Source organism: Bradyrhizobium sp. CCBAU 11361, from assembly GCF_028128935.1.
Classification (GTDB): Bacteria; Pseudomonadota; Alphaproteobacteria; order Rhizobiales; family Xanthobacteraceae; genus Bradyrhizobium; species Bradyrhizobium niftali.
The window spans coordinates 1-111,751 of record NZ_LBJZ01000177.1 but is presented as its reverse complement, the minus strand read 5'-3'; the positions used below and the strand labels follow the sequence as shown (position 1 = coordinate 111,751).

The following is a 111,751-nucleotide window of genomic DNA, read 5'->3' as shown; positions in this document are numbered from 1 at the left end:
GCCGAGGCCGAGAAGGATCCGGGCGAGGCCGCCGCCGAAGCCGACATGGACGAGGACGACGAGTTCGAGAACCAGATGTCGCTTGCGGCGATCGAGGCCGAGCTCAAGCCCAAGGTCGTCGAGATCTTCGACAAGATCGCCGAGAGCTACAAGAAGCTGCGCAAGCTTCAGGAGCAGGACATCCAGAACCAGCTCGAGAGCACCTCGCATGGTCCCTCGCTCTCGCCGCACCAGGAGCGCAAGTACCGCAAGCTCAAGGACGAGATCATCGTCGAGGTGAAGTCGCTGCGCCTCAACCAGGCGCGTATCGACTCACTCGTCGAGCAGCTCTACGACATCAACAAGCGCCTCGTCTCGCATGAGGGCCGCCTGATGCGCCTCGCCGACAGCCACGGCGTCGCGCGCGAAGACTTCCTGCGCAACTACACCGGCTCGGAGCTCGATCCGCGCTGGCTCAACCGCGTCTCGAAGCTGTCGGCCAAGGGCTGGAAGAATTTCGTCCACCACGAGAAGGACCGCATCAAGGACCTCCGCCACGAGGTGCATCAGCTCGCCGCGCTGACCGGTCTCGAGATCGTCGAGTTCCGCAAGATCGTGCACTCCGTGCAGAAGGGCGAGCGCGAAGCCCGCCAGGCCAAGAAGGAGATGGTGGAAGCCAACCTCCGTCTCGTGATCTCGATCGCCAAGAAGTACACCAACCGCGGCCTGCAGTTCCTCGACCTGATCCAGGAAGGCAACATCGGCCTGATGAAGGCGGTCGACAAGTTCGAGTATCGCCGCGGCTACAAGTTCTCGACCTACGCCACGTGGTGGATCCGGCAGGCGATCACCCGCTCGATCGCCGACCAGGCCCGCACCATCCGCATCCCCGTGCACATGATCGAGACGATCAACAAGATCGTGCGCACGAGCCGCCAGATGCTCAACGAGATCGGCCGCGAGCCGACCCCGGAAGAGCTCGCCGAGAAGCTCGGCATGCCCTTGGAGAAGGTCCGCAAGGTCCTCAAGATCGCCAAGGAGCCGTTGTCGCTCGAGACGCCCGTCGGTGACGAAGAGGATTCACACCTCGGCGATTTCATCGAGGACAAGAACGCGATCCTGCCGATCGACGCCGCGATCCAGTCGAACCTGCGCGAGACCACCACGCGCGTGCTCGCCTCGCTCACCCCGCGCGAAGAGCGCGTGCTGCGCATGCGCTTCGGCATCGGCATGAACACCGACCACACGCTGGAAGAAGTCGGCCAGCAATTCTCGGTGACGCGCGAACGCATCCGTCAGATCGAAGCCAAGGCGCTGCGCAAGCTGAAGCATCCGTCGAGGTCGCGGAAGCTGCGGAGCTTTTTGGATAACTAAATTCGGATCGTCATGCCCGGGCCTGACCCGGGCATCCATCCAACGAAAACGGCGGGCCGAAAGCCCGCCGTTTTTCTGTTGTGCTGATGATTGGCGTGTCCCACGGACACCGGCCTACTTCTTCTTCACCCCGACGCGGTCGAGGTTCTTGATCGCCAGCGGCGGGCGGCCGGATTTTTCGGCGATCTCGCGGTCCTGCTCCATGATGAAGCCGCGGGCGGGCTCGTCGCCCTCGAGGCCTCCGAGCAATTCCGCGGGGACGCGCCGGTTGGAGCGTTGGGAGCCGTCCTCATAGACGACGTTGAAAAAGGCGAATTCGCCTTTGGGATTGGTCCCGGGTTTCTTGGCCATGGCGGGCTTGTCGTCGATCAGGGCGCCATAGTCAAATGACTTTGGCGGGTTTTCCGGTGGTCAGGCGGACCATGCGGCGGCGGAATCGGCTGCGCGATCGATCGATGAAGTCTGTTTGCAGGATGGTCGGATGCGTCTGGCGCTTCGTAAAACCCGATGCGACCCTTCCCTCAATAAACGGCGGGCCGAAAAGCCCGCCGCTTATTTTGGGTCTTCAGCGTCGCCCGGGGCTGGCGGGGCGACAACCTAGGATAGAATATTATAATCTGCGCCATGCCGTGGCAAGATAAATCGCAGGAGCGTTGGTGTCGCGGTGAGCGCAGCAGATATGCGTCGGTTGCGACCGCAGTTCCGATGTACGCCGAAACAATTGCTTGGACCATCAAAACACTTTGTTCATCTTGTCTGTTCTCGCGATGCAGCGAGAGTTGCATGCTCGTAGGAACGCGCGTTGGACTGCACGTCTTCCGGTTTGCGTGCGGATAATGTGATCCGGGTGTGCGAACGAGTTCCATCTTCTGTGCGCACCTCAACGCAAGCGTTTGCGCTGCGCCAGTTCCTGGACGGCGGGCCGCGCGTGGTGTCCGCCGCCGCGCCCGCTATCTTCGTCCTTGCGTCCCTGCGCCATGATCGCGCTGCCCATCGCGGCGGAACCGAAGGTGATGAGGAACGAGGCGAGCAGCAGGAGAAGCGCAACGCCGCCTGCGCGGTCGGCGAGGATCAGCTCGCGCAGATGGCCGGGGTTGAGCCAGAGCAGGCCGCCGACGAGAAGCGTCGCGGCGCAGGCGCCAATCGCAAGGTTGATGGCGAGCAGGCGGAAGAGGGGGATGCGGAGGAGGGCGGGGCGGGTTGGTCGAGGCTGCTGATGTTCGGGCATGGCGGTTCGCCTCATGATCGCATCGGCCGCATTAACCGATGGCGCTGCTCAGGCATCAACATTATAGCGGCAACTCTTTCCTTCGTCATTCCGGGGCGCGACAAAGTCGCGAACCCGGAATCCATTCATCCGCCAACGCTGCCGCTCGATGGATTCCGGGTTCGCGCTTCGCGCGCCCCGGAATGACGAGAGAGCCCCTTCACGGCGCCACCAGCTCCACCCGCCGGTTGAGCGCGCGGCCGGCGTCCGTTGCGTTCGAGCCGACTGGCGCGAGCAGGCCGACGCCGGCGGTACGCAAGCGTGTTTGCGCGATGCGGAAACTCTTTACGAGCTCGGCGGCGACTGCTTCGGCGCGGCGCTTCGACAGGTCGAGATTGTACTCATAGGCGCCCTGGCTGTCGGTGTGGCCGACGATGAAGACGTTGAGCTGCGGCTGGCTCGTCAAGAGCTTTGCGATCTGCTCCAGCGTCGGGCGGCTCTCGGGTTTCAGCACGGCCTTGTCGGTGTCGAAATAGATGCCGTAGAGCGCGATGTGGCCGGTCTCGCCAAGGCCCTTGGCCATCGCGGCGGCATCGACCATCTTGTTCGCGATGGCGCCCAGCTCGGCGACGGTGACCTGCGCATAGATGTCCTGGTTGTTCTGGCTGACGATGACGCTGGCATAGGTCTCGCGCCCGCCCTCGCTCTTGCGGCCGGCAAAGTAGCGGTAGTTGAAGCCGTCGACCCACATCTGCGGGATCGGCAGCGTGTCCACGCTTTCCGTGAAGGGAATGGCGCCGCAGGCCTCGGTGTCGCAGGCGAGCAGGGTCTCGAAGCCGGCCTTGGCGAGTTGCGTCTCGAAATTGCGCGACACTTCCAGGATCGAGGGGCCCGGATTGGTGCGATAGGCGATGCGGAAGACGCGCCCTTCGAGCCGCCGGGCATCGGTCGGCTGGCCGTCCTTGAAGGCGGCCGCCTGCATCCGCGCCGCGTCAAAATCCTTCACCGCATAGCCGGTGATGACGCTGCCGGCGAACCGGCCGATGCCGGGATAGTCGCGGCTGCCGGCAACGTCGCGCGTCTGCGCGGCAGCGGCGGTGACGGCGAGAAGGGAGAGCAGGGCGAGGACAGCAAGCATCCGGTGCGGAATGGGCATGGTCATCTCGATCGGTTGGGACGGGGCGAGCGCTGTTCTTTAGTCGCGCCCGCCGCGGGATCGGTTCTGGCGAGGGCTTGTCGCTTTGACGCGAATCCTGTTCCCGGGCATGATCGCGCTGCCTTCCACGCACATTTCCCAAAGGATTCCCCGCATGTTGAGACCGCTTCTCGCCACCGCTTTCGTCGTTGGTCTGGCCGGCGGCCCGGCCGAGGCCGCGCGCTGCGGTGGCGACTTCAACAGCTTCGTCGCCAGCATGACCGCGGAAGCACAAGGCGCCGGCGTCTCGGCGAACGTGACCAGCGCGGCGTTCAGCGGCATCACCCAGGACGGCGCGGTGCTCGCCTTCGACCGGCGCCAGCGCTACACCTTCAACAAGAGCTTTGAGCAGTATGTTTCGACCCGCGTCGGGCCGGGCCGCATCAATGGCGGCAAGGCGCTGTTGCAGCGTCACGCGGCGCTGCTCTCGCGCATCGAGCAGCAGTTCGGTGTGCCCCGCTACATCCTGGTCGCGATCTGGGGGCTGGAAAGCGATTTCGGCAAGGGCGACATCGGCAAGCTGCCGGTGATCCGCACGCTGGCGACGCTCGCCCATGACTGCCGCCGCACCGAGCTGTTCCAGGGCGAGCTGCTCGCCGCCCTCAAGATCGTGCAGCGCGGCGACCTGCCGCTGCGCGACCTGATCGGCGCCTATGCCGGCGAGATCGGCCAGACCCAGTTCCTGCCGTCGTCCTACATCAAGTACGGCGTCGATTTCGACGGCGACGGCCACGTCGACCTCCGCCACAGCGTCCCCGACGTGCTCGCCTCGACCGCGAACCTGCTCCACACCAGCGGCTTCAAGATGGGCCAGCCCTACGGCGAAGGCACCGCCAATTTCGAGGCGATGCGGGAGTGGAACAGGGCGGTGATCTATCGCAAGACCATCGGCTATTTTGCCGATCGGCTGGCGGGGCAGTGAGGGGGCGCTGCTGAGAGGCGGAGCGCATGCGCCACACACACGGTGTCATCGCCCGCCTTGTGCGCAATTGCGCACTGGGGCGGGCGATCCAGTATTCCAGAGATGGCAGTGATTGAGCCGAGAGGCCGCGGCGTACTGGATTCCCCGCTTGCGCGGGGAATGACAGCGGAGGGTGAGGCCGGGATATAGCGCACCTGACTACTTCGCCGTCCCTTTCGCCATCTTCTCCAGCCTCCGCTGCAACGGCGCCCAGTAGGTCCCCGGGCGGAAGCGCTGCAACAGGTCCATGAAACGGGCATCGTTGCCGATCAGGATGCGGGGCTCGTTCTTCTCGATGCCCTTGATGATGCGCAGCGCGGCGTCCTTCGGCGTGGTCTTTGCTGCGTTCTCGAACCGCTCGATCATCTGCGAGCGGCGGGCATTGTCGGTGACGCCGACCCCGGTGCGCGAACTCCGCGCGATCGAGGTGGCGACGCCGCCGGGATGCACGACCGACAGTCTTACGGGACTTCCCGCCACCGCTAGCTCGTGCCGCATACTCTCGGAAAAGCCGCGCACGGCGAACTTGGCCGCGGCGTAGGCCGATTGTCCCGGCGGCGCGATGATGCCGAAGATCGACGAGACGTTGACGATATGCGCCTCGCCCTTCGTCTTCAGGTGCGGCAGGAAGGCGCGGGTGCCGTGCACCACGCCCCAGAAATTGATGTCGAACAGCCACTCCAACTGCGCCTGGTCGATCTCCTCGAACGTGCCCAGCAGCGCCACGCCGGCATTGTTGACGACGATGCCGAGCGACGGATGCGCCGCTGTCGCTTCGCTGGCGAACTGCGCGATGTCGCCGGGCTCGCTGACGTCGACGCGATGCAAGCTGACCTTGCATGCCTTGTCGCTTCCTCCGCCGATCTCGGCGGCGAGCGCCTTCAGCCCGGCCTCGTCGCGATCGGCGAGCGCAAGGTCGCAGCCGCGCTGGGCGAGTTCGATGGCGAGTGCGCGGCCAATGCCGCTCGCAGCTCCGGTGATGGCGGCGGCGCCGCGAATCGCAGTCATGGATCCCCCCTCGAGCTCCGATTTTGGAACTATGATTTACATTTTTTCAGAATGGAACCGAACCGTATGCGAGTTGGCCCCTTAACGTAAGTTACTTGGACGCAGACAGGCAGCATTGGGAGCCGCCGATGGGACAATCAAGACCATTTACTGCAACGGCACTCATCGTTGAAGACGACCCCATGCAGAGAGAGATGCTCAGTCTTCTGCTGGAAGAGAGCGGCTATCAGGTCATCCAGTGCGAGAGCGCCGAGGCGGCCGAGCGGGTGCTCGAGAAGAGCGCAGGCGCAATTTGCCTGATGCTGACCGACGTGCAGCTGGCCGGCCGCATGAACGGCGTCGAGCTCGCCCATCTCGCCAAGGGACGCAATCCCAAGCTCGACATCGTCGTCACCTCCGGCCGCCCCTTGAAGCAAGCCTTGCCCGACGGCGCCAAGTTCTGGGCCAAGCCCTGGGCGCCGCTCGACGTGCTGCGCGAGGCCGAGATCGCGCAGCTGTTCTGACGGCGACGGTGTCAGAACTGCTTTGTTGGCAGGTCTGGCCTGTTCTCAACCCGTCATCCTGACGGCTGATCCCGGGGCGCCGCTTTCTTGCCGTGAGGCGGGGTGATAGGGTCCGCTCATGACCTGGTCCTTCCTGCTCACCTCGCTGATCGTCGTCGCCTCACCCGGTACCGGCGTGCTCTACACGCTGGCCGCAGCGCTCACTCGCGGCCCGCGCGCCAGCGTCGCCGCCGCCTTCGGCTGCACGCTCGGGATCGTGCCGCACATGATTGCAGCCATGCTGGGACTTGCCGCCGTGCTCCACACCAGCGCGCTCGCCTTCGCCGCGCTGAAATGGTGCGGCGTTCTCTATCTGCTCTACATGTCCTGGCAGGCGCTGCGCGAGCGAGGTGCGCTGGCGGTGGAGGGCGAGATCAGGGAGCGGTCGAGCGGCCGGGTCATCGTCACCGGCTTCCTGATCAACATCCTCAATCCAAAACTGTCGATCTTCTTCCTCGCCTTCCTGCCGCAGTTCATCGCGGCGGACGAGGCCCATGTGCTGGCGCGGATGCTGGAATTGAGCGGCGCCTTCATGGCGATGACCTTTGCGGTGTTCGTCGTCTACGGCCTCTGCGCCGCATCCGTGCGCGAGCGCGTCATCTCCCGCCCCGCGGTGATGACCTGGCTGCGCCGCAGCTTTGCCGCCGGCTTTGCCGCACTCGGCGCCAAGCTCGCGTTTGCCGAGCGGTAGGCTCTTTCTTCTTTACCTCTGCCCGCCTGCGGGGAGAGGTCGCATCCCATCGAAGATGGGATGCGGGTGAGGGGGTACAGGTCTCTCGACAACCTCACTTGCGGAAGCGCCCCTCACCCCACCCTCTCCCCGCGAAGAGCGGGGCGAGGGAGCGAGAAAGCGGAGCCACCCAATAAAAAAGCGGGCCTTGGGCCCGCCATCTCTAGACTCTCTCAACCTTACCCGACGCCCGGGCAGAGCGAGGCTCCACCCGGGCAAAGAACATGCTGGCTACTTCTTCTTCGCGGCCTTCTTGGCCTTTTTCTTCGTCGCCTTCTTCGCCTTCTTCGCTTTCTTAGCCATAGTATCCTCTCAAGGGTTAATGGTGGAACGCGACACGAGGGATGCTCGGCGGAGGGCCAGCCTCGCAACATCCTCGACGACAAACTCAGCAGATTCGCAGGTCTCTGCCCCGCGCCGTCATATCTGTGTCATCACGTTATCCACAGCTCAGATGCGTTTTCGGGTGCTTTTTGCCCGCGAATCCGCTCCGCGCGGATCGCGAGACGACCGCACGAGGTCGACGGCAACATGCCTAACGATCCGACAATCCGCGCGCCGTTCATGAATCCAAAACCAAAGGCGCGCATTGGAGGATCGCAGTGAGACTCCGTTAAGTGCAACCCGCGCATTATTCCCCGCAAGAAAACGGGGACGGGTGATGGACGGACGGCTGCCAAGGATGGGGGGCGGGGCGCTACGCGCGCTGCAGTGGCCATGCTGAACGTACCGACACTCTGGACGGTCTTCGCCGTCAACTTCCTGGCGCTCGGCCTGATCTGGGCCTACGTGACGCGCTCCTATCCCAAATTCGCGGCCGCACGGTTCTGGATGGCATCGGCCTTCGTCGCCGCGGCCGGCGCGATGGCGGCCCTGGTCCGCCTGTTCGTCTCGTCTCCCTTGCCGCTGCTGTTCGGCGCTGCCGGTGTCGTCGCGGCAAGCTGTCTCGCCGCCATGGGCATTCAGCGCTTCTACGACCGGCCGGTGTCATGGCGCCTCATGATCGTGACGGGCGCCTTGAGCCTCGGCGGTGTCGTCTTCTTCATGGTCGGCTTCGAGAACATGCAGCTGCGCATGCTCTGCTACACGATCGGCCAGGCCCTGCCGCTGGTGCTGTCGCTGCGTCTGTTGCTGTTGCCGCCCGAAGGCCACGTCAATCCGGGCGCCCGTCTGGCCGGCATCGTCATCATCACCATCATTGCGATCTTCCTTGCCCGTGCGGTGGGCAACCTGCTCGGCCACGATTTCTCGGCGGTCGCCGGCGGTCAGACCCATGCCGTCTTGGTGCTGGGGCTCCTGTTCCTGTCGATGACGCTCAATTTCGGCTTCCTCCTGATGGCGATGGACCGGCTGCGTGGCGAGGTCGCAGATCTCGCGCTGCTCGACGATCTCACCGGTGTCGCCAACCGGCGCCATCTGTTGCAGCGCCTGTCCGAGGAATGCGCCCGTTCGGAGCGCAGCGGCGAGCCGTTCTCGCTGCTGGTGATCGATCTCGACGGCTTCAAGACCATCAACGACACCCATGGCCATGCCGCCGGCGATGCCTGCCTCCAGCACTTCACCCTGATGGCGCAGACGCGGCTGCGGCCCGGCGACATGCTCGCCCGCACCGGCGGCGACGAGTTCTGCATCGTGCTGCCGTCCTCTTCCATGCGCGAGGCGGCCGCAATCGCCCGCCGCGTGCTCGATGTCTGCCGTCGGGACGCCGCGGCCTGCCATGGCAAAGACATCCCGATCGCGATCTCGATCGGTGTGGCGCAATGGGATCGCGGCATCGGCCAATTCCCGGAGCGCCTGATCGCGCATGCCGATCACGCCCTCTATGCCGCCAAGAAGAACGGCAAGAACGACTTTGCCGTCTACGATCCCGCGCCGCCGCTCTCGCCCGAGCCGAACGGCACGGGCGAAGCCGTGCGCAATTTCGCCTGATGGCGTGCTAGGCTCGGGTCCGCATTGGATCCTTGATGATGATGTCTCGCCTGCTCGCGGCCATTCTCGCCGCCCTTCTGATCGCACCCGCCGCCGCAACCGACGCCGAACTCGCAAAGCTCGCGCGCGCCTCCGGCACGCCCGACATTCCCGGCCTGAAGATCGTCTGGCTGGCGCCATGGGGTGACGTCCACAGTGCAAGACCCTGGCGCAACATCATCGTGCACCAGACCGAGGGGCCGGCCGGCTCGGCGCGCGGCGGTGCGGCGGAGCAGTCGAAGAACCCGACGCGGCGCGGCGTCACGGTCTGGGTCGAGACCGACGGCACGGTCTATTGGGCGGTGGCGGAGAACCTGGTGCCGACCCATGGCGACGGCGCCAACCGCAACGACAACAAGTACATCGACAACAGACCGACCTATCGCCAGGTGGTGCGCGACAATTCGATCGGCGTCGAGTTCGCCGGCAATTATCCCGATGTCGCCGCCGGTCCCACCGAGGCGCAGGTCGCGGCGTGGAAGATCCTCGTCAAGGTGCTGCGTGCGCGCTACGACATCCCGCTCGACCGCGTCTATGCGCACAACTGGATCGACTACAAGGACGCGCGCTATTGCGAAGGCTGCTGGCTCGCGACGCTGGCGAGGACATGGGGGGAGTAGCTCGCGTGTCATTCCGGGGCGCGCCGCTTGGCGCGAACTATGATGCGCAATTGCGCATCTGAGAATCCATTGATCCACCAACTCTGTCGCGCGATGGATTCCGGGTTCGCGCTACGAGCGACCCGGAATGACCGGAGGGGTTACACCGCCTCCGCCATCCAGCCGAAGAACCGCCGGATCAGTCCCGGCCGCCGCGGAAATTCCGGCGGCTCGTCCGCTGCGAGCACGCGTTTGAAGAAATAGTCCAGGAACACCATGTCGTTCGGCTCGGTGACGGTGAATTTCTCGTCGCCGAAGTACACGCTGTAGTCAAAGAAGAACGGACCCATGATCGGGATCGTCGCGGTCGAGGCGTAGTCCTTGGAGATCACGAACTCCGCGGGATCGAGCCCGTGCTCGCGCATCGCCTGTTCGACCAGCGGCAGCTTGCGCATGAACTGGGCGGAGAAGCCGCCGACGGTGGATTGCAGGATGATCGACACGGCGCGTCCATTCGCTTGCTGTTGTCGGTCCGATCTTCTTGGGTCGGTTCGCCGGACGCGCGGGTTCAAGGCCAGCGCGGTCTAAGTCAGCCAGGGGGAGGGGACTGTGATGGTGGTCTCAAGACTCTCCGCCAACTGTAGCCACAACCACCGCTGTCATCGCCCGGTTCAACCGGGCGATCCAGTATTCCAGAGGCCTGCGTGGAGATCTCGCCGCCGCTACTGGCGCCGCGGCGTACTGGATGCCCCGGTCAAGCCGGGGCATGACAGCGAGTACGGAGGTGCTGCGCACTTGGCATCGCGCAGAGAAGGCACGTCGGATCACTCAAACAGAGCATCGCCACAAACAAAAAAGCCGGCGTTGCCGCCGGCTTTTCCGTCTCTTTCGATCCGCCAATCTCTGGCGCCAGCGAAGCCCGCTTAATGCGCGGCTTCCAGCGCGGCCTGTTCCGCCCTTGCGATCGTGCCCTTGACCGCGGACTGCACCTTCTCGAAGGCGCGGACCTCGATCTGGCGGACGCGCTCGCGCGACACGCCGAACTCGGCGGCAAGGTCTTCCAGCGTCATCGGCTCATCGGCGAGGCGACGGGCCTCGAAGATGCGGCGTTCGCGCGGGTTGAGCACGCCCATGGCGCCGTTCAGCGCGTTACGGCGGTGATCATACTCCTCGTGCTCCGCCATCATGGCTTCCTGGTTGGGCGTATTGTCGACCAGCCAGTCCTGCCATTCGCCGGCTTCGCCGTCGTCGCGGATCGGCGCGTTGAGCGACGCGTCGCCACCGAGGCGGCGATTCATGTCGATCACGTCCTGGTCCGTCACGCCCAGCCGCTTGGCAATGGTCGCAACCTGGTCGGGGCGGAGATCGCCCTCGTCCAGCGCGTTGATCTTGCTCTTCGCCTTGCGCAGGTTGAAGAACAGCTTCTTCTGGTTCGCGGTGGTGCCCATCTTCACGAGCGACCAGGAACGCAGGATGTACTCTTGAATCGACGCCTTGATCCACCACATCGCGTAGGTGGCGAGACGGAACCCCTTCTCGGGTTCAAAACGCTTCACCGCCTGCATCAGGCCGACATTGCCTTCCGAGACGACCTCGGAGATCGGCAGGCCGTAGCCGCGATAGCCCATGGCGATCTTGGCCACGAGGCGGAGATGGCTGGTGACGAGTTGGTGCGCCGCGTCGCGATCGTCATGCTCGCGCCAACGCTTGGCGAGCATGTATTCCTGCTGGGGTTCCAGCATCGGGAACTTGCGGATCTCGGCGAGGTAGCGAGAGAGGCCGGATTCTCCATTGAGCACCGGCAAAGCAGCGGTACGGGCCATGGTTGAGCCCTCCAAGGTTCAGGCCCCCGATAGCGGCGGGCCAGGCAGACGACCGCTGTGTTAAAGCCGGCCGTAGCTGCGATGTTCCGCGTTGGTCGTTTCCAACGCAGGCGCAATATACCCCATGGGGGGTCAAAAAGGGAAGGATTGCTGACGTCACGTCCCCGTGTGGCAGCTATAACTTTTTGTAATGTAACGCTTTTCCTAACGAGGCTGCGTCATAGCGCCGCTTTCAGCGTGCCCTCCAGGAGAAGCAAATCCTCCGGCAAAGGCGCCTCCCAGTGGAGTAATTCTCCCGACCTCGGGTGCTCCAATACCAGCAGATAAGCGTGCAAGGCCTGCCGCCCGAGCGCCGTTAAAGCGGCTCGCGACTCCGGGCCGAGCTGGTTGGCCTTGGTCTTGAAATGCGGGCCATAGACCGCATCGCCCATCAGGGGATGGCCGGTATGGGCGAGGTGGACGCGGATCTGGTGGGTGCGCCCGGTCTCGAGCTCGCAGGCGAGCAACGCCGCGATCGGCTTGCCGTCGCGCCCGGCGAAACTCTCCAGGATCTCCCAATGCGTCACCGCCTCGCGGCCGCCCTGGCGCACCGCCATCTTCTCCCGCGCATACGGATGGCGGTCGATCGGCGCATCGACGGTGCCGCGATGCCGGTTCGGCACCCCCCAGGCGAAGGCCATGTAACCCCGCCGCATCGCGCCGGTGCGGCCATGGTCGGCGAACTGCGCCGACAGCGAGGCGTGGGCGAGGTCGTTCTTGGCGACCACCATCAGTCCCGTCGTGTCCTTGTCCAGCCGGTGCACGATGCCGGGCCGGCGCACCCCGCCGATGCCCGACAGGGTCGAGCCGCAATGGGCGATCAGCGCGTTCACCAGCGTGCCGGTCTCGTGGCCGGCCGCGGGGTGCACGACCAGGCCCTTGGGCTTGTTGATGACGATGATGTCGTCGTCCTCGAACACGATATCGAGGGCGATTTCCTCGCCCTTGGGCTCGGCGGGCGCGGCCTCCGGCACGTCGATTGTGATCGTATCCCCGTGACTGACGTGATAAGCGGGGTCGCGGATGGCGGAGGCCTTCAGGCTCACCGCGCCCGCCAGGATCAGGGCTTTCAGCCTCGATCGCGACAGGTCCGGCAGGCGCGCCGCCAGCACGCGGTCGAGCCGGGCCGAGCCCTCGTCGCCGGCGACGACCACCTCCAACCTTTGCGCAGAGCCTGAGTTTTCCATGACGACGTCTGAAACCGCTGTTCCCGAACCGACCCCCGAGCAGGCCGCGCTGTTCGCGCGGGTGCGGCGGATGATGCTGATCGCGGGGTTGACCACGGCGCTGGCGATCTGCGCCGTTCTGATCGCGGTGGGCTACCGCCTTTTCAGGTCGGAGGGAAGGGCGCCCGAGCCGGTGGGCGACATCACCGCCACCGTGCCCAAGGGTGCCAGGATCGTGTCGACCGGGGTCGCCGGCGACCGCCTCGTGGTCACCCTCGATATCGGCGGGGTCACCGAGATCCGAACCTTCGACGCCCACACGTTGAGGCCGGCCGGAAAGCTGAAATTCGCCAATGAGCCGTAGGGGTGGCCAGGGCAGTCGCCCAAATTTCCACCGTCGTCCTGGCGAAGGCCAGGACCCATAACCACGGGCCGGCGTGGTTGCGGGGACTGGTGGTTGGCACGTCGCCCTACAACTGCGCCTTGGGGTAATGGGTCCTGGCGTTCGCCAGGACGACCGCGGAGAGGACGTTCGAAACCCTCAATACCGGCTTGCCGTCGGCAAAATTCGCGGCTATGTCCTGTCCCTCACGCTCCCTTCGTCTAGCGGTTAGGACGCGGCCCTCTCAAGGCTGAAACAGGGGTTCGATTCCCCTAGGGAGCGCCAGGTCTTCTCGCAAGATATTGAACTTACAAACTTATTCATGCGTTTGGGCAAGCCTCCAAAAAGGGGAATGCCATCTCATGTTTGAGATTGCGGAAGCTTGTGCGTCTTACTCTTGCTCCTGGACCAATCGTCACGAAAGCTTGGTCGCTTGAATCGGACATTGGGAGCATTGGTGCCGGCTTTGCCGAAGAACCTTGCTTCGGTATGCGCTCGCCTAATGAGCGGTTGTTGAATGGTCGCGTCAAGAGAGCTGATCGCTGTACGGCACGAGGGAGCCAGTGCCAAACGCGCTCGCCGGTACTGACACAGACGGGGTATAGGAACCAAGCGGCGTCGCCGATCTAAAGAAAGTTACTAATGGAGATTTTCGGCCAAGTTTCTGTTCGCCGCGCCGCTTCAATCTTCGCTGACCAAGCGTCAATCAGATTGCCGAGCACCAATCGTCCGTTACCGCGAATGTCCGGCCATTTCATCGTCGGCGTTCCCAACGGCAATGAAATTACTCCGTGCGCCGCCGACAGCAGGGCCGTTGCCAGGCGCTGCGTCAGCATGGGCGTCGTCTCCACGCCTCGTTCGGAGAGATACTCCCCGATTGATGTCACAAAAATCCCGAATCCCCGCCGGGCGATCTCGGTCTGCCCGAAATAGACGCCATCGGGAAAGCGTCGGTCCTCGACCGTTCCGGCCATCGAATAGAGTGATCGGAAGTGATCGGGGTTGTCGACCCAATAGTCGACATACGTCTCCATGACGCGCCGCAGCCGGGTCTCACCGCCGGAATGTCGCGCACGTACCCGTTCGAGCCGATCGGCCATTTCCTCGAGGTTGCATTCCTTGACCGCCAGCAGCAGCAAGATTTTGGTCGGGAAGTATTTGAGCACCGTGCCCTTCGAATAGCCGAGTGCGTCGGCGATCTTCTGGATCGAAACTGTTTCGAGGCTGCCCCTCGCGAATTCCTTGCGCGCGGTTTCAAGAATGCGTGCCTGCAGCGCTTGCTTGTCGGCCTCCTGACGCGCGCGCCGCTGAAACCGCCGCATCTCCTCGGGCTTTCTCGACCGCTTGATCGACATTGCAAAATCTCCGCTGGTCTCTCCATGCAGCTACATCGCTGGAATCACAAGCAGAGAAGCGTTCCTTCATTCGCAGCTTGCCACCATTCAAATAAATGACTATGGTCAATTAAATAAGCAAGACAGCAATGGGAGGGAGCAATGGCGGCGTTGGGGCTCGACTATGCCTGCAGCGATTTCGATCCGTTCGACTGGGACACCCGCATCGATCCCTATCCGGCCTATGCCGCGCTTCGCGCCGCGGGCCCTGTCATTCGCCTTGAGAAATACGGCATCTTCGCCGTGCCTCGGTTTGCCGAGATCAAGGCGATCTTCGCCGACCATGTGAACTTCAGTAATGCCGGCGGCGCCGGCATCGCCAATTACTTCAAGGAGAAGCCGTGGCGTCCGCCGAGCATTGTGCTTGAGGCCGATCCGCCGCTGCATACGCGCACCCGTAAAGTGCTGGCGCGGATCATGTCGCCGGGCGCAATGCGGAAGCTCGAGGATGCCTTCAAGGTCAAGGCGGTCGAGCTCGCCGACGAACTTGTCGAAAGGAAATCGTTCGATGCGATCCGCGACCTCGCCGAAGTGTTTCCGGTGACGGTGTTCCCGGATGCGCTCGGTATCGACAACGAGGGCCGCGAAAACTTTTTGACCTACGGCGCGATGGTGTTTGCCGGCATGGGACCGGAGAACGACTATTTCCGAAGCCTGATGGCTCACGCGCCCAAGGTGCTGCCCTGGGTCACCGCGAAGTGCCAGCGCGACGCTTTGGCTCCCGGCAGTTTCGGCGCGCAGGTCTATGAAGCGGCCGACACCGGAGAAATCACCCAGGAAGAGGCGCCACTGCTCGTCCGGTCGTTTCTCTCGGCGGGACTGGACACGACTATCAGCGCCACCGGCATGGCGCTCTACAGTCTTGCCCGTCATTCCCAGCAGTGGGCCATCCTGGCCGCCAATCCATCGCTGGCACGCGCGGCATTCGATGAGACCCTGCGCTATGATTCCGCCGCACCTTATGTGTTCCGGACCACGCCGCATGAAACCGAAATCGCGGGTGTGCCGATCGGTAAGCACGAGAAGGTGTTGCTGCTGATTGCTTCGGCGAATCGCGACGACGCGCGGTGGGAGCGGGCCGACCAGTTCGATGTCACCCGGCGCGTCGCGGGACATATCGGGTTCGGAACTGGCATCCACGGCTGCGTCGGCCAGATGGTCGCACGGCTCGAAGGCGAAGCCGTCCTGGCCGCATTAGCCGCACGCGTCGCATCGATCGAGATCACGGGCGAGCCGGTTTACCGCGACAGCAGCGGATTGCGTGCGCTCAGTTCGTTGCCGGTACGGGTTGTGACGAAATAGCGCGGGCTCGTCGCGGCAGGCAGGCACGCTTTCTGCCCGACGGGGCGCGCTTGCTGAATTGAATACTGCATGGAGGAAAATGAAGGATGTGACTAGCGTTAAGCGAATGGACAGTACCTGGATGGACCTTCTCTTACAGAAGGATGCGGCCGCCTTCGCGGCGCTTTTCGAGGAAGACGGGGTTTATATAGATCCTGCCTTTGGGATCGCTCGAACGGGCACAAAGTTCGTCAGTATCCATCATGAAAAGTGGCATGCCGCGGTTCCCGACTTCAGGGCCGACATTGAAAGGTTTCTCATCGATGGACGAACCGCAGTCATCCAATATCTTGGGCAAGGCACTTTTACCGGTGATGCTCTTGGACCGCAGGACCATCGAGTAGAGCCGACTGGCAAGGCGTTCAAAGCTCGAGTCGTTGTAATCCTGGATTTCAGCGAAGCGGGGCGCGTGCGCTCTTGCGTCGAATACTACGATCGGCTGAGCATGCCAAATGGCGACCGCCGTCCCTTTGCCGACGATCTGACGCTCGACGGGCTCTAGGGAGCGCCAAGTCCCCGATAATCTGCGACATTGTACGATGCTGCTCCGGCCCGGGAGCGCCATATCGCGCAATATTTGATCGATCGCACACCGTATCGGCGAGGTTTGCTGCGTTGCGCACGCCGATTGGCCAATTCGCAGGCGGTCGGCCGGGCGACCTGAACCGCCGGACGGACGGGCAAATCGACGTGCGCCCGCATCGTCTCAGTGATGCGCCGAAACACTCCTGACGGTCTCGGTCAGCATATCATTTGGCGCGGAACGGCTGAGGTCACCCAGGCTGATGATGCCGATCATCCGCTTGCTCTTGTTGATCACCGGCAATCTGCGGACCTGCAGCTTCTCCATATGATGCATCGCCTTTGCGAGGTCATCGTCCTCGCGGCAGCAATGGATGCCTTCAGTCATCACATCGCGCGCCGTCGCACGGCTGGCATCGAAGCCGTGGCTCGCGAGCCCTTTGCAGACGATATCGCGGTCGGTCACCATCCCGACCAGTTTGTCGTCCTCGCCAACCGGAATGCAGCCGATGTCATGCGCCCGCATCAATTTGGCAAGCTCGGTGAGAGGCGTGTCGGGGCTGACCCAGTCGACACCCTTGTGCATCACGTCTTTGACTTTCATGGCGAGCCTCCGTTGGTGGGTTTGAAGTGCATTGATGCAACGCGGCAGCCCCCATTCTCTGAATTGAACGACCGATCGGGCACGAGATCGCAGCACAAGGCATCGTTCCCCGGCCGTCCGACCGGACGAGCGCAGACGTTGTCGCCGTCACCCTCCCAAAGACCTAACAGCGACGTCGCGACCCGAGTTCCCGCCCAGGATCGCAAAGGCGATGGGCAGTGTCCAAAATCCTCAGTCGTGCGCGCTAAACCGCCCGTGCGGCGCATTGGCCGTCAGGCGCTCAAACTGCGCGTGTCCCATATGAAGCAGCGTCTCATGGTCGCCGGCTTCCATGTAGATATCCGGCTGCGCCTTGATGCTGTCGTCCACGATGGTATCCAGCCCGTAGCATTTGCCGACGGCAGGTACTGCACCGTGCGCACAGTCGCTGAACAGCCGATTGATCTCGGTTTCATCCGCCATGTGGACGTTGTCGCCGAGCTCTGTCCTCAGTTCCGACAGGTGGAGGTGGTGCGATGCGGGCAAGACGGCCAGCACGTATTCGCCGTCGCGCCGCAACACGATGCCCTTGGCGAGGCGATCGCCAGGGATGTGGCATACCTCGGCCGTGCGAGCGGACGTCATGCTGAGTTCGTGCGGGATCACCTCGTATTGGATGTTCTCAGCGGCTAGGTATTTCTGGAGCGTGGGAGCAATGGCCATGACATCACCTCCGATGCTGGATGCAAACGATCCACCGTAGGCGCTTCCCGGCAGGCTCTCGCCATACGATGGGCGGCTGCCTGACTATAGACCCAACTGGGTCTTCCATCCGCAATTATATGCGAGCTCGCAGTCTTATTCGGGATGGCGCGACACTTTGCGCTGTTCCGCGATCCCGGCGGTGCAGGTTCGAATACCGGTGTCCTCGCCGCGAGGTGCTAATCCCGAATCGAACGGGCGGGCGTCGCTCATTTCCGCTATAATGAAACCATGACGATCGGGATTACCGGACCCGGACGCAAGGTACCAAGGCAAAGTGCCGTGGTCAGGCTCATCGTTGCGGCCATCGTCATTGGGACCTGCCTCATCCTGCTCGCGCTCGCGAGCGACCTCCTGGTCGGCTGGCTGTGGTTTTCCTCGATCGGCTATCTGCAGGTTTTTTGGACGACAGTCGGCGCCGAGGCCGTCGTCTTTCTTGCTGTCTGGATGACAACCGCCGTCATCCTTTGGTTGAGCGGATGGCTCGCACTGCGCTTTGCCCGACGACGGCCGCCGCAGCCTGTCGCCGCGCCGGCGCAAAGCGCCGCGGGCAACGTGCAACCGGATCTGCTTGCGCTGGTGCGCGATCAACTGCCGTTGCCCCGGTTGATCGCAGGCGGTGCAGCTTTGCTCGCTCTTCTCGTTGCGGCGGAGGAAGCCGGCAACTGGGGTGTCTTCCTGCGATTTGTCTATCAGGTCCCCTACGGCGCAAACGATCCGCTCTACAACAAGGACATTGGCTTCTACCTCTTCTCACTGCCCGCCTATATCGTCATCAGGAACTGGATGATGCTCGCGCTCGTTCTGAGCGGGCTGTTCGCCGCGGCTGTCTACTGGGTGCACGGCGACATCGAATACGACGTTCACCACCGGTCAATATCGCCGGCGGCGATCGCTCATGGTTCCGCTCTGCTTGGTTTGGTCTTCGCCGTAAAAGCCTGGTCCTATGTTCTCGACCGCTATCTGCTGCTCTATGGCGACAATAGCGTCGTCGTCGGCGCAAGTTACACCGACGTGCATGTGGGGCTGCCGGCGTTGTGGTTGATGATCGGACTTTCGACCGTCGCGGCGCTTGCCGCCTGGGCGAACATCCGGGTTCGCACCTATCGGCTTCCGGCCGTGGCGATCGTGCTCGTCGGCGTCGGCATGTTCGTGCTGTCCGCCGTCGTTCCCGGGTTCTTCCGGCAGTTCTTCGTCAAGCCGAGCGAGTTGGAGCTGGAGAGGCCCTATATCGAACACAACATCGCGCTCACCCGGCAGGCATACAATCTCGATCAGATTGCAGCCAAGCCGTTTGCCGCCGAGCAGAAGCTTACCCCCGAGGTGCTCGAAGCCAACAAGGCGACAATCGAAAATATCAGGCTGTGGGACTGGCTGCCGCTGTCGGATACCTATGCGCAACTGCAGGAAATCCGCACCTATTACAAATTCCATGACCTCGACGTTGATCGCTACTGGCTCGATGGCTCCTACCAGAGCGTGATGCTCTCGGCCCGCGAACTGCGGTCTTCCCTGTTGCCGCCGAACGCCCAGACCTGGGTCAATCGCCACGTGCTGTTCACCCACGGCAATGGCGCGGTGATGAGCCCGGTCACACGCAAGAGTGCCGAAGGACTGCCGCTGTTCTATCTGCGCGATATTCCTCCTGTCGCAGACGTCGGTCCCAGGATCGACGAGCCGCGCATCTACTTCGGCGAGCAGACCGATGACTACGTCATCGTCAAGGGCAGCACGCCGGAGTTCGATTATCCCAAGGGGAAAGAGAACGCCTATGCGGCCTATGGCGGCGCCGGCGGCATCCCGATCGGGGGAATGGCCGCGAGAATGCTGTTTGCCTACTACTTCAACGACCCGAACCTGATTCTTTCAAACTACATCACGACCGACAGCCGGATCATGATCCGGCGCAATATCCAGACGCGGGTGAGCACGATCGCTCCGTTCCTCAGGCTCGATCATGATCCTTATCTGGTCGTCAGCAGTGGGCGCATGTTCTGGATGCAGGACGCCTACACGACGAACTCCTATTTCCCGTATGCAGAGCCGGCACAGGGGCTCGATCTCAACTACATTCGCAATTCGGTGAAGGTTGTCGTTGATGCGTATAACGGGACCGTCGACTTCTACCTGGTTGATTCCGGCGACCCGATTGCGGCGACCTACCAGCGCATCTTCCCGAGCCTGTTCAAGCCGTTCACGACGATGCCGCCGGACTTGCGGAAGCACGTTCGCTATCCGGAAGACCTGTTCCTGATTCAGGCCCGGATGTACCAGGCCTACCACATGGAGGCGGCCGACGTTTTCTACAACCGCGAGGATCTCTGGCAATTCCCGCGTCAGCCGGGCGGCGACGGCATCTCGATGATGACCCCCTATTACATCATCATGCGGCTGCCCGGCGAACCGCAGGCCGAATTCTTCCTCATGCTGCCCATGGTGCCGAGCCGCCGCGACAACATGATCGCGTGGCTCGCCGCGCGCTGCGATGCACCCGACTACGGCAAATTGATCGTCTACGAATTCCCCAAGGAGAAGCTCGTCTACGGGCCGTTCCAGATCGAGGCGCGGATCAATCAGAATACGGAGATCTCGCAACAGCTCACGCTGTGGAATCAGATGGGCTCGCGGGTGATCCGCGGGGCCAATCTGCTCGCGATTCCGATCGAGAACTCGATCCTTTACATATCGCCGCTCTATCTGCGAGCGCAGCAAGGACACCTGCCGGAGCTGAAGCGCGTGATCGCAGCCTATGGTGAGCATGTCGTGATGAAGGAAACGCTCGCCGAGGCATTGGCCGCCCTGTTCACGGAATCCGGTCCGGCGCCGGTCGCCCCGAGCAGGATGGAAGAGGCGCCCCTGGCAGGCCCGACGGCAAATCAGTCCAGGGAGGCGCTTGATCGCTACAACCAGGCCGTGGAGCGATTGAAGGCCGGAGATTGGAAAGGTTTCGGCACGCAATTCGATGCCATGCGCGAACTCCTGGAGGACATGAACCGGCGTCCCGTCGACCGGTGATGCCTCGGGCTTTCCGCATCCTTGGCCGAGGCACCTATGTGCGCGGACGCGTGCCTCAAGGGTGTGCCGTTAGGAATTACGGCGCAATTTCGATAGTATGATAGCTCGAGGTTTTAGTCTGGCTGGCGCGCCATTTCTCTGAGCCCGTCGGGCTTCTACACTTGGAGATTGATTGTTTCGTCCAAAGGATTGAGCTTGTGGCACTGGCCATCAACATCCGCGCCGACAACAGTTCTGCAACCGAGATCGAACGGCTGTGGGACCAGGTTGCTGCCTTTGAGGTCGAGCCGTCGATGCGCGCCCTCGGCTACCGACCGCATTTTACTTTTGCGATCTACGAGTCCCCTTCGATCAGCGAGAAGACTGCATGGGATGCCATGCTGACGGCCGTCACCGGCGAGGCGCAACTGCGTATCGAATTCAGACAAATTCGTTGGTTCGAAGGTTCGCCTCTCGTCCTCTGGGCCGACCCAACGTCCAATGGGGCCCTAACCCGCATCCACAGCGCCATCAGTGCAGCAATTGATCCGGTGCATTGTCGCCCTCACTATCGGCCCGGAGCGTGGACGCCACACTGCACGCTCGGCACGCGCATCGCCGACGAACGGCACGATGACGCCATTGCCTTTGCACGGTCATACGACCGCAGGATCGAAGTGCTGTTCGATGTGGTGGATTGCGTCGCCTTTCCGCCGGTGCGAATTATATCCGAGCAGAGATTGCCATCGTAGTCGGTCGTCAATCGGGGTGATGTGTTTCGCGAGAGCTCGGCCCATTCCTTGCGTACCAAGCGACGCTTCGGACCTGATCCGCTGCAGGCGCGCCATCTCGCGACTGCGCGGCCGTCGGGCAAAACAGCCGAAACAGGATGTCAACCCCGTCCTCGCAAGATATTCCACTTTACCGAAATTCGGATTTGTCGTATGTGTCGACCATCCCAGCCCGGCAAAAGGGGCGGTCGTACGTCGTCACGAACGCGGGCTGGGTTGCGGTGGACGCGGGCGGCGTTAAGGCGGTCGGTAGCGTGCAGGGCGAGATGAACCTCGTGAGCGCGCTACGGACCGCGAAGACGGACGGCGCCCAAGCTTTGCGGAGCCTTTGACGGAGCAGGGCCGTGCCCTGCGAAGCCTCCTGGCGAAGCAGGGTCAGCTCGCGTACGGCGAAACCGTGTGGTCCTGGCCGTCGTTGCTACGGTCAAACCCTGGCGAAGGCGTCAATCGCGTCAACCGGCGCGGTGCCGTGCATTTTGCGAGGGCGAGGGAGGCCAGAACGAACTCGGCTCCCGGGAGAGCGCGGCATAGGCCGTTAAATCATCGCGCAGGGAAGGCCGGGTTTCGGCTGCCCTGTGTCTCCCCTGTGCATTGCGTGTGCATCTGTTCAGCGCAGGGGTCTTAATGGGTGCCAGCCGGCGCCCGGTCTTCCCTGCGCCCTTTCTTTCGAGGGGGTGTGAAGCGAAGCACAGCTCGGGCAGATCATGCCGCGAGACTGCAGGCGCGCGCCCGGACCTCCCGCCCCGGACCTCCCATGTGAGCATGCTGCATCGGCATCCGCGGCGGTGGTCGTCGTCCCGAAAATCTGCCTCTATGCGCCCCGACGTGCCTCCAAAGCTGCTGCCGGGTCTTTGGGGGTTTTGGCAATAGCATGCGGAGCGACGATATGAGCGGTTTGGTGATCTCTGGCGGCCGGGTGGTGGATCCGGCGAGCGGGATGGATGCCATCGGCGATGTGGCGGTGGTGGACGGCAAGATCGCCGCCGTCGGCGCCTCGCTCGGCGGCGCCGAGCGGGTGATCGACGCCACCGGCCTCGTGGTGGCGCCCGGCTTCATCGATCTGCACGCGCACGGCCAGTCGATCCCGGCCGACCGCATGCAGGCGTTCGACGGGGTGACGACGACGCTCGATCTCGAGGCCGGCGTGCTGCCGGTCGCATCCTGGTATGAGCGTCAGGCCAGGAAGGGACGCGTGCTGAACTACGGCGCCGCCACCAACTGGGCCTTTGCACGCATCGGCGCGATGACGGGCTCCAATGCGGAAAGCTCGCTGGAGGCGTTCGGCAACGCCATGCGCGACCGCCGCTGGATGGACAACGTCGCGAACGATACGGAGGTCGCCGGCATCCTCGATCGCCTCGCGCGCGGCCTGAACGAAGGCGGCATCGGCATCGGCATCTTGAACGCCTATGCGCCGGGCGCCGGCGTGCAGGAGCTGACCGCGGTCTGCCAGCTTGCAGCCGCCAAGGACGTGCCGACCTTCACCCACGTCGCCTACATGTCGCGCATCGATCCTGAAAGCGCGGCGGAGGCCTATATCCGCCTGATCGGCTATGCCGGCGCCACCGGCGCGCACATGCACATCTGCCATTTCAACTCGTCGAGCAAGACCGATATCGAGCGCTGCCGCGTGCTGGTCGAGAAGGCTCAGGCGCAGGGCCTGCCCATCACGGTCGAGGCCTATCCTTACGGTACCGGCTCGACCGTGCTGGCCGCGGCGTTCTTCAGCGACCCCCAATTCGTCGAGCGCAACGGCACCGGATATGACTCCGTGCAGCGCGTGACCGACGGCTATCGCTTCCACGACCGCGAGGAGCTGCTCAAGGCACAGGCCGAAGAGCCGTCGTCGCTGGTGCTCTGGCACATCCTCGACACCGAGAACAATTCGCATCACCGCGACCTGCTCGACATGTCGGTGCTCTATCCCGGCGGCGCCATCGCATCCGACGCGATGCCGTGGACGACGTCGGACGGCAAGACTTACACCGGCGACGCCTGGCCGCTGCCGGACGATGCGACGTCGCATCCGCGCTCGGCCGGCTGCTTCACGAAGTTCATCCGGGAATGGGTGCGCGAACGCAAGACGGTGTCGCTGCTGGAAGGCGTGCGCAAATGCGCGCTGATCCCGGCGGGGATCCTGTCGCAGAGCACGCCCGCGATGCGCGCCAAGGGCCGGCTCGCGAAGGACGCCGATGCCGACATCGTCGTGTTCGACTACGAGAAGCTCAGCGACCGCGCCACCTTCACGGCGATGAACCGTCCATCCGAGGGCGTGCGGCATCTCGTCGTCAGCGGCCAGGTGCTGATCAGCGACGGCGTGCTGGACGTGGCGGCGCGGCCGGGCAAACCCGTGCGCCGCCCGGTCGTCGAGAGCTGACCCATGCCGGTCCCCATTCTGCTGGTCACTGGCTTTCTGGGGGCGGGCAAGACCACGGTCGTCAACCATCTGCTGGCGCATGCGGAGGGACGGCGGATCGCCGCCGTCGTCAACGATTTCGGCGCGATCAACATCGATGCGGAGCTGATCGCGGGCGCGAGCGACGGCGTGGTGAGCCTTGCCAACGGCTGCATCTGCTGCTCGCTCGAAGGTGATCTCTTGCGCACGCTCGCGACTCTGCTGCGGCGTGATCCGAAACCGGACACCATCGTCATCGAGACCAGCGGCGTCGCCGATCCCTCCGACATCGTGCGCAACCTGATGGATCCGGTGATCCTGCGCGAGGCGCCGCTGGAAACCGTGCTCTGCGTGATGGACGCAGGCACACCGCCGTCAGCCTTCGATGACGCGCTGATGCGCGCGCAGCTGCGCGTCGCCGATATCGTCGCGCTCAGCAAGCTGGATCTGGCGGACGAGGGCGCAGGTACCAGGATGCGCGAAGCCATCCGCGCGCTGCGCGTCCCCGCCGTGGTGGTCGATGCGCAGCACGGCGAGATTCCGTCCGCGCTGCTGTTTCCCGCAGCCATCGATCGCGCGCCTGCGCCGCGCGAGCCGGGGCCGCGGCGGCCGGCAGAAGAACGCTTCGAGACGCTGAGCTGGACCTCGGACCACCCGATCTCGCTGCCGCGCTTGCAGCAGGCCATCGGCCGGCTGGCGCCAAAGCTCGCCCGCGCCAAGGGCCTGTTCGAGACCGTCGAGCAGCCCGGCCGCCTGACCGTGTTCCAGTTCGCCGGCGGCCGCGCGACACTGGCACCGGGTGAGGCGCCGACACCAGGCGTGCCGCGGTCACGTATCGTCTTCATCGCCGAGCTCGGGGTGCTGTCGAAGGCCGAGCTCGACGGGATCATGGAGGGGTGCGTTGCGAGCGGGTGAGATGAGGCGGTAGGATGGATTGCAGTCACAGGGATCAGCCCGGCATGTCGCCCATAATCGCACCCGCAGACGCCGCTTCGCGCCGCGCCGCCAAGCCGACGATCGTCTATCCGGCCGGCACGATGCCCGGGCCCGACCTGGCCGCGCTCGAGCAAGCCCGCCGCACGATGGTCAAGACGCACGAGCTCATCGTGCCGCCACGCGATGCCAGAACATTTCGCGTGGCGCGCGGCCAGTTTTTCCGCATCGTCAGCATCGATGGCCCTCAGGTCGGCGATCTCAACCTCTGGAATGCAGAGGATCTCTCCGAGCGCTTCTTCAGCGGCAAGACGCGGGCGCTCCACGGCACGCATGTCGGCATCGGAGACCGGCTCTGGAGCAATATGCCCTACCTTCGGCCGATGGCGACCATCAGTCACGACACGCTCGGCTGGTACGGCTTCGACGAGGACGGCGCCGGCATTCATGATGTCATCGGCACGCGTTGCGATCCCTACACAAATCTCCTGTTGAACGGCACGGCCTACGATTTCTGCTGCCATTCCAACCTGTCCCGCGCGCTTGCCGCCGAGCTCAAGATGGAGCCCCGCGCGATCGAGCATCATGTCCACGACGTGCTCAACGTCTTCATGTGCACCGGCTTCACGAAGGACACGCACCAATATTTCATGAAGGCAAGTCCGGTCCGTCCCGGCGACTTCATCGAGTTTCTCGCGGAGATCGACCTGCTCGGCGCGTTGTCGGCCTGTCCCGGTGGAGACTGTAGCGCAACCCATTCCAGCGATGCTGCGGCATGCCATGCGCTCAAGATCGAGATCTTCGAGCCGGATCGAACGACACTGAAGGACTGGAGCTGGCCGTCGCCAAGTGCCTATCACCGTCGCCATGGTGGGCATGCGCAAGGCTGAGCCTCAATCCTCCACCGGCAATCCGCTGCCGTGCACATACCAATCCGCGCGGGACGTCCAGTGCACGTGCCGGCCGGGCGTCGCGCCCGGCAAATTCACGCGAACTGCGCGAGGCCGTGGCCGACCGACCAGTTCTCCCTGGGGGCATCGAGCACGTTCACGAACACGTCTTCGGGCCGGATGCCCGGATTCTCGCCGAGCAGGTCCGCGATCCGCCGGTACAGCGCCTTCTTCTGCTCAGGGGTGCGCGAGGCGAACACGGTGATCTGGATCAGCACGGCGTCCTCGCTTCGCGTGACGCCATAGGCATTGCCGCAGCGGAAGTTCGCGGGGTCATGCTCGCTGATGGTCATGAACTCGTCGCCCTCGGGCACGTTCAGCGCCTCCCGCATGGCACGGTAGAGGCCGTCGAGGATCGCCTGCCGGTAGGCGTCGGGCTTTCCGGCGCGCATCGAGATGTGAAGGAGAGGCATGAGCTGGTCCCTTTGCATGCGGGCCGATCGGCCAAGGCGTTTGGTGCGCGCCGGCGGTCCGGCTCATTGACGAAACGGGCTATCAATCCCAACTAGTTTTTGACACCATGTCGAGAAAACACGTTCTTGACACCGTGTCAAATACATTCAGGCCGAGGACCGACATTTGAGACCGCGCGAGTTCGACCACGACGACGTCCTGCGCATCGCGTTCGACCAGTTCTGGCGCAAGGGCGTGCGCGGCACCTCGCTGTCGGACATTGCGCGCGATGCCGGCGTCCAGCGCGGCAGCCTCTACAATGCCTTCGGCAGCAAGGAGGCACTGTTCCTCCAAGCCTATGAACGCTATGCGGGCGATTATCTCCTCGCCCTGCAAAAGGCGCTCAGTGCGGGCAGTTTGCGAAAACGCCTCACGGCGTTTTTCGATCTGACCATCGTGAATTTCCGCTCGGGCTCGCCGCCGCGCGGATGCCCGACCACGCGCGGCCTGATGGAGCTCGGCGCGGTCGGAGGCGAGGGGCTCGACGAGGAAGCGCGCCAGGCCTTTGCGAACCTCATCTCGCGCATCACCGCGCTGGTTCAGGACGCATTGTCGGCAGGCGCGAAACGCGGCGAGTTCAACGGCAATCCTGCGGCCGCAGCGCTGCACATCATCACGGTGACGCGCGGCCTCGCCGTGCTCGAACGGGCCTTCGGCGACGAGGCGCAGCTGCGCAAGATCGCTGCCCACACGATCGATCTCGTGCTCGGCAAGGCGGGCGGTTAGGCGTCAGCAGCAGGCAAGCGCGTTGACCGCCCGCGTTGCCGCATCCTCGTTCCCGGAGCCGACGAACTGGCAGACGACAGACCCGAGTTCACCCGGCTGCTCGCTGCGGGCGACCGCCAGCAGCCGCATCAATTCCGCCTCGTCCTTCGACAGGCGCCGGCACGATGGCGGCATGAAGCACAGCTCGCACGGCCGGCCGCTGCGCAGGATCCTGACGAGCGCCGCAGCCCGTGCAACCAGCAACGGGCTGTCGGCAATGCCGGGCGCCTCATCGGCAAAGCGATAGGCCGCCTCCCAGCAATCGGAGGCGCCGGTCGCATAGGCAGCTCCAATGAAGCGGAACAGCGAAAGCGCGACGCGGCAGAATGGATCGTAGCTTTCGATGCTCGGACGGGTCGCAAGCGCGGCCTGGAGCGGGCAGGGTCGCGACTGGCGGGCCGGGTCAGGCACAGGATTGCTCGTAGCCTCCATCATGAACGATCTCGTCAATGCAATGTGGGACTGCCGACAAGCCAGCTCTTCATCACCATCGTCCGGTCCTGGTCAAAAGGCTCGACGTGCCGGTCAGGGAGAATGAGGCCGGCCATGCGGAAGATGGTCGCAAGTCCCCGCACCGGCGCCAGCGCCCAATCCGCGCCCACCGGCGGCAGCCAGCACTCGAACTGCTCGCGCGCGACATCGTCGCGCTCCTTCTGCGCGGCGGCGATCGCCCGCAGGATTCCGTGCTCGCTCTCCGACATGCGCGGACAGGTGGGGCAATGCACTTCGATCGCCGTATGCGCCGTGCAGGCGAAGATCTCGATGATCGCTTCCAGTGATGGCACGGCGTCGCCCACGCGGAAGTGATCGTATACCTGCTGGATATCCGCCGCGGTCGGAACGGCACTTCCGCTGCGCGCCTTGGCGCGAAAGCCCCAGATGAAGAGCCGCTCGGCCGCGGTCAGTGCGGGAAGGTCGATGGGCTTGGCGTATGTCGATTGATGCATTGAGCCTCTGGCCTTTCGCTGCGGGCACGCCGCGTCTGGCGCTGACTGTTTGCGCCGATCGTTCTGCCAGAGCCTGTCGCAAGTCAACGCGTCGAAGGCCGATATCGAGGTCTTCTAGATTTGAAGCGTTTGGATATCGGATGCGTCCGGCCCCGCAAACCTGCCGGGCCGCACGCGGCATGCCGGCTGCCTGCCCACGCGATCTCAAGGGATTTGGGGAACCCGAATGCTTAAAGCTTTGCTAAGGGGAACGGGATAAACAGGCATATCAGCCCTTCCAATTTTGCGAGCCCCGATGATTTTCTCCCGCATCAGTTTCAAGCTGGTCCTGATTGTCGGCATCAGCCTCCTCGGCATGATTGCGCTGGCGCCGATCGCGCTTTCGACCCTGCGCACGCAGATGGTCGCCGATCGCCAGGCCAAGACGCAGCAGATGGTGGATGTCGGCTACGGCATCCTGGCGCACTATCAGAAGCTCGAGAGCGAAGGAAAACTCCCGCGCGAACAGGCGCAGGCCGCCGCGATGGCGGAGATCAAGAGCCTGCGCTACGACAAGGTCGAGTATTTCTGGATCAATGACATGACCCCCAGGATGGTCATGCACCCGATCAAGCCCGAGCTTGACGGCAAGGACCTTTCGGGGATGAAGGACCCCGCCGACAACGCGCTGTTCATGGGCTTCGTTGACGTCGTCAACAAGCAGGGCGCCGGCTTCTACAGCTATCTCTGGCCGAAGCCCGGCTTCGACCAGCCGGTCGGGAAGATCTCCTATGTGAAGGGCTTTGCGCCCTGGGGCTGGATCATCGGCACCGGCATCTATCTCGACGACGTCGATGCCGTGTTCCGCCAGAACGCGACGACGTTCGCGCTGGTCTGTCTTGCCGTGCTCGTGCTGGTGCTCGGTGCCTCCTTCGTGATTGGCCGCAGCGTCACGAAGCCGCTCGCGAAAATCACCGCGCTGACCGAGCGTCTCGCCGCCGGCGACACTGCGTTCGATGTACCCTACGCCGATCGCCGCGACGAAGTCGGCGGACTCGCCAAGGCACTTGCCGTGTTCAAGGACAATGCGTCGGCCGTGGGCCGGATGCATGCCGAGCAGCAGGAGGCGAAGCAGCGGGCCGACGGCGAGAAGCGCAAGACGATGGCCGATCTCGCCGGCAAATTCGAGGCGAGCGTCCAGGCCGTGGTCCGCGACGTGTTCGACGAGGCGCGCGCGATGCAGCAGGCCGCGCAGGGCATGTCGGAGACCGCGAACAAGGCGACCGATCGCGCGAGCTTCGTCGCGACTGCCTGCCAGCAAGCCTCGAGCAATGTGCAGACGGTGGCCTCCGCCGCCGGCCAGCTGTCGTCCTCGATCACCGAGATCAGCCAGCGCGTCGCGCAGGCCGCGACGGTCGCTGACAAGGCGGCCGCCGACGGTCAGCGCACCAACGACACCGTGCAGGGGCTTGCCGCCGCCGCGCACAAGATCGGCGAGGTCATCGACCTCATCAACCAGATCGCCTCGCAGACCAACCTGCTCGCGCTCAACGCCACCATCGAGGCGGCGCGCGCGGGCGAATCCGGCAGGGGTTTTGCTGTGGTCGCGAGCGAGGTGAAGTCGCTGGCGAGCCAGACCGCGAAGGCTACCGACGAGATCGGCGCGCAGATCACCGCGATCCAGGCCGAGACCAACCAGGTCGTCGGCAACATCGAGAGCATCCGCAAGACCATCATGGAGGTCAACGAGATCTCCTCGTCGATCGCAGCCGCCGTCGAGGAGCAGGGCGCGGCGACGCAGGCGATCGCGCACAGCGTGCAGGAGGCGGCGTCCGGCACCGACCAGGTCTCGCAAAACATCTCCGGCGTGACCGATGCGACCGCCGAGACCGGCCAGGCCGCCGGCCTCGTGCTGCAATCCAGCGGCCGGCTGACGCAGAAACTGCAATCGCTCGAGGACGAGGTCAGCGCCTTCGTTGCCGGCGTGCGGGCGGCCTAGTATAGCGACAGGATGGACCCAAATTCCGATCGGCGCGCGCGCATCCTCCTGATCAATCCGAACAGTCTTGAGGCGACCACGGCGATGATGGTCGCCATCGCGAAGTCGGCCGCCGCGACCGGTTTCGACATCGTCGGCGCCACGGCAACGCGCGCGCCGTCGATGATCGTGTCGGTGGAGGCGCTGGAGGCGGCCGCCCCCGAGGTCGAGGAGATCGCGCGGGCGCATCAAGCTACCTCGGACGGCATCATCGTCGCTGCGTTCGGCGATCCGGGCCTTGCCGGAATCAGGGCGGCGATCAGGCTGCCTGCGGTGGGCATCGGCGAGTCGTCGATGCTGGAGGCCGCCGAAGGTGGCCGCCGGTTCGGTGTGGCGACCACGACGCCGCTGCTCAAAGCGAAGATCGACGCATTGCCGGACGCGCTGGGACTGCGATCGTGCTACACCGGCACGCGCTTTGCCGAAGGCGATCCGAACGAGCTGATGCGCGATCCGGCGCGGCTGCGCGCAGCCCTTGCCGGCGCGGTCGAGGCCTGCATCGCGCAGGACGGGGCGGAGGCCGTCATCATCGGCGGCGGGCCGCTGGGCGAAGCCGCGCGCGAGCTTCAGCCGATGTTCACTGTCCCCGTCATCGCGCCGATCCCGTCGGCCGTGAGGCGGATCATTCGCCTCGTCACGGCGTGACGCCTGCTTTTTTCCGCGCCGCGGCATCGGCCGTGATGCGGAAAACTGTTTTCCTTGACATGAAGTGCGCGGTGCTCGACGTGTAACGATGCCGAGCGACGGCACGCGCGTGCCCTCGCGAAAAGAAAAACAGCACCGGGATGACGTCATGAACGCGGGCATCAGCGAAAAGGACTACCTCGCCACCCTGCGCGGCTTGTGGGACAAGGCTTGGCCGAAGGGCATGCCGCGTTCGCCGAACTATCTGCACGGCGAAGTTCCCTTGACGGAATATCTGCGCGCCTGGGCGAAGCGGAGCCCGGATCGTCCCGCGGTGATCTTCTACGGGCACGTCACCACCTACGCCGATCTCGACCGGCAGAGCGACCGCTTCGCGGCGCTGTTGCAGGCCAAGGGCGTGCGCAAGGGCGATCGCGTCGCCGTCTTCCTGCCGAACTGCCCGCAATTCCACATCGTGTTCTTCGGCATCTTGAAGCTCGGCGCGGTCCATGTCCCCGTCAGTCCGCTGTCGCGCGCGTTCGAGCTGTCCTACGAGCTGAACGACACCCAGGCCGATGTGATCGTGGCGCTGGACCAGCTCATCCCCGTCGTCGAGCAGGTGCGGGGCGAGGTACGGCTGCGCGAGATCATCGTCACCAGCTTTGCCGATGTCGTGCCGGCATCGCCCGCATTTCCCGCACCGGACTCGATCCGCGCGCCGCGCATCGCAGTCGCAGGCGCGACCGATCTGCTGCCCGCGCTTGCCGCGCTGCCCGCGCCTGCGCCGCTGCCGTCGCCCGGCCTCGACGAGGTCGCCGCGCTGAACTACACCGGCGGCACCACCGGCATGCCGAAGGGCTGCGTCCATACCCATCGCGACATGGTCTACACCGCCGCCGCCAATTACGGCATCTCAGTGCTATCAGACGAGAGCAGCGTGTTCCTGTCGTTCTTCCCGGAGTTCTGGATCGCGGGTGAGAACCTTGGCCTGATCTTCCCGCTGTTCTCCGGCGCGACGCTGGTCCTGCTGGCGCGCTGGGATGCCGTCGGCGCGATGGCCGCGATCGACAAGTACAAGGTCACGATCACCGCGATGCCCGTCGATGGCGCGGTGGAGCTGATGGATCATCCGCGCTGGAGCGAGTTCGACCTGTCGTCGTTGAAGCAGGTGCGCGTTGTCTCCTTCGTCAAGAAGCTCAACGCCGACTATCGCAAACGCTGGAAGGATCTCACCGGCACGATCCTGATGGAGGCGGCCTGGGGCATGACCGAGACCCACACCTCCAACACCTTCACATCAGGCTTCCAGGACGACGATTTCGATCTCAACAATCAGCCGATCTTCGTCGGCCTGCCCGTCCCTGGCGCCGAGTTCAAGATCACCGATTTCGAGACCGGCGCGCTGCTGCCGCTCGGCGCGGAAGGCGAGATCCGGGTGCGGACGCCGTCGCTGCTCAAGAGCTACTGGAACAAGCCGGAGGCGACCGCAGAGTCGCTCGTCGATGGCTGGCTGCGCACCGGCGACATCGGCAGCATCGACAAGGACGGCTTTCTGCACTTCCTCGGCCGCCGCAAGGAGATGCTCAAGGTCAAGGGCATGAGCGTTTTCCCGCCGGAGATCGAGGCGCTGCTGGGGCAGCACCCGAAGGTGCTGGGCTCGGGCGTGGTCGGACGCGACGATCCCGAGAAGGGTCAGGTGCCGGTGGCCTATATCCAGCTCAAGCCGGAGGCGGTCGGTACCATCTCGGCGGAAAGCCTGCGCGCCTGGTGCGCCGAGCGCATGGCCGTCTACAAGGTCCCGGAGATCCGCATCATTGCAGCCTTGCCCCTGACGGCGACGGGTAAGGTGAAGAAGCAGGACCTCGATCCAAATCTGCCTGCCGCAGTCTGAGTGAGAGACATCATGTCGTTCAAGAGACTCCTGATCGCCAATCGCGGCGAGATCGCCATCCGCATCGCGCGCGCGGCGGCCGATGCCGGCATAGCGACGGTTGCGATCCACCCAGCGGACGACGCGCTGTCGCTGCATGTGCGGGTCGCCGACGAGGCGGTCGAAATCCCCGGCCGCGGCGCGCGGGCTTATCTCGACATCGAGGCGGTGGTGACGGCGGCGAAGAGTGCCGGCTGCGATGCGGTGCATCCCGGCTATGGCTTCCTCAGCGAGAACGCGGCGTTCGCCAAGGCTTGCGGCGGCGCGGGCATTGCTTTCGTCGGGCCGAAGGCTGCGGCGCTCGAGCTGTTCGGCGACAAGGTCGCGGCGCGGCAATTGGCAAAGCGCTGCGGCGTGCCGATCATCGCCGGCACCAGCGGGCCGTCGTCGCTGGAGGAGATCACGGCGTTCTTCACGTCGGTTGGCGGCAATGCGGCGATCGTGATCAAGGCGATGGCCGGCGGCGGTGGCCGCGGCATGCGCGTGGTCGAGAGCGCGGCCGACCTCGCGGAAGCCTATGCGCGCTGCCAGTCCGAGGCCAAGGCGGCGTTCGGCTTCGACGGCGTCTATGCCGAGCGGCTGATCCGCCAGGCGCGCCATATCGAGGTGCAGATCATCGGCGACCGCCACGGCGCGATCTCTCATCTCTGGGAACGCGAATGCACCATCCAGCGCCGGCACCAGAAGCTGATCGAGGTGGCGCCGAGCCCGTCACTGAGCGAGCCCTTGCGTGGTCGGATCATCGAGGCGGCAAGGCAGCTCGCGACCGCCGCGGCTTACGACAATCTCGGTACCTTCGAGTTCCTGGTCGACGGCACGGCGGAGGACAGCTTTGCCTTCATCGAGGCCAATCCGCGGCTCCAGGTCGAACACACCGTGACGGAAGCGGTGCTCGGCCTCGACCTCGTCCGCGCCCAGCTTGCGGTCGCCGCGGGCAGCACGCTGGCCTCGCTCGACCTTGCGCAAGGATCGATCCCGAAGCCGCGCGGCTACGCCATGCAGCTCCGCGTCAACATGGAGACGCTGGACGAGACAGGCGCGACGCATCCGACCGGCGGCGTGCTCGCCGTGTTCGAGCCGCCGTCGGGACCCGGCGTCCGCGTCGATAGCTTTGGTTATTCGGGCTACAAGACCAGCGCGGCCTTCGACTCGCTGCTCGCAAAGGTCATCGTGCATACGCCTGGCGAGGCCTGGCATGACGTGGTCGCCAAGGCTTCGCGCGCCTTGCGCGAATTCCGGATCGACGGCGTCGTCACCAACGTCGCGTTTCTCCAGGCCGTGCTCGCGCATCCCGACTTCAGGACCAACCGCATCGCGACCGATTTCATCGATCGCAACATTGCGAAGCTCGTCGAAGCGGCCGACGGCGCAGCCAAGCCGCTCTATTTTGCCGCGACCGAGCGAGGCGGCGGTCACGGCACCGAGGCACAAGTCGCGCAGGTCGTGCCTGAAGGCGCGGTGATGGTCGCGGCACCCTTGCAGGGGACCATCGTTACCATCCAGGTGAAGGAAGGCGAGATCGTGCGCCCCGGCCAGCAGCTCGCCGTGATCGAGTCCATGAAGATGGAACATCTCGTCATGGCCGAGCAGGGCGGCCGGGTCATGAAGCTCGTCGCCGGCGACGGCGTCACGCTGATGCATGGCGAAGCGATCATGTATCTCGAGCCGCTCGACGTCGCGGCCGATCATTCCGCGGCGGAGACCGATGTCGATCTCGACCATATCCGCCCCGATCTCGCCGAGCTGATCGCGCGCCAGGCCAACACGCTCGATGCGAACCGGCCGGCGTCGGTCGAGCGGCGCCGCAACACCAATCAGCGCACCGCCCGCGAGAACGTCACCCAGTTCGTCGACGACGGCTCCTTCATGGAGTACGGCGGCCTCGCGATTGCGGCGCAGCGCCGCCGGCGCAAGCTCGATGATCTCATCAGGAACACGCCGGCCGACGGTCTCGTGATGGGCGTTGCCACCGTCAATGCGGAGCATTTCGGCCCGGAGGGCGCGCGCTGCATCGTCGTGGCCTACGACTACACCGTGCTCGCGGGCACGCAGGGCCACATGAACCACAAGAAGATCGACCGCATGCTGACATTGGCGGAAGATTGGCGCGTGCCGCTGGTGTTCTACGCCGAAGGCGGCGGTGGCCGGCCCGGCGACACCGACCGGCTCGGCATGACAGGTCTCGACGGCCCGTCCTTCGTGCAGTTCGCACGGCTCTCCGGCCTTGTGCCTGTGATCGGCGTCGTCTCCGGCTATTGCTTTGCCGGCAATGCCGCGATGCTCGGCTGCTGCGACGTGATCATCGCGACCAAGAACGCCTCGATCGGCATGGGCGGCCCCGCGATGATCGAGGGCGGCGGGCTCGGCGTCTACCATCCGGCCGAGGTCGGGCCGGTCTCGTTCCAGTCGCCGAACGGCGTCATCGACATCCTCGTCGAAGATGAAGAAGAGGCGACGCGTGTCGCGCAAAAATACCTGTCCTATTTCCAGGGCGCGGTGACGGAGTGGCAGGCCGCCGACCAGCGTCTGCTCCGCCGCGCCATCCCGGAGAACCGCCTGCGCGTTTACGACATCCGCAGCGTGATCGATCTCGTCGCCGACAAGGATTCGGTGCTGGAGCTGCGCCGCGACTACGGCGTCGGCATGATCACCGCGCTGATCCGCATCGAGGGCAAGCCGTTCGGCCTGATCGCCAACAACCCGCGCCATCTCGGCGGCGCCATCGATGCCGACGCCGGCGATAAGGCCGCGCGCTTTCTCCAGCTCTGCGACGCCTTCGATCTGCCGATCGTCTCGCTCTGCGACACGCCCGGCTTCATGGTCGGCCCGGAAGCCGAGAAGACCGCGATCGTGCGCCACGTCTCGCGCATGTTCGTGACCGGCGCCAGCCTCACCGTCCCGCTGTTCGGCATCGTGCTGCGCAAGGGCTATGGGCTGGGCGCGCAGTCGATGATCGGCGGCGGCTTCCATGCCTCGTTCTTCACCGCGGCCTGGCCGACGGGCGAATTCGGCGGCATGGGCCTCGAAGGCTATGTCCGCCTCGGCTTCCGCAAGGAGATGGAGGCGATTGCCGATCCCGAAGAGCGCGAGACCTATTACCGTAACAAGGTCGCCGAGCTCTACGCCAACGGCAAGGCGGTCTCGATCGCGTCCGTGTTCGAGATCGACAACGTCATCGACCCTGCGGAGACGCGGCGCTGGATCATGGCGGGGCTTAGGTCAGTGCCGAAGCCCGAGCCGAGGACAACGAAGAAGCGGCCCTGTATCGATACGTGGTGAGGGCGTTGCAGCAATTTATGGACGACGTCATTCCGGGGCGATGCGAAGCATCGAACCCGGAATCTCGAGATTCCGGGTTCGGCTCTTCGAGCCGCCCCGGAATGACGAGGGGGTTCCCGATTGACATCCCCGCCCGTGCTGCCAGACTTTGCACAATAATACAGGGTGGAGACGTCCGCGATGGCCAGCCTTTCGGCCTCGAACCATGTCGCCCGTGTCTTGTCCGTCGCCAATCACGTGGCCGACGTCGATGCCTCTTCGCGGATTGCCAATTCCTGGCGGCGCTGCCTGATCAGCCACAAGCTCGATCCCGCCCGCCAGGGCCCGCCGCAGACGCTGACCGAAGCCGAGATCCGGCAGGTCGCCGAGCCGATGGAGGAGACGATCCGGCTCGCAACGCCCGAGCTCGACGACCTCGCCCGCGTGCTGCGCGACGCCGGCTACTGCGTGAATCTGGCTGATGTGAACGCGACCATGCTGTTCAGCCGGCTTCCGGGCGAAGCCGATGCCAGGATGTTTCTGGACTGGAAGATCTACACCGGCTCGAACTTCGCCGAGACTTGTGAGGGCACCAACGGGCTCGGCACCGCACTCGCCGAGCAGAAGCCTATCCTGGTGCATCGCGACGAGCATTTTCGCGCGCAGTGGCACATGTTCTCCTGTGCCGTGGCGCCGCTGTTCGACCAGGCCGGGCGGCTCGCCGGTGCCATCAACATCACCTCCTGCCGCGAGGATCTCGAACGCGCCGCGCATCAGCTCGCGCTCGCGGTGACCATGGAGGCGACGCGGCGGATGGAGGGCGCGATCTTCCGCGGCCATTTCCGCAACGCCTGGATCGCGACGGTGCCGGGTGACGGCGGCAGCGGCCTGCTCGCCTATGACGACGACCGCCGCATCGTCGGCGCGTGTCGTTCCGCGCGTGCGCTGCTCGGCCTCACCGACGGCATGATCGCATCGGGCATCGATCTGTCGCGTTACATCAAGTTCGATCATCACGCCGCGCGCAGTGCGGACGATGTTGTTGACCTGCGCCGCGCCGATGGCAGTCCGTTGGGCCAGGGCCACGTTGCCCCACCGCTGCGCGCGAGATCACACGTTCCGCGCCGAGATGCGCCTGTCGATCGCTTCGATGCTTTGAGCCGGCTCGCCGGCCGCGATCCCGGCCTGATCAGAAGCGTGAAGCGGCTCAGGAGCATCGGCGATCACAATCTGCCGGTGCTGCTGCATGGCGAGACCGGCGTCGGCAAGGACGTGTTCGCGCGCGCCATTCACGCCGCCAGCAACCGCGCGCGCAACCACTATGTCGCGCTGAACTGCGCGGCGATGCCGGAGAGCCTGATCGATGCCGAGCTGTTCGGCTACGAGGCCGGGGCCTTCACCGGCGCGCGGCGCGAGGGCTCGAAGGGCCTGATCGTGCAGGCCGACGGCGGCACGCTGTTCCTCGACGAGATCGGCGACATGCCGATCGCGCTGCAGACGCGCCTCTTGCGCGTGCTGGAAAACCGCGAGGTCTGGCCGCTCGGCGCGCTCAAGCCGGTGCCGGTCGACATCCGCCTTATCAGCGCCACCCATCGCGATCTCGGCCGCATGGCGGAGGAGGGCGCCTTCCGCGCCGATCTCTATTTTCGTCTCCGCGGCATGGAGGTGAAGCTGCCAAGCTTGCGCGAGCGCGCCGACCGCGACGACATCATTCGCCAGATTGCACGCGAGGAAGCGCCCAATTGCCGCCTGTCGGACGAAGCCTGGGCGTTGCTCTCGGCCTATCACTATCCCGGCAACATGCGCCAGCTCCGACATGTGTTGCGGCTTGCCGGCTGCACCGCGGAGAACGGCGTCATCGCCGATGCCGATCTCGATCTGCCGCCGTTCGGTGGCCGTGCGGCGGAACCGGACCTCGCGGCGGCCGAGCGCGCGACGATCATCGAGGCGCTGCGCAAGCACGGCGGCCGCGTGACAGAAGCGGCGCGTGCGCTGAAGCTTAGCCGCGCGACGCTGTATCGGAAGATCAAGCAGCTGAAGATCGAGACCGCGCAGTAGCGTCGAGGAGCGAGCCCCAGGCTTCGCCTCTCCCCGCTTGCGGGGAGAGGCCGACGCGCGAAGCGCGGCGGGTGAGGGGGACTCTCCGCGAGTCCAACTATTCCCGTCCCCGTGGAGACTCCCCCTCACCCCAACCCTCTCAGCGCGAGCGAAGCTCGTCGCGGCCCCGCAAGCGGGGCGAGGGAGCGCACCTGCGATGCCGTCCTTACGAAAAATCCGTCCAGCTCAGATGCCGTGAATCGAGGTCGCCGACTGTCACGGTGCCGCGGATTTCGTGAGGAATGTGGAAGCTGCTGCGCAGATAGACGAGCGGTGCAGCCCCGTCGGAATGCGACACCCCGCGGACCTCGCCGACGAAGATCGAATGCGTCTTGGTTTCGAACTCCTGCGCCAGTTCGCAATCGAACGCGGCGACCGCATCCGTCAGCACCGGTGCGCCGGTGGCCCCGCGCGTCCATTGCCCGAACGCAAAGCGGTCGTCGCCATTGACGCCCTTCTGGCCGCTGAAGGTGAGCGCCAGCAGCGCGTGGTCCTCGTGCAGGAAGTTGATCGCGAAGGCGCCTTCCTCGCGGATGCGCGCATGCGCGCTGGCGTTGCGGTTGACGCAGACGATCAGCGACGGTGGATTGTCCGACAGCGAGCAGGCCGAGGTGACCGTGAGTCCCGTTCGCTTGCCGTGCTCGGCACCGACCGTGACCAGCGCGACGGCGCCGGCACATTGGCGCATCGCCTGCTTGAAATCCTTTGCGTCCACGCTCACGTGGAAATCTCCGAAACGGGTGCGGATGCGGCACGATCGCGCCGCATCCGCGTCGGGTCAAGCCGCCTTCTTCGCGGAGCCGAGATGCTTCAGGCGCGGCATCACCTCGTTGCTGAGCAGCGAGAGCGAATGGTGCCAGGCCTCGGCCTTGTGCTTGTAGTCGAAGCCGAACACCAGCAGCACGCCGAAGCCGCCGACCTCGTCGTAGATCTTCTCGATCTTCTCGGCGACGGTCGCGGGCGAGCCGACGATCCAGTTCCGCTTGGCGCAATATTCGACGGTGACGTCGCTGTCGGGCACGTCGGGCGCGTGCTTCAGATAGTCCTTGAAGCCGAAATGGCCGAGCAGGGGCAGGAAGTACTCGTGCATCATCCGGCCCATCATGTCGCCGGTCGAGAGCTTCCAGGCCTCCGCGTCGGTGTCGGCGACGAAGACTTCGCGCACCAGCCGCCAGTCCTGCCGGTTCGGCTTGCGGCCGGTCTTCGCCGCACCGATCTCGACCGAATCCCAATGGCTGCCGACATAGGCGGGATTGAGGTTGAGGCTCATCGGGATGAAGCCGCGCTCGCCGGCGAGCTTCAGCGTGTCCGAGTTCTTCGACAGCCCGGCGACGCCGATCGGCGGATGCGGTGCCTGCAACGGCTTGATGTGAGGCTTGAGGAAGTCGAACATCGTGTCCGGCTTGGTCACCGTCCAGAATTTGCCTTTGTAGGTCCAGGGCGCGGGATCGGTCCACATCTTCAGGATGATCTCCAGCGCTTCGCGGGTCATGTCGCGGTTCTGCCCGCTCATGCCGTCGACGTTGAACATCGCCCAGTCGCTCGGCAGGCCGCTGGCCGCGACGCCGAAATTGAGCCGGCCCTCGGACATGTGGTCGAGCATGGCGACGCGGTTGGCGAGCTCGGCCGGATGGTGATAGGGCAGCAGGAAGCCGCCCGGTCCGATGCGCAGGCGCTTGGTCTGCATCAAGGCTTGCGCGATCAGGAGATCCGGCGTGGGATTGGGTTCCCATGGTGCGGTGTGGTGCTCGCCGACCCAGGCCTCCTGATAGCCGAGCTCGTCGAGCCAGCGCATGACTTGCAGGTCCCAGTCGTTTCCTTCCTTCAGGCCGCACTCCGGCGGATGCGAAGGCATCGTGAAATAGCCGATCTCCATGGGTTTCCTCTCCACAATTGACGCGTCTTGCTGCGCGGTTCACGGATGTGAGCGGGGAGGCATGAGCAAGCGGTGTGCCAGCGCGGCAGCGTCTCAGACCTGCGAGAAAACGCTGGTTTGCGGCGGCAATAGCCGATATCCCGGGGCGAATTTGCTGGCCGCCGTCTCATTGTCGCGAGACGGCGTCCTGCCGGTGAGACGAGGACGAGACCTGAGATGACCGAACCCGCCTATGTTGCGGTGGACTGGGGCACCAGCAGCTTCCGCCTGTGGTTGATCGATCGGGCCGGCCGGGTCCTGGCCGAACGCCGTAGCGATGAAGGCATGCTGGCGGCGGCCAAGACCGGATTTGCCGGCGTGCTGCAATCGCATCTTGCGGCGATCGAAGCGCCGGATCATCTGCCCGTTCTGGTCTGCGGCATGGCCGGCGCCAAGACCGGCTGGGTCGAGGCCGGCTATGTCGACACGCCGGCGCCGCTTTCCGCCATCCTGAAGCAGGCCGTGCGCGTGCCGGGCGAGGCGCGCGACATCCGCATCCTGCCCGGCATCGCGCAGCGCGACGTCAAGGCACCGGATGTGATGCGCGGCGAGGAGACGCAATTGCTCGGCGCGCTCGGCCTCGCGGCCGCCGGCGAAGCGCTGGTCTGCATGCCCGGAACGCATTCGAAATGGGTGCGGGTGAAAGACGGCACGGTCGCGCATTTCTCCACCTTCATGACCGGCGAGCTGTTCAGCGTGGTGTCGCGCGAGACGATCCTGTCGCTTGCGGTCGCCGGTGCCGATGACGCCGAGGATGTCGCGAGCTTCAAGACGGCGGTGAAAGCCGCGTTTGAGGCGCCGGCCTTTGCGGCCAATCTCCTCTTCGGTGCGCGGTCGCGGCAGCTGCTGTTCGGCGGTACGCCGGCTGCGGCGCGCGAGACGCTGTCGGGCACCTTGATCGGTGTCGAGCTGGCGGCGGGTCTCTCCGGCGCCGTGCCGAAAGCCGGCGTCACGTTGATTGCTTCGGGGCGGCTCGCCATGCTGTACCGGCTCGCCTTCGACGCGCTGCCGGTGATCGTGACGCCGATCGATGCGGATGAAGCCGTCCGCCGCGGCCTGTCGATGGCAGCCGCGGCCATCTGGACGAGTTAAGAAGGATTCTTGAGATGAGCGTTCCCTTTCCCCCGATGCAGCGTCCGCTGGTTGCGATCCTGCGCGGCATCAAGCCGGAGGAGGCCGAGTCCATCGTCAGCGTGCTGATCGAGGCCGGCATGACGGCGATCGAGATTCCGCTGAATTCGCCCGACCCGTTCCGCTCGATCGCCACCGCCGCGAAGCTCGCGCCGGCCGGCGTGCTGATCGGCGCCGGCACGGTGCTGACCACCGCAGATGTCGATCGTCTCAATGACGTCGGCGGCAAGCTGATGGTCTCGCCGAATGTGGATACGCAGGTGCTTACGCGTGCGCATCAATACGCCATGGTGACCTTGCCGGGCGTGTTCTCGCCGACCGAGGCGCTGCTTGCCGCGCACTCAGGCGCATCGGGCCTGAAATTCTTTCCGGCGAGCGTGCTTGGCGCGTCCGGCATCGCCGCGATTCGTGCGGTGCTGCCGGCCGGCGTGATGATCGCTGCCGTCGGCGGCGTCTCCGACCAGAATTTTTCGGAGTATATCAAGGGCGGCGTGACCGCATTCGGGCTCGGCTCCAGCCTCTACAAGCCCGGCATGAATGCGGCGGATGTCGCAGCTCGCGCAAAGGTGACGATTGCGGCCTACGATCGGGCGATTGCGAAAGACTGACCTCGCAATAAACCAGCCGTGATCCCGTCACGGTCGCGCATTATCCTATCTTGCCGTAGCAAGCGAGATCAGGAGACCGACATGGCGATCAACAACGTAGCCGATCTGTTCGTGGCAACGCTCGAACAGGCCGGCGTCAAGCGGATCTACGGCATCGTCGGCGACAGCCTGAATGCTTTTACGGAGGTGCTGCGGCGCCGCGGCACCATCGAATGGGTTCATGTCCGGCATGAGGAGGTTGCGGCGTTCGCGGCCGCCGGCGAAGCCGAGATGACCGGAAGCCTTGCGGTGTGCGCGGGTTCCTGCGGCCCGGGCAATCTGCATCTCATCAACGGCCTGTTCGACGCGCATCGCAGCCGTGTTCCGGTGCTGGCGATCGCGGCGCAGATACCGTCGGCCGAAATCGGCGGCGGCTACTTTCAGGAAACCCATCCGCAAAACCTGTTCCGGGAATGCAGTCATTATTGCGAGCTGGTCTCGGATGCGAGCCAGCTTCCTTTCGTGATCGAGAACGCCATCCGCGCGGCCGTGGGCCTGCGCGGCGTTGCCGTCATCGCCATGCCCGGCGACGTCGCTTTCCGCGCCCCGCCGAAGCGCGCGCTCTCGACGGCGCGGGGACTCGCGCTGTCGGCGCCGAGGGTCTTGCCTGCGGCCGATGAGCTGAAGGCGCTGGCCGACCTCCTGAACGGCGCCGAGCGCATCACGCTGTTCTGCGGCCGTGGCTGCGCCGGCGCGCATGCCCCGTTGATGCAGCTTGCGGAAGCCTTGAAGAGCCCGATCGTGCATGCGCTCGGCGGCAAGGAGCACGTCGAATACGAAAATCCCTACGATGTCGGCATGACCGGCTTCATCGGCTTCTCCTCCGGCTATGCCGCCATGCATGCCTGCGACGCCCTGTTGATGCTCGGCACCGATTTCCCCTACAAGCAGTTCTTCCCGACCGACTGCCAGATTGCGCAGATCGACATCCGCCCGGAAAATCTGGGACGGCGGTGCAGGATCGACCTCGGCCTCGTCGGTGATGTCAAGCAGACCATCGAGGCGCTGCTGCCGCTGTTGAAGACGAAGACGCAGCGCAAGCATCTCGACGATGCCGCTGCGCATTACAGGAAGGCGCGCGAAGGGTTGGACTCGCTCGCCAGGGGTACCCCGGGCAGCAAACCGATCCATCCGCAATATCTCGCAAAGGTCATCAGCGACCATGCGTCCGAGGATGCCGTGTTCACCGCCGATGTCGGCACGCCCACGGTGTGGGCGGCGCGCTATCTCGAGATGAACGGTCGCCGCCGGCTGATCGGCTCCTTCGTGCACGGCTCGATGGCCAATGCGATGCCGCAGGCGATCGGGGCGCAGGCCTCGCAGCCCGGCCGCCAGGTCATCTCGCTGTCGGGCGACGGCGGCTTCACCATGCTGATGGGCGATCTGATCACGCTGACGCAGATGAAGCTGCCGGTGAAGGTCGTGGTCTTCAACAACGGCGTGCTCGGCTTCGTCGCGCTGGAGATGAAAGCCGCCGGCTTCGTCGACACCAATGTCGACCTGCAAAACCCCGATTTCGCGGCGATGGCGCGCGCAATGGGGATCTTCGCGAAGCGCGTCGAGGATCCCGGCGAGCTCCCGGGCGCGATGAAGGAGATGCTGGCCCACAACGGGCCGGCGCTGCTCGACGTCGTCACCGCCAAGCAGGAGCTGTCGATGCCGCCGACGATCACGCCCGAGCAGATCAAGGGTTTCAGCCTCTGGGTCCTGCGCGCGGTGATGAACGGCCGTGGCGACGAGGTGCTGGATCTCGCCAAGACCAACCTGCTGCCGCGCTAGGCGCGGCAACACGGCGGGGCCAGCTATTTTGTTGTGTCGCTCGGGCACGTGGCGACGAGCATCAGGGAGACCAGTTGTGGGGTTGGAAGCCTCCTTGCGTCGGGCTCGCTCCTGATCTTCAGGACCGTAGTGGCGCCGTCCAAAGCGGTCAGCTCTCCGCAAAGGGTCTCTTCTGGTTGTGTCGCTGTCGTACTGCGAACGGTTAATTTTGCGAACGCGGGGGGCTTGCTCGCAGCCGTCGGCCCGTACCAGGAGAACGCAATCGCTGCCGCAAGCAGCACCGCACTGCCAACCGCCAGGTACCGCGCATGGGTCAGGTCATCCAATGCATCCGTGGTCAGGTTCACATTGCGAACGTCGACCCCTCCCTCATTGACTATGGACTGCACGCTCACAGTCCGCATTCTGCCATTGGCTGCCGAGAGAAACAGCCACAGCGAAGCGATCGCGGCGGCGACGGCGAGCAACGTCAGCACACCGAGCGTGTATTGGACCCAGGGTTCATAGGCAGTGATCGTGCCCTGACCTTTGAAAAGCAGCACGGTCGTGACGAGGGTGAGAAGGCCGGCCATCCCGGTTCGCCAGTCCTGAGCCGTCTTGCGTACCCGCTCGAGGGCAACCTTGAGTTCTTCGGCCATCCGGGCGCGGTCGTCGATTTCGGTCGCGCTGGGCATCGGATTGTGCGGCAGCACCGCTCTGACGCCAGGTCGCGCGGGTTTTGCGTTCGTGTTGGTGTCCACGGAGTCGCTCACGAATGCTCCTCGCCGAAGCTCTCGATGCGCATCTTCCAGGTCGCACCGCATCCGGTCAGCGCAGCGCGTCCGAGAGGGTCTGGATGCTTGACTTTGCAATTGCAGCGAACACTGAACTCGGCAGGAAGCAGCGACTCGCCGATCAGGCCTTTGTCCCGAAGCGCCTCGACCGCCGCGCGCAAGGTATCGGGGCTCGTCGGAGCCACGCCCTTGAACGCGATCAGGAATTCGGTGTGCTGCATGTGGTCTTCGCAGCGTGGGCAATGGCCATCAAGCTGCAGCATCATCGGATCATGGGCATCCGGATGCGGGGTCACCTCGAACTTTTCGACGGCGGCGACCGACCAGGCGGGATCGGGCTCGTCGATGTATTTGACCGGCTTCTTCATTCTTGGCCTCCTATGATCGGAAAGTGCACGCCGAGCGCCTGCTTCACCGGCTCGGGCGCGTATCGAGTGATGAAGTGTGCGATCTGGTGACGCCGCCAGCGATCGTCCTGCTCGAGCGCTTCGGCAGATCGGGCGCCTTCCAAGAGTTGCTTGTATGTGTCGGCATCGAGCAGGCTGGCGGCGAGCGCCTCTATGACCGCGCTCGGCGAATGTGACATCAGGGACTGCATCTCCTTCAGCAGGGCCGTATCGCGAACGATGTCACGTGGACCCGTGCTCCACGTCGTGGTGCTCAGAACCTCTTCAATGCGGGCGGTGGCGACTGTCCGCCGTCGATCCCGCTCCGCCAGCGCCTCTCTGGCGAGCCGTTCGAGCAATTCGTCGGTCGAATGGGCCCACTGCCGAAAGACGGGCGCGTGCGATCCGTAGCGCTCGCCAATGACGTGATCGCAAATTGCGAGCCGTTCTTGGGCTGGCCGATGTGCCTCGTCGACCTCGATGGCGCCGACCAACTCTCCGAGCTGCAGGGCCCGGAAGAAGAAGTAGATGCCCGTGACGGCCGCACGCGGGTCGATGCCCTCGTGCTGCATGGACTCGATGGAGATGAAGGTGCCGCTCACGTCGGCCTCGATCTCCTGATCGACCGGCCGCCTGTCGAGCTCCGGGAGCGATGCCTGGCTGAGGTCCACCTTGGCCGAGTCGGCGATCAGATGCTTATGCAGGATATGCCCGACTTCGTGTGCAAGCACGAAGCGCTCGGCGGCAGTCGCGAAGTTCTCTGCTGTCCTTATTTCGCGCGGTCCGGTTGGCCAGTCGTCAACGAGAGGTGCGCGCACCGGCGAGGCCATCCAGTCCAGCAGGGTGGCGATGATGCCGGCGGTCCGGCTTTCCGGTGGCGCGGGCGGATCAGCGGGCGTGCGATCGATCACGTGAGCGGCGAAAGCTCTGGCGAGCCGGTAGACAAAGAGTGCAAGACCCCGATTGAGGGCTACGACGTGCCGAGGTGCGATCCATATGGTTAGTGCTTCAATGCCCGCAGGCGGAATTGTTCGAACGAGGACGCGGTCCGGCTGCAGCAGCTGCGCCAGTTCGGCGTCCCTGAGCGTGGCGCCGACGTAGCGCAAGATACTCGCGTTGATCGTCTCGATGATGCGGGCTACGGGGTCGCTGTCGGGCGCGCCGATTTCGACCTTTCCCGGTTTGCCGCGCGTGAACAATTTGACGTAGACGTCGTCGATCTGTTGAGCTGCGCCTTGAGCAGGGGACATTCTCAACTCCGGGGCCCTGGCAGGTCTCCGTTAAAGTTGATATGTTACAGCAATGCACCCGCTGCGGATATCGATTTCCTGCGGTCTCATCATAATTTTACGCCTAGTCGAGGTCCGGGCTGCTTCGATCCTGCGGCCGTGTTCGAACAGCGGCTCCCCTAGCCCCGCTTCGCCGACGGAACAGGCAGCCGCTCGTGGCGGTGCTGGAAGCGTTGCCAGTGCAGGACGCCGCCGATCAGCAGGGCCGGCACGAAGCCGAGCAGGATCAGGAAATGCGGCAGCTCCTTCGGCGAGATGAAGGCGATGGCGATGTCCGAGATCAGCCACAGCGCGGCGAACATCACCGCGAAATCCGTGCGCGGGCAGCGCAGATAGTAGAACACCGCGGTGATGACCACGGCAGGCCCGATCGCGATGCCGATCATCACCGCGGTCAGCTCCTTCGGCGTCACCGCGTCGAGCACCATCGACGCCAGCAGCCAAAGCGCGGCGAACATGGCGACGATGTCGAGCGGATGCCGCAATCCAATACCTCTCGCAGGAACCACGCTATCGTTGTGGCCCGGTCCCTCGCCGTCAAGGGAAAATACGCCTATTCCTCGTCACTTCCGGGCGTTGGCCGCAGCATGAAATGACCGAAGGCAGTGGCGATCGGCTTGTCCGCGTCGTCCTGCCAGGTCCGCGCTTCGAAGGCGACGATGCGCCGGCCCTGCTTCACGATCGAGACATTGGCAAAGCTGTCGAGCGCGCGGCCGGAGCGCAGATAGTTGATGGTCAGCCCGATCGGCTTGGGCGGCGCGGCGGCGCCGAGCTCGCGCGCCACCCCGATGATCGCCGTGGTCTCGAGGAAGGCGCCGGTCATGCCGACGTGGATCGCGGGCAGGATCGGGTTACCAATAATCTTCGGCGAGAACGGCATCGTCAGCGTGCCGTCGTCGTTGACGCGGATGCCGAGGCAGCGCGCGAACGGGCTGCGGGCGAATGGGCCATCCGGATCCTCCGGCGCCTCCAGGGTCGGGATGCTGCGCGAGTCCATCCTGCGGTCGGCGAGCATGTTGGTGCGGTTGGCGCCGATCATGAAGCAGGCGGTCGCGGTCGCGACCGGATCGTCCTCGGACTCCTGATACGCCGTCGAGCGCACGAAGGCGATCGAGCGCGTGGTGCGGTAGCAGATCGAATGCGCCTTGATGTCGAGGCCCGGCGTCGCCGGCTTCTGATAGTCGATACGCAGGTCGAGGGTTGCGATCGCGCGCGTGCCGTCGAGCGCGAGCTGCACAGCCATGCCGCAGCTCTCGTCCAGCATCGCGGTGACGACGCCGCCATGCAGCACCCCGGTCTCGGTGTCGCCGACGAAGACGGGACGGTAGGGCAGGCTGGACCAGGCCTCGCCGGGTGCGAAGCGGTCGAGCTGGAGTCCACTGATATGGCCGTAATCGGAGCGGCGGCCCTTGATGGCCTCGGCGAGCTCCTCGAACGGGAGTGTGGCAGGCAGGCTTGGCGTCGATGAGCTGGACATGGCGATGTTCTAGACCAGTGCCGGGCGCCGCGCAAAACCCCGAATACGCGTCGTGTGCCAGGTCCGCCGGCGGTTGGGCCTCGACAGGGCGGGCCGAAGCGCCGATGGTGGGCGCCTCGTTCGTTCGACTAGCCGCAAGGAGCGCTTATGGCCGACCCCGAAACACCCGGCACCAATCAGGGGCCGGTCACCATTTCGAGCTCGAGCTCCGAGCGGGCGCCGATCATCTATTTCGACGGTGCGTCCTGTTTCGGCCATCACAACGGCGCGATCCAGATCGAGCTCGCCGCGAACTTGCTGATGCCGGTTGGCGCCGCGGTCAGGGTCGACGTGATCCAGACCGCGCACTTGCGTTGCAGCGTGGCCGCGGCGCTTGCCTTGCGCGAAGCGCTCGACAAGGCGCTCGCGATGTACAAGCAGGGGCAGCAGCAGCCGAATGAGGAGATCCCGGCGGTGAAGAACTGAGGCGGCATCGCGTCGCATGTCGCCGCGATCGCAGCTCCTCAGCTCACATGCACCTTCGGCTTCCTGCCGCCGTTCCACTTGCCGTCGAGCGCGCGCTCGATCTGGGCGGCGAGTTGCAGGAGCAGGCCGTCATTGGCCTGCTTGGCGATCGCCTGGATGCCGAGCGGCAGGTCGTGGTCCTGGGTTGCCATCGGCATCGAGATCGCCGGCATGCCGCAGAGATTGGCGAGCGGCGTGAAGGCGAAGAAGCGCCAGAGATTGCCGAACCAGTCGAGCACATCGGGATTGTCGGAGATGGTGAGATATTCCCTGGTGCCGACCTTTGGCGTCGGCAGCGCGGTGATCGGCGTCAGGATCACGTCCCATTGCTCGAAGAACGCGCCGAAGCCGCGTGACGTCGTGTTGAACACGCCCTGCATCTTCGCCCGCTCGGCGAAGCTCGTGTGCCGGCCGGCTTCCCAGATCCTGATGTTCATGGGCTCGATCAGATCTTCCGGCGGCTTTTCGAGTCCGCGCGCGGCGAGCATGTTGGAGATCACCACCGCGAAATTCGAGATGTAGCAGGTCGTCTGCGCCGCGAACGCGGCGCGGAAATCGAGCTCGGGCAGCGCATAGTCGACGTGATGACCGAGGCCTTCCAGGAAGCGGCCGGTTTTCTCCAGCTCGGCCGCGATCTCAGGCGTCGCGGTGTAGTCGCCCCATGTGTGCGACAGCGCGATGCGAAGCTTGCCGGGATCGCGCTTGATCATCTCGGAATAGGGCTGCGCCGTGGTCCAGAACGGCATGAACTCGCCGGGCGCAGGCCCGCGGGCGTGATCGACGAAGGCGGCGGTGTCGCGCACCGAGCGCGACTGGCAGCCCTGGATCGACACGAGCCCGGTGAGGTCGGACATGTGCGGGGCGAGCGAGAACACGCCGCGCGAGACCTTCAGCCCGATATTGCCGTTGACGCCGGCGGGAATGCGGATCGAACCGCCGCCGTCGGTCGCATGCGCGATCGGCACCACGCCGGCGGCAACCATCGCGGCGCTGCCCGCCGACGAGCCGCAGGTGGTGTAGTCGCTATTCCAGGGATTGCGCGTGACGTAGACGGCCGGATTGTCGGCCGAGCTGCACACGCCGAATTCCGGCGTGGTGGTGCGCCCGATCAGGTTCAGTCCGGCCTGACGGAATTTGCCGGTCAGGAACGTATCAGCGGCGGCGCGATTGCCGCGCATCAGCAGCGAGCCCATCTCCTGGAGCCGGCCCTTCATGGTCGGCCCGAGATCCTTCATCAGGAAGGGCAGGCCGGCGAACGGGCCGGCGAGGTTGGCACCGTCCCTGGCCGGGTCGGCGATTACGTCCTCGAACAGCTCGACCACGCCCGACAGCGCCGGATTGACCTTGGCGACGGCAGCAGTGGCCTGGCGGGCCAGGTCCTTCGGCGTCAGCTCGCCCTTGCGGACGCGCGCCGCCAGCCCCACGCCATCGTGCTGCGCCCACTCGTTCCAGCTCATCGGCAAAGTCATGAAATTCAAATCCCTAGATGCGACGTTCCTTCCTTTCGCATGGACCCTGCGTGAATCAACTGAGCCGGCGCGAAGGGCAGGGTTGCATGGGGCGGAGAGGTCGCACGACCAGGGAGGCCGGCCGTCTCAATCCGATAGTCGCGCGATCACCGCAACCGGCCCGCCGCCCGCAGGGCCCTGATGCTCGGCCCCGCCGGAGACGTAGACCGCGCCGGTGCCGGCAAGGCCTGCGATCAGGCCGCCGACCGCGGCGCGGGCGTGGCGCGTCGAGCTGATGTCGGTGTCCTCCAGCATGGTGTGGCGAAAGCCGCGCACGCTGCCATCAGGCGAGGCCTCCGCCTTGGCGAAGATGTTGACGAGCTCGCGGCCGGCTTTTGCTTGCGGCGCGACGCCAAGCCCGACGCTCTGCAGCGCCGACGTCACGGCGGCGGCGTCGATCGCGTCGCTCATCACGGCGTGGCCGATCTCGAATTCGCTGACCGATGCCGCCGAATTGCCGAGCACGATGACGACGTTGTGCATCAGCTCGATTCCGGCCGAGGTGGACGCCACCTTGGAGAACAGATCGTAGCGGCGCAGCACGTCCCCGTCGCTGATGTCGGAGCCGGTCTCGCCGAGCGCGACCGCAACGCCGAGCGCGGAGGCGCCGCGCGAATAGGCCATCGAGCCGTAGGCGCTGGTCGTCGCCGTCTTGTGGCCGCGTGTGCTTGCGGCCTCGACGCGATCGCTGGTGAGCAGCGGGCACTTGATCTGCACGAAATGGACGTCGGCGGGGTCGGCGATGCCGGCGTCCGCCATCGCGGCCTTCACGGCCTCGGCCGTCTCCGCGATCTGCGCGGCGCGTCCGAGTTCCTCGGGCAGGAAGTCCCGCGTGTGCGCCATGCCGATGCTCAGGCGCTTGCCTGACAAGCCCGCCGGCCGCCGCTCGACCTCGCGGCGCGTGAACACGGTGATGTGCGGGCTGAGCACGCCTTCGGTGCCACCCGACATCACGAAGGCGATGCGCTGCTCGACCTCCTCCGGGGACAGGCTGAGCTGTGGCGCCAGAGCCGTGCACAGTGCGGCAACGGCATATTCCCGGGTAAAGTCGTTGACGCCGCCATTGCCCTCGGTCTTGCCGAGGATCGCCAGGATCTCCCTCGGATCGATCGCGCCGGCGCCGATCATGGCCATGAGGCCGGAGACGTCGCCTGGGCCCTTGGTGACGATCTTGATGACGCCGACCGATGTCGTCCGCATGACTGGTCCTCAGAGTTCGGTGGTCCGGCGGTGCAAACAGCCGTTGAACCGGGGCGCATGTCAAGCCACTGGCCGCAACCTTTCATCTGTCATCCTGAGGTGCGAGCCCTGCGGCGCAACGCGTCGCTGGGCGAGCCTCGAAGGATGCACGGCCCGGCTGTATCTCGGCCGTTCATCCTTCGAGGCTTCCTCCGCAGCGCTATGCGCGCTGCGGCGTGCGCACCTCAGGATGACGGGGCTGCTATTTTGGTCCGGCGCAACGCAACAGAGGAGCCTTCGCCATCCCCACGATTGTGGCGAGATCGCATCGGTTCGACAAAAAAATCGTCTGTCGACGGTTGCGCGCGGCACCTTGATGAATCAACCTCGGTTGGTCCATAAGCGGCGTCCCGCGACCGGATTTCGGTTTGCGTCGCGTGCTTGGAGAGAGGATTCTCGCGTGGCAAATATCAACCAGAAAATTGCGCAGGAGCTTGGGGTACGGGCGGAACAGGTCGAGGCGACGGTGACGTTGCTCGACGGCGGCGCCACGGTTCCCTTCATCGCCCGCTACCGCAAGGAAGCGACCGGTGCGCTCGACGACGCGCAATTGCGCACCCTGGAGGAGCGCCTGGGCTACCTGCGCGAGCTCGAAGACCGCCGCAAGGCGATCCTCGAATCGGTCCGCGAGCAGGGCAAGCTCGATGCCGCACTCGAAGCCACGATCATGGCCGCCGACAGCAAGGCGCGCCTGGAAGACATCTATCTGCCGTTCAAGCCGAAGCGCCGCACCAAGGCCGAGATCGCCAAGGAAGCCGGTCTCGAGCCGCTCGCCAATCAACTGATGGCGGAACCCGGCAACGATCCCAAGGTCGTGGCGGAAGGCTTCATCAACGCCGAGAAGGGTGTGGCTGACGCCGCCGCCGCACTCGACGGCGCCCGCGCCATCCTGGTCGAACGGTTTGACGAGGACGCCGATCTGATCGGTGCCTTGCGCGAGGAGATGTGGACCAATGCGCGCATGGCCTCCAAGGTGCGCGATGGCAAGAAGACCGAGGGCGAGAAATTCGCCGACTATTTCGAGTTCTCCGAGCCGCTGACCGGGCTGCCGTCGCACCGCATCCTGGCGATGTTCCGCGGCGAGAAGGAAGAAATCCTCGATCTGCAGATTCAGGCCGAGGCGGAAGCGCCGCCGCCGGGCGTGCCGAGCGCCTACGAATTGAAGATCATGAAGCGGTTCGGCATCGCCGACCTCAAGCGCGCCGGCGACCGCTGGCTGATCGACACCGTGCGCTGGGCCTGGCGCACCAAGATCCAGGTGCATCTCAACATCGACCTGCGCATGCGGCTGTGGAATGCGGCCGAGACCGAGGCCGTGCGCGTGTTCGCGTCCAATTTGCGCGACCTGCTGCTGGCCGCGCCCGCCGGCACCCGCGTCACCATGGGGCTCGATCCCGGCTACCGCACCGGCGTCAAGGTCGCCGTCACCGACGCGACCGGCAAGGTCGTCGATACCGCCGTGATCTATCCGCACGAGCCGCAGCGGCAGTGGAACGAGTCGCTCGCGATCCTCGGCAAGCTAGCGCTGAAGCACCGTGTCGAGCTGATCGCGATCGGCAACGGCACGGCCTCGCGCGAAACCGATAAGCTCGCAGGCGATCTCGTCAAGGGCCTGGCCGAGCTGAAGATGAACAAGATCGTGGTGTCGGAGGCCGGCGCGTCGGTCTATTCGGCCTCGGCCTTTGCCTCGGAGGAACTGCCCGGTCTCGACGTCACCCTGCGCGGCGCGGTCTCGATCGCGCGGCGGCTCCAGGATCCGCTTGCCGAGCTCGTCAAGATCGAGCCGAAGGCGATCGGCGTCGGCCAGTATCAGCACGACCTCGGCCAGGCCAAGCTCGCCAAGTCGCTCGATGCCGTGGTCGAAGACTGCGTGAACGCCGTCGGCGTCGACGTCAACACCGCCTCGGCGCCGCTGCTCGCGCGCGTGTCGGGCGTGGGTTCGGGCCTTGCGCAGAGCATCGTGGCACATCGTGACGCCAATGGCCCGTTCAAGTCGCGAAAGGCGCTCAAGGACGTGCCGCGGCTCGGGCCGAAGGCGTTCGAGCAGTGCGCGGGCTTCTTGCGTATTCTCGGCGGCGAGGATCCGCTCGATGCCTCCGGCGTGCATCCGGAAGCCTATCCAGTGGTGCGCCGGATTCTCAGCGCCACCAAGAGCGACATCAAGGCGCTGATCGGCAGCAGCGAGATCGTGCGCACGCTGAAGCCGAAGGATTTCGTCGATGAGACCTTCGGTCTGCCGACCGTCACCGACATCCTGCGCGAGCTCGAAAAGCCCGGCCGTGACCCCCGTCCGGCGTTCAAGGCCGCCGTGTTCAAGGAAGGTGTCGAGGAGATCAAGGATCTCAAGAAGGGCATGATCCTCGAGGGCACCGTGACCAACGTCGCCGCCTTCGGCGCCTTCGTCGACATCGGCGTGCACCAGGACGGTCTCGTGCACATCTCGGCGATGTCGAAGACCTTCATCAAGGATCCGCGCGAGGTGGTGAAGCCCGGCGACATCGTCAAGGTGAAGGTGCTGGACTTCGAGGTCGCCCGCAAGCGCATCTCGCTGACCCTGCGGCTCGACGACGAGGTCGGCGCCAAGAAGGACGCCCCCGGCATGCAGCGCGACAATGGCGCGCGCAATCCATCCCGCATGACCTCGTCGGCGCCGCGCAAGCAGGACTCCTCCGGCGGCGGCGCGCTCGCCGAAGCCCTGCGCCGCGCGGCGGAGAAGAACAACGGTAAGCGGGCGTGAGGCTCTATCTGAACCTCTCCCCGCTCTTTGCGGGGAGAGGTCGGAAAGCCTCCGCGAGTTGAGCTCGTCGACGTACGGCGAATTCTACCCACGTCGTCATTGCGAGCCAACGGGTCCGCGCAAAGCGCGGCCCGATGACAGGCTCCGCGAAGCAATCCAGACTGGCTCCGCCTGGACGGTCTGGATTGCTTCGTCACATCAGCGCAAAATTGCTTCGCAATTTTGTCGCGAGCTCCTCGCAATGACGAGGAGAGGTCGCCGGTCCGCCTCCCTAACACCCGCGTCAGAATCTGGCGCATTTGTAAGTTGAAGGTGAGGGCGCATTTTCCTCATCTGATCCCCTGGAGCGGCGCGACCGTCGCCGCGACAAGGAGGATATTCAGATGAACAGCAGGCTTCTCACCGGCATCGTCGCGGCGGCCATGGCTGCGACGTTGGCGGTCGCTTCGCCCGTTCTCGCCCGAGGTGGTGGCTTCGGCGGCGGAGGACATGGCGGCTTTGGCGGCGGTGGCCACTTCGGTGGTGGCGGCATGCATGTCGGTGGTGGCGGCATGGGTGGCGGGGGCATGCGAGTTGGCGGGATGGGCGGCGCTCATTCCGGTGGTGCCCGCTTCGTCGGTTCGCCAATGGCCGCCCACGCCGCCATTGGACCTCGCTTTGCCGCGGCTCCGCTAGCGACCCGCGCCGCCTTCGGGCCGCGCTTCGCCGGCGCGGGCTGGCACGGCAGGCCCTTCATCGGCCGCCACGCCTTCTTCCGGCACCACCATCGCTTCTTCTTCGGAGCACCCTTCGTCTACGCTGGCTACTACGACGGTTGCTGGCGCAGGAGCTGGACGCCCTATGGGTGGCAATGGGTCAATGTGTGCGGAGACTATTGGTAGTCGCATCGCCGTACCGCACCATTGTCGCGATCGCCATCAGGCGGTTCCGCTCAGCCCCGGAACGGGATAGTCTGGTGGCGATCGTCGCGTGGAGTTTTGCATGACCGGAGGTCACCGCCGCATCCTGGTCGTCGAGGACGATCCGGAAACCGCAGGCCAGCTCGTCGAAGAGTTGACGACCTCCGGCTATGAGGTCGATCTCGCCGCCACGGGGCGCGAAGCCCTGAGCCAGGGCGCCGCGCGCGACTATGCCGTGATCACGATCGACCGCATGCTGCCCGACATCGACGGCATCGCCGTGATGCGCCAATTGCGCGACGACGGCATCGCCGCGCCCTTCCTGATCATTTCGGCGCTCGGCGAGGTTGACGACCGCGTGCGCGGCCTGCGCGCCGGCGGGGATGACTATCTCGTCAAGCCGTTCTCCTTCGTCGAGCTGCTTGCGCGGCTGGAGGCACTCGGCCGCCGCAGCGAGACCATCGCCAAGGAGACGCTGCTGCGGGTCGGCGACCTCGCCATCGACCTGATCGCGCGCAACGCCAGCCGCCGCGGCCGCAAAATTCCGCTGCTGCCGCGCGAGTTTCAGCTGCTCGAATATCTCGTCCGCAACGAGGGCCGCGTCGTCTCGCGCGCGATGCTGCTCCAGCACGTCTGGGACCTGCATTTCGATCCCTCCACCAACATCATCGACGTCTATGTCGGGCGCGTCCGCCGCAAGGTCGACGATGCCCAGGCCTATCCGCTGATCCATACCATCCGCGGCATCGGATATTGTCTCCGTGCTCCTGGCTAAGACGCTTCGTTCCTCGACCTTCCGCCTGGCGCTGATCGCGATCGCGGCGTTCGGGCTGATCGTCGCGGCGATCATGGCTTATGTCTATTTCGGCACGCTCGCCTATGTCGAGAGCCGGCTCGGCTCCGCCGGCGATCACGACGGCTTCACCGGCACGATCGAACTCGCCATGGTCGCGGTCGCGGTGCTGCTCCTGGTGCTCGCCGGGCTCGCAGCCGTGCTGGTGACCCGGCGCACGGTGGGGCGGATCGAGGAGATCAACGCCACCAGTAGCGCCATCATGCTGTCCGGTCTCGACCGCCGTATTCCCTTGCGCGGCAGCCACGACGAGTGGGACCGCGTCGCCGAAAACCTCAACCAGATGCTCGACCGCATCGAGACGCTGATGGGCGAGGTCAAGCAGGTCAGCGACAACGTCGCCCACGATCTGCGCACCCCGCTGACGCGCATGCGCGGCCGGCTGGAAAAGGCCTATCATACTCCGCGCAACAGCGAGGCAGATGCCGTGCTGATCGGCGACACCATCGCCGATCTCGACGCCGTGCTCGGCATGTTCGCCTCCATCACCCGGATCTCGGAGATCGAGACCCGCGCCCGCAGGAGCGCCTTCCGCGCGCTTGATCTCGCCGAGATCGCCGGCGAGGTCGTCGAGCTCTACGACGCCGCCGCCGAGCAGGTTTCGACGCGTCTCAGCCTCGGCGGCGACCGCGAGGTCGCGATCACGGGCGACCGCGACCTGCTGTTCGATGCCGTCGCCAATCTCGTCGACAACGCGATCAAGCACGGCTGCAAAGGCGGGCAGGTGGCGGTGACCTGCCGCAGCGGCGATGGCGGCGCCGTGATCGCGATCGCCGACGACGGTCCGGGCATTCCGGCCGACCAGCGCGATCACGTCTTCAAGCGGTTCTACCGGCTCGAACAGAGCCGTTACACGCCGGGCAACGGCCTGGGCCTCAGCCTCGTCGCCGCGGTCGCGCGCCTTCATGGCGCCGAGATTGCGCTGCATGACAATGCGCCGGGCCTGACGGTCCAGCTCCGGTTTCCGCCGCCAGCGCAGCCCGGCACCCAACTTGCATGATCGCACGCGTACCGAGTGGAAGTCCTGCAATGTCCCGCCTGCCAGATCTCGTCATCACCAATGCCCGCACGCGCGGCCGCGAGATCGTCGACATTGCGATCACCGATGGCGTGATCACCGCGATCGGCAACCGGCTCGATCCCGGTGCACAGGCCTTTGTCGATGCCAAAGGCGGCCTGGTGACGCCGGCCTTTGTCAATCCGCACCTGCACCTCTGCAAGGTCTGGACCCTGCCGATGATGTCGGAGGCGGCGCTCGAGGCCTATCAGGGCGGCGGCATGAGCGAGGCGGCGAAGGCGGTCGATCTCGCCGCGGTGGTGAAGAGCAATTACGACGCGTCCTGGATCGTCCCGAACGCACGGCGCGCGGTGGCGCTCGCCGCGCTTCACGGCAATCTCCACATCCGCGCCTTCGCCGATGTCGACACCAAGGCCCGGCTGGAGGGCGTCAAGGCGCTGCTCGCGATCCGCGAGGAGTTTCGCGGCATCGTCGACATCCAGGTCGTGGCTTTCCCGCAGGACGGCCTGTTTCGCGAGCCCGGCGCCGACGGCCTGATGCGCAAGGCGATGGCGCTCGGGGCCGACGTCGTCGGCGGGATTCCCTGGATCGAAGCCGATGAAGAGGACATGCGCCGCCATGTCGCGTTCTGCTTCGACCTCGCGGCCGAACACGGCGCCGAAATCTCGATGCTGCTGGACGACGTCGGCGACGCCAACATGCGCACGCTCGACATGATGGCGCGCGCGGTGATCGCGCGCGGCGTCGAGGGCCGGGCGCTCGCCCATCATTGCCGGGCGATGGCGCTCTATCCCGAGAACTATCTCCGCGAGCTGATGGTGCTGCTCGGAAAGGCCCGTGTCAGCGTCGTCAGCAATCCGCACAACGGTCCGCTCCATGCGCGGGTGAAGGAATTGCTGGGTGCGGACATCAATGTCTGCCTCGGCCAGGACGACATTTCCGATGCCTATTATCCGTTCGGCCGCAACAACATGCTGGAGGTGGCGTTCCTCGCCTCGCATCTGTTGTGGATGACGAAGAAGAGCGAGTTCGAGACGCTCTACGACATGATCACCACGCGCGCCGCCACGGCGACCTCGAGCGCTATGGCCTCGGGCTCGGCTGCGCGGCCAATCTGGTCGTGCTCGAGCAGGCCGACGTCACCGAGGCCCTGCGCTTCCACGCCCCGCCCAGCATCGTGATCAGCCATGGCCGCGTCGTCGATACCGACCGCATGCGCGCCCTGGCGCAGACCGCGGTCGGCGATTGATCCGCGCCGCTCAGAGCTCGATCACGCCGCGGCGCGCGGCATGCGCCACCGCATCGGTGCGGCCGGTGGCGTCCAGCTTGTCGAGCAGCGAGCCGACATGGAATTTCACGGTGTGCACGGAGATGCCGAGCTGGCGCGCGATCATCTTGTTGGAGGCGCCCTCGGCCATCAACGCCAGCACGTCGAGCTCGCGCTGCGTCAGTGCGATGTCCTCAGGTCTTGCGCGCGGATCGCGGGCAACGACCGTGGCGGCGGCCCGCTCGCCGGGCGCGGCAAGGCGCAGCCCGGCGACATTGCCGAGCAGCGCAGCCAGGCGATCGGCGAGAGCGGCATCGTCGATCTCCAGGGACAGCAGGATCTCCGGCAGCTTGTCCTCGCTCACGCCTCCGGCCTCTCGCCGACCGTGACCTTGAAGTTGACCGGCTCGCCGCCGCGGCGCACCGCGACATCGACCACGGTGCCGACGCTCGCAGGTCCCAGCGTTCGCGACAGCGCGCGCACGCCGGACAGTTTCTGGTCGTTGACCGCCACGATCACATCGCCCTGGCGTATGCCGGCCGCCGCCGAAGGCCCGGCCTTGTCGACACTCATCACCATCGCGCCGATACCGTCGTCGAGCCGCACCGGCTGGAGTCCGAGCCCGAGATACCCGCGCGCGATGCGGCCGCGCGCCTCTAACTGCGGCGCGATACGCTCGATCGTCGCCGTCGGGATCACCAGCACGCGCCGCGGTCCGAGCACAGCCATGCCGAAAGCTTCACCCGTCGCATCGAGCGCGAGGCCGCCTTCCTGGCCGGGACGCAGGCGAACGTCGAGCTCGATCCGCGCATCGATGTCGCCGCCGCGCAAGGAGCGCCAGCTCCTGCCGGACGCCGACACCATGCCGAGCGCGGCGCTCGGCGCATCACGGTTGGTGGCCACGACAACCGACAGGGTGCCGAGGGGCGGGACCGTCGCGGCCAGCTTGACCGGCGCGACGCCAATCTCGGCACGCAGCAGCGCGATGTCGGTCGTATGGTCGCGGCCGGCGATCGTGGCGGCGACCCGGCTGCCGTCGGGGAGGCCGATCTCGACCTCGCCCTCGTCGGCCAGCGCCTCGTCGGCGGTGACGATCAGGCCGGGCTTCCAGACGAAGCCGGCCGCGCGGGAGCGATGCGAATGCACGGAGACGACGGAGGGCGCTGTACGCGCCACGACGTCCGCGAGCGCGGACGACAGTGAAGACAGAGGAGTTGGGGCGGTCATGGCGGTCTCCTGTAAGTTGTCCTCAATCTGGGATGTCGCGGGCGATTGCGAAACTGCCCGGGTGGCCAGGACAGAGCCGGCGCCGGCCGACGAACATGTGATTGGGAGCCGCTCACGGGAACGTGTAGCAATCCAGAAATTGCGCCGCACGGCCTTAAACGCTTCCAGCGAGCCCTGACCGATGACCATCGACCTCACCCGCCGCACCCTGCTTCAACTTGCCGGCGCCACCTCGCTCGCGATGGCTGCCGCTGCTGCTGCACGCGCCGAGGGCACGGCGCAAGGCACCGGGCCGACCTATGCCAGCCGCACGCCGATGCGGGTCGGCATGGTGACGCTCCGGGTAAAGAATCTCGACACGGTTGCCGACTACTACCGCGACGTGATCGGGCTGGCCGTGATGGAGCGCTCGGCGACAGTTGCAAAGCTGGGCACGGCCGGCATCACGCTGCTCGTGCTCGAGGCGCGTCCCGATGCCGCGATCGAGCCGCGCAATGCCGCCGGCCTCTACCACACCGCCTTCCTGATGCCGACCCGCAAGGACCTCGCGCGCTGGGTGGTGCATGCCGCCTCGCATCGCGTGCCGCTGTCGGGCTTTGCCGATCATCTCGTCAGTGAATCCGTCTATCTCGACGATCCCGAAGGCAACGGCATCGAGGTCTATGCCGACCGCGATCCCTCGCAATGGCAGTGGAGCGAGGGCAGCGTGAAGATGGCGACCGACGAGCTCAACATCCCCGACCTGCTGTCGCTGACCAACACGCGCGTTCCCGACTACGCCAAGGCGCCGGACGGAATGCGCATCGGCCACATGCATCTGCGCGTCGGCGATCTCGCGCAGGCGGAAAGCTTCTACCACGGCACGGTCGGCCTCGACCCGACCCGCAAGCGCAATGGTGCCGCGTTCCTGTCGTCGGGCCGCTATCACCATCACCTCGGCATGAATGTCTGGCAGAGCCAGGGCGCCGGCCAGCGCGACGATCAGACCACGGGTCTTGCCTGGTTCTCGCTGGTGATGGCCAAGCAGGACATTCTCGCCGCCCAGGTGGAGCGCCTGCGCAAGGGCGGTACGCAAGTTACGGCGCTTGCGGACGGTGTGGAGGCGATCGACCCCTGGGGCACGCGGGTGCGGCTGCTCAGGGTTTGATCGCCTGCGCAGGCATTGCTAAGACCCGTCAGGTGCAAACCAGTTTCCGGGGCCCCCTGACATGCCCGATTTCCACGGTGTCTTCCCCTATCTCGTCTCGCCCGTCGATGCCGACGGCGCGGTGCGCAGGAACGTGCTCGCGAAACTCTGCGGCGACCTGATTGGCGCCGGCGTTCATGGGCTGACGCCGCTCGGCTCGACCGGCGAATTCGCCTATCTCAATGCCGCGCAGCGGACGGCAATCGTGCAGACCACCATCGAGGCCGCGAAGGGCCGCGTGCCCGTGGTGGCCGGTGTGGCCTCCACCTCGACGGCCGATGCGGTGGCGCAGGCGAGGGCCTATCAGAAGCTCGGCGCCGACGGCATTCTCGCGATCCTGGAGGCCTATTTCCCGCTCGCCGACGCCCAGGTCGAATCCTACTTCCGCGCCATCGCGGATGCCGTAGACATTCCCGTCGTCATCTACACCAACCCGCAATTCCAGCGCTCCGACCTCACCCTCGACATCATCGCGCGCCTCGCCGGGCATCCGCGCATCGGCTACATCAAGGACGCCTCCACCAACACCGGCCGGCTGCTCTCGATCATGAACCGCTGCGGCGATTCCTTGCGGGTGTTCTCGGCCTCCGCCCACATTCCGGCCGCGGTAATGCTGATCGGCGGGCTCGGCTGGATGGCCGGACCTGCCTGCATCATCCCGCGCCAGAGCGTGGCGCTCTACGACCTCTGCCGGGCCGGCCGCTGGGACGAGGCCATGGCGCTCCAGCGCAGGCTGTGGCGCATCAACGAGGCCTTCGCCCGCTTCAACCTCGCCGCCTGCATCAAGGCCGGCCTTTCGATCCAGGGCTACGACGTCGGCGACCCCATCCAGCCGCAGGCCGCGCTGACGGCCGACGCGCGCAAGGTGGTGGAAGCGGCGCTCAAGGAGCTGGCATAGCCGTCATTCCGGGGCGATGCGCAGCATCGAACCCGGAATCTCGAGATTCCGGGTCTGGTCCTTCGGACCATCCCGGAATGACGATTCCAACGGCATGACGAATGTGTGGGTTCATCGCCCAAAACCGCGGCTGGTATGCCCCCGGTCGATCCGCTAAAAGGCTGCCCGCAGTTTCGAAAAGACCTCGAGGACCCCACGGAATGAACATTCTTCCCGGCAATTTGCGTTTCGGAGCGGGCCAGCCCGTCAAGCGTTTGGAAGACCTGAGGCTGCTGACCGGGAAGGGGCAATTCATCGACGACAAGCCGCAAGACGGCGCGCTGTGGTTGCACGTGCTGCGCTCGCCGCATGCGCACGCCAGGATCGTTTCGATCGACACCAGCGCGGCGGCCGCGATGCCCGGCGTCACCGCGATCTACACCGGCGCGGATCTCGTCAAGGACGACGTCGGCAGCATTCCGACGCTGAGCATCTTCAAGCGCCCCGACGGCAAGCCGATGACGGTGCCGCCGCGCCGGCTGCTCGCCCATGAGATCGTGCGTTACACCGGCGAGGCGGTGGCGGCGGTGGTGGCGGCCTCCCGCGCGGAAGCGCAGAGCGCGGCCGAGGCGATCGTGGTCGAATACGACGTGCAGCCGGCGGTGGTCGACCCGGTCGAGGCGGTGAAGCCCGGCGCGCCCGTGGTGTGGCCCGAGGCGCCCGACAACATCGTCGGCGCGATGGCTTACGGCGATGCCGCCAAGGTGGACGAGGCCTTCGCCAAGGCCGCGCACACGGTCGAGCTCGACATCGTCAGCCAGCGCCTCGTGCCCTCCGCGATGGAGCCGCGCTCGACCATCGCCGAGATCGACAAGAAGACCGGACGTCTCCTGCTGCATGTGCAGTCGCAGACGCCGGCCTCGACCCGCGACGTGCTGGCGGAAGCCGTGCTCAAACGGCCCAAGGACAGCGTGCGCGTGCTGGTCGGCGACATCGGCGGCGGCTTTGGCCAGAAGACTAACCTCTATCCCGAGGACGGTATCGTCGCCTACGCCGCGACCAAGCTGAACAAGAAGATCCGCTGGCGCGGCGACCGCACCGACGAGTTCGTCGGCGGCACCCACGGCCGCGACCTCACCTCGACCGCGTCCTTCGCGCTGGACGAGAAGGGCAAGGTGCTGGCCTATCGCGTCAAATCGATCGGCTGCACCGGCGCCTATTCCTCGGGTGCGGCGAACATCATCCCGCTGGTGCTCGGGCCGTTCGTGCAGACCGGCGTCTACGACCTGCCGCTGGTGCATTTCGAGGTGAAGTCGGTGATGACGCATACCGCGCCGGTCGGCGCCTATCGCGGTGCGGGCCGGCCCGAGGCGGTCTTCATCGTCGAGCGCCTGTTCGACGCCGCCGCGCGAAAGATCGGCATGGATCCGCGCGCGATTCGCAAAGCCAACTACATCAAGCCGGCGCAGCTGCCCTACACCAACGCGGCGGGTCAGGTGTACGATTCCGGTGCCTTCGCCCACATGCTCGATCGTGCCGTGAAGCTTGCGGACTGGGACGGCTTCGCCGCGCGCAAGAAGGCCGCGAAGAAGAAGGGCCTGCTCTACGGCCGCGGGCTCACCTCCTACATCGAATGGACCGGCGGCCGCGCCCATACCGAGAAGGTCAGCCTGCACGCGACCTCGCAGGGCCGCGTCGTTCTGCATTCCGGCACCATGGCGATGGGGCAGGGGCTGCAGACCACCTACACCCAGATGATCGCCGACACGCTGGGCATTGCCATGGACAAGATCGATGTCGTCCAGGGCGATACCGATCTGGCGATGGGTTTTGGCAGCGTCGGCTCGCGCTCGCTGTTCGTCGGCGGCACGGCCGTGGCCGTCTCGTCGAGTGACCTGATCCAGAAGGCGCGCGAGAAGGCGGCGAACGTGCTGGAGACCTCGATCGAGGACATCGAATATCAGGGCGGCATGCTCACCGTGGTCGGCACCGACCGCCGCATCAGCCTGTTCGAACTTGCCGAGAAGGAGAGCGGCGCAAAACTCAGCGTCGATTCCGAAGGCGAGGTCGACGGTCCGAGCTGGCCGAACGGCACGCATATCTGCGAGGTCGAGATCGACCCCGAGACCGGCGTCTCCCGCGTCGTGCGCTACACCACCGTCGACGATGTCGGCGTTGCCGTGAACCCGATGCTGGTGACGGGGCAGATCCATGGCGGCGTCGCGCAGGGAATCGGCCAGGCGCTCTATGAAGGCGTCTCCTACGATGCCGACGGTCAACTCCTCACCGCGAGCTATCAGGATTACTGCATCCCGCGCGCCGACGACGTGCCGCCGATCGTGGTGACGTTGGACGATTCCGCGCCCTGCCGCACCAATCCGCTCGGCGCCAAGGGTTGCGGCGAATCCGGCGCCATCGGCGGCCCGCCCTGCGTCACCAACGGCGTGATGGACGCACTCGCCGAGCTCGGCATCACCCAGCTCAACACGCCCTTGACGCCGCAGAAGATCTGGCAGGCGATCAGGGACGCGAAGGTGGGTTAATTGTAGCCTGCGCTGCTGCGGCAATTTCAGCTCGTCGTCCCGGCGAAGGCCGGGACCCATACCCACCGAGCGGAATTTGGCGAAGATCGGTAATTGCCAGCTTCGCGCCACACCTCTTCCCGGCGTATGGGTCCCGGCCTTCGCCGGGACGACAGCGAGTGTGTGGCGCCAGCTTGTGGCTCAAATCCCCAGCATCATCTTCGCAATGATGTCGCGCTGGATCTCGGACGTGCCGCCGAAGATCGTGTAGGCCCGGCCGTTGAGATATTCCGGCACCACCGTCAGCATCTCCTCGGGCGTCGCCGGCTCGCGGTTGAGCTTGTAGAGCGGGCGCATCGGCTCGACGGCGAGGGCGTCGTGGCCGATCACGTCGGCGCCCAGCCGCGTCACGGCCTGGCGGATCTCGCTGTTGCGCAGCTTCAGGATCGACGACACCGCGCCGGGATTCTGCCCGGTCTGGAGCGCCGAGAGCACGCGCAGCTCGGTCATCTCCAATGCGTCGATGTCGACCTCGACCTCGGAGATGCGGGTCGCGATATCGGGACTGTCGATGGCGCGGCCGGTCAGGTCCGACTCGGCAAGGTCCGCGATCGCCTTCAGCCCCTCGCGCAGCTTGGCGGACGCGATGCCCGAGCCGCGTTCGAATTCGAGCAGATATTTGCCGTAGGTCCAGCCCTTGCCTTCCTCGCCGACGCGGTTGGCGACGGGTACGCGCACGTCGTCGAAGAACACCTGGTTGACCTCGTGGTCGCCGCCGATGGTGAGGATCGGGCGCGTCGTGATGCCCGGCGTCTTCATGTCGATCAGGATGAAGCTGATGCCGTCCTGCTGCCGCGGTCCGTCGCCGGTGCGCACCAGCGCGAACATGCGGCTCGCGTGGTGGGCATGCGTGGTCCAGATCTTGGTGCCGTTGATGATGTAGTCGTCGCCCTCGCGCACCGCGCGCGTCTTCAGCGAGGACAGGTCGGAGCCGGAGCCCGGCTCGGAATAGCCCTGGCACCAATAATCCTCGCCGGAGAGAATGCGCGGCAGGTAGAAGTTCTTCTGCTCGGGCGAGCCGAAGCCGATGATGACGGGCCCGACCATCTTGACGCCCATCACGTTGACGTTCGGCACGCCGGCGCGTGCGGATTCGGTCTCGAAAATCCAGCGCTGCGCCGGCGTCCAGTCCGGCCCGCCATATTCGATCGGCCAGCCCGGCGCGCCCCAACCCTGCCTGTGCAGCGCGCGCTGCCAGGCCATGCCGATGTCAGGGTCGGAGAACACCGACGGCGTCAGCGCGGTCGCGCGCTTCATCTCCTCGGTGAGATTTTTGGCGATGAAGCCGCGCACCTCGTCCTGGAAGGCGCGCTCCTCGGCATTGAACGACAGGTCCATGATGCGCTCCCTTCGGTTCAGACCGGCACGCTGGCGCGGCCGAGCCGGGCGTGGCGGGCATAGTGGTGCGCGCTGCCGCCGAACAGCGTGTCGAAGGCGACGAGCCGCTTGAAATAGGCGCCGACCTCGAGCTCCTCGGTGACGCCCATGCCGCCATGGAGCTGGATCGACTGCTCGCCGACGAAGCGCGCGCATTTGCCGATCTTCGCCTTCGCGCCCGAGGCGGCCCGCGCGCGCTCGATCGGCGTGCTGTCTGCCTTCAGCGCGGCGCGCAGCGCCATCGAGCGCGCCTCGTCCACCTGCATCGCCATGTCGGCGAGGCGGTGGCGGATCACCTGGTTGGCGGACAGCGGCCGGCCGAACTGTTTCCGGATCTTGGTATATTCCAGCGTCGTCTCCAGCAGCGTCTGCATGATGCCGACGGCTTCCGCGCCGAGCGCGGCCATGGCGCGATCGACGGCCCATTCGATGGCCGGGAGCGCGTCGCGGACGTCGCCGAGCAGGGCGTCCTCCGGAAGATGCACGTCGGGCAGCTCGATATTGCAGGCGCGCCCGCCACCGAGCCGCGGATAGTCGGTGATCGAGAGGCCCGGCGCCGTTGCCGGCACCAGGAACAGGCCGATCCGCCCCGATGGCCCGCGATGATCGTGAATATGCGCGGACACGATGATCTCGTCGGCGGCATGGCCGTCGAGCACGGCGATCTTGCTGCCGGCAAGGCGCCAGCCCTGCGCGGTCTTGTTGGCGGCGGTCGCGACCTTTGCGAGATCGAACCGCGCTGCGCGTTCGGAATGCGCAAGAGCCAGCTTCAACGATCCGTCCGCGATCTTCGGCAGGCTCGCCTGCTTCTGCGCGGTGCTGCCGCATCGCTCGATCAGCGCGGCTCCGAGCACGACCGTCGCGACATAAGGCTCCGACACCAGTCCGCGGCCGAAGGCTTCCATCAAGATGCCGATCTCGACCGCACCACCGCCGAGCCCATCAAACTCCTCCGGGATCGGCAACGCCAGCCAGCCAAGCTCGGCGAACTGCGCCCAGACCGCCGGGCTGAAGCCGAGCGGGTCGTTCGCCATCTTGCGGCGATGATCGGCATCGTAGCTCTCGGCCACGAAGCGTTCCGCGCTTTCGCGCAGCAGCCGTTGCTCGTCACTGAGATTGAGATCCATGTCGCTACTCCGCGGCCGCCGGCGGCTTGCGCACCGAGGGATGCAGGCCGGATGGATCGACGATCATGCCGAACTCCTGAAGGTTATGGGCGTGACAGAGCTGATGCAGGGCAAAGGCCTGGTCGATTGCGGCCGGCTGACCCATCACGTCGACCGAACGATTGACCGCCTCCTTGGTCAGCTTCAGCGCGAAGGACGGTTTTGATGCGATCCGGCGCGCCAGCTCCAGCACGCGCGATGACAACTCCGCGCGCGGCACGACCTGGTTGACCATGCCGAGCTGATGCGCCTCCTGCGCGCTCCAGCTGTCGGCCGTGAACAGGAATTCCTTGGCCTTGCGCGGGCCGAGCTCCCAGGGATGCACGAACCATTCGACGCCGCAGACGCCCATGGTGACCACGGGATCGCAGAACTGCGCATCGTCGCTGGCGACGATGAGGTCGCAGGCCCAGGCCAGCATCAAGCCGCCGGCGATGCACTTGCCGTGCACCTCGGCGATTACAGGTTTTGCCAGATTGCGCCAACGGCGCGTGATCTGGAGATAGATTTCCTGCTCGCGCGCGAAGCGGCCATGGGCATTGGCTTCGGTGAAGCCGCCCCAATTTCCGATCGGCGGAAAATCGACGCCCGCTTCATTCTTGCTGCCCGGGCGCAGGTCGTGGCCCGAGGAGAAGTGCGGCCCGTTGCCGGCGAGGATGATCACCTTGATCGCGTCGTCCTGCACCGCGGCATCGAAGGCGGCGTTGAGATCGTAGGTCATTTGCAGGTTCTGCGCGTTGCGCGCATCGGGCCGGTTCATCACGACCCGGGCAATCGCCGGCTCCGGCCGCTCCACGAGGATGGTCTCGAACGAGGACATCGCGTTCCCCCTGGCGTTTCCGTTTGGTCTTGTTGTTTTGTTGAGTTGACTATGTTGGCCAGGCATAGGCAAGGGGCTTGCGTCAATCGGCTGCTTTTCGCGCCGCCGGCACAAGATGTCTGGTACCGCGCGCGTTCAATCTGGTAGTTTGCACCGGATTCCACCGGGAGAAATTTGATGCGCAAGATCCTGACCGTGCTGGCGGCGCTGGCCTCGCTCAGCCTCACCAATTGCGGCTACAACGCGATCCAGAGCGAGGACGAGCAGATCAAGGCCAACTGGTCCGAAGTCGTGAACCAGTATCAGCGCCGCGCCGATCTCGTGCCCAACCTGGTCAACTCGGTGAAGGGCTTTGCGCAGCAGGAGAAGGACGTGCTGCTCGGCGTGACCAATGCGCGCGCCAAGGTCGGCAGCATCCAGGCGACGCCGGAGGTGCTGAACGACCCCGCGGCCTTCCAGAAGTTCCAGGCCGCCCAGGGCGAGCTCTCCAGCGCGCTGTCACGCCTTCTGGTCGTCACCGAAAACTACCCGCAGCTCAAGTCGGACGCTCTGTTCAAGGACCTGATGTCCCAGCTCGAAGGCACCGAGAACCGCATCACAGTGGCGCGCAACCGCTACATCAAGGCGGTGCAGGATTACAACGTCACCATCCGCTCGTTCCCGAGCAATCTCACTGCGATGATGTTCGGCTACAAGGAGAAGCCGAACTTCTCGGTGGAGAACGAGAAGGCGATCTCGAACGCACCGAAGGTCGATTTCAATCCGGCGCCTGCGCCGTCGAAGTAAGCGCGTTCAGCCCCGATGCGCACCACATCCTCCGCTGTCATTCCCCGCGAAAGCGGGGAATCCAGTACGCCGCGGCTTCTCCGTGATCCACCGGCGTCTCTGGAATACTGGATCGCCCGGTCAAGCCGGGCGACGACCGCGAGGTTGTGGCGAACGATTGCGGTGTTCGCACTCGTCCTCGCCTTCGCCCTCCCGGCCTTCGCCGACGTCGCCGTGCCGCAGCTCACTGGCCGCGTGGTCGACCAGACCGGAACGCTCTCCAGCAGCGACATTGCCGCGCTCACGCAAAAACTGCGCGACTTCGAGACGCGCAAGGGCAGCCAGGTCGCCGTGCTGATCGTGCCGACCACGCAGCCGGAGACGATCGAGCAGTTCTCGATCCGGGTTGCTGAGGCCTGGAAGCTCGGCCGCAAGAAGGTCGACGACGGCGCGATCCTCGTCGTTGCCAAGAACGACCGGCATCTGCGCATCGAGGTCGGCTACGGCCTCGAAGGTGCGCTCACCGACGTCACCTCGCGGCGGATCATCGACGAGATCATCACACCGAAATTCAGAACGGGCGATTTCAGCGGCGGCATCTCGGACGGCGTCGATCGGATGACCCGCGTCATCGACGGCGAGCCGCTGCCAGTACCTTCGCCGACTGTGAATTTCGGCAATCTGGACGATATCGGGCCGCTCTTCTTCGTGACGGTGTTCGCCTCGATCGGGGTCGGCGGGTTCTTCCGGGCCATGCTGGGGCGGCTGCTCGGATCATTGGCGACCGGAGGCATCATCGCAGCGCTGACCTGGCTCATTCTCGGTTCTTTCGCGCTTGCCATGGTGCTCGGCGTCGCCGGCTTCATCATCGGATTCATCGCCGATGTGGTTTCCGCGATGGGACCAGGCACGGGGTCGTCGCGTCGGGGCTCGTGGTCGAGCGGATCCTCGGGAGGCAGTTGGAGCAGCGGATCGTCGGGCAGCAGCGACAGCGGCAGCTTCAGCGGCGGTGGTGGCAGTTTTGGCGGCGGCGGCGCCTCGGGGAGCTGGTAGCGGTCATGGGCATCAAGCGCATTGCCAGACATCTGGTGCAGCATCATTGGCGGGCAAAGCGAATCTTTCCGCCAAGGGTGCTCAGCCGCATCGAGCAGGCGATCAGGCAGGGTGAGACCACGCATTCCGGCCAGGTCCGCTTCGTCGTCGAAGGTGCGCTTGACGGCGGCCCCCTGTTCCGCAACCAGCCGGCGCGCGAGCGCGCGCTCGACGTGTTCTCGCACCTGCGCGTCTGGGACACCGCGCACAACAACGGTGTCCTCATCTATCTCCTGCTCGCCGACCGCGACGTCGAGATCATTGCCGACCGCGGCATCGACGCGAAGGTGGGCGCGGCGGGCTGGGAGACCATCTGCCGCGCTATGGAGGCGGAGTTCAGGTCCGGCGCGTTCGAGCGCGGCGTGATCGACGGCATCGCGTCGGTGTCGCGCGAACTGGCCAGGCATTTTCCGCCAGGCGGCCCGCATCGCAACGAGCTGCCGGATGCGCCGGTGGTGATGTGACGGACGGGCAGTAATCCGCACTCCGTCATTGCGAGCCAACGGGTCCGCGCAAAGCGCGGCCCGATGACAGGCTCCGCGAAGCAATCCAGAGTCTTTCCGCGGTGGCAGTCTGGATTGCTTCGCTGCGCTCGCAATGACGACGTGGATGGGCGGCGGCCCGGCTGTTGCGCGGCCGTTCATCTTCCCCCGGTTACAATTTGTTTCACGCCCGCCACACCGGTTCCACTTTCCCGGCCCAATTCGGCCCCTGATGACTTCCTAAAATTTCGGTAAGCGGGTCCCGAAGTAAGGATTTCGCAAGCAATGAAAGTTACCAAAAGGTCAATCCAGCGTGGAGTATTTGAGCCGTGAGCGAACCAATGGCTGAGCAGGCTGCCCAAGACACGAGCGTCGTCGAAGCTGCGACCGCGCCGCAGGCCGTCGAAGCTGCCGGGATCGAGGCGCCCTCGATCGCCCCCGACCATGAGGCGCCGCCCAAGCCCGATCCGGTCAAGATCGAGCCGCCGCGGATCGAGGTGCCGAAGTTCGAGGCCAAGGTTGAGCCGAAGGCCGAGAGCAAGCCCGAGCCGAAGCCCGGCAAGCTCATCGTGATGGCCCCCTCCGACCGGTCCTGGGACCGCGAGGATTTCGCCCCGCACGTGAAGGCGGACGAGCCGCGCGAGGCCGGCGGCAAGCGCCGTCTGTCGGCGATGGTCGCAGTGGTGGCGATTGCCGCCAGCGTCGGTGCGATCAGCGGTGCGCTTGCAACTGCCGGCATGATGCACTTTGCCGCGCCGGCGCCGGCGCAGGTCGCCGACACCAGCGCGCTGGATGCCTCCGTCGCGCGGATCGATGCCGACCTCGTCGCGCTCAAGGCGAATGTCGAGCACACCTCCAAGACCGGTCTCAGCCAGGTCAACCGGGCCAACGACCGCCTCGACAAGCTCGAGAAGGCGCAGGCCGAGCCGATGGCCAGGATCGCAAAACTGTCCGAGACCGTGGACAAGCTCCGAGCGACGCCGCCCGCCGCTCCCGCGCAGGCCGCAGCCGCGGCGCCCGCCAGGGAAACCACCGGCTCGATCGCGCCGACCCAGGTCGCGACCGCGGCCGCCGCACCGGCTCCCGTGCCCGCCGCGCCCAGGACCGAGGTCGGCCGGCTCCCGACGATCGACGGCTGGGTGCTGCGTGACGTCTCGAACGGCGGCGCGCTGATCGAGGGCCGCGGAGGCCTCTACGAGGTCTATGCCGGCGATCCCATTCCCGGCGTCGGCCGCGTCGATGCGATCCGCCGTCAGGACGGCCGCTGGGTGGTCGTCACCAGCAAGGGCCTGATCGTCGCGCGCTAAGCTGCCGACATTCGACTTCAGAAGAGGCGCTTCACCACCATGTGAAGCGCCTTTTTGCTTGAATAGGCGTCCCCGCGCGGTGTTACTGAAGGCATGAACCGCGCGTTGCGAATTCTCCTTGCTGTCGTCGTGCTTTTGGGTGGCGCCATGTCGCTGCCGGCAGCGGAGAATGCACAGCTCACGCGCGGCACCGCCATCACCGATCCCGATGTCCTGCGCAAGCTCGACCAGAACGATGCGCTCACCATCTCGCGCCTGTTGTGGCCGCAGCGGAACGCGGATTTTCCGCTCACGAACGATCTGCTGTTCTCCTCGATGCCGCAGCTTGCGCCAATTCCGCCGGCAATCGATGCGGAGTTCGACCGCTACATCGCAGGACACAAGGCGGCATGGCCGAGCGAGACCATCGGTGTCGGCGAAGGTTTTGACGTCCAGTTGTTCGATCGGGCCGCGCTGAAATCCCCCAACACGCGTTTCGTGCTGGCCGGCATCGTGAACCGCATGGACCGCGCCTATGTGGCGGAGGACTCTTGCGGCGAGATCCGCTTGATCTATCGGCTCACCCGTTTCGACGCCGGACCGGATGGGGCCAGGACGGCGACGCGCCTGCCGATGACGTTCAATCTGGTGATGAAGGCGCGCGATGCCCGCCAGGTCGCCTCGAACGGCAAGCCGGTCACCTGCGCCGAGGTCGCACGGCGCTGGCTCGACAATGGCGACTGGCAGGAGCTGATCGGCGGCGGCTTCCATCCTTACGATGCCATGCTCGATCGCATCGAGACCAACATCCAGGTCTCCATCGCGCCGAAATCGGCGCTGCACGATTTCCGCTCGGACTATTTGCTCAAGGTGTTCAAGTATGATGCCGCGACGAAGACGTTCGAGGAATCGACGCTGGAGAACCAGATCGACCGCGAGCGGATTCTTGCGGACAATGATCTCCGGCGCGACTTCAAGGCGTGGCTGCTCGCGCCCGACCATCTGCGCGAATTCGATCGCGGCACGGTGCTGATCCCCGAGAAATTCCTGGCCAAGGCCGCGGTCGTGCCGACACCGGCGGGCCTTGATGGGTCCGCGTTGCAGCCGGAGTTCGGCATGATGCAAGGGGAGGGCAACAGCGATCCCGTTTTCACCGACAGCGACGTGGTCGGCGCGTTGAAGCAAGCGACCGCGCGCGGTGACATGCAGAACATTCGTTCGGTCGCAGGCCTTCAGCGCCGCCTCAACGACGTCACCTGCGCCGGCTGTCACCAGACCCGCGGCATCGGCGGCTTCCATTTTCCGGGCGTGGATTGGCTCGCGGACAAGCCGTCCAATTCCACCATCGTGCCGGCCTCGCCGCATTTCCTCGGCGACCAGCTTCGCCGCCGCGACATCCTGACCGCGTTCGCGGCCGGACAGCGCCCAGATTTCTCACGCGGATTTGCCAGCCGGCCGCAGGCCCGCGGCAGCCAGGAACTGGCCGGCACCGAATATCAGGACGGCTGGGGCGCGCATTGTTCCCTGCAAAATGCAGGATCGGGAACGCCCGACAAGAGTTTTACGTCGTGGAGCTGTGCCAAAGGGTTGACCTGTCAGGCTGCCGCGGCCTCGCGCCGCATCGGCATGTGCTTCATCAAGACGCGTTAGCGCGTGCGCAAGCCAGACAGAGCGATTTGGATGACCCGGGCATTCACGTTCTGGTTTCCGCGCTCAAGATCGTGGATGGTCGGGATAAGCCCGGCCATGACGGCCCGGGCTAGCGCGCGTCCTACCCCACCGCTCCCGAACCCCGCAGCTGCTTGATCGCGGCCTCGTCGTATCCCGCTCCGCGCAAGATCTCGTCACTGTGCTCGCCGACGCCGGGCGGCTTGCGCGGCTGCACCTTCTTGGCGCCGTCGACCCAGATCGGGCTGGAGATGGTGAGCATGGTGTCGTTCTCGAACGGCACCAGCACCTCGTTGTCCAGCATCTGCTTGTCGTTCGGGATGTCGTCGAGAATGCCGACGATGCCGAACACGAGGCCGTTGCCGTCGAGAATCTTGCGCCATTCGGCAAGATCCCTGGTGGCGAAGGTCTCGTCAAAAACCTTGATCAGTTCGACCGAACGGGCGTGACGGTCGGCCTTGGTGGCGAAGCGCGGATCGTCAATCAGGTCCTCGCGTCCCAGGCATCTGGCCAGTATCGGAAACTGCTTCTCCTCGCTCAGCAGCGACAGGATCAACCAGCGGCCGTCCTTGCACTGGTAGTGGTTGGCCACGGCGTTCAGCGCATGTTCGCGCGGCCGCCTCTCGGCGAACTTGGAGCCGCACAGTTTTGCCTGCGCCAGCGTGCCCGCGGCCCACACCCCGTTCGCCATCAGATTGGAGGCGACATGCGAGCCCTTGCCGGTCTTCTCGCGCTGATAGAGCGCGGTGACGATCGCGCTGTACAATGCCATGGCGCAGGGATGGTCGCCCATGCCGGCGACCGAGCGCGCCGGCGTGGTGTCGGTGTCGGCGCGGACGAGGTCCATCAGGCCGGAGCGCGCCCAATAGGCATTGCTGTCGAAGCCGGGCTTGTTGGCCTCTTCGCCCTTCTCGCCATAGCCGGTGAAGGAGGCGTAGATCAGCCGGTCGTTGAGATGGGCGAGGTGGTCATAGGTGATGCCGAGCTTGGCGCGCACCGGCGGCGGCATGTTGGTGATGAAGACGTCGGCCTCTTCGACGAGCTTGTAGAGCACGGCCTGCGCCTCCGGCTTGGAGAGGTCGAGCGCGATGCTCTTCTTGTTGCGAGCCTCCAGCAGCCAGGCGAAATTGTGCTCCCCAGTGGGATAGCCCGGTATGTTCGGCAGATTGCGGTAGGGGTCGCCAGCGCCGGGCGGCTCGATCTTGATGACGTCGGCGCCGAAATCCGACAGCACGGTCGCGGCCGCGGGCGCAGCGATGAAGCTCGCGCAGTCCAGAACCTTCAGCCCAGCAAAAATGCCCTTGTCCATCGCGGCGTTGCTCCCTCGCTCTTGTTGTTTCCCGCGTGCTGGAATTAGCGCGGCCACATCATGGGAGCATTAGACCGATGTTTTGGCGGGATGCAACGCTCCTCGCTGGCCTCACTCCTCCCCTGCGAGCAAGGCAGCGTTGCCGCCGGCGGCAGCGGTGTTGATGGTCACGGTCTGCTCGGTGGCGAAGCGCACGAGGTAGTGCGGGCCGCCGGCCTTCGGGCCGGTTCCGGACAGGCCGTTGCCGCCGAACGGCTGCACGCCGACCACGGCGCCGATCATGTTGCGGTTGACGTAGATGTTGCCGACCTGGACGCGGTCGATGATCGCCTCGATGCTGTCGTCGATGCGGGAGTGGACGCCGAGCGTGAGCCCGTAGCCGGTGCGCTCGATCGCCTGCAACACGCGTTCGAGGTTCTCGGCGCGATAGCGAACGACATGCAGGATCGGGCCGAACACTTCCTCGGTGAGCTGGCCGGCCTCCTTGAGCTCGAAGATGTGCGGCGCGACGAAGCAGCCCTCGGGCGCGGGGCCGGCGAAGTGCAGCCGCACCTCTTTCTTCATCCGCGCGATATGCGCCTCGAGGCGCTGCTTGGCCTCAAGGTCGATCACCGGCCCGACATGGGTTGCGACATCGGAGGGATCGCCGATCTTCAATTCGCGTGCCGCGCCCGCGATCATCTCGATCATGCGGTCGGCGACGTCCTCCTGCACGAACAGGAGCCGCAGCGCCGAGCAGCGCTGGCCGGCGGAACGAAACGCCGAGGTCACGACGTCGTCGGCGACCTGCTCCGGCAGCGCGGTGGCATCGGCGATCATGGCATTGATGCCGCCGGTCTCCGCGATCAGCGGCACGATCGGCCCGTCCTTGGCCGCGAGCGTCCGGTTGATGCTGCGGGCGACCTCGGTCGAGCCGGTGAAGACGACGCCGGCGATGTCAGAATGTGCAGTCAGCACCGCGCCAATCCGGCCGTCGCCGGTGATCAAGTGCAGTGCGCTTGCGGGAATGCCGGCCTCGTGCAGCAGGGCTACGGCCTCGCGCGCGATGCGCGGCGTCTGCTCGGCGGGTTTTGCCACGACGCTGTTGCCGGCCATCAGCGCTGCCGTGACCTGCCCGAGGAAGATCGCCAGCGGGAAATTCCACGGCGAGATCGCGACGAAGACGCCGCGGCCGCGCATGGCGAGCGCGTTGCTCTCGCCGGTCGGGCCCGGCATCGCCGTCTCGCTGCCGAACAGCTTGCGGCCCTGGGCGGCATAGTAGCGGCAGAAGTCGGCGGCCTCACGCAACTCCGACAGCGCATCGTCGAGCGTCTTGCCGCCCTCGCGCTGGAGCAGCGCGATGAAACGGGCGCTGCGGCTCTCCAGGAGATAGGCGGCCTGCTCCAGCGCGGCCGCGCGCGTGGCCGCCGGGGTCCGGCTCCAGGCCGCAAAACACGTACGGGCGGCGGCCACCGCTGCGTTGGCCTGGTCCGGCGTTGCATCGGCGATCGGCTTCGGATCGGCTGCCGCGGCCTTGACGTCGGTCAGTAGCTGGTCGAGCGCGGCGCGTGCGCCGAATTCGACGCCGCGCGAATTGCGCCGCTCCGGCGCGAACAGATCGCAGGGGAGCGGAATCCTGGGATGGGCCGCCGCTTGTGGCCGGACGATGGCATCCGCCGGACGCTGCAACAGCGCCGGGACCGGAACGCGATAATCGGCGGCCTGCGCCACGAAGGAGGAATTGGCGCCGTTCTCGAGCAGCCGCCGCACCAGATAGGCGAGCAGGTCGCGATGGCTGCCGACTGGGGCATAGGTGCGGTAGGCGATGTCAGGGTGATCCTTGGCGAGCTGCTCGTAGAGCGCCTCGCCCATGCCGTGCAGGCGCTGGAATTCGAAGCCGCCGCCGTCCCCGGCCATCTCCAGCACGGTCGCGACCGTCAGCGCGTTGTGGGTGGCGAATTGCGGGAAGATGCGCGGCCGCAGGCCGAGCAGCTTCGAGGCGCAGGCGACGTAGTTCAGGTCCGTCATCGCCTTGCGCGTGAACACGGGGTAGCCGTCGAGCCCGCGCTCCTGCGCGCGCTTGATCTCGGTATCCCAATAGGCGCCCTTGACCAGCCGCACCATCAGCTTGCGGTCATGCGCCCGCGCCAGCGCATCGACATAGTCGATCACCGCGCTCGCGCGCTTCTGATAGGCCTGGATGGCGAGCCCAAAACCGTCCCAGCCTGCAAGCGAGGGATCGGCCAGCGTTGCCGCGATCACGTCGAGCGACAATTCCAGCCGGTCCGCTTCCTCGGCATCGACGGTGAAGTTGAGATCATGGGCCTTGGCGCGCTGCGCCAGATCGAGCAGCTGCGGCACCAGCTCGGCCATCACGCGCGCGTGGCTGATCGCCTCGAAGCGCGGATGAAGCGCCGAGAGCTTGACGGAGATGCCGGGCCGGTCGGCCAGGGGATGGTTGCCGGCCGCCTTGCCGATGGTCTCGATCGCGCTGGCATAGGCGTCGAAATAGCGTCTGGCGTCCGCCGCGGTGCGCGCGCCTTCGCCGAGCATGTCGAAGGAGTAGCGCGTCTTCTGGCCGGAGCGCGGCTTGCCCCGCTCCAGCGCCTGCTCGATGGTCTCACCCAGCACGAAGTGACTGCCCATCAGCCGCATCGCCTGGCGCGTGGCGGTGCGCACCGCCGGCGCCCCTAACCGCTTCACCAGCCGGCCGATGGTGCCGTCGGGCGTCTCGCCGGGCTGGATTACCCGCGCCGACAGGCCGAGCGCCCAGGCCGAGGCGTTGACCAGGAAGGCGGTGGACTTGGTCTCGTGATGGATGAAGTCGCCCTCGCCGAGCTTGTCCTCGATGAACTGGTCGGCGGTGCGCGCGTCGGGCACGCGCAGCAGCGCCTCCGCCAGCACCATCAGTGCGAGGCCTTCCTTGGTCGAGAGCGCGAACTCCCGCAGCATGTCCTCGACCCCGCCAAGCCGGTCGTCGCGCTTGCGGATCGCCTCGATCAGCCGCGTCGCGGTGCGGTCGATCCGCGCTTCCTGCGGCCGGGACAGATGCGACGCCGGCAGGAGGCGGGCGGCGATCTCGGTATCATCGGGCGCGTAGGGGGCGGTGAAGGGAGGCGGGATGTTCGGCATGGCGTGTCCTGTGGCTCAAATCCAGGATAAGGCCGGCATGACCGCAGTTCGATAGACAAGTTAGCCTGTTTGCCTTAGAAAATGAAGATAGGTGCCATGATAGCCAGATAAAATATGGAACTTGATCGAATCGACCGGAGAATACTCTCGATTTTGCAGGAGGATGGGCGAATCGCCAATGTGGAGCTCGCCGAACGCATCGGCTTGTCGCCGACGTCGATCGGCGAGCGGCTGAAGCGCTTGCAGCGCGAGGGCTTTGTCGAGGGCTATGGCGCGCGGCTCAATCCGCACCGGCTTGGCCTCGGGCTTCTGGTGTTCGTCGAGGTGCTGCTCGACAAGACCACGCCCGACAATTTCGAGCGCTTTGCGCGCGCGGTGAAACTCGCGCCTGAGGTGCTGGAGTGTCACATGGTTGCCGGCGGCTTCGACTATCTTGTGAAGGCGCGGCTTGCGGACATGAGGGCGTATCGGCGCTTCCTCGGCGAGACCCTGCTGTCGATGCCGGGCGTGCGCGAGACGCGGACCTACGCGGTGATGGAGGAGATCAAGCGCGACGCACCGTTGCCGGTGGGCTGACGAAGTGCCGTCGCGATTGTCATTGCCATGGCGCTGAACAAGCGATCTTGCAAGGAAAAATAGCTCTCCGTGTGCAATCGCAACGCCTGTCGTCGAATGCACTGGCCGTCTTCTAAAATTTTTTTTGGCCCGGCTCCCGGATTGATCCGGGAGGCAGCAAACGCTGGCGGGCTTATACTTTGAGGTTTTCTGCGGAGGTCTTGCCCCGGTTTGCGATCTCTTCGTATTCCACCGTCTGTCCCTCGTTGAGGGTGGACAGACCGGCTTTCTGCACCGCCGAGATATGCACGAACACATCCTTGCCCCCCGACGCAGGCTGGATAAATCCATAACCCTTCGTCGGGTTGAACCACTTGACCGTACCTTTAGCCATCACGACTTCTCCGCGGGTCTTCCTCCGAGATCTCGAACCGCCAGTCCCCGCCAACCGGCCGGTTCGGTCCTAACAGGATACGCGGAATGTGGCAGGCTTGGTAGCTCAAACCACATCAGGCTTTTGCCGAATTCCGCTCAACTTCGCGGCGTTTTTGCCGATTTTGCCCGTTTGGCGGTCAATCGGCCTGCGCGCCGTCAATACGTCGTGGCCAGATAATCGACGATCTTGCCGACATCGGCGTCGTCGATCGGTGCGCCATAGACCTTGATCATCTTGGTCACCTCGGCTTGCCAGAAGGCTTTCTTGTCCTTCATCGGCGGCTGCGTGTTGACGTAGTCGGCCGAGTGGCAGGCGCTGCAATTGCCCTGTACGACCTCGAGATTGGGGCCGGGCTTGAAGGCGGCGACCTCGTCCGGCGTCTTGTAGTTGATCGGCGCCGCAAATGCCGAACCCACCACGGCGGCGAAAGCGAGCGAGATGGCGAGGAGGACGGTGCGCTGCATGATCATTCTCCCCTCAGGCCACGCTGACGCGGACGGTTTCGACGACGTTGCGCAAATAACCCGCCGGGTTCCAGCGCGGCGTATCCGGCTGGGTCTCGCCGCCATTGCCGGTGGCGCGGACCTTGAGCTCGTACGAGCCGGCCGAGAGCTTCACCGGCAGCTTCCATTCGCGGAACGCGTATTTGCCGAGATCCTTGCCGAGCCTGGCGCTCGTCCAGGTCTTGCCGCCGTCGGTGGAGACCGCGACGTCCTTGATGCCCTTGCCGCCGTCGAAGGCGATGCCGCGCAGTGTCGTGCTACCCGCCTTCAGCCTGGCGCCGTCAGGCACGCTGGTGATGAAGGAGCGGATGGTGAAGCGGTTGATCGGGATCGTCGCCTTCGGCGCGGTGCCGGGCTCGATCGCATTGTTCGGGGTATCAGGAATGCGATAGGCCGACTTCATCCAGAAGCCGTCGTAGACATTGTCGATGACGGTGATCTCGTTGAGGTGCTTGACCCAGTAGGTGCCGAAATAGCCGGGCACGATCAGGCGCAGCGGGAAGCCGTTGAGGAACGGCAGGTCCTCGCCGTTCATGCCATAGGCCAGCATCACCTCGCCGTCGGTGGCATGATCGATGTCGAGCGCCTTGATGAAGTCAGGCGTCTTGTCGCTGACCGGACCGTCCATGCCGTTGAACGTGACCTGCCTGGCGCCGCTCTGCACCCCCGCCATCTCGAGCACGGTCTTTAGCGGCACGCCGCGCCAGCGCGCGCAGCCCATGGCGCCGTTGGCGAGCTGACCGCCGGCGACACGCGGCTCGAAGAAGCCGCGGCTGTTGCCTGAGCATTGATTGACGGCGACGGTCTCGGTCGCCTTCATCTTGCGGATGTCCTTGAGCGACAGCTTGAGCGGCTTGTCGACCTTGCCCTTGATCTCGAGCGTGAACTTGTCGGGGTCGAGATTGTAGGGCAGGTCGGAGAGGTGATAGCGCACGAAGAACGCGTTGTTCGGCGTGATCGGGCCGTCGTTGAACACGGTGAACGGCGTCTCGAGCTGCGGCGGTCGGCTGGTCAGGCCGATCATCGGCCGCTTCTGCGGATATTTCACCAGCGGCCGTTCGCCATTGGCGAAGGGCAGGGTGAAGGTGTCGAGTGCCAGCGCTTTGGTGGAGTTCAGTGTGGCCGCCATGGCGGCAAGCCCCGCTCCTTTGAGCAGGTCGCGTCGATCGAACATCTGGTCCCCTCCCGGAGCTTTTCGTTGGATCGCGGTCATCACCGCGATCCTGCGTTCATCTGTCGCAACGATGCTGATGAAGTCAATTCGTGCTTTCGCAGCAGGCCCATGCCGCTGCATTGCAGCAAGCCGGTGTTACGCTTGTAACGAGATTGAGCCGAGCTGTTGCGGCGCAGGCAGAGCGCTCCCTCGCCCCGTTCTTACGGGGCCGCGACGAGCTTCGCTCGCGCTGAAAGGGTTGGGGTGAGGGGCCTCTCTCCACACGTGCGACTGCCGCGAGACCTGTACCCCCTCACCCGGAATCCGCGCTACGCGCGCATTCCGACCTCTCCCCGCAGGCGAGGAGAGGTGAACATCACGCCGCGACGCGCGCGCTGCCCTCAACCAGCGCCGACAGCTCCCTGGCATCCGCAACCACGCGCACCGCCATCGGCTCGTCGCGGCCGCGGATCGCGACCTCCTGCTGCGGCAGCGCGTCGTCGGCAAGGCCGGCGGTGCGGCGGACCTCTTCCGAGACGATGGCTTCGCAGGCCAGCGTCTTGGTCATGTCCTGGAGGCGGGCGGCGACGTTGACGGCGTCGCCCAGCGCCGTGAACACGATGTGATCGCGATAGCCGATGTCGCCGATGATGACCTCGCCGCCGTGAATGCCGATGCCGAAGCGGATCGGCTGGCGCAGATCGTGGCTCAGCAACTCGTTGAGCTCGTCGATATGCGTGGCGATGCCTGCGGCCGCTTTCAGCGCCTGCCGGCAGGCCGCTTGCGGATCGGATGACAGCCCGAACAGCGCCAGCATGCCGTCGCCGACGAACTGGTTCGGCTGGCCGCCGTTCTCGACCACGGCCTGCGAGACCGCGCCGAGGAAGCGGTTGACGATGAAGACGGTGTCGAACGGCAGCCGCTTTTCGGCGAGCTGGGTCGAGCCGCGCATGTCCACGAACAGGCTGACGAGATAGCGCTCCTGGCCGATTCGGGCCGGCGTCGAAGCAGTCGCTGACACGGTGTGCGAGGTGAAGAGCTGGAAGAAGGAGAGATCCGACGTCGGCCGCAGCTGGCAGGCGAGGCGGATCGAGGGGTCGGTGGTGCCGACGCGGGTGAGCACGAAGGCCTCGCGCTGTGACGGCTCGGGCAGGGCGCCATGGTCGCCGATGATGCGGATGCGGCAGGTCGAGCAGCGGGCGCGGCCGCCGCAGACGCTGGCATGCGGCACATTGTGGCGCAGGCTCGCTTCCAGCACGGAGAGGCCCTTGGGGACCCGCACCGTCTTGCCGTTGCCGTAGGACAGCGCGATCATGCCGCCGCGCCGCTCGCGCCAGGCGCGCACGCCGCGCGCGGCCAGCGCCAGTCCGAGCAGCCCGACATAGCCGATGGTGAGGCCGCCGGTGATGCGGTCGAGCGTGTTGGCTTCCGCGACCGTGCCGACCTGGCGGCGGGTGAGATTATGCGTGCGCCATTCCCCGTCGTCGGCTTCGACCATGACGCTGCGGCCGCCCTGATAGACGCCGAGCAGCGCCAGCGTCGGGATCAGCACCGCGGCCGCGAGCAGATAGGGCGCGGCGCGCGTGAAGAACGGCTTGAGGCGGAGCCAGAAATAGATGCCGATGCAGCCGTGGACCCAGGCGATGATCAGCAGGATCGTCATGGCCCAGATGCGGTTCGACGCGACGAAGAACAGATAGAGTTCCTGCGGATAGAGTTTTTGGTGTCCGTACAGCGTCTGGCCGAGCCGCACGCCGATCACGTGCGCCATGACCAGGGCGGGGATGCTCAGCCCCAGCACGAGCTGGAGCGGCTCGATCGTCCGCCAGCGGAACTGCCGCCGCTGATACAGCGCATAGATGCCGAGCCCCATATGGGTGAGCGCGGCGGTGTAGAACACGATCGCAACAGGCAGGAACTGCCAGAATGCGGTGTGGTAGTAGACCCCGACCTCCATGGCATCGACCGAAACGTTGCCGAGCGCATGGTTGAGGAAATGGCTGACCACATAGGAGAACAGGATGACGCCGCAGATGAGCCGCACCTGCCGCACGCCGGTCGCGCGGACGAGTTCGGGCATGTGTACGGGTGCGGTGGCCATGATTCGGTTGTATCAGTTCATGAAGGAGAACAGCCAGCCTAGCGTTTAATTCCAGCGGCGAACAGCTTGCCCGATCACATGCGCGGCAAGGTTACAAAACCGTAGGGTGGGCAAAGGCGCGCTGCCACACCCACCGCTGTCGTCCCGGACAAGCGCGCCCTCAGGCGCGCGCCGATCCGGGACCCATAACCACAGGGAGACGTTGCGGGCAGGCTGGTAACTCCGAGTCTTCGCCAAACTCCTCCCTGGGGTTATGGGTCCCGGCCTTCGCCGGGACGACTCGGGGAGAGAGCTTGCCCTACATTGACTCCCCCTCCCAAGTCGGGGAAAAGCGCGGCCGTGACGATCGCTCCCGACATCTCTGCGAAGCCAGACGGCGCCGAACGCCGTCTCATCCTTGCTGCCGTGCTGGTCATCGCCGCGATGACGCTGCTGCGCATCGTCTACGCCTCCGCGATCGAGCTGCGCACCGACGAGGCCTATTACTGGACCTGGTCGAAGGAGGCGGCGCTCAGCTTCCTCGATCATCCCCCGGGCATCGCCTGGCTCATCCGTTTCGGCACTGCGATCTTCGGCGACACCGCCCTCGGTGTCCGTTTCGGCGGCATTGTCGCAATGCTGGTGACGCAGCTGCTGCTCGCCGACATCGTCCGCCGCCTCACCCATGACGCGCGTGCGGTCATGATCGCGGTGCTGATGCCGGAGGCCGCGCTCTATTACGGCCTCTTGATGGCCAAGATCGCGCCCGACGTCGCCATGATCCCGTTCGCGGTGGCGATGATGTGGTCCCTGGTACGGCTGGCGGAGAGCGATGACGGACGCTGGTGGCTGGCAGCGGGGCTGTTCGCCGGGCTGGCGATGCTGTCGAAATTCACCGTGGTCATGTTCGCACCGGCGGTGGCCGCTTTTCTTCTCGTGCCGGATTGGCGCTGGCGCTGGCTGCGCAGTCCCTACCCCTATCTCGCCGTGCTGGTCGCGATCGCAATATTCTCGCCGGTGCTGATCTGGAATGCGCAGCACGACTGGGCCTCGTTCCGGTTCCAGGGCGTGCGCGCCACCGCCAATTACGGCATCTCGCTCCGCACCGTCGGTGATTACATCGGCCTGCAATTCGGTCTTGTCGGCTTTGTCATGTTGCCGGTGGTGCTGTGGGGGCTCGTGATGACGGCATGGCGCGGCTATCGCACGCGCGAGCCGGTCGCGATCCTGCTGTCGACCGCGGTGCTGGTGCCGTTTCTCTATTTCTTCATGAAATCGCTGACGCTCCGGGTCGGCGATACCTGGCCGATGTTCATGTGGCCGGTCGGCTTCGCGGCGGCGGCGGTGAACCTCGTCATGCTGTCGCGTGAAAAACGGTCGGCGCGGGTGATCCGGTCGAGCCTGTTCTGGGCGAAGACGGCGATCATCTCGGGCATCGCCTTCGTCGTCATCGTGTTCCTCTACTACGTCGCCGCGCCCTGGAATTTTCTCGGCAAGATCGATCCGATCGGCGGCGAGGCCGGCTATGAGCAGGTCGCAGCGCGCGCGCAGGCTGCGCTGGATGAGACCGGCGCGACCTGGATCGCAACCACGGACTACCGCACCTATGCCATGATGCGCTGGCTGTTCAGGGGCCGCGTGCCCGTCATCGAGATCAACGAGCGCGGCCGCTTCCAGGATTTCCGCGATCCCGGCATGGACCGGATCAAGGGTCATGCCGGCATCTATGTCGGCCGCGAGCCGGACAATCGTTTATCGCTGTGGGAGAACATCCCTGCGACGCGCGAGCAGCTCGGTCAGGTCGAACGCCGCTGGCGCGGCGTACTGACGGATACCTACGTGCTTGAAAAGCTCACCGGCTGGACTCCGGAGCTGTCCCCGCCAAAGGACTCGCCGCTGTTTCAGTGGCGGGTGCTGGCGGGGGAATTCGAAGCGCGTGCGCTCAGCTAGCGGTGCGCGCCTCTTCCCTTCTCCACTTGTGGGAGAAGGTGGCATAGGCGGCCGTCGGCCGCCGTTCTTGAGAACGCCGAAGCAAAGCTTCGGCTACGGCGCCGGATGAGGGGTATCTCTCCGCATATTCCACTGAGAGCTTCATTCGCGGAGAGATACCCCCACCCGTCTCGCCGCTTTGCGGCGAGCCACCCTCTCCCGCAAGGGGAGAGGGTTGGGGTGAGGAGACTTACTCCTCGTCCTCTTTCTTCCGCAACAGATCCGTTGCGAGATCCGACAGCTTCGGCGGCGGCAGCGCCGCGAAGGGCAGCGGGCGTGTCACCTCGATCGCGGCCAATCCGAGTCGCGCCGTCAGCAATCCGTTGAGCACGCCTTCGCCCAGCCGCTGCGACAGCTTCGCTGCAATCCCGTGGCCCAGCATCTGCTGCACCAGGCTGTCGCTCGCGGCCATGCCGCCGGTGATGGCGAGATGGGCGATGACGTGGCGGAGCAGGCGGATCATGCCCAGCGCGCCGGGCCGGCCGCCATAGAGATACGCAAGCTGGCGGATCAGACGCAGCGCGGCAACGAACACGAACATCACGTCGATGGCCGCGCGCGGCGAAACCGCCGTGACGATCGAGACCTTTTGCGCGGCTGACGACACCAGCCGTCGCGCCTCCGCATCCAGGGGCGACATCAATTCGCGCTCGGCGAGGCGGATCATGTCGGCGCCGTCGATGATCTCGCCGGTGTGGCTCTCCAGCGTGGCGCGGGCGCGGGCGAGCTGCGGATTCTGGTGCGCGATCTTCAGGAGATCCTGCACGATGACGCGGCTCTCCTTGCGGTCGTCGCTGGCAAGCACTGCGGCGGCGCGCTGATGCAGCTTCTCGATCGTCGCGAGGCGCGCCAGCCCATACGCCTCGCGCCCGATCACCACCGCGAGCGCGAGCGCGGTGACGAACGCGAAGGCGAGGCCGACGAATCCGAGGCTTTCGCTGCGTGCAAACAGATCCTCGACCAGATGAACCACACCGAGCCCGACGCCGAGCAGCGTCAGCCCGGCAAGGCCGGACCAGAACAGCGCGCCCCAGGGGAGGCCGCGTCGTGCGGGCAGCACGGCTTCAATCGGCACCGGCAATGTCGCTGGATCGTGCTCCGGCGTGATCTGGATAGTGGCGCGACCGAGCCGCGCCGTCTCGTCGGCTTCGGTGACGACGACGCCGGGATCGTCGAGGCGGAACGTCGCCGGCCGCCGCGGCGGGGATCGCTCGTTCATGAGAGCTTGTCTCCGATCAGGAACTGCAGGGCACGGTCGAGGCGGATGTGTGGCAGCGTCGGCTCGTCCGTCCCATCGCGTTCGAGCTTTGGCGGGCGGAAGCGCAGGAAGCGGAAGTCGCTTTTCTCGGCGGCTCCGGTCGCGAGGCCGCGGAACGCATCCGTGCCGTTGAACAGCGGCTCGGGATCCAGGGGCAGGTCGCCGGGAAAGGTCGCAACCTCCGTGTTGCCGTCGAAGAACTCGCCGCCGGCGCTTTCGCCTGCGGCGGGCGTTCCCAGGATCGACGGCAATTTGTCGCGGCCATGCGCGACCTGCGCCTCGCGCGTGGCGCGGACGGCGGCAAGCGCCACCACGTCGATCGCCGCGCCGGTATTTTCCGCGCGCGCCACCGCCTGCGTCACGGCGCGGCGCAGCACCGCCTCGAGCCGGTCGTGGCTGGAATGATGCAAATGGTCCGCCTTGGTCGCCGCAAACAGGATGCGGTCGATGCGCGGCCGGAACAGGCTGGAGAGCAAGGTGCTGCGGCCGATGTTGAAGCAATCGAGAATGCCGGTGAGCGCGGCTTCGAGATCGTGCAGCGCCTCGGGTCCGGAGTTGAACGCGGCGAGCGCATCGGCCAGCACGATCTGGCGATCGAGGCGCGCAAAGTGATCGCGGAAGAACGGCCGCACCACGACGTCCTTGTAGGCTTCGAAGCGGCGCACCATCATCGCCCACAGCGAGCCGTCCGGCGCCTGGCCGCCGACGGGCACGTCGAGCGGCGCGAAGGTCAGCGCCGGGGAGCCTGCGAGATTGCCGGGCATCAGGAAGCGGCCGGGCGGCAACAGGCTCATGGCAAAGCGTTCGTCGCGGCACGCGCGCAAGTAATCGGTGAAGAGCTTTGCCGCTGTCAGCGTCGCCTGCTCGTCCTCGCGCGCCTCGGGCTTGAGCGCGGCGAGATGGGCGTGCCAGTCGGCGGCAAGATGCGCGCGCGGCGCCTCGCGCGACAGCGCAAGACTCTCCGCCGACCATTGCTCGTAGCTCTTTTGCAGCAGCGGCAGGTCGAGCAGCCACTCGCCGGGATAGTCGACGATGTCGAGCGTCAGGGTGCGGTCGGCGCCGTTGTGGCGCTGATAGTCGACGACGAGGCGCAGCTCGCTGATGTCGACGGTCGAGGTCGGCCAGTGCCGTTCCTCGACCAGCGCACGCAGATGAGTCTCATAGGCAAAGCGCGGCACGGCATCGTCGGGCTGTGGCGCGAGATGCGCCCGCGCGATCCGGCCCGAGGCATAGGCTTCGAACACCGGAAACCGGCCGCCGCGCGTCAGCCCATGGATCAGCGCGGTGATGAACACCGTCTTGCCGGCCCGCGACAGGCCGGTGACCCCGAGCCTTACCGTCGGATTGAAGAAGTGCTCGCCATAGTCGATCAGCGCCCGGGCCGACAGGCGCGCCTCTTCGACCATATCCTGAAAACTGAATGCCATGTGAACGTTAGGGGATCTCGGCGGGCGGAAACGTGAAGCTGTTCACAAAGGTGGCAATTGCGTGGGGAAAATCAAGCTTCATACTTCCACCGCCTTTGTCGGTAAATCAGCTGTTTGAACGACGCGCCGATCCCGAAAGACCTATACAACGAGAGATTGACTCGCTTTGTGGATTGCCATGACCGTCTTCCAACTGAAACAGCTTGCATCCGATTCCGTCCATGCCGCAGCCGACGCGATCGGCTGGAACTACGACCGCGCAGAACTGATCGCCGACGGGGTCATTCATGCAGTCGGTGTGTTTTTCGGTACCGTCGCCGCGACCGTTCTGGTGGTGCTTGCGGTGCTTTATGCCGACGCCACCGACATCGTCGGCGTCTCGATCTATGTCGCCGGCCTGCTCTCGATGCTGGTGTTGTCGGCGAGCTATAATCTCTGGCCGGTCTCGCCGGTCAAATGGCTGCTGCGGCGCTTCGACCATTCGGCGATCTATCTCCTGATCGCTGCGACCTACACGCCGTTCATCCTGGAGCTGAAGGACAGCGTCTTCGCGCTGGCGCTGCTCGTCTGCGTCTGGTGCGTGGCGATCGTCGGTATCGTGCTGAAGCTTCGATATCCCGGCCGGTTCGACCGCGTCGCGGTCGGCATCTACCTCGCTATGGGCTGGAGCGGCGTGATGCTCTACGACGCCGTGGTCAAGGCGCTGCCCGCGCTGGTGCTGGGCTTCATACTTGCGGGCGGGCTGCTCTACAGCTTTGGGGTGATCTTCCACGCCTGGCGGCGGCTGCGCTTCCAGAATGCGATCTGGCACGGCTTTGTCTTGGCCGGTGCGGCGTGCCATTATACCGCGGTGCTCGACCTCGTGTTGAGCTGAGCAAGCTCCGCGAAGCGGAATAAGCCGAGCGGTATAAGAGCGGTACGGGACAAGAGGAGACGTCGCATGCAGGTGACCGGGAAGGTCGTGGTCGTCACGGGCGGCGCAAACGGCATCGGCAAGGCGCTGTGCGAGGCGTTTCACAAGGCGGGCGCCGCCAAGGTCGTCGTCGCGGACATGGACGCCGCCAACGCCAGGGCAGTCGCTGCCATGGTTGATGGCGCGGCCTTCAGATGCGACGTCGCGCAGGAAAAAGAAATCGCCCACGTCATCGAGGAGACCGAGCGGCAGTTCGGCCCGATCGAGTTGTTCTGCTCCAATGCCGGCATCGGCGGCGGCTTCGATCCCATGTCGGTGAATGCCGGTGGTGCTTCGGATGAGCCGTGGCAGCGCAGCTGGGCGATCCACGTCATGGCCCATGTCTATGCGGCCCGGCATCTGGTCCCGCGGATGAAGGCACGGGGCGGCGGCTATTTCCTCAACACGATCTCGGCCGCGGGCCTGCTGTCGCAGGTCGGCAGCCCTGCTTATTCCACCACCAAGCACGCCGCGGTGGGGTTTGCCGAGAACCTCGCGATCTCGCACAAGGCTGATAACATCAAGGTCTCGATCCTCTGCCCGCAGGGCGTCGACACCAACATGCTGCGCTCGATCCCCAAGGGCCCGCAATCCGGCGACGGCGATCTCACGCCCGAGCAGGTCGCCAATGACGTGCTCGCGGGCCTCGCACAGGAAACGTTCCTGATCCTGCCGCACCCCCAGGTGCTCGGCTACATGCGCAAGAAGACCGAGAACTACGACCGCTGGATCGGCGGCATGGCGAAGATCCAGGCGAAGATGCGGGAGGAGTTCGGGAAGTAAGGAAGGGTGGTGCCGCCATCTCGGTGTCGTCCTGGCGAAAGCCAGGACCCATACCGCGTGATCTATCTCTTGTGGGAGGTCGTCGTAACGAACGACGAGTCTTCGCCAAATTACTCCCTGGGGTAATGGGGTCCTGGCTTTCGCCAGGACGACGATGGAGAGGCTCGGGCTACGCACCCTTAAGCCGCCGCCTCATCCTCCGCCCGGCTTTGCCGCAACGCCCGGGCATAGAGCATCATGCCCTCGCGCACCGTGCGCTGCTCGGCCTCTGTCAACGCCGCCAGCGCGCCGCTCACCTGTTTCCGTCCGAACGCATGCAGCGCCTCCAGCGTGCGCCGGCCCTTGGCCGTCAGTGACAGCAGCTTGCTGCGTGCATCTCGCTCGTCAGGCGTCTCCTTCAGCTCCCCGCAATCGATCAGCTTGCGCACCAGGCGGCTGACGCTGGATTTTTCCAGCCGCAGGAAATCGCCGAGCTCGCTGGAGGTCATCGGCCCGCGGATGCCGATCTCCAGAATGGTGTGCACGGCCGACGGCGGATAGTCCGATGCCGCCACCGTCGCGTCCATGAAGCCGAGCTCGCGCACCATCAGGCGCGAGGCGGCGCGGATGTCGTCGATCAGCGATAGCCCGGTCATCTTGACTCCCGGCATATAGTTGTATCATACAACTATATGCGCAGAGCGGCGCGCGCAAGCGTTTTGGAGTGACCCATGAGCGGAATTTCCCCGGCTGGTCAGCGGATGAGGGGCAAGGTCTGCCTGGTGACCGGCGGCGGCAGCGGCATCGGCCGCGCCACGGCCCTGCGGATGGCGTCCGAAGGCGCGGCAGCGATCATCGTTGCGGGGCGGCGCGAAGCGGAGATCGAGGCGACCGCGGCGGCATGCCGCGAGATCGGCACGGACGCGATCGCACTCAAGACCGACATCACGCGCGAGGACGACGTGGCGCGCCTCGTCGGCACGGCCGTGAAGCGTTGCGGCCGGCTCGACGTTGCCTTCAACAATGCCGGCTTCCAGGAGCGCCGGGCGCCTCTGGAAGAGCAGGGCATGGAGATCTACGACAGCGTGTTCGACACCAATGTCCGCGCGCTGTTCCTGTGCCTGCGCCATCAACTGCCGGCGATGCTGGCGCAAGGCCGCGGCAGCATCGTCGTCAATGCCTCCGTCAGCGGCGTACGCAATCCCAATCCCGGCTTCTCGCTCTATTCGGCCTCCAAGGCGGCGGCGATCTCGCTGACGCGCTCAGCCGCCATGGAGAACGCCCCGCGCGGCATCCGCATCAACGCCATAGCGCCCGGCCGCGTCGTCACCGACATGATGCTGCGCGCCGGCGTCGGCGATGTCGCGACGGTCAGCGCAGGCCTGCCGTTGCGGCGGATGGGGAGCCCGGAGGAAGTCGCGGAGGCCGTGGTGTGGCTGTCGTCGGACGCGTCGTCCTACGTGGTCGGCCACGTGCTGGCGGCGGACGGGGGATTTCTGGCGTCGTAGTCCGGCAGCGTTCGCGCCAAACATTCAATGTCGTCCCGGCGAAGGCCGGGACCCATACCCACAGGGAGAAGTTTGGCGAGGATTGGCTGTTCGGGATTGGCACCATGCACAATCGATAGATCGCGCGGTATGGGTCCCGGCCTTCGCCGGGACGACGATGTGGATATACCGCGCCGCCTAATGCTTCTGCCCGTACAACACCGGCACCGCCGAATCCACGACCACTTCCACGAGGCTCGTGCCGTCGTACGCCATCCCGCGCGTCAGCGCCTCGCCCAGCTCCGCGGCCTTGCTCACCCGCACCGCATGGCAGCCCATGCCTTCGGCGAGCCGCACGAAGTCGATGCCCGGCAATTCCAGCCCGGGCACGTTCCTCACCTGCATCACCTGGCTGAACGAGCGCATCGCGCCGTAGCCTGAATTGTTGATGACGACGACGGTCAGCGGCAGCTTGCGCTGCGCGGCGGTCCACAGCGCCTGGATCGAATACATCGCCGAGCCGTCGCCGATCAGGCACACGGTGCGGCTCTTCGGCTTGCCGAGCGCCATGCCGACCGCGGCGGGCAGGCTATAGCCGAGGCCGCCGCTCGCCATGGTGTAGAAACTGTCCTGGCCGCGCATCGGCATGAACTTCTGCATCGCCGGCCGGTGCGAGGGCACTTCCTCGACCAGCGATGCGCCATCAGGCATTGCCTGAGACAGCGAATGCAGCAGGAATTCGACCGGCAGCGGATCGGCGGCCTGCGGCGCCGGCGGCAGCGTGCGGCCCTTGGGCGCCGCGCGTTTGCTGTCCGGCAGCAGGTCGAGCAGCAGGCTCAGTGCCGGCTTCATGGTGGCGAGGATGCTGGTGCCCACCGGCGTCACCGCCGCCGCATCCGGATCATCCGTGATCTGGAAGATCGTCGCGCCGCCGTCGAAGATCGCGGCGTGTCCCTCGACATGGAAGGTGAACACGGGTGCGCCGACCACGACGACGAGATCGTGCTCGCGCAACGCGTCGGAGAGTTGCGCGGGCGAGGCATGCAGGAAGCCGGCGAACTGCGGATGTCGCTCGGGGAACGAGCAGCGCGCCGAGAACGGGCTGACCCAGACGCTCGCCTTGGCCTTCTCGGCGACGCGCACCATCAGATCGACCGCGCCGGCGCGGTCGACGCCGGGGCCGACGACGAGGGCCGGGTGTTTTGCGGAACCGAGTGCGGCGACCAGCGCCTTCATCGCCTCCGGATCAGGTCCGATTTCGCGGCTGACCTTGCGCGCCTCGACCGGCGCGGTGGCATGGGTCCAGTCGTCGATCGGGATCGAGACGAAGGTCGGCCCGCATGGCGGCTGCAGCGCGGTGTAATAGGCGCGCGCGATCGCGGCCGGCACGTCCTCGGGCCGGGCCGGCTCGACACTGTATTTGACGTAGGGCCGCGGGAACTCCGAGGCGCGCTCGGCATAGAGGAACGCCTGGAGCGGCAGGATCGAGCGCGCCTGCTGGCCCGCGGTGATCACGAGCGGGGTCTGGTTGCGATGTGCGGTGTAGATGTTGCCGAGCGCGTTGCCGACGCCGGCGGCCGAATGCAGATTGACGAAGCCGGCATTGCGCGTCGCCTGCGCATAGCCGTCGGCCATGCCCACGGCGGAGGCTTCCTGGAGCGCCAGCACGTAGTCGATGTCGTCGGGCCAGTCGCTGAGGAACGGCAGCTCGGTCGAGCCGGGATTGCCGAAGACGCGTCTGATGCCGAAGGCGCGCAGCAGGTCGATTGTCGCCTGCTTGACGGTGACGGATTTGGCGCCGCTCTTGCCGTTCTTGGACATGGTTTCCGTCCCCTGTTAATTCCTCATCCTGAGGAGCGCGTCTTCGCGCGTCTCGAAGGATGAAGGCCCGGCTGGTGGCCTCGCCCTTCGAGACGCGCGCGAAGGGCGCGCTCCTCAGGGTGAGGGTCTAAGTTCCTACATCGCCACTCCGCTCGCAATGACGAGGAGGCAGCAGTGGTGGCTCACCACACCGCCGTGCCCTTCATCGTCGGCTGTCCCTCCGCATTCGCGGTCCACAGCTCCATGCCCGCCTCGGCCTCGTTGGCGTTGATGGAGAACTCCGTGCCCTCGAACAGCGGCTGAAGCCCGCGATAGGTAAACTTCTTCGGCGCCTTGCCGCCGTTGAGCTTGGCCGCCATCTCGATGATGAGCGCCGCCTGCAACGGGCCGTGAAAGATCAGGCCCGGATAGCCCTCGACCTTGGTGACGTAGTCGCGGTCGTAGTGAATGCGGTGGCCGTTGAAGGTCAGCGCCGAGTAGCGGAACAGCAGCACCGGATCGGACACATGCGTCTCGCGATGCTGTGCCTTGGGGGGCGGAGGCGGGGCCTTGGCGCCGGCAGGCGCGCCGCTCGTTATCTCGCGATAGACGATGTCCTGCCGTTCGCGGATGGCGACGCCGCGCGGTGAGGTCACAGTGTGCTCGACCGCGACGAAGCACAGCGTACCGGTCGAGCCTGATTTCACCGTGACGTCGGCGATGCGTGAGGTCCGCGTCGATTCATCGCCGACACACAGCGGCTCCAGGAATTCGATCTCGCCGCCGGCCCACATCCGGCGCGGCAGCGGCACCGGCGGCAGGAAGCCGCCGCGGGTGGGGTGGCCGTCGGGCCCCAGCATCGCCATCGGAAACACCGGCTGCGCCAGGCACCAGTGCACCGTGAACGGCGCGGCGTCGCCTTTCCTGGGCTCGCCGACCTCCTGGAACAGCGTCGCGCGCAGGCCCTTCACGAGCTGCGCGGTGACGATGTCGGTGGCCTCCGTGCTGCGGCCGATCCATTGCCTGAGATGATCGATGTCGAGCTTCTCGGTCATGACGCCTCGCTCTTGTTATTTCTTGGATGGACGTTCGCCGATGGCCGGCACGGCACCGTAAGCGCGGCTCTCGCCGACGATGATCGGCGCCGGCGCGGGATAGCTGACGCGGCCGTTCGGCGTGTCCACCTCGATGCGGCGCAGGTGCGGGTGGTTGGTGAGGTCGGCCATGGTGTTGACCTCGGCAAACGCGATGTCGGCGTCCGACAGCCGCTTCAGCAGCTCGTCGCGTGTCATCTTGCCGAAGGCGTCCGCGACCGTCTTGTCGGTGAAGTCGCGGTTGCGCACGCGCTCGACCATGTTGGCGACGCGCGGATCGGCAGGCAGGTCCGGCTGATCGAGCACCTTCACGCAGAGCGTCTTCCACTCCCGCTCGCTCTGGATCGAGATCAGGATGTCCTTGCCGTCTTTCGAGGTGAACACGCCATAGGGCGCGATCGAGGGATGGCGCAGGCCCATGCGCTTCGGTGGGTTGCCGGCCTCGGAATTGAGCAGCGGCACGGTGCACCAGTCCGCCATCACGTCGAACATGGAGATGCGGATGTCGGCGCCCCTGCCGGTGCGCCCGCGCGCGATCAACGCCTCCAGGATCGCCGCATGCGCGGTGGCGCCGGTTGCGACGTCGACGATGGACATGCCGACGCGCGAGGCGCCGTCGGGATTGCCGGTGATCGAGGCCAGCCCGCTCTCGGCCTGGATCAGCAGATCATAGGCCTTGCGATGCGCGTAGGGGCCCTCGTCGCCATAGCCGGTGATGGTGCAGGAGATCAGCTTTGGATAGTCCTTCAAGAGCCGCTCGCGCGAAAAGCCGAGCTTGTCCATCGAACCCGGCTTGAGGTTCTGGATCAGCACGTCGGCGCTCGCGATCAGCCTCTCCAGTTCGGCGCAGCCTTGCTTGGTGGCGAGATCGACCACCGCCGACTGCTTGCCGCGGTTGAGCCAGACGAAGTAGCTGCTCTGGCCCTTGGCCGCCGCGTCGTAGCCGCGGGCGAAATCGCCTTCGGGCCGTTCGATCTTGATCACCTCCGCGCCGGCATCCGCCAGACGCGAGGAGCAGAACGGCGCCGCGACCGCCTGCTCGACCGCAATCACCCTGATCCCGTCAAGTGCTCCCATGATTGCTGCCTCAGTACGAGCGGGGCATGCCGAGCACGTGCTCGGCGACGTAGGACAGCACCAGATTGGTCGAGATCGGCGCCACCTGGTAGAGCCGCGTCTCGCGGAATTTGCGCTCGACGTCATATTCCTCGGCAAATCCAAAACCGCCATGGGTCTGGATGCAGGCATTCGCCGCTTCCCAGGACGCGTCCGCCGCGAGCATCTTGGCCATGTTGGCCTCGGCGCCGCAGTCGAGCCCGGCCTCGTATCTGCGTGTCGCTTCCTTCACCATCAGCTCGGCCGCGCGCATCGAGGCGTAGGCCTTCGCGATCGGGAACTGGATGCCTTGATTCTGGCCGATCGGCCGGCCGAACACGCTACGCTCCTTGGCGTAGTTCGTGGCCTTCGCGATGAACCATTTGGCGTCGCCGACGCATTCGGCCGCGATCAGGATGCGCTCGGCATTCATGCCGGAGAGGATGTAGCGAAAACCCTTGCCTTCCTCGCCGATCAGATTCTCCGCCGGCACCTTCATGTCGGTGAAGAACACTTCGGTGGTGGCGTGGTTCATCATGGTGCGGATCGGGCGGATCTCGAGGCCGTTGTTCTTGGCTTCGCGCATGTCGACGATGAACACCGAAAGGCCGTCGGTGCGCTTCTTGACCTGCTCCTTCGGCGTGGTGCGCGCCAGCAGCACCATCAGGTCGGAATGCTCGGCGCGGCTGGTCCAGATCTTCTGGCCGTTGACGATGTAGCTGTCGTTGCCGTCCTTGCGCGCAAAGGTCTTCAGCGAGGACGTATCGGTGCCGCTGGTCGGCTCGGTGACGCCGAAGGCCTGCAGGCGCAATTCGCCGCTCGCGATCTTCGGCAGGTATTTTGCCTTCTGGTCGGCGTTGCCGTGCCGCAGCACCGTGCCCATCGTGTACATCTGGGCGTGGCAGCCGCCGCCGTTGCACCCCGCGCGCTGGATCTCTTCGAGGATCGCCGCCGCGGCGGAAAGCTTCAGGCCCGCGCCGCCATATTCTTCGGGGATCAGCACCGAGAGATAGCCGGCCTCGGTCAGCGCGTCGACGAAGGCCTTCGGGTAGGCCATCTCGCGATCGAGCTTGCGCCAGTATTCGCCGGGAAACTGCGCGCAGAGCTTTGCGACGGCTTCGCGGATATCGGCGTGATCTTCGGTGTGGTGTTCTTCACTCATGGCGTTTCCCGTTTGGTGCCGCAGTTAAGATAACGCCGGCCGATCCTCCGGCGTTGTGAAAACAACGCCAGCCCCCTATGCTCATTTGCTATAGCGTATGGAGTAGCCTTCCAGGATTGGCAAGCATGGATTTCCGACAGCTCAGGACCTTCAGTTGTGTGGCGGAGCTCGGCAGCCTCTCCAAGGCGTCCGACACGCTGCGCGTGGCGCAGCCGGCGCTCAGCCGCCAGATCAAGCTTCTGGAACACGAGCTGCGCGTCGAGCTGTTCACGCGCAACGGCCGCGGCATGGTGCTGACCGATGCCGGGCGGCTTCTGCTCGCGCGCACGTCCGGCGTCGTGCGGCAGATCGACCAGATCCGCGACGACATTCAGTCGGCCAAGGGGCCGCCGTCCGGCCAGGTCGTGCTTGGCCTGGTTCCGACCGTGAGCTGCGTGCTCTCGGCGCGCTTCGCGCGGCGCTGCGTCGAGACATTTCCTGGCATTTCGCTGCGGATCGTCGAAAGCTACAGCGGCCACCTCGTCGAATGGCTGCACCGCGGCGAGATGGATCTCGCCATCCTCTACGGCCGCTCGGCGGATCTGCACCTCAATGTGCAGAGCCTCGGCCGCGACAACATCGTTGCGGTCGGCCCGCGCGGCTGCGGCCTCGCACGCAAGAAGAGCGTCGATGTCGGCTGGCTGCTGCGGCAGCGGCTGGTGCTGCCCAGTCATTCGCACGGCCTCCGTGCGCTGATCGAGCACGCGGCCGCCCAGCGCAAGATCAAGCTCAACGTCCAGCTTGAGGCGGATTCGTTTCGCGTGCTGACGAGCCTCGTGGAGGAGGGGCTCGGTTTCGCGCTGCTGCCGCCCTCGTCGGTCCACGGCGAGGTCGCGGACGGGCGGCTGGAAACCGCCGTCGTGTCCAAGCCGATGACGCGCGAGCTCATTTTCGCTTCTCCGATCGACCGCCCGGCCTCGACGGCCTCGCTGGCCATCACCGCGCTCCTGCGCGAGGAAGTCGCCGCCTGCCGCAAGGAAGGGGTCTGGGACATCAAGTTGGCTTGAGTGCCGGTGCATTCTTCGCCTCTCCCCGCCTGCGGGGCGAGGGAGCGCACCGAGCGCGCGGTGAATGCTTAGGACACAAGCTAGCCGCCGACCCTTCGCTTCTGGCGCGACCTGTCATGCCGAAATTTTATAGCTGGAGGGCCTTCGCCTCATCCTCCGCTGTCATTGCCCGCGAAGGCGGGCAATCCAGTATTCCAGAGGCCGCAATGCTTGAGCCGAGAGGCCGCGGCGTACTGGATGCCCCGCCTTCGCGGGGCATGACACCAAAAAATTGGCGAAGCACTTTGCCCAAAGGTAGCCCGACGGAGCGGAAGCCTACCCCGGTATCCTCACCGGCAGCGACTCGTATCCCTTGATGAAGCTCGAATAGATCCGTTTCGGCTCGCCCACCACCTCGATGCGGTCGAAGCGCTTCAGCATCTCCTCCCAGACGATCTTGAGCTGGAGCTCGGCGAGCCGCATGCCGACGCAGCGGTGGATGCCGAAGCCGAAGGAGAGGTGGGTGCGCGGCCGCGGGCGGTCGATGATGAACTCCTCGGGACGGTCGATCGCCTCCTCGTCGCGGTTGCCCGAGACGTACCACATCACGACGCGGTCGCCCTTCTTGATCTGCTTGCCGCCGATCTCGGTGTCCTGGAGTGCGGTGCGCCGCATATGCGCCAGCGGCGTCTGCCAGCGGATCACCTCCGGCACCATGGTGTCGATCAGCGCAGGGTTGGCGCGCAGCTTGTCGTACTGCTCGGGGTTCTCGTTCAGCGCCAGCACCGAGCCGGTCATGGTGTTGCGCGTGGTGTCGTTGCCGCCGACGATGAGCAGGATGATGTTGCCCATGAGGTTGTCGGGGTCCATGAAGCGCGTGGCGTCGTTATGGGCCATCAGCGACAGCAGGTCGTTGCGCGGCGCGGAGTTGACGCGCTCGTTCCACAGCCTGGACATGTAGGCGTAGCATTCGTCCATCTCGCGGCGGCGCTCTTCGGCCGAAGCGACGATGCCGCTCTTGGGCAGCGCGGTGGAGACGTCGGACCAGCGCGTCAGCTTGCGCCGTTCCTCCCAGGGGAAGTCGAACAGCGTCGCCAGCATCTGCGTCGTCAATTCGATCGAGACGCGCTCGACGAAATTGAAGGTCTCGTTGCGCGGCAGATTGTCGAGCACGGTCTGCGAGCGCTGGCGGATCAGCTTTGCCAGCTCGTCCAGATGCGTCGGCGTGAACATCGGCGACACCGTCTTGCGCTGCGCCGAATGCCGCGGCTGGTCCATCGCGATGAAGCTCGGATAGTCGTAGCCGGGCGGCACGTCGCGGATCGAGATGCCGCCGAGCGTCGAGTCCGAGGAGAAGAGGCCGTGATTGGTGTCGACATGCATGATGTCGTTGTATTTCACCACCGACCAGTACGGCTCGATCGGGGCGTTGGTGCAGTAGTGCACCGGCTCCTCCTTGCGCAGCCGCTCGAACCACGGCCACAGCGTGTCGTCCTGGAACAGGCGTGGCGCGCCGGGGTGGAACTGCGCGAGCGGGGTCGCGTAGGCCTCCTCGCGCGCCCTGCGCATGCGTTCGGCCTTGTCCACTTTCACCGGCGTCTGGATGTTCATGGTCGTGGCTCCAGTTGTCGCTCTTCTTTCGCCTCTCCCCGCACTTGACCGCCGAAGCTTCGGCGAAGGCGGGGAGGGGAGGTCTCCTACGCCGTAATCTTGACCGGCAAGGTTTCAAGACCCTTTACGAAACTCGAATAGACCCGCTTGGGTTCGCCGACCACGTCGATATGGTCGAAGCGCTTGAGGATCTCTTCCCAGATAATCTTGAGCTGGAGTTCGGCAAGCCGCAAGCCGACGCAGCGGTGGATGCCGAAGCCGAAGGAGAGATGCGTGCGCGGCCTGGCGCGGTCGATGATGAAATCGTAGGGCTTTTCGATCGCCTCCTCGTCGCGGTTGCCCGAGACGTACCACATCACGACCTTGTCACCCTTCTTGATCTGCTTGCCGCGGAACTCGAAGTCGGAGAGCGCGGTACGGCGCATATGCGCGAGCGGCGTCTGCCAGCGGATCACTTCCGGCACGAAACTGTCGAGCAGCGCCGGATTCTCGCGCAGCTTGCGATATTGTTCCGGATGCTGGCTCAGCGCGTAGATCGAGCCCGACATGGTGTTGCGCGTGGTATCGTTGCCGCCGACGATCAAAAGGACGAGATTGCCGAGGAAGTTCTTCGCGTCCATGTCGCGCGTCGCCGCGCCATGCGCCATCATCGAGAGCAGATCGCTCTTCGGCGGCTGCTCGATGCGCTCCTTCCACAGGCGCGCGAAATAGCCGGCGCATTCGGTCAGCTCGGCCTGCCGCTCGTCTTCAGTGGCGACGAGGCCGTCGGGGCCGGGAATGGTGGTGGCGACGTCCGACCAGCGCGTCAGCTTGCGGCGATCCTCCCAGGGGAAGTCGAACAGCACCGCGAGCATCTGCGTGGTGAGCTCGATCGAGACGCGATCGACCCAGTCGAACACCTCGCCGCGCGGCAGATTGTCGAGGCACTCGGCCGAGCGGGTGCGTATGTTGAGCGCGAGATTGTCCAGATGCGTCGGCGTGAACATCGGCGCCACGGTCTTGCGCTGTGCCGCATGGCGCGGCGGGTCCATCGAGATGAAGCTTTCGCGGCGCAAATCCGGATCGATGTCGCGGATGGTGATGCCGCCGAGGGCGGAGGCCGAGGAGAACACCGAATGGTTGGTCTCGATCTCCATGATGTCGTTGTAGCGCGTCACCGACCAGTACGGCCCGAACATCGAGTCCTTGCAGTAGTGCACGGGGTCTTCACGGCGCAGGCGGTCGAAATAGGGCCAGAACGTATCGGTCCTGAACAATTCAGGATCGCCCGGATCGAATTGCTCCAGCGGCAGTGACGTGGCGCGCTCGCGCAATGCATCGAGCTTTGCCGTGCTTTCGATGGTCCCGTGCATGACCGCTCTCCCTGACATGAACCGCGCGTTCTCGTTGAATTCTGCGCTGCGGTATTTGATTTGCAATTACAGCCGGTTGTCTGCGTCGGGGCAAGGGCGAGTTTTGCCACATCCAACCTTTGCGTGAGGTGCGTAGCCCGGATGGAGCGGAGCGAAATCCGGGATTCGGGCCGCCAATCAAGCTGTCCCGGATTACGCTGCGCTCCACCCGGGCTACGGATCAGCAACTGTCACGCAGATGTGTCAACGTGATCTCCCGCACGCGGTTCGACGGGGAAACGTGCCAGAAATCGACGGGAAACGGGGCAAATCGAACCCGCCCATCTTGGGGATCGACCAATCTCTGATCTATAGTTTGACCGCAACAGGCCAACATCCCGAGGTTGCCGCCGTGAACGACATGCAATGGGCCCCCATCGGTTCCGAACCCGTCCCGCCGCCACTGCCGCCCACGCGGGTCGACTTCGCCGGCGACCGCTCCGTGTTCCGCAAGATGGTCACCAAGGGTGCCATGCTGGAGCTGGTCACTTTCGGCTTCTACCGGTTCTGGCTCGTCACCGACATCCGCCGTCACCTGTGGTCGAACACGTCGATCGACGGCGACGCCGCCGAATATACCGGCCGGGGCAAGGAATTGCTGATCGGCTTCCTGTTCGCGCTGGCGATCCTGGTACCGATCTATCTTGCCTATTTCCTCATCGGTATCGAGTTCGAGCGCTGGCAGGGCTTCGCCTCGACGCCGCTGTTCATCAGCTTCTACGCCTTCGGCCAGTTCGCGATTTTTCGCGCGCGGCGCTATCGCCTGACGCGCACGGTCTGGCGCGGCGTGCGGTTCTGGATGGACGGCTCGGGCTGGGCCTATTCGTTCCGCGCGATGGCGTGGGGCCTGCTGGTGTTCCTCACCCTCGGCCTGGCGCTGCCCTGGCGCGAGGCTTCGCTCGAACGCTACAAGATGCAGCACACCCATTACGGTGACCTCTCCGGCGATTTCGAAGGCGATGGCTGGACGTTCTTCAAGCGCGGCTGGTGGCTGTGGCTGCTCAGCCCGATCGCGATGGTCATCTTCCCGCTCGCCCCGTTCTTCTATGCCGAGTTCAAGGCGCGCGAATGGCGCTGGTGGCTCGACGGCATCCGCGTCGGCGGCGTCAGCCTGTCCTCGGAGCTGCCGCATGATGCGTTCTACGGCCTGTACTGGAAGGTGATCGGCTGGTGGATGCTGCTCTCGATCATTTTCGCCGCCTATCTCGGCGGCGCCACCATGCTCGTCGTTACGCTGAGCGGCCTTCCGGTCGAGCAGGTGTTCGGTCCCGACAATACCGCCAAGAGCATCCCGATGCTGGTGATGATGGTCATCGGCTATTTCGCCGTGGCGCTTGCGGTCAACATCATCATGCGGGTCTATCTTCAGCGCGATCTCTGGGCCAAGGTGCTGGAGACCGTCGAGGTGCATAACATCGGGGCCGCGGCGGATGTGCGCGGCAGCGGCGAGCTCGCCAGCGCGCTCGGCGAAGGCTTTGCCGACGGACTCGATGTCGCGGGATTCTGATCTGTGAGCGAGTTGTCCACCGAGGCTCCGGCGCAGTCCGCAAAGCCGACGATCTTCTTCGACGGCGTGTCGAGCCGCAGGCGCCAGGTGACGCTGACGCTCGGTGATGCGCTCGAGATCTTTGAGGAGGGCGGGACGCCGGTTCGCTGGGCCTATGCCGACATTCGCCGCGCCGACAGTCCGGCCGGTATCCTGCGTCTGGCCGCGACGTCCGCGCCGCCGCTGGCACGGCTGGAGATTCGCGATGCCGCGCTCGCGGCCGACGTGACCGTCCGCTGCATGCGTCTCGACGAGCAGCAGACCACGCGCCGCGGTGTCGCGAAGATCGTCGGCTGGTCGGTGGCCGCCGCTGTCTCGATCGTCTGTGTCGTGCTGTTCGGCGTGCCGCTCGCTGCCGATCGTCTCGCGCCGCTGGTGCCGAAACCAATCGAGCGCCGCATTGGCGATGCGTCCGAGGTCCAGGTGAAGACCATCTTCGGCCGCCGCATGTGCGAAGACCCCGCGGGCAAGGCCGCGTTCACAAAGCTGGTCAACCGCCTGCGCGATGCGGCCGGCCTCGACGACGATGCCATGATCGCGGGCGTGCTGCCGACCTCGGTGCCGAACGCGTTCGCGCTGCCGGGCGGCAAGGTGTTCTTGTTGCAGGGCCTGCTCGACAAGGCTGAAAGCCCCGACGAGCTTGCCGGCATCCTCGCCCACGAGCTCGGCCATCTGAAGCATCACGACAACATGCGCGGCCTGATCTACAACGGCGGCACCTCGTTCCTGATCGGCCTGCTGTTCGGCGACGTCACCGGCTCATCCGCCGTGATCTTCGCCTCGCGCAGCGTGGTCGAGGCCTCCTATTCGCGCGAGGCCGAGACCGCCGCCGACACCTTCGCCATCGAGATCATGCACGCGCTCGGCCGCTCCCCGAAGCCCTCGGCCGAGCTGATGTTCCGCATCACCGGCAAGGAAGGCGGCTCTGGCTTCACCATCCTCGCCAGCCACCCGCTGACCGAGGACCGCCTCGCCCGCATGACCAAGGAAGATCGCCCCGTCAGCGGCCCGCCGCTGCTGACAGATGCGGAGTGGCAGGCGCTGAAGGGCATTTGCGGCAGCGGGAAGATCTGAGCTTCCGCGCTATCGCGTGCCGTAGGCGCGGTCGCCGGCGTCGCCAAGGCCGGGCAAAATAAAGCCGTTCTCGTCGAGACCCTCGTCCACCGCGGCCGTCCAGACCGGCACGTCCGGATGCAATCCGCGCAGGCGTTCGAGCCCTTCCGGTGCGGCGATCAGGCAGGCGAGGCGGATGTCCTTGGCGCCGCGCTCCTTCAGCCGGTCGATGGCGGCTACGGCCGTGTTGGCGGTGGCGACCACCGGCGTCACGACGATCGCCAGCCGTTCGCCGAGGTCGGACGGGGATTTGAAGAAATATTCGACCGCGGCAAAGCTGTGCGGCTCGCGGTAGAGCCCGATATGCGCGACGCGGGCGGTCGGCACCAGATCCATCATGCCGTCGACGAAGGTGGTGCCGGCGCGCAGCATCGGCACGAACACCAGCTTCTTGCCGGCGATCTTGGCCGAGTGCATCGTCGCCAGCGGCGTCTCGATGACGGTATCGGCGAGCGGCAGGTCGCGCGTCACCTCGTAGCACAAGAGCATGCCGATCTCCTTGATCAGCTCCCGAAACGACTTGGTGGAGATGGATTTGTCCCGCACCAGCGTCAGCTTGTGCTGGACCAGCGGATGATCGACGATCGTGACGCCTTCCATGATCGGATGCTCCTGAAATTCATCAAGTGAATGTGTGAGCGACAATGAGAGTTAGAAAACCGTGCCGTCGCTGATCACCTTGAGCGGCGGCGAACCGTCGGGACGGCGTGCGAAGGCGATGGCGCGGCCCGCCGCCCAGGTGCCGCCTTCCAGGATGCTGGCGAGCGGCAAGGTCTCAGGCGTGCGGCCGAGCTTTATGCGAACCAGTCCGGCAAGCCGATCCAGCAGCGCGACGGTCAGCGCGCGCCACTCCACGACGAGCAGGGAATCCACCGCATGCGCGCGCCCGGCATCGGCGGCATCGCGCAGGCGCAGCACCTCGTGATCGACGAACAGGCCGCCATTGCGGTATTCGGCAAGCCCGGTCAGGCCGTCGATGTCGGTGACCGCAAATCCGGCGCGCTGCAGCGGTTCGATCAGCGAATAGCTCAGCCATTGCGACAGCTTGTGCAGCGGCACGAGGCCGGCGGTCGCATCGTCAGCCTTGATCGCCGGATGGCGCCAGCAATCGCCGAGCGGAATCCCCGCAAGCTCCAGCCGCGACGGCCAGATCGGCCCGAGCTGGTTCAGCACCGCGGAGAGAATGGCCGGCGCGGCGATGGCGCCGCCGACAGCCTGCGCCGCGATGTGGTCGAACAGGCCGCCGGGCCGCGGCGTCTCGTGCAGTCCAAAGATCTCTGGACGGTCCGCAACCTGCTTGCCCAGGCGCCGTAGCAGATCCGTGCGTCCGTCGAGGCCGAGCAGCGGATTGGCGTCGCTGACCTGAAACGCAGAGGTGAGCGCGGCAAGCGGCAGTTTTGCGAGCACGTCCGCGTCGGCCCTGAAAGGCGCGCGGGCATCGCGGGAGAAGAGCCCACCCGCAAACATGTCGAGGCTCGCGATCGCGAGCCCCTCGGATCGGCCGATGCTTTCGCCCGTCACCGCGTCACGATAGCGCCAGGCTGCGCCGGCGCCGGCGTCGAGCAGCACGCTGACGATGGCAAGGTCGAACTCCGCTCGCGCCCGCGCGGCGCGATCCGGCCATGATGCAGCGTCCGCCAGCCGCGCCCAGCGATCGACGCCGCCAAGCACAAAATGCCGCCACCGCGCATGGAAGGGCACGTCCAGCGTCGGATAGGCTTTTCGGGTGACTGCGAGCACGGCATCGGCAACGTCGTCCATGCGGTCGAGATCAACAGTGAAATGGTTGAGCCCGCCGGCAAGGCCGATCTGAAGCATCTCACCGGCGCGTGTACGAACCGCTGCTGCGCTGAGCAGCGAGCGGGCTTCTCGTTCCAAAGAGTCCGACATCGCGCGATCAATATTTTTCCAGCGAACGCCCGACCACGCCGTTGACGTCCTTCTCGGGCGCGATGTCGGTCGAGTAATAGCCGGCGGCCTTCTTGGCGGCGATCTCGACATAGGCGTCGGCCGGGATCAGCTCGGGTGGAATCGGCACGCGCTCGACGATGTCGATGCCCTGCGAGGTCAGCGCGTCGTGCTTCATGTCGCTCATCGACAGGAAGCGGTCGATGCGCTTCAGGCCCAGCCAGTGGATGGTATCAGGCATCAATTGCTGGAAGCGCGCATCCTGGACGCCGGCGACGCATTCGGTGCGCTCGAAATAGGCGGCGGCCGCGTCGCCGTCCTCCTGGCGCTTGCGGGCGTTGTAGACCAGGAATTTCGTGACCTCGCCGAGCGCGCGGCCTTCCTTGCGGTTGTAGACGACGAGTCCGAGCCCGCCCTCCTGCGCGCCGCGCGCGGATTCCTCGATGCCGTGGATGAGGTAGGGCCGGCAGGTGCAGATATCAGAGCCGAACACGTCGGAGCCGTTGCATTCGTCATGCACACGGCAGGTGATCTTGGTGCGATGGTCGGGCAACTTGGTGACGTCGCCGAACATGTAGACGGTGGTGCCGCCGATCGGCGGCAGGAACACCTTCATGTCCGGCCGCGTCACCAGCTCCGGGAACATGCCGGCGGTCTGCTCGAACAGCGTGCGGCGCAGCTCGGTCTCGCCGGTGCCGAAGCGCTCCGCAAGGCCGGGCAGGTACCAGACCGGATCGATCGCGATCTTCACCACCGAGACGCTGCCATTGGCGTGCACGACCTCGCCGTCGGCGCGCAAGCGCTTGGCGGCCAGCGCCTCGCGGATCTCCGGCAGGTCGAGCCGGGCACGCGTCACCGCGATGCTCGGGCGGATGTCGGAGCCCTCGGCGATCTCCTTGCCAAAGTTCTCGGCGACCAGATGCCCCCAGGGGTCGAGCGCGACGATCTTGGCGGGATCGTTCCATTGCGGAAACGGCCCGATGGTCGCCGCCGGAAACGTGTTGGTGAGGTCGGGCCGCCGGATAGGGTCGAGCGCACCGGCGGAGACGGCGAGCGCGCGGTACATTGCATAGGAGCCGCCATGGCTGCCGATCACGTTGCGATCTCCGGCGCGGGACACCGTACCGATGATCGGCCCGCGGGCGCGCGCGTCGGCTGCGCCCCAATGGATCGGAAAGGCGGCCTTCTTGCCCGGCTCCGGATGGGAGGTGAGGCGGATGTGATCGGTACGGTTCGCGCGGCTCATGTCCAGGCTCCCAAAAAGCCAACGGCCCGCCGCTCGGACGGGCCTGGCTCACTTTGCGTTACCGATGCGGAGCACCGGCGGCGCAAGCTCAATCCAACATATTGTAGCGGCCGACGGCGACAGACAAGTTAATGCTGCTGCGCCCGGCAGGCGTTCATCGCCAAATTCCGTCATCGGCGAACCGGTCCGGTCCGCGTGAATCCCGCGCCCTCGCTCCGGTCGAACCTTGCCGTTCGATCCGCGGGATAGATCTAAGGATTTGAAATAGTTTCTGTTTTTCTGTTTTCAAGAGGCGTTGCGGCAATTGCGTCGCGGCTGGACATAATGTATATAATCAGACAAATCGTATAGATCGCCATTGCCCCCAGGAGACCGCCATGCTCGCCGCCAGCTACATCGAGCCTCGTACCGGAAAGCTCTATCCGCTCGACCAGCCGCGCTGGTGCTCGGACGAGCGTACGCCGCTGTTGGTGACGCCGGGGGCAGGGATGTCGCGCGAGGAGGTCGAGCCGCGTACGCGATCGCTGTGGCGCTACCGTGCGGCGCTACCGGTCGAGATCAAGAATCCGATCACGCTCGGCGAGGGCTGCACGCCGCTGGTAGCGCAGGAGTGGGGGGACCTGCGCCCGTTGTTCAAGCTCGAATGGTTCAACCCGACCGGCAGCTTCAAGGACCGCGGCTCCTCCGTGATGCTGTCCTTCCTGCGGCAGATCGGTGTTGACGCCATTCTGGAGGACTCTTCCGGCAATGGCGGCTCGTCGATGGCGGGGCTAGGCGCCGCCGGCGGCATGCGCGTGAAGATCTTGGCGCCGGCCTCGACCTCGCCGGCCAAGATCGCGCAGGTGCGCGCCTACGGCGCGGCGGTGCAGCTCGTCGAGGGGCCACGCGAGGAATCGGAGGCCGAGGCGATCCGCCAGTCGAGCCAGACATTTTACGCCAGCCACAACTGGCAGCCGTTCTTCCTCGAGGGCACCAAATCGCTCGCCTATGAAATCTGGGAAGACCTCGGCTTCCGCGCCCCCGACAACGTCATCGTGCCCGTCGGCGCAGGCAGCAGCCTGCTCGGTTGTGCCTTCGGCTTCCGCGAGCTGCTGAAAGCCGGGCAGATCACGAAGCTGCCGCGGCTGTTCGCGGCGCAGCCGCTCAACTGCTCGCCGATCGATGCGAGCTTCAAGGCCGGCCTCGATACGCCTGTCGCGCGCGAGGTCAGCAAGACCATCGCCGAAGGCACCGCGATCAAGAATCCCCTGCGCCTGCGCGAGATCATCGCCGCTCTGCGCGAGAGTGGCGGCGGCACCGTTGCGCTGGCCGAGGACGAGATCGTCGCCGCCCTGCGGCGTCTTGCACGGCAGGGCCTGTTCGCCGAGCCGACCAGCGCCAGCGCTGCCGCCGCGCTGGACAAACTCTCCGCCATTGGCGCCATCAAGGCGAACGAGACCACGGTCGCGGTGCTCACCGGCACGGGGCTGAAGGCCGCGACCACCGTCGCCGATCTCGTGCAATAGGGCCGGGCGATGAGCCGTAGCAAATCCGCGTCCGCCCCATCGGGCAAGACCGCCGCCGAGCGAATATTGCTGTTCGACCAGTTGCAGCAGATCGCGCAAGGGCTGGGGGAGACTTTTGCGCCGTTCTGCGAGGTCGTGCTGCACGATCTCACCGATCCCAGGAATGCGATCGTCGCGATTCACAACAACCTGTCGGGCCGCAAGGTCGGCCAGGGCGCGACTGAGCTTGGCCTCGCCCGCATCGCCGATCCCGACTATCCGCAAGTGATTGCGAACTACGCCAACAGCTTTGCCGACGGACGGCAGGCCAAGAGCACGTCGATCGGCATCAAGGGCGCGGACGGTGCTTACGTCGCTGCGCTCTGCCTCAACGTCGACCTGACGCTGTTCCAGGGTTTGCAGAGCGCGATCGGCCAGTTCGTCAGCGTCGATGCGCAAAACGGCCCGCGCGAATCCCTGACCCCTGTCGGCGCCGACGCGATCCGCGCCCATATCGACCGGTTCGCCGCGCGCCGCGCCACCACGCCCCGCGCGCTCACCACGGAGGACCGCCGCAGCCTGCTGCGCGAATTGCGCGACGCCGGCTGCATGCAGGTACGCCGTTCCTCCGACATCATCGCCGCCCATCTCGGCGTGTCGCGCGCCACGGTGTATGCCGATGCGAGGTGAAGCGGCACGCCGAACTCGAACGCAGTGCGGTCTGGCGAGGATCGACGATCGCCAATTGCACTAGAATCGCTGCCGTTTCGATGTGTTCGGGTGTCACCTGCGGCCTGCCCGCTGCCGCGGGGAGTGCACCTTGAACCTTCGGCGTCCGTCGCCCGCCTCATGGAGATCGACCCTTGAGCGATGGGAGAGTTCCATGACCGCACAGGATCCGTTTGCAAGCTTCAAGGCTGTCCAGAAGGAAGCCTGGTCGCTGTTCACGCCGATGGAAGTTTTCACGACGCCGGCCGCCGCCAAGCTCGTTGGTTTTGCCGGCGTTGCCGCCGGCCAAAGGGTGCTCGATGTCGGATGCGGCACCGGCGTTGTCGCGATCACGGCGGCGCGCCGCGGTGCAAAGGTCAGGGGTCTCGACCTGTCGCCGGTTCTGATCGAGCGCGCCCGCGAGCACGCGCAACTGGCGAACCTCGATGTCGCCTTCGTCGACGGCGACGCGGAAAGCCTGCCCTATGGCGACAACGAGTTCGACGTGGTGCTCAGCCAGTTCGGCCACATGTTCGCGCCGCGTCCGGACGTTGCCATCGGCGAGATGCTGCGCGTGCTGAAGCCTGGCGGCACCATCGCCTTCTCCACCTGGCCGCCGCATCTGTATGTCGGACGGATGTTCGCGATGGTCGGCCGCCATCTGCCGCCGCCCGAGGGCGTGGCATCGCCGGTCCTGTGGGGCGATCCGAAGATCGTCGCCGAGCGTCTCGCAGGGAAAGCGAAGGATGTCTCCTTCGAGATGGACATGATGACGCCGTCCACACTCAGCCCGCAGCATTTCCGCCGCACCATGGAAGCGACGATCGGGCCCCTGATCAAGCTCGTCGCCCAGTACAAGGACGAGCCGGACAGGCTCAGGAGCTTCCGTACCGAGTTCGAGGCGCTGATCTCGGAGTATTTCGACGCCGGCCAAAACGTGATGCGCCAGCAGTTTCTGATGACCAAGGCAAGGAAGGTGTGAGGAGGCGAGAGCATCCTTGCTGACCCTCCCCTCCAGGCACGGCAATCGCATTTGAGGCCGTTGCTCTGCGGCCCATCCTTCGAGACGCCCGCCTTTGGCGGGCCCTCAGGATGAGGCGTTCGCTCAGGCCCCCGCCAAGAAGTCACATGCGATAGCCCTGCCGCTCAAGGGGAGGGCAAGAGGCAGCGGTCGTGTCGCCTCACTCCTTCAGATCGTTCACCCGCTTCACCCAGGCGCGCACGTCGGCGAGCACGTCGGGCAGCACCGCCTTGACCTCCGGCACGGTCATGCCGGCCTTGATGCGGGGGTCGTAGAGCAGGTTGAGGATGTATTGGTCGTAGACGTCGAAATAGCCCATCGAAACGTTATCGTTGAACATGGTCCAGGGCACGCTCGTCGTGTCGTTGATCGGACCGAGCGACTGCAACAGCTCCTCATAGGCGCAGTCGAGGAAGGTGAAGTCGCCGTTGTCGACGGTGAGGATGACGTCGGAATGCTCGATCTCGAAATTGTCGTTCTTGCGGAAGCCGGACAGGCATTGCGGATCGAGCGAGGTGCGGATCTCGCGCGCCTTCTCCGCGCCGTAGAAGCTCGAGATGGTGCGGAAGAGATCGCGGTCGCGCACGAGCTTCACCCGCACGTTCGCCGCCTCGCTGCTGTCGGTCATGGCGATGTCGAGATGCTGAATCCGCTTGCCGATGTCGGCGACGACCTTGGCGAGCTGCGTCTTGCGATCGGCGCGGTCGCTCTCGGCGAACACGCGCACCGGCCCGTCGAACTTGCGGATGCGGTCGACGCGGCCGGCGAGATGGTACTCGGCGCCGAAAGCGGTCTTGAGAAAGCCCTCGACGATCTCGCTGTCGGTAAAGCTCTTCTTCTCGGCGCGCTGGCGCGAGGCGATCGCGGGCAATTCGCCCGCGGCGGCCATGGTAGCGGTGTCAGGCACGCAGGTCAGCGCTGCGAGCGCCAGGAGGGCGATGCGAAGGCCACGCGCGGGTGGGTTCAATGCGCTCATCGTCACCCGACGCTGCCGTATTCGCGTCGCGCGCACAAGACCGCAAATTCACGCGCCCCGCGGGTTCCCGCAGTTCGCCGGCTGGCTAGTTGTTGAGCACGACCACGGTGGTGCCGACCGAGACGCGGCTGTAGAGGTCGCTGACGTCGTCATTGGTCATGCGGAAGCAGCCTGAAGATACCGCCTGGCCGATCGTCTCCGGCTCGTTGGAGCCGTGGATGCGGTACAGCGTCGAGCCGAGATACATCGCGCGCGCGCCGAGCGGGTTCTCGATGCCGCCCTTCATGTGGCGCGGCAGGTCGGGCCGGCGGGCCAGCATCTGCGACGGCGGCGTCCAGTCCGGCCACTCCTTCTTGGCGGTGATCCTGTGCACCCCGCCCCAGCGGAAGCCGTCGCGGCCGACGCCGATACCGTAGCGCAGCGCCTGGCCGTTCTGGAGCACCAGGTAGAGCCGGCGCTCGGTCGTGTTCACCACGACCGTGCCGGGCGCGTAATTGGTCGGATACATCACGGTGGAGCGGGGAATCGGGCTCGCGCCGCCGCCGCCGAGATAGCCGGTTGAGCTGGTGCCTGTGAAGTCTATCATCCCCGCCGCGGATGCGTCGGCCGCACCAGCCAGCAAGAGCGCCATGGCGGCAATCGGCGCGGCAAAAAACCGGATCATTGTTTCCCCCAGCAAAAAATCGATTCAACGAACGTCACAGGCCATATTTGCCGGCATTTCGCAAGCCACGGCCCCGTGAGGCAGGTCAACCTTAACGAATGCCGTTACCAAATCGGCAACCGGGCCAATTTGCCGGGAAGCATTGGAGCGTTTTCGAGCGAAGTGGATAGCGGCTCGCACAAAGAAAACGCGTCAAAACAAGAATCTAATGCCCGTTCCGATTCCATCGGAACGGGGCGTTAGCCAAACCAGCGCGTCGTCATGCGGGGCAGGGCCGCGATGCCGGCTATTGCTTTGACGGGACGAGCAAACAATGATTGATCGGACGGATCATTGGATATTGCCGGTTGCGGGAGCTTTGGGATGAACGGTGCGGAAAGCCTGGTGCGGACGATGGTCAAGGGTGGGGTCGACGTCTGCTTCACCAACCCGGGCACCTCCGAGATGCATTTTGTCGCAGCGCTCGACCGCGTGCCCGGCATGCGCTGCGTGCTCGGCCTGTTCGAGGGCGTGGTGACGGGCGCTGCCGACGGCTATTTCCGCATGAAGGGCACGCCGGCTTCGACCCTGCTGCATCTTGGTCCCGGCCTCGCCAACGGCCTTGCCAATCTGCACAATGCCAAGAAGGCCAATTCCGGCATCGTCAACATCGTCGGCCAGCACGCGGTCTACCATATCGGCTACAACGCGCCGCTGACCTCTGACATCGAGGGCCTTGCCCGGCCGATGTCGTCCTGGGTCCGCACCTCGCCGGATTCCAAGTCGGTTGCCGCCGACGGCGCCGCTGCGATTGCCGCCGCCAAAAGCGCGCCGCCGCAGGTCGCGACCCTGATCCTGCCCGCCGACACCGCCTGGAACGAAGCCGACGGCATCGCCGAGGTCCCGGCCGAGCAGCAGCGCGCGAGCTATTCGCCGCAGGCGGTCGAGCAGGCCGCAAAAATCCTGCACGGCGACGGCGAGGGCACGCTGCTGCTGATGACCGGCAGCGCGCTCTCCGAGCAGGGCCTGGCGCTGGCCGAGCGCATCGCGGCCAAGACCGGCTGCACCGTGATGGGCCCGACCTTCCGTCCCAAGATGGCGCGCGGCCGCGGCCGCTTCTCGATCGACCGCATCCACTACGTGATCGAGAACGCGCTGCCGATGCTGGCGAAGTTCCGCCACATCGTGCTGGTCGAGTCCGACGATCCCGTGGCGTTCTTCGCCTATCCGAACAAGCCGAGCGTGCTGAGGCCCGAAGGCTGCGACGTCCATCGCATGACCTCCTGGGGCGAGAATTCGGTCGCGGCGCTGGAAGCGCTTGCGGGTGCCGTGAAGGCGAGCGCCAGGGACGTCAAGCCGCAGGCCTCGGCTGAGCTGGTCAAGCCGACCGGCGCGCTGACCCACGCGTCCATAGCGCAGTCGATTGCGTACGCGATCCCCGAGAACGCGATCCTGGTCGACGAATCGCTCACCACCGGCCGCGCCTTCTTCCCGCCGACGGCGGCCGCCGCGCCGCACGACTGGCTCCAGAACATGGGTGGCTCGATCGGCTTCTCCACGCCGCTCTCGATCGGCGCCGCGATCGCCTGCCCGGACCGCAAGGTCATCACCATGGTCGGCGACGGCAGCGCGATGTACACGATCCAGTCGCTGTGGACGCAGGCGAGAGAGAACCTCAACATCGTCACCATCGTGTTCGCCAACCGCATCTACCAGATCCTGCGCGGCGAGTTCGACAATGTCGGCGCCGGCGAGCCTGGCCAGCGCGCCAACGACATGCTGCGGCTCGACCGTCCGACGCTCGATTTCGTGGCGCTGGCGAAGGGCATGGGCGTGCCCGGCCGCGCCGTCACCAATGCCGACGAGTTCAACAAGGCGCTCGCCGAAGCCGTCGCCGAGCCCGGGCCGCGGCTGATCGAAGTTCAGTTGTAGGGCGCAGCATAGGGAGCGCCGAGGGCCGGGGGGCAAGATGCAGACCGAGCTGAACAAGGTGATCGCGGCGCTCCGGGACTTTTACGCCCACGAGGGATTCCTGTTCGAAAAGGACATCGGCGAGCGCGCGATCACGCATCGCTTCGCCGTGCATCTGGAGAAGCAGTTCTCGGGCTGGTCGGTCGATTGCAACTACGACCGGCTCGGCGAGCGTACGCTGCATCTGCCGCACGGCACCATCATCTCGACCGACGATCATCTGGACAAGTCGATCTATCCCGATGTCGTCGTGCATCAGCGCGAGATCCCCAACAACCTGCTCGCGGTCGAGATCCGCAAAACGAGCAATCACACGCCGGTGACGCACGACCAGCACAAGCTGCGGGCGCTGACCGATCCGCATGTCTGGTTTGCCTGTTGGATCGGCGTGTTGCTGGTGCTGGACAAGCACCATGCGACGATGTCGGAGGTCTATGTCGGCGGCCTCGTGGATGAGCCGCTGTCGCGCTGGTTAGCAACGCGCCTCGCGGAGCTCGGCCTCGGCGCCGCGCGTTAGGGCGTGGACTTCCAAACGTCAGATGTCGAGGACAAGGCGGAAGTTGCTCCGCTTGGCCAACAGCGATTGCTCATGACCCCGAGTGATCCGGGCTTGCCCAACGGCCTCGGATGGTTCGTTTGCCGCTCCTACTCGATCGTTGCATTCACCGTCATGACCGATCTGCCTGACCCGTATGGACCCTTTCCTTCACCATAGATGGCGAACGTATCGTTGCCCTTGTACCCGGATGCCGCGGTGTACCTGAACGTCGTTACGTTGATCTGTCTGAGCGTCCCGTGCGCAGGCTTCTGCGCAACGCCCGAGCTAAGCATCGCTCCCGGAATTCGCATCGGGAAATTGCACGTTTCACCCGACCTGACCGCGAAGTAGGCCGTCATGTCGACGCCAAACGCGGACGGATGACCGGTGACCCGGCACTCGGAGGCGGCGAAGGCCGCAACCGGCGTCAGGCTCAGGACAGCAGCGACAGCCAACATCCGCATGCTCGTCTCCCGTGAGGATGAAGTGGCATCCGCGGCCATTGATCCCGAAGCGTCTGGATGACCATTGATTTGAATCAACATGCCGGCTTGTGTCGACCAGGCGATTGAACAAGCGGACTGGCGACTTTCCGCTGTTGGGCCCTTGGCAGACGTATCAAGCGCCCTCCGGCAATGACCGCTTTTGACCCTGGCTGTGTGAAAACGCTGCGCTTGATGTGATTCGCGCGATATGATTCCCGCACGATTTGCGGGGG

The 111,751-nt window shown here is 65.5% G+C and carries 99 protein-coding genes and 1 tRNA gene; 52 read left to right on the top strand and 48 right to left on the bottom strand.

Annotation, left to right across the window (positions count from 1 at the left end; genetic code table 11):
* A partial coding sequence (gene rpoD, locus XI08_RS21885) for an RNA polymerase sigma factor RpoD (RefSeq protein ID WP_271575928.1) occupies positions 1 to 1,353 on the top strand: 1,353 nt, incomplete at its 5' end.
* Positions 1,354 to 1,467: 114 nt separating this feature from the next.
* On the opposite strand, the gene XI08_RS21880 is transcribed toward rpoD, so the two are convergent.
* Both XI08_RS21880 and XI08_RS21875 read right to left on the bottom strand, forming a co-directional pair.
* Positions 1,468 to 1,704: a hypothetical protein gene (locus tag XI08_RS21880; protein WP_027548366.1), complete on the bottom strand. Its 237-nt coding sequence runs from the start codon at positions 1,702 to 1,704 to the stop codon at positions 1,468 to 1,470.
* 529 nt (positions 1,705 to 2,233) lie between these two features.
* Positions 2,234 to 2,581 carry a hypothetical protein gene (locus XI08_RS21875; protein WP_271575927.1) on the bottom strand — a complete coding sequence of 116 codons (348 nt, stop codon included), beginning with the start codon at positions 2,579 to 2,581 and terminating at the stop codon, positions 2,234 to 2,236.
* On the opposite strand from XI08_RS21875, the gene XI08_RS21870 reads away from it, so the two are divergent.
* Positions 2,570 to 2,767, top strand: a complete 198-nt coding sequence (locus tag XI08_RS21870; RefSeq protein ID WP_271575926.1) for a hypothetical protein — start codon at positions 2,570 to 2,572, stop codon at positions 2,765 to 2,767. The two genes, XI08_RS21875 and XI08_RS21870, sit on opposite strands and share 12 nt — an antisense overlap.
* 13 nt (positions 2,768 to 2,780) lie before the next feature.
* Here XI08_RS21870 and XI08_RS21865 read toward each other — a convergent pair whose 3' ends face one another.
* A complete protein-coding gene (locus XI08_RS21865) occupies positions 2,781 to 3,716 on the bottom strand; it encodes an OmpA family protein (RefSeq protein ID WP_442869852.1) in 936 nt (311 codons plus the stop codon).
* A 154-nt stretch (positions 3,717 to 3,870) separates the two neighbouring features.
* On the opposite strand from XI08_RS21865, the gene XI08_RS21860 reads away from it, so the two are divergent.
* Positions 3,871 to 4,677 carry a lytic murein transglycosylase gene (locus XI08_RS21860; RefSeq protein ID WP_027548369.1) on the top strand — a complete coding sequence of 269 codons (807 nt, stop codon included), beginning with the start codon at positions 3,871 to 3,873 and terminating at the stop codon, positions 4,675 to 4,677.
* Between the two features lie 198 nt (positions 4,678 to 4,875).
* On the opposite strand, the gene XI08_RS21855 is transcribed toward XI08_RS21860, so the two are convergent.
* The gene (locus XI08_RS21855; protein WP_271575924.1) at positions 4,876 to 5,724 is read right to left on the bottom strand and encodes an SDR family NAD(P)-dependent oxidoreductase; all 849 of its coding nucleotides are present in this window, start codon (positions 5,722 to 5,724) and stop codon (positions 4,876 to 4,878) included.
* Positions 5,725 to 5,852: 128 nt separating this feature from the next.
* On the opposite strand from XI08_RS21855, the gene XI08_RS21850 reads away from it, so the two are divergent.
* The 4 genes from XI08_RS21850 (at position 5,853) to XI08_RS21835 (ending at position 9,584) form a co-directional block, all read left to right on the top strand.
* A complete protein-coding gene (locus XI08_RS21850; protein WP_271575923.1) occupies positions 5,853 to 6,227 on the top strand; it encodes a response regulator in 375 nt (124 codons plus the stop codon).
* Between the two features lie 118 nt (positions 6,228 to 6,345).
* The gene (locus tag XI08_RS21845) at positions 6,346 to 6,957 is read left to right on the top strand and encodes a LysE family translocator (RefSeq protein WP_135177563.1); all 612 of its coding nucleotides are present in this window, start codon (positions 6,346 to 6,348) and stop codon (positions 6,955 to 6,957) included.
* 756 nt (positions 6,958 to 7,713) lie between these two features.
* Positions 7,714 to 8,925, top strand: a complete 1,212-nt coding sequence (locus XI08_RS21840; protein WP_271575922.1) for a GGDEF domain-containing protein — start codon at positions 7,714 to 7,716, stop codon at positions 8,923 to 8,925.
* Positions 8,926 to 8,960: 35 nt separating this feature from the next.
* On the top strand, positions 8,961 to 9,584 hold the full coding sequence (locus XI08_RS21835; RefSeq protein ID WP_271575921.1) for a peptidoglycan recognition protein family protein: 624 nt from the start codon (positions 8,961 to 8,963) through the stop codon (positions 9,582 to 9,584).
* 140 nt (positions 9,585 to 9,724) lie between these two features.
* On the opposite strand, the gene XI08_RS21830 is transcribed toward XI08_RS21835, so the two are convergent.
* From XI08_RS21830 to XI08_RS21820, 3 genes are all read right to left on the bottom strand, one after another.
* The gene (locus XI08_RS21830; RefSeq protein ID WP_271575920.1) at positions 9,725 to 10,066 is read right to left on the bottom strand and encodes a hypothetical protein; all 342 of its coding nucleotides are present in this window, start codon (positions 10,064 to 10,066) and stop codon (positions 9,725 to 9,727) included.
* Between the two features lie 420 nt (positions 10,067 to 10,486).
* Positions 10,487 to 11,386, bottom strand: a complete 900-nt coding sequence (gene rpoH, locus XI08_RS21825) for an RNA polymerase sigma factor RpoH (protein ID WP_027548376.1) — start codon at positions 11,384 to 11,386, stop codon at positions 10,487 to 10,489.
* A 218-nt stretch (positions 11,387 to 11,604) separates the two neighbouring features.
* The gene (locus XI08_RS21820) at positions 11,605 to 12,612 is read right to left on the bottom strand and encodes an RluA family pseudouridine synthase (protein ID WP_027548377.1); all 1,008 of its coding nucleotides are present in this window, start codon (positions 12,610 to 12,612) and stop codon (positions 11,605 to 11,607) included.
* On the opposite strand from XI08_RS21820, the gene XI08_RS21815 reads away from it, so the two are divergent.
* Complete coding sequence (locus XI08_RS21815) at positions 12,611 to 12,955, top strand: hypothetical protein (protein WP_271575919.1); 345 nt, start codon at positions 12,611 to 12,613, stop codon at positions 12,953 to 12,955. The genes XI08_RS21820 and XI08_RS21815 overlap by 2 nt on opposite strands.
* A gap of 228 nt (positions 12,956 to 13,183) precedes the next feature.
* Positions 13,184 to 13,258: transfer RNA gene (locus XI08_RS21810), tRNA-Glu, on the top strand.
* Between the two features lie 341 nt (positions 13,259 to 13,599).
* On the opposite strand, the gene XI08_RS21805 is transcribed toward XI08_RS21810, so the two are convergent.
* Positions 13,600 to 14,328 carry a TetR/AcrR family transcriptional regulator gene (locus XI08_RS21805; RefSeq protein ID WP_271575918.1) on the bottom strand — a complete coding sequence of 243 codons (729 nt, stop codon included), beginning with the start codon at positions 14,326 to 14,328 and terminating at the stop codon, positions 13,600 to 13,602.
* Positions 14,329 to 14,469: 141 nt separating this feature from the next.
* Here XI08_RS21805 and XI08_RS21800 point away from each other — a divergent pair, with 141 nt between their 5' ends.
* Both XI08_RS21800 and XI08_RS21795 read left to right on the top strand, forming a co-directional pair.
* Positions 14,470 to 15,669 carry a cytochrome P450 gene (locus XI08_RS21800; RefSeq protein WP_271575917.1) on the top strand — a complete coding sequence of 400 codons (1,200 nt, stop codon included), beginning with the start codon at positions 14,470 to 14,472 and terminating at the stop codon, positions 15,667 to 15,669.
* A gap of 121 nt (positions 15,670 to 15,790) precedes the next feature.
* A complete protein-coding gene (locus tag XI08_RS21795) occupies positions 15,791 to 16,210 on the top strand; it encodes a nuclear transport factor 2 family protein (protein ID WP_271575916.1) in 420 nt (139 codons plus the stop codon).
* 204 nt (positions 16,211 to 16,414) lie between these two features.
* Here the strand turns inward: XI08_RS21795 and XI08_RS21790 are convergent, their stop codons facing one another.
* Together XI08_RS21790 and XI08_RS21785 are read right to left on the bottom strand one after the other, a co-directional pair.
* Positions 16,415 to 16,834: a CBS domain-containing protein gene (locus XI08_RS21790; protein WP_271575915.1), complete on the bottom strand. Its 420-nt coding sequence runs from the start codon at positions 16,832 to 16,834 to the stop codon at positions 16,415 to 16,417.
* A gap of 231 nt (positions 16,835 to 17,065) precedes the next feature.
* Positions 17,066 to 17,536, bottom strand: coding sequence for an aminoacyl-tRNA deacylase (locus XI08_RS21785; protein WP_271575914.1), 471 nt, complete (start codon positions 17,534 to 17,536; stop codon positions 17,066 to 17,068).
* A gap of 270 nt (positions 17,537 to 17,806) precedes the next feature.
* Between XI08_RS21785 and XI08_RS21780 the strand changes: the two genes are divergently transcribed.
* The 5 genes from XI08_RS21780 to XI08_RS21760 all read left to right on the top strand — a co-directional run bounded on the left by XI08_RS21780 (position 17,807) and on the right by XI08_RS21760 (position 25,578).
* Positions 17,807 to 20,590, top strand: a complete 2,784-nt coding sequence (locus tag XI08_RS21780; protein ID WP_271575913.1) for a UPF0182 family membrane protein — start codon at positions 17,807 to 17,809, stop codon at positions 20,588 to 20,590.
* A 197-nt stretch (positions 20,591 to 20,787) separates the two neighbouring features.
* Positions 20,788 to 21,321 (top strand): 2'-5' RNA ligase family protein, encoded by a 534-nt coding sequence (locus XI08_RS21775; RefSeq protein WP_271575912.1) that lies wholly within the window; start codon positions 20,788 to 20,790, stop codon positions 21,319 to 21,321.
* A 910-nt stretch (positions 21,322 to 22,231) separates the two neighbouring features.
* Positions 22,232 to 23,737, top strand: coding sequence for an amidohydrolase family protein (locus tag XI08_RS21770; protein ID WP_271575911.1), 1,506 nt, complete (start codon positions 22,232 to 22,234; stop codon positions 23,735 to 23,737).
* Between the two features lie 3 nt (positions 23,738 to 23,740).
* A complete protein-coding gene (locus XI08_RS21765; protein ID WP_271575910.1) occupies positions 23,741 to 24,670 on the top strand; it encodes a CobW family GTP-binding protein in 930 nt (309 codons plus the stop codon).
* Positions 24,671 to 24,714: 44 nt separating this feature from the next.
* Positions 24,715 to 25,578 (top strand): urea carboxylase-associated family protein, encoded by an 864-nt coding sequence (locus XI08_RS21760; RefSeq protein WP_271575909.1) that lies wholly within the window; start codon positions 24,715 to 24,717, stop codon positions 25,576 to 25,578.
* A gap of 95 nt (positions 25,579 to 25,673) precedes the next feature.
* Here the strand turns inward: XI08_RS21760 and XI08_RS21755 are convergent, their stop codons facing one another.
* Positions 25,674 to 26,051, bottom strand: a complete 378-nt coding sequence (locus XI08_RS21755) for a tautomerase family protein (protein WP_271575908.1) — start codon at positions 26,049 to 26,051, stop codon at positions 25,674 to 25,676.
* A 166-nt stretch (positions 26,052 to 26,217) separates the two neighbouring features.
* On the opposite strand from XI08_RS21755, the gene XI08_RS21750 reads away from it, so the two are divergent.
* The gene (locus XI08_RS21750; RefSeq protein WP_271575907.1) at positions 26,218 to 26,817 is read left to right on the top strand and encodes a TetR/AcrR family transcriptional regulator; all 600 of its coding nucleotides are present in this window, start codon (positions 26,218 to 26,220) and stop codon (positions 26,815 to 26,817) included.
* Between the two features lie 3 nt (positions 26,818 to 26,820).
* Here XI08_RS21750 and XI08_RS21745 read toward each other — a convergent pair whose 3' ends face one another.
* Both XI08_RS21745 and XI08_RS21740 read right to left on the bottom strand, forming a co-directional pair.
* Positions 26,821 to 27,291 carry a hypothetical protein gene (locus tag XI08_RS21745; RefSeq protein ID WP_271575906.1) on the bottom strand — a complete coding sequence of 157 codons (471 nt, stop codon included), beginning with the start codon at positions 27,289 to 27,291 and terminating at the stop codon, positions 26,821 to 26,823.
* A gap of 11 nt (positions 27,292 to 27,302) precedes the next feature.
* Positions 27,303 to 27,803 (bottom strand): hypothetical protein, encoded by a 501-nt coding sequence (locus XI08_RS21740; protein WP_027547109.1) that lies wholly within the window; start codon positions 27,801 to 27,803, stop codon positions 27,303 to 27,305.
* Between the two features lie 295 nt (positions 27,804 to 28,098).
* Here XI08_RS21740 and XI08_RS21735 point away from each other — a divergent pair, with 295 nt between their 5' ends.
* The 5 genes from XI08_RS21735 to XI08_RS21715 all read left to right on the top strand — a co-directional run bounded on the left by XI08_RS21735 (position 28,099) and on the right by XI08_RS21715 (position 37,690).
* Complete coding sequence (locus XI08_RS21735) at positions 28,099 to 29,781, top strand: methyl-accepting chemotaxis protein (RefSeq protein ID WP_271575905.1); 1,683 nt, start codon at positions 28,099 to 28,101, stop codon at positions 29,779 to 29,781.
* 12 nt (positions 29,782 to 29,793) lie between these two features.
* A complete protein-coding gene (locus tag XI08_RS21730) occupies positions 29,794 to 30,465 on the top strand; it encodes an aspartate/glutamate racemase family protein (RefSeq protein ID WP_271575904.1) in 672 nt (223 codons plus the stop codon).
* A 148-nt stretch (positions 30,466 to 30,613) separates the two neighbouring features.
* Positions 30,614 to 32,335: an AMP-binding protein gene (locus tag XI08_RS21725; protein ID WP_271575903.1), complete on the top strand. Its 1,722-nt coding sequence runs from the start codon at positions 30,614 to 30,616 to the stop codon at positions 32,333 to 32,335.
* Between the two features lie 12 nt (positions 32,336 to 32,347).
* On the top strand, positions 32,348 to 35,653 hold the full coding sequence (locus XI08_RS21720; protein ID WP_271575902.1) for an acetyl-CoA carboxylase family protein: 3,306 nt from the start codon (positions 32,348 to 32,350) through the stop codon (positions 35,651 to 35,653).
* A 180-nt stretch (positions 35,654 to 35,833) separates the two neighbouring features.
* On the top strand, positions 35,834 to 37,690 hold the full coding sequence (locus XI08_RS21715; RefSeq protein WP_271575901.1) for a sigma-54-dependent Fis family transcriptional regulator: 1,857 nt from the start codon (positions 35,834 to 35,836) through the stop codon (positions 37,688 to 37,690).
* 205 nt (positions 37,691 to 37,895) lie between these two features.
* Here XI08_RS21715 and XI08_RS21710 read toward each other — a convergent pair whose 3' ends face one another.
* Together XI08_RS21710 and XI08_RS21705 are read right to left on the bottom strand one after the other, a co-directional pair.
* Positions 37,896 to 38,450 (bottom strand): flavin reductase family protein, encoded by a 555-nt coding sequence (locus tag XI08_RS21710; RefSeq protein WP_271575900.1) that lies wholly within the window; start codon positions 38,448 to 38,450, stop codon positions 37,896 to 37,898.
* A 57-nt stretch (positions 38,451 to 38,507) separates the two neighbouring features.
* Positions 38,508 to 39,605 (bottom strand): LLM class flavin-dependent oxidoreductase, encoded by a 1,098-nt coding sequence (locus XI08_RS21705; RefSeq protein ID WP_167771313.1) that lies wholly within the window; start codon positions 39,603 to 39,605, stop codon positions 38,508 to 38,510.
* 216 nt (positions 39,606 to 39,821) lie between these two features.
* On the opposite strand from XI08_RS21705, the gene XI08_RS21700 reads away from it, so the two are divergent.
* The 3 genes from XI08_RS21700 to poxB all read left to right on the top strand — a co-directional run bounded on the left by XI08_RS21700 (position 39,822) and on the right by poxB (position 43,201).
* Positions 39,822 to 40,736 (top strand): 2-dehydro-3-deoxygalactonokinase, encoded by a 915-nt coding sequence (locus XI08_RS21700; RefSeq protein WP_271575899.1) that lies wholly within the window; start codon positions 39,822 to 39,824, stop codon positions 40,734 to 40,736.
* A gap of 14 nt (positions 40,737 to 40,750) precedes the next feature.
* The gene (locus tag XI08_RS21695) at positions 40,751 to 41,383 is read left to right on the top strand and encodes a 2-dehydro-3-deoxy-6-phosphogalactonate aldolase (protein ID WP_271575898.1); all 633 of its coding nucleotides are present in this window, start codon (positions 40,751 to 40,753) and stop codon (positions 41,381 to 41,383) included.
* 81 nt (positions 41,384 to 41,464) lie between these two features.
* A complete protein-coding gene (gene poxB, locus XI08_RS21690) occupies positions 41,465 to 43,201 on the top strand; it encodes a ubiquinone-dependent pyruvate dehydrogenase (RefSeq protein ID WP_271575897.1) in 1,737 nt (578 codons plus the stop codon).
* A gap of 23 nt (positions 43,202 to 43,224) precedes the next feature.
* Here the strand turns inward: poxB and XI08_RS21685 are convergent, their stop codons facing one another.
* The 5 genes from XI08_RS21685 to XI08_RS21665 form a co-directional block, all read right to left on the bottom strand.
* Positions 43,225 to 43,953, bottom strand: a complete 729-nt coding sequence (locus tag XI08_RS21685; RefSeq protein ID WP_156937001.1) for a hypothetical protein — start codon at positions 43,951 to 43,953, stop codon at positions 43,225 to 43,227.
* Positions 43,950 to 44,342, bottom strand: a complete 393-nt coding sequence (locus XI08_RS21680; RefSeq protein ID WP_027547121.1) for a hypothetical protein — start codon at positions 44,340 to 44,342, stop codon at positions 43,950 to 43,952. The genes XI08_RS21685 and XI08_RS21680 overlap by 4 nt, the downstream gene beginning before the upstream one ends.
* Positions 44,339 to 45,610: a hypothetical protein gene (locus XI08_RS21675; protein ID WP_271575896.1), complete on the bottom strand. Its 1,272-nt coding sequence runs from the start codon at positions 45,608 to 45,610 to the stop codon at positions 44,339 to 44,341. The genes XI08_RS21680 and XI08_RS21675 overlap by 4 nt, the downstream gene beginning before the upstream one ends.
* 158 nt (positions 45,611 to 45,768) lie before the next feature.
* Positions 45,769 to 46,134: a hypothetical protein gene (locus tag XI08_RS21670; protein ID WP_271575895.1), complete on the bottom strand. Its 366-nt coding sequence runs from the start codon at positions 46,132 to 46,134 to the stop codon at positions 45,769 to 45,771.
* Positions 46,135 to 46,202: 68 nt separating this feature from the next.
* Positions 46,203 to 47,126, bottom strand: a complete 924-nt coding sequence (locus tag XI08_RS21665; protein ID WP_271575894.1) for a PaaI family thioesterase — start codon at positions 47,124 to 47,126, stop codon at positions 46,203 to 46,205.
* 147 nt (positions 47,127 to 47,273) lie between these two features.
* Here XI08_RS21665 and XI08_RS21660 point away from each other — a divergent pair, with 147 nt between their 5' ends.
* Positions 47,274 to 47,591 carry a hypothetical protein gene (locus tag XI08_RS21660; protein WP_027547125.1) on the top strand — a complete coding sequence of 106 codons (318 nt, stop codon included), beginning with the start codon at positions 47,274 to 47,276 and terminating at the stop codon, positions 47,589 to 47,591.
* Between the two features lie 38 nt (positions 47,592 to 47,629).
* On the opposite strand, the gene XI08_RS21655 is transcribed toward XI08_RS21660, so the two are convergent.
* Both XI08_RS21655 and XI08_RS21650 read right to left on the bottom strand, forming a co-directional pair.
* A complete protein-coding gene (locus XI08_RS21655) occupies positions 47,630 to 49,099 on the bottom strand; it encodes an amidase (protein ID WP_271575893.1) in 1,470 nt (489 codons plus the stop codon).
* A 126-nt stretch (positions 49,100 to 49,225) separates the two neighbouring features.
* Entirely contained in the window at positions 49,226 to 50,338 is a 1,113-nt protein-coding gene (locus XI08_RS21650) for a ring-opening amidohydrolase (protein WP_271575892.1), read from the bottom strand.
* Positions 50,339 to 50,777: 439 nt separating this feature from the next.
* Between XI08_RS21650 and XI08_RS21645 the strand changes: the two genes are divergently transcribed.
* From XI08_RS21645 to XI08_RS21625, 5 genes are all read left to right on the top strand, one after another.
* Complete coding sequence (locus tag XI08_RS21645) at positions 50,778 to 53,114, top strand: Tex family protein (protein ID WP_271575891.1); 2,337 nt, start codon at positions 50,778 to 50,780, stop codon at positions 53,112 to 53,114.
* Between the two features lie 383 nt (positions 53,115 to 53,497).
* On the top strand, positions 53,498 to 53,995 hold the full coding sequence (locus XI08_RS21640; protein WP_271575890.1) for a hypothetical protein: 498 nt from the start codon (positions 53,498 to 53,500) through the stop codon (positions 53,993 to 53,995).
* 100 nt (positions 53,996 to 54,095) lie between these two features.
* Complete coding sequence (locus XI08_RS21635) at positions 54,096 to 54,788, top strand: response regulator transcription factor (RefSeq protein ID WP_135177535.1); 693 nt, start codon at positions 54,096 to 54,098, stop codon at positions 54,786 to 54,788.
* Positions 54,775 to 55,866, top strand: coding sequence for a sensor histidine kinase (locus tag XI08_RS21630; RefSeq protein WP_271575889.1), 1,092 nt, complete (start codon positions 54,775 to 54,777; stop codon positions 55,864 to 55,866). The genes XI08_RS21635 and XI08_RS21630 overlap by 14 nt, the downstream gene beginning before the upstream one ends.
* Positions 55,867 to 55,895: 29 nt before the next feature.
* A complete protein-coding gene (locus XI08_RS21625) occupies positions 55,896 to 57,065 on the top strand; it encodes an amidohydrolase family protein (protein WP_271575888.1) in 1,170 nt (389 codons plus the stop codon).
* Positions 57,066 to 57,143: 78 nt separating this feature from the next.
* Here XI08_RS21625 and XI08_RS21620 read toward each other — a convergent pair whose 3' ends face one another.
* Entirely contained in the window at positions 57,144 to 57,515 is a 372-nt protein-coding gene (locus tag XI08_RS21620) for a response regulator transcription factor (protein WP_027547133.1), read from the bottom strand.
* A complete protein-coding gene (locus XI08_RS21615; protein ID WP_027547134.1) occupies positions 57,512 to 58,378 on the bottom strand; it encodes a S1C family serine protease in 867 nt (288 codons plus the stop codon). The genes XI08_RS21620 and XI08_RS21615 overlap by 4 nt, the downstream gene beginning before the upstream one ends.
* A 181-nt stretch (positions 58,379 to 58,559) precedes the next feature.
* On the opposite strand from XI08_RS21615, the gene XI08_RS21610 reads away from it, so the two are divergent.
* The 3 genes from XI08_RS21610 (at position 58,560) to XI08_RS21600 (ending at position 62,984) form a co-directional block, all read left to right on the top strand.
* Positions 58,560 to 59,525 (top strand): VOC family protein, encoded by a 966-nt coding sequence (locus XI08_RS21610; protein WP_271575887.1) that lies wholly within the window; start codon positions 58,560 to 58,562, stop codon positions 59,523 to 59,525.
* Between the two features lie 61 nt (positions 59,526 to 59,586).
* Positions 59,587 to 60,462, top strand: coding sequence for a dihydrodipicolinate synthase family protein (locus XI08_RS21605; RefSeq protein WP_271575886.1), 876 nt, complete (start codon positions 59,587 to 59,589; stop codon positions 60,460 to 60,462).
* Positions 60,463 to 60,662: 200 nt separating this feature from the next.
* Positions 60,663 to 62,984: a xanthine dehydrogenase family protein molybdopterin-binding subunit gene (locus XI08_RS21600; RefSeq protein WP_271575885.1), complete on the top strand. Its 2,322-nt coding sequence runs from the start codon at positions 60,663 to 60,665 to the stop codon at positions 62,982 to 62,984.
* A gap of 180 nt (positions 62,985 to 63,164) precedes the next feature.
* Here XI08_RS21600 and XI08_RS21595 read toward each other — a convergent pair whose 3' ends face one another.
* From XI08_RS21595 to XI08_RS21585, 3 genes are read right to left on the bottom strand one after another with little or no spacing between them, the layout of a single operon-like run.
* Positions 63,165 to 64,361: an acyl-CoA dehydrogenase family protein gene (locus XI08_RS21595; protein WP_271575884.1), complete on the bottom strand. Its 1,197-nt coding sequence runs from the start codon at positions 64,359 to 64,361 to the stop codon at positions 63,165 to 63,167.
* A gap of 17 nt (positions 64,362 to 64,378) precedes the next feature.
* On the bottom strand, positions 64,379 to 65,527 hold the full coding sequence (locus XI08_RS21590) for an acyl-CoA dehydrogenase family protein (RefSeq protein ID WP_271575883.1): 1,149 nt from the start codon (positions 65,525 to 65,527) through the stop codon (positions 64,379 to 64,381).
* A gap of 4 nt (positions 65,528 to 65,531) precedes the next feature.
* Positions 65,532 to 66,386, bottom strand: a complete 855-nt coding sequence (locus tag XI08_RS21585; protein ID WP_271575882.1) for an enoyl-CoA hydratase — start codon at positions 66,384 to 66,386, stop codon at positions 65,532 to 65,534.
* Between the two features lie 177 nt (positions 66,387 to 66,563).
* On the opposite strand from XI08_RS21585, the gene XI08_RS21580 reads away from it, so the two are divergent.
* The 5 genes from XI08_RS21580 to XI08_RS21560 all read left to right on the top strand — a co-directional run bounded on the left by XI08_RS21580 (position 66,564) and on the right by XI08_RS21560 (position 71,661).
* On the top strand, positions 66,564 to 67,172 hold the full coding sequence (locus XI08_RS21580; protein ID WP_271575881.1) for a LemA family protein: 609 nt from the start codon (positions 66,564 to 66,566) through the stop codon (positions 67,170 to 67,172).
* A 162-nt stretch (positions 67,173 to 67,334) separates the two neighbouring features.
* On the top strand, positions 67,335 to 68,204 hold the full coding sequence (locus tag XI08_RS21575; protein WP_271575880.1) for a TPM domain-containing protein: 870 nt from the start codon (positions 67,335 to 67,337) through the stop codon (positions 68,202 to 68,204).
* A 5-nt stretch (positions 68,205 to 68,209) separates the two neighbouring features.
* On the top strand, positions 68,210 to 68,707 hold the full coding sequence (locus tag XI08_RS21570) for a TPM domain-containing protein (RefSeq protein WP_271575879.1): 498 nt from the start codon (positions 68,210 to 68,212) through the stop codon (positions 68,705 to 68,707).
* Positions 68,708 to 69,066: 359 nt separating this feature from the next.
* Positions 69,067 to 70,032: a hypothetical protein gene (locus XI08_RS21565; RefSeq protein ID WP_027547143.1), complete on the top strand. Its 966-nt coding sequence runs from the start codon at positions 69,067 to 69,069 to the stop codon at positions 70,030 to 70,032.
* Positions 70,033 to 70,125: 93 nt separating this feature from the next.
* The gene (locus XI08_RS21560; RefSeq protein WP_271575878.1) at positions 70,126 to 71,661 is read left to right on the top strand and encodes a hypothetical protein; all 1,536 of its coding nucleotides are present in this window, start codon (positions 70,126 to 70,128) and stop codon (positions 71,659 to 71,661) included.
* 121 nt (positions 71,662 to 71,782) lie between these two features.
* Here the strand turns inward: XI08_RS21560 and XI08_RS21555 are convergent, their stop codons facing one another.
* Positions 71,783 to 72,988, bottom strand: a complete 1,206-nt coding sequence (locus tag XI08_RS21555; RefSeq protein WP_271575877.1) for a CaiB/BaiF CoA transferase family protein — start codon at positions 72,986 to 72,988, stop codon at positions 71,783 to 71,785.
* 111 nt (positions 72,989 to 73,099) lie between these two features.
* Entirely contained in the window at positions 73,100 to 76,099 is a 3,000-nt protein-coding gene (gene putA / locus XI08_RS21550; RefSeq protein WP_271575876.1) for a bifunctional proline dehydrogenase/L-glutamate gamma-semialdehyde dehydrogenase PutA, read from the bottom strand.
* Positions 76,100 to 76,213: 114 nt separating this feature from the next.
* Between putA and XI08_RS21545 the strand changes: the two genes are divergently transcribed.
* Positions 76,214 to 76,675, top strand: coding sequence for an Lrp/AsnC ligand binding domain-containing protein (locus tag XI08_RS21545; protein ID WP_271575875.1), 462 nt, complete (start codon positions 76,214 to 76,216; stop codon positions 76,673 to 76,675).
* Positions 76,676 to 76,847: 172 nt separating this feature from the next.
* On the opposite strand, the gene XI08_RS21540 is transcribed toward XI08_RS21545, so the two are convergent.
* From XI08_RS21540 to XI08_RS21525, 4 genes are all read right to left on the bottom strand, one after another.
* The gene (locus XI08_RS21540; RefSeq protein ID WP_008563500.1) at positions 76,848 to 77,048 is read right to left on the bottom strand and encodes a cold-shock protein; all 201 of its coding nucleotides are present in this window, start codon (positions 77,046 to 77,048) and stop codon (positions 76,848 to 76,850) included.
* A gap of 197 nt (positions 77,049 to 77,245) precedes the next feature.
* A complete protein-coding gene (gene sorB, locus XI08_RS21535) occupies positions 77,246 to 77,554 on the bottom strand; it encodes a SorB family sulfite dehydrogenase c-type cytochrome subunit (RefSeq protein WP_271575874.1) in 309 nt (102 codons plus the stop codon).
* Positions 77,555 to 77,567: 13 nt separating this feature from the next.
* Complete coding sequence (gene sorA, locus XI08_RS21530) at positions 77,568 to 78,767, bottom strand: SorA family sulfite dehydrogenase catalytic subunit (protein ID WP_271575873.1); 1,200 nt, start codon at positions 78,765 to 78,767, stop codon at positions 77,568 to 77,570.
* A 355-nt stretch (positions 78,768 to 79,122) separates the two neighbouring features.
* Complete coding sequence (locus tag XI08_RS21525; protein WP_271575872.1) at positions 79,123 to 80,847, bottom strand: adenylate/guanylate cyclase domain-containing protein; 1,725 nt, start codon at positions 80,845 to 80,847, stop codon at positions 79,123 to 79,125.
* A gap of 423 nt (positions 80,848 to 81,270) precedes the next feature.
* Here XI08_RS21525 and XI08_RS21520 point away from each other — a divergent pair, with 423 nt between their 5' ends.
* Positions 81,271 to 82,776, top strand: coding sequence for a glycosyltransferase family 39 protein (locus XI08_RS21520; protein ID WP_271575930.1), 1,506 nt, complete (start codon positions 81,271 to 81,273; stop codon positions 82,774 to 82,776).
* Between the two features lie 229 nt (positions 82,777 to 83,005).
* Here XI08_RS21520 and XI08_RS21515 read toward each other — a convergent pair whose 3' ends face one another.
* Together XI08_RS21515 and XI08_RS21510 are read right to left on the bottom strand one after the other, a co-directional pair.
* Positions 83,006 to 84,034 (bottom strand): YcjF family protein, encoded by a 1,029-nt coding sequence (locus tag XI08_RS21515; protein WP_271575871.1) that lies wholly within the window; start codon positions 84,032 to 84,034, stop codon positions 83,006 to 83,008.
* Positions 84,031 to 85,500 carry a YcjX family protein gene (locus tag XI08_RS21510; RefSeq protein ID WP_271575870.1) on the bottom strand — a complete coding sequence of 490 codons (1,470 nt, stop codon included), beginning with the start codon at positions 85,498 to 85,500 and terminating at the stop codon, positions 84,031 to 84,033. Before XI08_RS21510 ends, XI08_RS21515 begins: the two co-directional genes overlap by 4 nt.
* A 178-nt stretch (positions 85,501 to 85,678) precedes the next feature.
* Between XI08_RS21510 and trhA the strand changes: the two genes are divergently transcribed.
* Together trhA and XI08_RS21500 are read left to right on the top strand one after the other, a co-directional pair.
* On the top strand, positions 85,679 to 86,374 hold the full coding sequence (gene trhA, locus XI08_RS21505) for a PAQR family membrane homeostasis protein TrhA (RefSeq protein ID WP_027547154.1): 696 nt from the start codon (positions 85,679 to 85,681) through the stop codon (positions 86,372 to 86,374).
* 66 nt (positions 86,375 to 86,440) lie between these two features.
* A complete protein-coding gene (locus XI08_RS21500) occupies positions 86,441 to 87,235 on the top strand; it encodes an SDR family oxidoreductase (RefSeq protein ID WP_271575869.1) in 795 nt (264 codons plus the stop codon).
* 179 nt (positions 87,236 to 87,414) lie between these two features.
* Here the strand turns inward: XI08_RS21500 and XI08_RS21495 are convergent, their stop codons facing one another.
* On the bottom strand, positions 87,415 to 87,870 hold the full coding sequence (locus tag XI08_RS21495; RefSeq protein ID WP_271575868.1) for a MarR family winged helix-turn-helix transcriptional regulator: 456 nt from the start codon (positions 87,868 to 87,870) through the stop codon (positions 87,415 to 87,417).
* Positions 87,871 to 87,945: 75 nt separating this feature from the next.
* Between XI08_RS21495 and XI08_RS21490 the strand changes: the two genes are divergently transcribed.
* Positions 87,946 to 88,722, top strand: coding sequence for an SDR family NAD(P)-dependent oxidoreductase (locus XI08_RS21490; RefSeq protein WP_271575867.1), 777 nt, complete (start codon positions 87,946 to 87,948; stop codon positions 88,720 to 88,722).
* Between the two features lie 177 nt (positions 88,723 to 88,899).
* Here XI08_RS21490 and mdlC read toward each other — a convergent pair whose 3' ends face one another.
* The 4 genes from mdlC to XI08_RS21470 form a co-directional block, all read right to left on the bottom strand.
* Entirely contained in the window at positions 88,900 to 90,522 is a 1,623-nt protein-coding gene (gene mdlC, locus XI08_RS21485; protein ID WP_271575866.1) for a benzoylformate decarboxylase, read from the bottom strand.
* A 182-nt stretch (positions 90,523 to 90,704) separates the two neighbouring features.
* The gene (locus tag XI08_RS21480; RefSeq protein WP_271575865.1) at positions 90,705 to 91,556 is read right to left on the bottom strand and encodes an FAS1-like dehydratase domain-containing protein; all 852 of its coding nucleotides are present in this window, start codon (positions 91,554 to 91,556) and stop codon (positions 90,705 to 90,707) included.
* 15 nt (positions 91,557 to 91,571) lie between these two features.
* On the bottom strand, positions 91,572 to 92,672 hold the full coding sequence (locus tag XI08_RS21475; RefSeq protein WP_271575864.1) for a CaiB/BaiF CoA transferase family protein: 1,101 nt from the start codon (positions 92,670 to 92,672) through the stop codon (positions 91,572 to 91,574).
* A 10-nt stretch (positions 92,673 to 92,682) separates the two neighbouring features.
* Positions 92,683 to 93,852 (bottom strand): acyl-CoA dehydrogenase family protein, encoded by a 1,170-nt coding sequence (locus tag XI08_RS21470; protein ID WP_271575863.1) that lies wholly within the window; start codon positions 93,850 to 93,852, stop codon positions 92,683 to 92,685.
* Between the two features lie 125 nt (positions 93,853 to 93,977).
* Here XI08_RS21470 and XI08_RS21465 point away from each other — a divergent pair, with 125 nt between their 5' ends.
* A complete protein-coding gene (locus XI08_RS21465) occupies positions 93,978 to 94,898 on the top strand; it encodes a LysR substrate-binding domain-containing protein (protein ID WP_271575862.1) in 921 nt (306 codons plus the stop codon).
* 315 nt (positions 94,899 to 95,213) lie between these two features.
* Here XI08_RS21465 and XI08_RS21460 read toward each other — a convergent pair whose 3' ends face one another.
* Positions 95,214 to 96,488, bottom strand: a complete 1,275-nt coding sequence (locus XI08_RS21460; RefSeq protein ID WP_271575861.1) for a cytochrome P450 — start codon at positions 96,486 to 96,488, stop codon at positions 95,214 to 95,216.
* Positions 96,489 to 96,574: 86 nt separating this feature from the next.
* Positions 96,575 to 97,840, bottom strand: coding sequence for a cytochrome P450 (locus tag XI08_RS21455; protein ID WP_271575860.1), 1,266 nt, complete (start codon positions 97,838 to 97,840; stop codon positions 96,575 to 96,577).
* Positions 97,841 to 98,231: 391 nt separating this feature from the next.
* On the opposite strand from XI08_RS21455, the gene XI08_RS21450 reads away from it, so the two are divergent.
* On the top strand, positions 98,232 to 99,386 hold the full coding sequence (locus XI08_RS21450) for a YjgN family protein (RefSeq protein ID WP_442869851.1): 1,155 nt from the start codon (positions 98,232 to 98,234) through the stop codon (positions 99,384 to 99,386).
* Between the two features lie 3 nt (positions 99,387 to 99,389).
* A complete protein-coding gene (locus tag XI08_RS21445) occupies positions 99,390 to 100,499 on the top strand; it encodes a M48 family metallopeptidase (protein WP_271575859.1) in 1,110 nt (369 codons plus the stop codon).
* 9 nt (positions 100,500 to 100,508) lie between these two features.
* Here XI08_RS21445 and upp read toward each other — a convergent pair whose 3' ends face one another.
* Genes upp through XI08_RS21430 form a run of 3 tightly spaced genes read right to left on the bottom strand, consistent with a single transcriptional unit; the run spans position 100,509 to position 103,692 of the window.
* Complete coding sequence (upp, locus tag XI08_RS21440) at positions 100,509 to 101,138, bottom strand: uracil phosphoribosyltransferase (protein WP_027548356.1); 630 nt, start codon at positions 101,136 to 101,138, stop codon at positions 100,509 to 100,511.
* A gap of 51 nt (positions 101,139 to 101,189) precedes the next feature.
* A complete protein-coding gene (locus tag XI08_RS21435; protein ID WP_271575858.1) occupies positions 101,190 to 102,428 on the bottom strand; it encodes a URC4/urg3 family protein in 1,239 nt (412 codons plus the stop codon).
* Between the two features lie 7 nt (positions 102,429 to 102,435).
* Positions 102,436 to 103,692: a GTP cyclohydrolase II gene (locus XI08_RS21430; RefSeq protein ID WP_271575857.1), complete on the bottom strand. Its 1,257-nt coding sequence runs from the start codon at positions 103,690 to 103,692 to the stop codon at positions 102,436 to 102,438.
* Between the two features lie 377 nt (positions 103,693 to 104,069).
* Here XI08_RS21430 and XI08_RS21425 point away from each other — a divergent pair, with 377 nt between their 5' ends.
* From XI08_RS21425 to XI08_RS21415, 3 genes are all read left to right on the top strand, one after another.
* On the top strand, positions 104,070 to 105,197 hold the full coding sequence (locus tag XI08_RS21425; RefSeq protein ID WP_271575856.1) for a threonine synthase: 1,128 nt from the start codon (positions 104,070 to 104,072) through the stop codon (positions 105,195 to 105,197).
* Between the two features lie 9 nt (positions 105,198 to 105,206).
* Complete coding sequence (locus XI08_RS21420; RefSeq protein ID WP_027548360.1) at positions 105,207 to 105,866, top strand: helix-turn-helix transcriptional regulator; 660 nt, start codon at positions 105,207 to 105,209, stop codon at positions 105,864 to 105,866.
* Positions 105,867 to 106,059: 193 nt separating this feature from the next.
* Complete coding sequence (locus XI08_RS21415; protein ID WP_271575855.1) at positions 106,060 to 106,866, top strand: class I SAM-dependent methyltransferase; 807 nt, start codon at positions 106,060 to 106,062, stop codon at positions 106,864 to 106,866.
* A gap of 199 nt (positions 106,867 to 107,065) precedes the next feature.
* Here XI08_RS21415 and XI08_RS21410 read toward each other — a convergent pair whose 3' ends face one another.
* Both XI08_RS21410 and XI08_RS21405 read right to left on the bottom strand, forming a co-directional pair.
* A complete protein-coding gene (locus XI08_RS21410) occupies positions 107,066 to 107,881 on the bottom strand; it encodes a DUF2927 domain-containing protein (protein ID WP_271575854.1) in 816 nt (271 codons plus the stop codon).
* 85 nt (positions 107,882 to 107,966) lie between these two features.
* On the bottom strand, positions 107,967 to 108,467 hold the full coding sequence (locus tag XI08_RS21405; protein WP_371090224.1) for a L,D-transpeptidase: 501 nt from the start codon (positions 108,465 to 108,467) through the stop codon (positions 107,967 to 107,969).
* Positions 108,468 to 108,908: 441 nt separating this feature from the next.
* On the opposite strand from XI08_RS21405, the gene XI08_RS21400 reads away from it, so the two are divergent.
* Entirely contained in the window at positions 108,909 to 110,456 is a 1,548-nt protein-coding gene (locus XI08_RS21400) for an acetolactate synthase large subunit (RefSeq protein WP_271575853.1), read from the top strand.
* Between the two features lie 37 nt (positions 110,457 to 110,493).
* Positions 110,494 to 111,012 carry a hypothetical protein gene (locus XI08_RS21395; protein ID WP_271575852.1) on the top strand — a complete coding sequence of 173 codons (519 nt, stop codon included), beginning with the start codon at positions 110,494 to 110,496 and terminating at the stop codon, positions 111,010 to 111,012.
* Positions 111,013 to 111,140: 128 nt separating this feature from the next.
* Here the strand turns inward: XI08_RS21395 and XI08_RS21390 are convergent.
* On the bottom strand, positions 111,141 to 111,751 hold a 611-nt coding region (locus tag XI08_RS21390; RefSeq protein ID WP_271575851.1), incomplete at its 5' end, for an Ig-like domain-containing protein.

What these genes read in the sequence shown, in the direction of transcription:
- XI08_RS21880 (WP_027548366.1), bottom strand. Translation starts at nt 1,704, where the DNA reads ATGGCCAAGAAACCCGGGACCAATCCCAAAGGCGAATTCGCCTTTTTC.
- XI08_RS21870 (WP_271575926.1), top strand. Translation starts at nt 2,570, where the DNA reads ATGTTCGGGCATGGCGGTTCGCCTCATGATCGCATCGGCCGCATTAAC.
- XI08_RS21875 (WP_271575927.1), bottom strand. Translation starts at nt 2,581, where the DNA reads ATGCCCGAACATCAGCAGCCTCGACCAACCCGCCCCGCCCTCCTCCGC.
- XI08_RS21865 (WP_442869852.1), bottom strand. Translation starts at nt 3,716, where the DNA reads ATGCCCATTCCGCACCGGATGCTTGCTGTCCTCGCCCTGCTCTCCCTT.
- XI08_RS21860 (WP_027548369.1), top strand. Translation starts at nt 3,871, where the DNA reads ATGTTGAGACCGCTTCTCGCCACCGCTTTCGTCGTTGGTCTGGCCGGC.
- XI08_RS21855 (WP_271575924.1), bottom strand. Translation starts at nt 5,724, where the DNA reads ATGACTGCGATTCGCGGCGCCGCCGCCATCACCGGAGCTGCGAGCGGC.
- XI08_RS21850 (WP_271575923.1), top strand. Translation starts at nt 5,853, where the DNA reads ATGGGACAATCAAGACCATTTACTGCAACGGCACTCATCGTTGAAGAC.
- XI08_RS21845 (WP_135177563.1), top strand. Translation starts at nt 6,346, where the DNA reads ATGACCTGGTCCTTCCTGCTCACCTCGCTGATCGTCGTCGCCTCACCC.
- XI08_RS21840 (WP_271575922.1), top strand. Translation starts at nt 7,714, where the DNA reads ATGCTGAACGTACCGACACTCTGGACGGTCTTCGCCGTCAACTTCCTG.
- XI08_RS21835 (WP_271575921.1), top strand. Translation starts at nt 8,961, where the DNA reads ATGATGATGTCTCGCCTGCTCGCGGCCATTCTCGCCGCCCTTCTGATC.
- rpoH (WP_027548376.1), bottom strand. Translation starts at nt 11,386, where the DNA reads ATGGCCCGTACCGCTGCTTTGCCGGTGCTCAATGGAGAATCCGGCCTC.
- XI08_RS21815 (WP_271575919.1), top strand. Translation starts at nt 12,611, where the DNA reads ATGACGACGTCTGAAACCGCTGTTCCCGAACCGACCCCCGAGCAGGCC.
- XI08_RS21820 (WP_027548377.1), bottom strand. Translation starts at nt 12,612, where the DNA reads ATGGAAAACTCAGGCTCTGCGCAAAGGTTGGAGGTGGTCGTCGCCGGC.
- XI08_RS21805 (WP_271575918.1), bottom strand. Translation starts at nt 14,328, where the DNA reads ATGTCGATCAAGCGGTCGAGAAAGCCCGAGGAGATGCGGCGGTTTCAG.
- XI08_RS21800 (WP_271575917.1), top strand. Translation starts at nt 14,470, where the DNA reads ATGGCGGCGTTGGGGCTCGACTATGCCTGCAGCGATTTCGATCCGTTC.
- XI08_RS21795 (WP_271575916.1), top strand. Translation starts at nt 15,791, where the DNA reads ATGGACCTTCTCTTACAGAAGGATGCGGCCGCCTTCGCGGCGCTTTTC.
- XI08_RS21790 (WP_271575915.1), bottom strand. Translation starts at nt 16,834, where the DNA reads ATGAAAGTCAAAGACGTGATGCACAAGGGTGTCGACTGGGTCAGCCCC.
- XI08_RS21785 (WP_271575914.1), bottom strand. Translation starts at nt 17,536, where the DNA reads ATGGCCATTGCTCCCACGCTCCAGAAATACCTAGCCGCTGAGAACATC.
- XI08_RS21780 (WP_271575913.1), top strand. Translation starts at nt 17,807, where the DNA reads ATGACGATCGGGATTACCGGACCCGGACGCAAGGTACCAAGGCAAAGT.
- XI08_RS21770 (WP_271575911.1), top strand. Translation starts at nt 22,232, where the DNA reads ATGCGGAGCGACGATATGAGCGGTTTGGTGATCTCTGGCGGCCGGGTG.
- XI08_RS21765 (WP_271575910.1), top strand. Translation starts at nt 23,741, where the DNA reads ATGCCGGTCCCCATTCTGCTGGTCACTGGCTTTCTGGGGGCGGGCAAG.
- XI08_RS21760 (WP_271575909.1), top strand. Translation starts at nt 24,715, where the DNA reads ATGTCGCCCATAATCGCACCCGCAGACGCCGCTTCGCGCCGCGCCGCC.
- XI08_RS21755 (WP_271575908.1), bottom strand. Translation starts at nt 26,051, where the DNA reads ATGCCTCTCCTTCACATCTCGATGCGCGCCGGAAAGCCCGACGCCTAC.
- XI08_RS21745 (WP_271575906.1), bottom strand. Translation starts at nt 27,291, where the DNA reads ATGATGGAGGCTACGAGCAATCCTGTGCCTGACCCGGCCCGCCAGTCG.
- XI08_RS21740 (WP_027547109.1), bottom strand. Translation starts at nt 27,803, where the DNA reads ATGCATCAATCGACATACGCCAAGCCCATCGACCTTCCCGCACTGACC.
- XI08_RS21735 (WP_271575905.1), top strand. Translation starts at nt 28,099, where the DNA reads ATGATTTTCTCCCGCATCAGTTTCAAGCTGGTCCTGATTGTCGGCATC.
- XI08_RS21730 (WP_271575904.1), top strand. Translation starts at nt 29,794, where the DNA reads ATGGACCCAAATTCCGATCGGCGCGCGCGCATCCTCCTGATCAATCCG.
- XI08_RS21725 (WP_271575903.1), top strand. Translation starts at nt 30,614, where the DNA reads ATGAACGCGGGCATCAGCGAAAAGGACTACCTCGCCACCCTGCGCGGC.
- XI08_RS21720 (WP_271575902.1), top strand. Translation starts at nt 32,348, where the DNA reads ATGTCGTTCAAGAGACTCCTGATCGCCAATCGCGGCGAGATCGCCATC.
- XI08_RS21715 (WP_271575901.1), top strand. Translation starts at nt 35,834, where the DNA reads ATGGCCAGCCTTTCGGCCTCGAACCATGTCGCCCGTGTCTTGTCCGTC.
- XI08_RS21705 (WP_167771313.1), bottom strand. Translation starts at nt 39,605, where the DNA reads ATGGAGATCGGCTATTTCACGATGCCTTCGCATCCGCCGGAGTGCGGC.
- XI08_RS21700 (WP_271575899.1), top strand. Translation starts at nt 39,822, where the DNA reads ATGACCGAACCCGCCTATGTTGCGGTGGACTGGGGCACCAGCAGCTTC.
- XI08_RS21695 (WP_271575898.1), top strand. Translation starts at nt 40,751, where the DNA reads ATGAGCGTTCCCTTTCCCCCGATGCAGCGTCCGCTGGTTGCGATCCTG.
- poxB (WP_271575897.1), top strand. Translation starts at nt 41,465, where the DNA reads ATGGCGATCAACAACGTAGCCGATCTGTTCGTGGCAACGCTCGAACAG.
- XI08_RS21680 (WP_027547121.1), bottom strand. Translation starts at nt 44,342, where the DNA reads ATGAAGAAGCCGGTCAAATACATCGACGAGCCCGATCCCGCCTGGTCG.
- XI08_RS21675 (WP_271575896.1), bottom strand. Translation starts at nt 45,610, where the DNA reads ATGTCCCCTGCTCAAGGCGCAGCTCAACAGATCGACGACGTCTACGTC.
- XI08_RS21665 (WP_271575894.1), bottom strand. Translation starts at nt 47,126, where the DNA reads ATGTCCAGCTCATCGACGCCAAGCCTGCCTGCCACACTCCCGTTCGAG.
- XI08_RS21660 (WP_027547125.1), top strand. Translation starts at nt 47,274, where the DNA reads ATGGCCGACCCCGAAACACCCGGCACCAATCAGGGGCCGGTCACCATT.
- XI08_RS21655 (WP_271575893.1), bottom strand. Translation starts at nt 49,099, where the DNA reads ATGACTTTGCCGATGAGCTGGAACGAGTGGGCGCAGCACGATGGCGTG.
- XI08_RS21650 (WP_271575892.1), bottom strand. Translation starts at nt 50,338, where the DNA reads ATGCGGACGACATCGGTCGGCGTCATCAAGATCGTCACCAAGGGCCCA.
- XI08_RS21640 (WP_271575890.1), top strand. Translation starts at nt 53,498, where the DNA reads ATGAACAGCAGGCTTCTCACCGGCATCGTCGCGGCGGCCATGGCTGCG.
- XI08_RS21635 (WP_135177535.1), top strand. Translation starts at nt 54,096, where the DNA reads ATGACCGGAGGTCACCGCCGCATCCTGGTCGTCGAGGACGATCCGGAA.
- XI08_RS21625 (WP_271575888.1), top strand. Translation starts at nt 55,896, where the DNA reads ATGTCCCGCCTGCCAGATCTCGTCATCACCAATGCCCGCACGCGCGGC.
- XI08_RS21615 (WP_027547134.1), bottom strand. Translation starts at nt 58,378, where the DNA reads ATGACCGCCCCAACTCCTCTGTCTTCACTGTCGTCCGCGCTCGCGGAC.
- XI08_RS21610 (WP_271575887.1), top strand. Translation starts at nt 58,560, where the DNA reads ATGACCATCGACCTCACCCGCCGCACCCTGCTTCAACTTGCCGGCGCC.
- XI08_RS21605 (WP_271575886.1), top strand. Translation starts at nt 59,587, where the DNA reads ATGCCCGATTTCCACGGTGTCTTCCCCTATCTCGTCTCGCCCGTCGAT.
- XI08_RS21600 (WP_271575885.1), top strand. Translation starts at nt 60,663, where the DNA reads ATGAACATTCTTCCCGGCAATTTGCGTTTCGGAGCGGGCCAGCCCGTC.
- XI08_RS21595 (WP_271575884.1), bottom strand. Translation starts at nt 64,361, where the DNA reads ATGGACCTGTCGTTCAATGCCGAGGAGCGCGCCTTCCAGGACGAGGTG.
- XI08_RS21590 (WP_271575883.1), bottom strand. Translation starts at nt 65,527, where the DNA reads ATGGATCTCAATCTCAGTGACGAGCAACGGCTGCTGCGCGAAAGCGCG.
- XI08_RS21585 (WP_271575882.1), bottom strand. Translation starts at nt 66,386, where the DNA reads ATGTCCTCGTTCGAGACCATCCTCGTGGAGCGGCCGGAGCCGGCGATT.
- XI08_RS21580 (WP_271575881.1), top strand. Translation starts at nt 66,564, where the DNA reads ATGCGCAAGATCCTGACCGTGCTGGCGGCGCTGGCCTCGCTCAGCCTC.
- XI08_RS21570 (WP_271575879.1), top strand. Translation starts at nt 68,210, where the DNA reads ATGGGCATCAAGCGCATTGCCAGACATCTGGTGCAGCATCATTGGCGG.
- XI08_RS21565 (WP_027547143.1), top strand. Translation starts at nt 69,067, where the DNA reads ATGGCTGAGCAGGCTGCCCAAGACACGAGCGTCGTCGAAGCTGCGACC.
- XI08_RS21560 (WP_271575878.1), top strand. Translation starts at nt 70,126, where the DNA reads ATGAACCGCGCGTTGCGAATTCTCCTTGCTGTCGTCGTGCTTTTGGGT.
- XI08_RS21555 (WP_271575877.1), bottom strand. Translation starts at nt 72,988, where the DNA reads ATGGACAAGGGCATTTTTGCTGGGCTGAAGGTTCTGGACTGCGCGAGC.
- putA (WP_271575876.1), bottom strand. Translation starts at nt 76,099, where the DNA reads ATGCCGAACATCCCGCCTCCCTTCACCGCCCCCTACGCGCCCGATGAT.
- XI08_RS21545 (WP_271575875.1), top strand. Translation starts at nt 76,214, where the DNA reads ATGGAACTTGATCGAATCGACCGGAGAATACTCTCGATTTTGCAGGAG.
- XI08_RS21540 (WP_008563500.1), bottom strand. Translation starts at nt 77,048, where the DNA reads ATGGCTAAAGGTACGGTCAAGTGGTTCAACCCGACGAAGGGTTATGGA.
- sorB (WP_271575874.1), bottom strand. Translation starts at nt 77,554, where the DNA reads ATGCAGCGCACCGTCCTCCTCGCCATCTCGCTCGCTTTCGCCGCCGTG.
- sorA (WP_271575873.1), bottom strand. Translation starts at nt 78,767, where the DNA reads ATGTTCGATCGACGCGACCTGCTCAAAGGAGCGGGGCTTGCCGCCATG.
- XI08_RS21525 (WP_271575872.1), bottom strand. Translation starts at nt 80,847, where the DNA reads ATGGCCACCGCACCCGTACACATGCCCGAACTCGTCCGCGCGACCGGC.
- XI08_RS21520 (WP_271575930.1), top strand. Translation starts at nt 81,271, where the DNA reads ATGACGCTGCTGCGCATCGTCTACGCCTCCGCGATCGAGCTGCGCACC.
- XI08_RS21515 (WP_271575871.1), bottom strand. Translation starts at nt 84,034, where the DNA reads ATGAACGAGCGATCCCCGCCGCGGCGGCCGGCGACGTTCCGCCTCGAC.
- XI08_RS21510 (WP_271575870.1), bottom strand. Translation starts at nt 85,500, where the DNA reads ATGGCATTCAGTTTTCAGGATATGGTCGAAGAGGCGCGCCTGTCGGCC.
- trhA (WP_027547154.1), top strand. Translation starts at nt 85,679, where the DNA reads ATGACCGTCTTCCAACTGAAACAGCTTGCATCCGATTCCGTCCATGCC.
- XI08_RS21500 (WP_271575869.1), top strand. Translation starts at nt 86,441, where the DNA reads ATGCAGGTGACCGGGAAGGTCGTGGTCGTCACGGGCGGCGCAAACGGC.
- XI08_RS21495 (WP_271575868.1), bottom strand. Translation starts at nt 87,870, where the DNA reads ATGACCGGGCTATCGCTGATCGACGACATCCGCGCCGCCTCGCGCCTG.
- XI08_RS21490 (WP_271575867.1), top strand. Translation starts at nt 87,946, where the DNA reads ATGAGCGGAATTTCCCCGGCTGGTCAGCGGATGAGGGGCAAGGTCTGC.
- mdlC (WP_271575866.1), bottom strand. Translation starts at nt 90,522, where the DNA reads ATGTCCAAGAACGGCAAGAGCGGCGCCAAATCCGTCACCGTCAAGCAG.
- XI08_RS21480 (WP_271575865.1), bottom strand. Translation starts at nt 91,556, where the DNA reads ATGACCGAGAAGCTCGACATCGATCATCTCAGGCAATGGATCGGCCGC.
- XI08_RS21475 (WP_271575864.1), bottom strand. Translation starts at nt 92,672, where the DNA reads ATGGGAGCACTTGACGGGATCAGGGTGATTGCGGTCGAGCAGGCGGTC.
- XI08_RS21470 (WP_271575863.1), bottom strand. Translation starts at nt 93,852, where the DNA reads ATGAGTGAAGAACACCACACCGAAGATCACGCCGATATCCGCGAAGCC.
- XI08_RS21465 (WP_271575862.1), top strand. Translation starts at nt 93,978, where the DNA reads ATGGATTTCCGACAGCTCAGGACCTTCAGTTGTGTGGCGGAGCTCGGC.
- XI08_RS21460 (WP_271575861.1), bottom strand. Translation starts at nt 96,488, where the DNA reads ATGAACATCCAGACGCCGGTGAAAGTGGACAAGGCCGAACGCATGCGC.
- XI08_RS21455 (WP_271575860.1), bottom strand. Translation starts at nt 97,840, where the DNA reads ATGCACGGGACCATCGAAAGCACGGCAAAGCTCGATGCATTGCGCGAG.
- upp (WP_027548356.1), bottom strand. Translation starts at nt 101,138, where the DNA reads ATGGAAGGCGTCACGATCGTCGATCATCCGCTGGTCCAGCACAAGCTG.
- XI08_RS21435 (WP_271575858.1), bottom strand. Translation starts at nt 102,428, where the DNA reads ATGTCGGACTCTTTGGAACGAGAAGCCCGCTCGCTGCTCAGCGCAGCA.
- XI08_RS21430 (WP_271575857.1), bottom strand. Translation starts at nt 103,692, where the DNA reads ATGAGCCGCGCGAACCGTACCGATCACATCCGCCTCACCTCCCATCCG.
- XI08_RS21425 (WP_271575856.1), top strand. Translation starts at nt 104,070, where the DNA reads ATGCTCGCCGCCAGCTACATCGAGCCTCGTACCGGAAAGCTCTATCCG.
- XI08_RS21420 (WP_027548360.1), top strand. Translation starts at nt 105,207, where the DNA reads ATGAGCCGTAGCAAATCCGCGTCCGCCCCATCGGGCAAGACCGCCGCC.
- XI08_RS21415 (WP_271575855.1), top strand. Translation starts at nt 106,060, where the DNA reads ATGACCGCACAGGATCCGTTTGCAAGCTTCAAGGCTGTCCAGAAGGAA.
- XI08_RS21410 (WP_271575854.1), bottom strand. Translation starts at nt 107,881, where the DNA reads ATGAGCGCATTGAACCCACCCGCGCGTGGCCTTCGCATCGCCCTCCTG.
- XI08_RS21405 (WP_371090224.1), bottom strand. Translation starts at nt 108,467, where the DNA reads ATGATAGACTTCACAGGCACCAGCTCAACCGGCTATCTCGGCGGCGGC.
- XI08_RS21400 (WP_271575853.1), top strand. Translation starts at nt 108,909, where the DNA reads ATGAACGGTGCGGAAAGCCTGGTGCGGACGATGGTCAAGGGTGGGGTC.
- XI08_RS21395 (WP_271575852.1), top strand. Translation starts at nt 110,494, where the DNA reads ATGCAGACCGAGCTGAACAAGGTGATCGCGGCGCTCCGGGACTTTTAC.